Source organism: Bacillus cereus group sp. MYBK101-2 (assembly GCF_051918845.1).
In the GTDB taxonomy this organism is placed as follows: Bacteria; Bacillota; Bacilli; order Bacillales; family Bacillaceae_G; genus Bacillus_A; species Bacillus_A paranthracis.
In genome coordinates, this window is the sequence record NZ_JBQAIE010000002.1 from 517,229 (window position 1) to 632,571 (window position 115,343).

Consider the following 115,343-nt stretch of genomic DNA (forward strand, 5'->3'; position numbering starts at 1 on the left):
CCCTGTTATCGGTAAATCTTTAAAATCTGAGTTATTCAGTGTTTCGGATTGCCAGCGTATCGTTAAAAAGGCTGTCGTTGAAAAATTAAAAACAACATATAAACGTACAACTTGGTTTGAAGAAGATGGCCCGTTATTCCGTATTGAGATTGCAATGTTAAAAGATATCGCAACATTAACAATCGATGCGAGCGGTGTTGGACTTCATAAACGTGGATATCGTGTGGATCAAGGGGAAGCTCCTTTAAAAGAAACATTAGCTGCGTCTTTAATTAAATTAACAAACTGGAAGCCAGATCGTCCTTTCGTGGATCCTTTCTGTGGATCAGGTACAATTCCGATTGAAGCAGCATTAATTGGACAAAATATCGCACCAGGTTTTAACCGTGGTTTTGCATCGGATGAGTGGGGCTGGGTTGGTAAACAAAACTGGCGTGAAGCTCGTCAAGAAGCAGAAGATTTAGCGAACTATGATCAACCATTGCAAATCATTGGATCAGATATTGATCATCGTATGATTCGAGTTGCTCAAGATAACGCAGAAGAAGTAGGTTTAGGTGATTTAATTACATTTAAACAAATGCAAGTAAAAGATTTCACAACAAAAGAGGATTATGGCTATGTTGTAACGAATCCTCCATACGGAGAGCGTTTAAGTGAAAAAGCACTTGTTGAACAACTGTATAAAGAAATGGGACAAGTATTCCGTCCATTAGACACATGGTCGGCATATGTATTAACAAGTTACGAAGCATTTGAGAAGTGCTACGGAAAAGATGCATCGAAGAAACGTAAACTGTTTAATGGATTTATCCGTACAGATTACTACCAATACTTCGGAAAACGTCCACCTCGTAATTCATAGTATAAAACTCCTCCAGCGCGCATATACTGGCTATTATGTAATGCGTAAAGGAGGAACTGATATGGATAGTTTCCAATTATCAATGATTCAAAAAGCTATTCACCGTACGTATGATGAGCTCGGAAAAGAAGTGGATAACCAAGGTGCGATTGTAGATGAAATACAAAAAGCACAAGAAGAATATTTGTTAGCTCTTTCGCATGAAACAGCGATAGATAAACGGTATTTAAAGTCATTAATATAGAAGAAAATTTTCCTTTTTCGAAAGGAAAATTTTTTTTCGTGTATTTCCATGTATTACAACAGGGGAAAGTGGCTGCGCACATATGAGTAGCAGTTGCTATATCTTTTATAGAAAAACTTTTTGGTTGGAGGCTAAGGATGTTTACTGAGAAGAGATTACCATTTGAAGTAGGGAAACAAGACAATTTTTATGATAAGTTGAATGAGTGGATTGGAGATGTGTTTTATGACATCCTTCCGGAAAAAGGTTTTGAAGAGCGTGATGAACAAATTTTTATGGCGTTTCAATTAGAGCGTGCTTTCCAAGAAAAGAAGGTAATGTTCGCAGAAGCAGGTGTAGGAACCGGGAAAACAATTGTATATCTTCTATATGCAATTTGTTATGCACGTTATACTGGAAAGCCAGCGATTATCGCTTGTGCAGATGAAACGTTAATTGAGCAGCTTGTGAAAGAAGAAGGGGACATTGCTAAATTATCTGAGGCATTAGGCTTATCGGTAGATGTAAGACTTGCGAAATCGATGGATAATTATTTATGTTTACGTAAACTTGAAGATGTTATGAGTGGACGAGCTCCAGAAGTAATTGAAGATGTATACTACGAATTACCGCAGTTTGTATTTGACCATGGTACGATGCAAAACTTTACTCACTATGGTGACCGAAAAGAATTTCCGCTTTTAAATGACGAGGAATGGTCAAAAGTAAATTGGGATTACTTCCAAGATTGTTTCACTTGTGATTCTCGACATCGTTGCGGGCAAACTCTATCACGTGAACATTATCGTAAAGCAGCAGATTTAATTATTTGCTCTCAAGATTTCTATATGGATCATATTTGGACGTATGATGCTCGTAAGCGTGAAGGACAAATTCCGTTATTACCAGAAAGTAGTTGTGTTGTATTTGATGAAGGACATCTTGTAGAATATGCAGCTCAAAAAGCTTTAACATATCGTTTAAAGCAAACGATGATGGAGCAACTTTTAACGAGATTATTACAAAATGATATTCGCGAGGAGTTTGCGCATTTAGTAGAAGAAACAATTTGGCAAACAGAGCGATTCTTTGATGTGTTACAAGAGAATAAAAAAGAAATTGCTGGTTCTGATCGTTTAGAAATTACTGTGACAGAAAAAGTAACGGCTGAAGCGAAGCGACTTTATGCGAAAATTGGTGAAGTCGGTGATGCATTAGTATTTGAAAGTGAAATGCATACAGTAAACACGTATGATTTAAATATCGTTGATGAACATTTAGATGTATTAGAGCATTCACTTCGTCTGTTTATGCACGAGAAAAATGTAATTACATGGGGTGAAGAAGGTGATGGAGCTTTCACGTTAGTAATTATGCCGCGTGCAGTTGAAGAAGTATTACAAGAGAAAGTATTCTCGAAGAAAATCCCGTATATTTTCTCTTCTGCTACATTATCTAACAACGATTCATTCGCATTTACAGCAAATAGCTTAGGGGTAAAAGATTACTTATCATTCTCAGTTGCCTCCCCGTTTGATTACGAAGAGCAAATGGCAGTAAACTTACTATCTCATACGAAAGAAAACGAATGGGAAAGAAAGTGTCAATATACACTTGAAAATATACAAAAAACAAATGGTCGTACACTTGTATTGTTCCGTACAACACAAGAGCTTGCAGCGTTTAAAGAATATGTAAGTAAAGAACAAATGTCAGTTCCGTTCTTATATGAAGGGGACCAAGAAATTAGTCAGCTCGTTTCTCGTTTCCAAAATGAAGAAGAGACTGTACTTTGTGCCGTTCATTTATGGGAAGGTTTAGATATTCCTGGTTCATCATTATCACATGTTATTATTTGGTCATTACCATTCCCTCCAAACGATCCTGTGTTTGAAGCGAAGCGTAAACACGTAAATGATCCATTCTGGGATGTAGATGTACCATATATGATTTTACGTCTTCGTCAAGGGATTGGTCGTTTAATTCGTACGAGCGAAGATAAAGGTGCTATATCAATCTTCTTATCTAATACAGAAGATGAGAAAGTGATAGAAGCGGTGAAAAAGGTACTACCGGTAGAAGGTAAAGAATTATAAGGAGAAAGCTTGGCGCTTGCCAAGCTTTTTTCTATTATAAAAGGAATTTAGATTTCCGTGTCGAATTAAGTTTGAGGTAGAAAAGGGAGGTTTTTATACGATGACAGTAGCTACATATGAAGTAGAAAAACAATTTTTAACATATGTGAAGAAGATACAAAATTACGGAGAAGCATTAAGTTTAATGTTTTGGGACTTAAGAACAGGTGCGCCTAAAAAAGGTGTAGATCAGCGTTCAGAAGTAATTGGTATGCTTTCATCCGAAGTGTTTGCTATGTCCACTTCAGATGAGATGGGAAATTATTTAACAGAGCTTGAAACTTTAATAAGTGAAGACAAACTTTCTGAAACGACGAAGAAAATGGTTGAAGAGTGTCGTAAAGAATATGATAGAAATAAAAAAATTCCACAAGCGGAATATGAAGCATATGTGAAATTAGAAGCGAAAGCGGAAAGTGTGTGGGAAGAAGCTCGCGAGAAATCTGATTTCGAAATGTTCCGTCCGTATTTAGAACAGATAGTTGAATTTAAAAAGAAATTTATTACATATTGGGGTTACGAAACATATAAATATAATACGTTATTAGATATGTATGAGCCGGGTATTACAGTAGAAGTGTTAGATCACGTATTTGGTCAACTTCGTGAGCGTATCGTTCCGCTCGTAAAAGAAATATCGGAGTCACAAAAGAGATTAAAGACAAGTGCTTTATCAGAACATTTTTCAAAAGAAAAACAAAAGAACTTTACATTAGAGCTATTAAAGCAGTTGAATTATGATTTTGAAGCAGGTCGTCTTGATGAAACGGTGCATCCATTTGAGATTACTTTAAATAGAGGGGATGTTCGTATTACGACACGCTATGATGAAAAAGATTTCCGTATGGCTGTGTTTGGAACAATTCATGAATGTGGTCATGCTGTATATGAGCAAAATATTGCTGAGAAATTTGAAGGTACACCGCTATGTAGTGGAACATCTATGGGGATCCATGAGTCACAATCATTATTCTTTGAGAACTTTATCGGTCGTAATAAATCATTCTGGAAGAAAAATTATGATTTATTAAAAGAGTATAGTGATGGCCAATTCAATGATATATCAGTAGATGAGTTTTATGATGCGATTAACGAATCGAAACCATCATTCATTCGTATAGAAGCAGATGAGCTTACATATCCGCTTCATGTTATGGTTCGTTATGAACTTGAGAAAGAATTATTTGATGGTACATTACAAGTGAAGGACTTGCCAGCGGCTTGGAACGATAAGATGGAAGCATATTTAGGCATTCGTCCAGAAAATGATGCACAAGGTGTATTACAAGATGTTCACTGGGCTGGTGGTTCATTTGGATACTTCCCATCTTATGCGCTTGGTTATATGTATGCAGCGCAATTTAAGCAAAGAATGGTAAAAGACATTCCGAATTTTGATGCATTATTAGAAGAAGGAAACGTAACGCCAATTCGTGAATGGTTAACAGAAAACATTCACCAATACGGTAAAACGAAAAAGCCACTTGAAATTTTAGAAGATGTAACAGGTGAAGGATTGAATGCAAATTACTTAGCAGATTATTTAGAAGCGAAGTATAGAGAGATTTACGAGTTATAAAAAAGGGCAGGGTTTGAAGCAGTTGGAACGTTTATACAGAAGACGAATGGTAGTTATTTTGAATTTTTGAAAATGAATTATATATGTAAAAATGATTAAAAAAACAGAAGAATCTTCTTCTGTTTTTTTATGCAGAAATAAATCTTACTATTTGTAATTGGAAGTTTTGTAATTTTGGAAGAGGATGTGTATGATTGAAGTTTAATGGTAAATAGCAAGTTTAGTAAGGAGAGACAGCATGATTACAATTAAAACGAAAAATGAAATAGATTTAATGCATGAATCTGGAAAGTTACTTGCTTCATGTCATAGAGAAATTGCGAAGATAATGAAACCAGGTATTACAACAAAAGAAATTAATACGTTTGTGGAAGCGTATTTAGAAAAACATGGTGCAACGTCTGAGCAGAAAGGGTACAACGGATATCCATATGCGACATGTGCATCTGTAAACGATGAAATGTGTCATGCATTTCCGGCCGATGTTCCTTTGACTGAGGGTGATATTGTAACAATTGACATGGTAGTAAACTTAAATGGTGGTCTTTCAGATTCTGCTTGGACGTATAGAATTGGAAAAGTTTCTGATGAAGCAGAAAAGTTATTACTAGTAGCTGAGAATGCTTTGTATAAAGGCATTGAGCAGGCGATAATCGGTAATCATGTAGGAGATATTGGTTATGCGATTGAAAGTTATGTAGCTGCTGAAGGTTTTTCTGTCGCAAGAGACTTTACGGGACATGGAATCGGTAAAGAAATTCATGAAGAACCAGCAATTTTTCATTTTGGGAAGCAAGGAAAAGGGCCTGAGTTACAAGAAGGAATGGTAATTACAATTGAGCCAATTGTCAATGTAGGTATGCGATATTCGAAAGTAGATTTAAATGGATGGACCGCGAGAACGATGGACGGGAAATTATCAGCTCAATATGAGCATACAATTGCGATTACAGAAGATGGACCAATCATTTTAACGAAGTTATAATTGGGAATGAAAGAGTTTACAAAACTCGAACGAAAATGATGTTTTTATAAAATTTGTACGTGTTTTATGAATAAAAGCTTTTCAAAGTATAAAAAGTGCGTTATAATCCTTCTATAAAATAAATAGTTAGCTACACTCATATAATCGCGGGGATATGGCCTGCAAGTTTCTACCGAAGTACCGTAAATACTTTGACTATGAGTGAGGACGAATATATTTGCTTGTTTAGCATTCTTTTTTGCGAAACTCCAAAAGCGCGTCTCTCACTTGTAACGAGTGGTGGCGGCTTTTGGAGTTTTTTTATTGCATAAGAGGGGGAACAAACATGAAAGTATTACAAGAAAAGATTTTGAACGAAGGAAAGGTTTTATCTGGTGATGTATTAAAGGTAGATGCATTTTTAAATCATCAAATTGATCCAGTACTTATGCAAGAAATCGGAAAAGAATTTGCTAAACGTTTTAAAGAAGAGAACATTACAAAAATCGTGACGATTGAATCTTCAGGTATTGCACCAGCAGTTATGGCTGCATTAGAGCTTGGTGTAAAAGTAATCTTTGCTAGAAAGCGTAAATCGTTAACGTTACAAGATAATATGTATGTTGCAAGCGTATATTCATTTACAAAACAAGAGACGAATGAAATTTCATTATCTCGAAATCATATCGATGAAAGTGATCGCGTTTTAATTATTGATGACTTTTTAGCGAACGGTCAGGCTGCTTTAGGTTTAATGAGTTTAGTTGAGCAAGCAGGAGCAAGTATTGCTGGACTTGGTATTGTTATTGAAAAAGCATTTCAAGATGGAGGAAAGAAGCTTCGTGAACAAGGCGTTCGTGTTGAATCACTAGCAGAAATTGCATCACTTGATAATAACGCAGTTACATTTGTACAGCAAGAAACTGCGGAGGTGAAATAAACGATGAGGCAACATCCAATTAAAATCGCATCGCTTGGTATGCAGCATATGCTTGCTATGTATGCGGGCGCAATTATCGTTCCGCTTATTGTGGGCGGTGGCCTAGGTTTAAATCAAAAAGAGTTAACGTATTTAGTCTCAATTGATTTATTAATGTGCGGCGTTGCGACAATTTTACAAGCATTATCAAATCGCTTTTTCGGTATTGGGCTCCCAGTTGTACTAGGTTGTACATTTACAGCCGTTGGGCCGATGATTGCAATCGGAAAACAATACGGTGTGTCTTCTATTTATGGAGCAATTATTGCTGCGGGGTTATTCGTTGTTATTTTTGCGAAATTATTTGGAAAGCTTGTAAAGCTGTTTCCCCCTGTTGTAACAGGATCTGTCGTTACCGTAATTGGAGTTACACTTGTTCCAGCAGCAATTAATGATATGGCTGGTGGAGTAGGAAGTAAAGATTTCGGTAGTCTTGAAAATTTAGCATTAGCATTTGGTGTGTTACTATTTATCATCATTATGTATCGTTTCTTCGACGGATTTATTCGTTCAATCTCTATTTTACTAGGTCTATTGTTCGGTACAATCGTTGCAGCATTTATGGGGAAAGTAAGCTTGCAAGCGGTTGGAGAAGCAGATTGGTTCCATGGTGTTCAGCCATTTTACTTCGGTACACCAACATTTGAATTAACGCCAATTATTACGATGATTTTAGTTGCTTGCGTAGGGATTGTAGAAGCAACAGGTGTTTACTTTGCATTATCTGATATTTGCAATAAAAAGATTGGTGAAAAAGAATTAACAAAAGGTTATCGTGCAGAAGGATTAGCGATGGTGTTAGGTGGTATTTTCAACGCCTTCCCATATACAACATACTCTCAAAACGTAGGGCTTGTTCAATTAACTGGAGTAAGAAATCGCGTTATTATTTACACGTGTGGTGGTATGTTAATCGTTCTTGGGTTCATTCCAAAAATTGCAGCCATTACAACAATTATTCCGAAATCGGTACTTGGCGGTGCGATGTTAGCGATGTTCGGTATGGTAATGGCATATGGCATTAAAATGTTAAGCAGTGTTGATTTTGGAAGACAAGAAAACTTATTAATCGTTGCATGTTCTGTTGGGATTGGACTAGGGGTTACTGTTGTTCCAACATTATTCTCACAACTTCCAGAAAGTATTCGTATTTTAACGGATAACGGAATTGTACTTGGAAGTGCGTCAGCAGTATTGTTAAATATCGTATTTAATATGGTGCCGCAGCGTAAAGTGAAAGTAAAGGATGAACCAGTTCCGATACAAAGTGCGGTAAGAGAAGCGTAAAAAAGCAAATAGGATACAAAAACATGTATTAATATACAATGGTTTAAACATTAGTATCCGACATATTGATGCCGAAAATAAGTTATAATGTTACCTATATTTTCTCCTATTTTATTTCGAAATATAGAGGAGATTTAAATTGAAAAAACGACGAATAAGTACTCGTAATGTAGAAGCGATAAAAGAAAACAAGTTGTATGATTTCGACTTTCAACAAGCGTATGATTATTTCTTATCAGCGAAAAAGTCGGAGGGGTTAAGAGAAAAAACGATTATCAGTCACGAAGAACATTTTCGTTTTTTCTGAGATGGCTAACTAAGTATTACCCAGGGATGCAGAAAATTTCAGAAGTAACTACGTACTTAATTCGGGAATACATGGTCTATATGAAAGAGGAACATGTGAATTTTAAAACGGGACGGCCAGGACTATCTACGCAAACGATCAACGCAAGAGTTCGATTTTTAAAAACTATGTATAACCTCTTATATAGAGAGGAGATAATTGATTCAAATCCTTTAGAGGCGATAAAATTCTTGAAGCATGAAAAAACACCTCCTGAATTCGCATACTAAGTATGCAAATTCAATGGAGGTGTTTTTCGTTTGAAGACAAGAGTTCATTACCCAGAAGAAACAAAGTGGAAAGTTATTGAAATGAAGAAAGACGGTTATTCAAATCGTACAATTATGGAGAAATTCGGAATTAAAAATGTTTCCCAAATTAAGACATGAGTGAAATGGTATCGTACAGATCAAACGTATCGTTTTCAACAACCTGTAGGAAAACAATATTCTTATGGAAAAGGACCAAAAGAGCTCAGTGAATTAGAACAGCTACGTTTAGAAAATAAACATCTCAAAACAAAATTACTTGTATGGGGAAAGGATCTGGAAATCGAAAGGGGCTGAAACCAGAAACTGTAGTTACTTTATGGGAAAATGTAGAAACAAAAATAACGGTAACAGAATTGTGTAACGTATTAGAATTACCCCGTTCCACATTTTATCGCTGGTTACAACGAACGGAAAATCTAAAAGATGATATAGAAGAGAAAGTAAAGGACGTCTGTCTTAGGCATAAATTCCGGTATGGATATCGAAGAGTGACCGCTACTCTTCGAAAAATGGGACTGTGTGTCAATCATAAAAAAGTATTACGAATCATGAGACAAAATCACATTCTTTCAAAAGTACGTCGAAAGAAAAAGAAATATATCAATGGTGCGGAACCAATGGTAGCCCCTCATCGGTTGGAGCGCCAATTCGATGCATCCAGACCAAATGAAAAGTGGCTTACGGATGTGACATATCTCTTATTTGGAGAGCGTACCTTGTATTTATCAACGATTATGCATGCCTTTAATCGTGAAATTATTAGTTGTGTCATCAGCGAATCACAAACACTGACATTAGCGATGAAGACATTGAAACAAGCAATGAGAGGGCGAAAAGTAAAAGATGTCCTTCTTCACTTGGATCAAGGAAGTATTTATACAGCAAAAGAATTTCAAGCGTATGCCAAAGAAAACGACATTATCACCAGCATGTCCCGGAGAGGAAATTGCCATGATAATCCCGTCATGGAAAGCTTCTTTGGGCATTTAAAAAGTGAAGCTTTCTATTCACAAAAGATAACAAAAGTATCCAACACAACTGTGCGAAAGATTGTGCTAGAATACATTCATTACTACAATTGTGTGCGAATTCAAGAAAAATTAAACCACCTATCCCCTAAAGAATTTAGGGAACAAGTGGTTTAGGTGTTTTGATTGGCGTCCCGTTTTCGGGGGGCACTTCATTTGAAGTGATTTTTTTATCATGACAGTACTCTGATTAATTTTGTTGCTAAATCTATTTCCCAACCTTCTCAATCGTTATATCCTGTTTTTCTTTTACTGAATCCTTGAGTGCACTTTCTAGTAAATTAAGGAAGGCTTTTCCTCTTTCGGTAGTGTGATATTCTGCTAAGTTAGTTATATCGTCAGGAATCTCATCTCCATACGGAGGTTTTTTTGTTAAGTCTTCAATATCCCAAATTACCTCTGAAGGAGGTATTTTGCTTAAAATTCCTCTAATTTCTTCAACATTTTTTAGAGCCTCAGGTGCATCTTGCCATTTTAATTTATCAAAATATAAGTTCTTCACTAATAGAGGGTATTTAGTCCCCCATCCATCTGGCTCACAATGGTATGACACTGTTGAGAAAAAGCTGTGTAAAAAATCAGGGTGTCCTGCTTCATAAAAAAACATATCTACAGAAAATCCTACTGCCATTTTTATCAGTCCTCTTTAATAAATTTTATTTCTGGTAAGGTATTAGCTTTATTACTTATTCCTGTCTTTATTTCCTTCAACATCTCATTAGTAACAGTTTGTCCCCTCGTGTCAATAACAACAGTCTGTCTTGTTCCTTCGGGTAAGTGAATATCTCTATCATTGAGTTGTTTGACAATTACATTCACTAAATTAGTTCTTTTTGATTTTGTAGATATATCATAATTTTTAAGTTCTACACTATGACCTTCTATATGGAAATCAGGTCTAGTACTACCTTTTGTATTCTTAGATACTTCTACCCCATCTTTGAAAGCCACTTGATCATTGTACTTAGGATGCATTTCGCCATACTCAGTTTCAGTTGTTCTCCAGGATGGTCTAGCAAACATAAGATAACCACTTAAATAATTACCCCAATGTCCTGATGGTGGGAGCGCACTAAGTATTGCTTCACCAGTAAGACCACCACCAGCAAAAGCAGGTGATAAACGTGGTGGGAAAACTTCCGTTACTTTATATACATTTACCCCTCTAGCAAGTTTAGAAGCCTTATCAAGACCCTTTCCTCCAATAAGTCCTGTCGCAATGGATGTTAGAAAGTAAGAACCCCAATGGAATCCGCTTTTAATATCCCCATGCCAAACTTCATTCATAAACGAGTCTGAGAAGGTGTTCCACATAGCAGGTAAAGTTTCATCTATATTGACTACAGCATCCCACATGTTTGACCATGTTTCACCGTCACCTAATGCTTTGAATCCTTCAATTGCATCTCCGACTGCTTCTCCTGCTCCATCGTATAGTCCGTCCCACGCTTCGGCAATATCATCTAATATATTACCAGAATCACCTGATTCAGATGTATTCCCATATGTTAGGTCTGTATTAGTTGAATTGCCTTCATAACTTTCATCTGTATTACGGAATTTCTCAGCAGCTTTCATTAATTCATCTGAAACTTTATCTAATTCCATTAAAACAGTAAACATTTTTGGTTTTGCTTCGTTAAATCTCTGATAAAATTGTTCTCTACTCGCTCCATTCCACTGAGAAGCGATATTTTCAATTTGATAGTATAAGTCATTATGTAAATACTCTAAGAAGTGTCTAGTGTTACTTACTGTCTTTGCAGCCTGCTCTAACATCTCAGGTGTTACTTTTATTAATACCATACCATCCCTTCTTTACATATTGATTAACATGTAAATTATACCATATCCCTATAGGGGGAATTATTAAGAAAATAAGAGTAAAGACAATAAGGTTCTTTTATTAATAATAATTTACTACAAATCTACCATTATCAATAAAAGGACCTTAGATAAAACCTGAATTTTATTTAAGGGCGATATTATTTCGGCATTTACTTAAATACATCTGGCAAACAACAATTAATAACTAGCACAAAAAATGGCTGCAATGTTATTGCATGTAGGGAATAGAAGTGTTATTGGGATATCGTAGGAAATATAGGGCTTATTACTGGATGGTAAGTATTAATAAAGAGGAGAATATATATCTGTAAAGAATTGTTAATTAACGTTGAGGGATTTGTGGGAATTTATGGAGGGGGAAATGATGAACATTAATAGAAAAAAGATACAAATCAAAGACAAAACAATTGATTATACACATATAAAAGTTGATTCTAAAATCATTTGTTTTATGTTTTCTGGGGCAGGATATAAGTACGATAGCCCCTTATTTTATTATTCGACGAGAGTGATGCTTCAAAATAATATCGACATTGTCCGTGTTCATTACTCGTATGATGAGAAAACTATGAAAAAAAACAATGAAGAATTAGCTAAGATAATGATGGATGATATTAATCCTGTCATGATGGAAGTTTTAAAAAATGGTCAATATAGTGATACGATTTTCTTAGGGAAATCACTTGGGACAATTCCAATTGCAAATGAGTTAATGAAGAGAGAAGAATTTTTAAACTCAACAATGATTTTACTTACCCCATTGTTGAGATCTGCTTCGATATTTGAATCTATTTTAAATAGTCAACATCGAGGATTACTAGTTATTGGGGATAAAGACTATCATTATAATTCAACTCAAATTACTCAATTAAATAAAACAAATTTAAGGATTGATGTTGTTCAAAATGCAGATCATTCTTTAGATATTGAAGGGTTTGAAGTAGCAAATTCAATTGTAGCTTTATCAAAAATAATGGAAAGGCTCCAAGAAATCATTAGTTCAAATGAATAATAAATTAGATGGCGGATGTATTCGTAAAACAAATAGAAAGGAGATGCTAATGTGCATCTCCTTTTAAATACTTCAACATTGATTCTATTACGAGACCTTGCTTTTCTTTTTAAGTGGCATCATCTTTCCGTACGTACCAAGGCGCCATATATACTCAAGTGGTCCGTATTGGTAACGTGACAGCCACCAGCGGCTAATAAAGATTTGCAGCGTGTAGAAACCGATGCAAAATAGTGGTCCTACCCATAATGGAGCAAGATAATCATTTTTGAACAATATTCCGAATACAAGCAACGTAACAATTGTATGCGAGATATAATTTGTTAATGCCATTCGACCAACGTACTGGAACGGACGTAATATCTTTTGCCATTTTTCTTTTTGTAATAAACGCATGAGCGTGAAAATGTAGAATATGAATAATGTCTTTCCGCTTATCATCGTAATACCCATAAGTGAAAATGGTGTGTATGGTTGATTGTTCATAAAGAAGTAAACCATAATAAACCACATCGGTAATGTTAAAATGAACATAATGATTTGCCATTTCTTTAGTTTTGGATCTAATTCTTTCGCACGGCGGAAAATATCTTTTTTACCGGCATATAATCCGAGTAAAAACAATCCTAGTGTTTCAGGAAGCATAATAAGACTGTTACTTATTGCTTCAGAGTAGAAAGAATAGAATCGGTCTGTGATTTGTAAGCCCCAGTTTTCTAACGGCATAATTGCTGTGGAAAGGCCTAACTCCTCTACTGGCACGATTAACATGACAAGAGAACCTAATAATGTGAACAATTGCATGAAACTTAATAGTACAACTGACCATATTAAAATAGTACGTGGCTTTCTTTTGTAAAATAAAAATAAGAAAAACCCGGTAATTGCATAAGTATGTAAAATGTCTCCGTCCCATAAAAGAACGTAATGTAAGAAACCAAATAATAATAAAATAAGTAAGCGACGAACAAATAAAGTTTTTGGTCGATCTGTTTTCGCCTCAGCACGATTCATAAAAATATAAAAACCTAATCCGAATAAAAACGAAAAAATGGTATAAAATTTCGTTTGAATAAACATATCGTAAAATAGGCGAATGTAGCTGTCTATCCCTTCGTAAATTCCTGTAATATCACGGGAGTCGACTCCGGCGATAACAGGCCAGTTAACAAGAAAAATACCAAGTACAGCTATTCCTCTAATAATATCGATGGAGTGTATCCTCTCGCCTTGTGAAATATTTTGTGTCATTATTTTCCTCCTTGTTAAGTAATTCCCTTTTATTATACAAAATGTAAGATGGAGGGTATAGGGTGGATTTCCATTTTTTTTAACTATTAAGTTATGTAAGATGAGATATAATAAGAGTGCACAACAAGTTTTAATCTTCTTCAAAACAGGCAGTAAAGCTCCTTCTTATAAGGGGCTTTCTTTATGAAAAGTGTTGATAATGATTCTCTTTAATGATAAAATGTATTCAAAAGTGATAATCATTATCAAAAAAGGTTGGTGCACGAGTATGGTATATGCATTAGTAGCAGGTACAGTCGCTGTATATGCAGTTATTGCAAAGTATGTTTTAAATGGAGTAGGAACAGCAAAATGAGTGATATTACATAAAATCCCTTTCATTTGTAAAAAGAATGAAAGGGATTTTTTATTTTTAATGAGAATATGCTGAAAATTTAGTATGATAGTAAAGTGAAACGGTAATCAATGAGAGGATGTATCTCCTGTTGATTATGAGCTCGCAAATAGCGGGGAAAAGTATATACATCTTGGATAAAGGGGAACAAGGGGATGACAAACATAGTACAGACAAACGGTATGAAAAAACTTGTTTGTTTTTATGAAGAGTGGCAAAAACACGGCGATGCAGAGAATAGCTTAAAGTTGTTTGAAGTGATTCAAAAATATAAACGAGAGCAGCTTATGATAGCATTCTGCGGTCACTTCTCAGCAGGGAAATCTACGATGATGAATCATCTATATAAAGCGCAGTTGTTACCGACAAGTCCAATTCCGACAAGCGCTAACGTCGTTAAAATTGAAAAGGGGTCTGATCGTGTTGTTGTAACGATTAAATCTGGAGAGCAGTACGAATATGACGGTGCATATTCAGCAGAAGAATTAAAACAAATTTGTAAAGATGGCGATGAGGTAATTGGTGTTCATATTTATCGAAATGATGCGCCAATTCCAGAAGGTGTTATGTTAGTTGATACACCAGGGATTGATTCAACAGATGATGCCCATCAACTAGCGACAGAATCAACGTTGCATCTAGCAGACGTAATTTTTTATATGATGGATTATAATCACGTCCAATCGGAAGTGAATTTACAATTTGTTAAAGAATTGAAACAACGTAATAAAACGGTTTATCTCGTTGTCAATCAAATAGATAAACATAAAGAAAATGAATTATCATTTGAGGATTATAGAGACAGTGTAAAACAATCGTTCTCTAACTGGGATATTGAAGTAGATGGAGTTTATTATACATCATTACGAATGATGAACCATCCACATAATGAAATTGGAAACTTGGAAACATTAATTACTTCTATTATGAAAGAAAAAGAGCAGTATGTAAGAGCTGGAATGGAGCGAGAAACAGAATATTTAATGGGAGAACATGTCTCGTTTATTCTTTCTGAAAATGAAAAAGCTCTTTTGAAATATGAGGAAGAGTTAGCATCACCGCTTTCCATTTCAGAAATAGTTGAAAAGAAAGAAGAGCTAACGGAAATGAAACATCGCGAGGCTAATAAAGAGTCTCAAATGAGAAATGAATTTATAAAAGGCTTACAAGCTATATTAGATAACGCGTATTTAATGCCGTTTGAAATGAGAGAATTGGCAAATGCGTACTTAGAAACGAAATTAACAAAATTTAAAGTTGGTTTGCTATTTGCGAAAGGAAAGACTGAGCAAGAAAAACAGAGACGTTTAGATGCTTTTTATTCAGCTTTGCAAAAGACGGTTGAAACGCAACTTGATTTTCATGTGAAAGAATTTATTGTTGCCTTCTTAAAAGAAGAAGGGTTGTTTACAGAGGAAATTGGGAAAGACATATATGATTTAGAAATTGCTTTTGGACCAGAAATGTTAGCAGAAGTAATTAAACAAGGTGCAGGTTTCACAGGTGATTACTTACTTCTTTATACAGCGGATGTAGCGAATGAATTAAAGAAACGTTATTTTATAAAAGCACAGCAAATTTTTGATAAAAGTGCAGTCGTTTTAAAGCAAAAGGTAAAAGAAGCAGTTGATCGTATTGAAGAAGAGATTGAAACATATACGATGTTGCAAACGGCGAAAGAAACGAAATTGCAATACAGTAACAATTTGGAGGCATATGAAGGCTATTTACAAAATGTTTGGCATGATCGTGTTGCTACACCAGAAGGGTTGCAAATAGAAGAGATATTGCAAAGTAAAAAACAAATTGTTAGTGAGAAATTCACACTACAAGAGCAGGAAATTGTAAATGATAACGTAGCGGCTCGTGAGGAAGAGATAAAAGGAACGGCAGCTTTAAATATTCAGCGGATATTAGAGAAAGTGAAGAAAGCTGAAACGATATTAGAACCATTGCCAGCGCTAAAACATGTACAGCAAGAGGTAATAGAAAAAAGGCGCCGTGTGGAAACGAAACAATTTACAGTAGCGTTATTCGGAGCTTTTAGTGCTGGGAAATCATCATTTGCCAATGCATTGCTTGGTGAGAAAGTACTTCCAGTGTCACCAAATCCGACGACGGCAACGATTAATCAAATTTTGCCAGTTACAGAGGAAAAACCACACGGAACAGTAATGGTTCAATTTAAATCAAAGCAAGCCTTATTAGAAGATATGAAAGCTGTTTATAAGCTGTTTCATTATGAGATTACTACGTTAGATGAAGCGTTAGCACAGATTGATAAAGTTATGAAATACCCTTCACCAACTGGGAAGCAAAAAACAACATTTAGCTTTTTACGAGCAGTACAAAAAGGGTATGATACAGTTTCTGCACATTTAGGTGAGAAAGTACAAGTTACATTAGAAGAGTTTTCTGATTATGTAGCGAATGAAGAAAAATCTTGTTTTGTTGAGTACATGGAGCTTTATTATGATTGTGCATTAACAAGGCAAGGAGTAGCGCTTGTAGATACACCTGGAGCGGATTCTATTAACGCCCGCCATACAGACGTTGCGTTCCAGTATATTAAAAACGCAGATGCTATTTTGTTTGTCACGTATTATAATCACGTGTTCTCTCGTGCTGACCGTGAATTTTTAATTCAGCTTGGTCGTGTAAAGGATACTTTTGCTCTTGATAAAATGTTCTTCTTAATTAATGCGGCCGATTTAGCAGAGTCTGAAGAAGAACTTAAAATGGTAAAAGGTTATATCGCAGACCAGCTACTGCAATACGGTATTAGAAATCCACGTTTATTTGCAATTTCAAGTTTATGTGCGCTTGAAGAGAAACAAGGAAAAAATATTGAGAAAGAGAAGTACGGTATTTTACAAAACTCTGGGATTGCTAAGTTCGAGGAATCATTTACATCCTTTATGATGAGAGATTTAATGCTCGTATCTGTTCATGCTTTATATGGTGCATTGCAAGGGGCAGATCAGCTGTTAGTAAATATGATAAATGGTGCAAAGCAGGGGAATGAAGAGAAAGAGAAGCAAACGAAAAAATATGAAGCAGAGCGTGATCAACTACTTCATATTATTTCATCATATAGTGTGCTTGCTGAAGAACAGGCGATGCAAAATGAAGTGAAAGAATTGCTTTATTACGTGCAACAACGTCTATTCCTACGCTATAACGATGTGTTTACTGAATTTATTAATCCAGCATCGCTTCGAACGGATGGAAATGTGAAAGTGCAGTTGCAGCAGTGTGTTATGGAATTAGTAGCATTTATTCAGCATGATTTATTACAAGAAATGCGTGCGACATCATTACGCCTTGAAAGATGGATAGATGAAGCGATGAAGCGTGCAAAGAATGAAATTGTGGTGAACTGTAAAGTAGAAAATGAATCAATTTCTATGAATGGAACAGTGGAATATGAATATAAAGATATTACACATAAAGAACCGTTCCCTTCAGTTGAAATAAAAGATTTCAAAAAAGCATTGGCACACTTTAAAAACGAGAAAAGCTTTTTTGAAAAGAATGACAAAGCCTTTATGCAAGAAGACGCTAAATCTGTATTAGAACCTCTCGTATCAAACTATGTAGCTGATGAAAAAGATTTATTTGTTCATCATTATAAGCAAGAGTGGGATTTGAAATGGAACTTATTCCAAAAAGTGATGCAGCAAGATGTGATGAATTATTATGAAAGTGTATTATTTGCATTGGCTGAAACGATTGATGTATCACTATATGAACAAAGTAAAGAACAATTGCAAAAGCAATTAGTAGAGATTGAAAAAGAAATGTATGTGATGTAGTCGTTATGAGAAAAAGATTCGTTCGATTTTCTTTTGTAGTACCGTATCTAAAGATTTGACAAATCCAGCAAATTCATCGGTAGAAATCATATGAGTAAGAACGAGTCGTCTGCCGTCTGGTGTTTCACCGCATAAGACGAACGAAGAAAATTCATATGTTTTATTTTCTACTACTAATTTTGGATAGGAATACGTGTCGCTCTTCTTCTTCTTTCCATCAATAGAGATGACGTTGCATTTTTTCTCATTGTTGTCCATGGTGAATCCCTCCTTTCTATTACTTATGGTAGACAAGGAGGGTTTAGAACAATAGAGAAGGGGGAATTTTTTATGACTGTTGTAATAGAACGTATTTCAAAAGAAGCTATACCGAAGTCTTTATTACTACTTGCTGATCCAAGTGAACAGCAAATTGGTGCATATGTACAAAGAGGATTAACATACGTAGCTAAGCAAGAGGATAATGTAATCGGTATATATGTAATTTTGGAAACAAGGCCGAAGACGATGGAAATTATGAATATTGCGGTTGTAGAGCATTTGCAAGGAAAAGGGATTGGAAAGAAGCTAATAAGTCATGCTATAGAAACTGCTAAAGGATATGGTATGTCAAAACTTGAAGTTGGTACAGGCAATTCTAGTGTTTCACAACTTGCTTTCTATCAAAAATGTGGATTTCGTATTTTTTCTATTGATTTTGATTACTTTTCGAAGCATTATGAAGAAGAGATTATTGAAAATGGGATTGTATGCCGTGATATGATTCGGCTTGCAATGGAATTAAATCAGAACGTATAACTTATTTAGGGGGAAGAGAAGATGGAAGTACATAAAGCAATTACAGCACATTCTCGTAAACAAAATGAAAGTGTAAAAGCATGTTTACAATTAGATGCGCAGCGTGAAGCAGCTATTGAAGCAGCCGTATCTCTTGCGTCAAATGGGAAAGAATTTTCGGTTGATGTCATTAATGTTGTAACGAAGCAAATTAATGCTCTTGCAAAAAATGGTGTTACACTAGAGCGTAAATATGTTACAAAAGAAATGGTTATGGAGTATGTAAGTCGTTTGAAAGAGAAAGAAGGTCGTTAAAGATGTTAGTTACAGTCGAATGGTTACGTGAGCATATAGAAGATGAGAACGTCCGTATAATCGATTGTCGTTTTGATTTAGCGAATCCTAATTGGGGTAGAGAAAAGTATGAGGAGGAACATATTCCTCATGCATTATATTTTGATTTGAATGTAGATTTATCAAGTCCTATAACAGAACATGGTGGTCGCCACCCGTTACCAAATATTGAGGAGTTTGCAGACAAGCTGTCGCGGGCTGGTATTGATGAACATACGACAGTGATTGCATATGACAGTGAAGCGGGTGCAAATGCTTCTCGTCTTTGGTGGTTATTAAACTATGTAGGACATGAGAAAGTATATATATTAGATGGTGGATTTCCAGCATGGAAAGAGAATGGACTACCGGTAACAACAGAAATTTCTGTTGCTAAACGAAAAGCATTCAAAGCAAATGTACAAAATCATATGCTTGTAACGATGGAAACGGTGAGAGAGAATATCTATGCAGGTGCAGATGTTACGTTAATTGATTCTAGAGAGCCAAAACGTTATGTTGGTGTAGAGGAACTTGTTGATCCGAAAGCAGGACACATTCCAACAGCAGTAAATTATTTTTGGAAGGATGGAATGCTACAATCAGGACAATTTAAGAATGAAGCTCAGCAACAAGAACGATTCCAAAACCTTTCGAAAGATAAGGAAACAATTGTATATTGTGGTTCTGGTGTTACAGCATGTCCAAATATCGTTGCATTGAAATTAGCTGGATTCCAAAATGTTAAATTGTATGCAGGTAGCTGGAGTGATTGGATTTCTTATCCAGAAAATCAAATTGCAAAAGAAGAAGATTAATCACTTGCATGCAAAAATAATTTGTATTAAAATAAGGTCACAAGCAAGAGATTGCTCGAAAAACTTTGTATTTTACACATTGGAAACAATGTGATAATATAGCGACAAGTAAATAATACATCCTGCGGTGTGCGTAACTTATTTATGTCTAAAACCGATGTTAGTTATACGGAAGCTCAATATTTAGCGACCATCATCAAGCCTTCCTTGTGGAGGAAGATGTACGGTAACTGTGAGGGCATCCACCTGCGAGTAGCGGGTTTTTGGACATTTACGAGGAGCGGCACGTGCGGGGGTCTTATTTCAACTAACATTATATAAAATTCCTACGGTGTACGTAGCTTATGCATGTCTTAAACCAATAAGTTTAATATGGAAGTTCAATATTTAAATGTAGCTAACATGTCATCTTTTTAAGAAGGAAGTTACAAACATTTGTGAGAGCATCCACCTGTGAGAGCAGGTTTATGGACATCTAGAGAGAACGGCATATGTGGGGCTATATAAAAACCTTACGTTTTATACGTAAGGTTTTTTTGTTGTATACATATATCCATGTTATCTTGATTCACCTGTGAAGTTTCCGTAATAAATATAGCATTTTCTGTCTTCATCAATCTCTCTTGAATCTAAAGCAAACTCCATATGCTTGCCGTCTTGTTGAATATATATAATATCTGAATGCAGATATGGCAAGATTTCTTCATAGTTCCATACATCTTTACTTTCAATCAAGTTTGAACTTGTATCCTTTAGCTCTCTAATTTCAAAACCGATGTGGAAGTAAGTAGGATCTGAAGGATCGTTAGAGAAAGTTTCTTGTTGAATATATATAACTGCTGTTCCGTCTGGATCTACTGAGGTTGCAGTGACAACATATGTATTTTTATCTTTTATAAAATATTCACAAGTCATGCGTGCAATGATTTCAGAATTAGAAATATTTGCATAGTTCCATAAAGCTGGATACCCTTTCGTCTCATCATTAAGTCGGTATTCTAAGCGCATTTCATCACTCTTCTTCCTTTTTCTTCTACTTTATCATGCCATCCTATATAATAGGAATAGAATTTAAAAAGGGGAGTGCGAAGGTGACAAAAACGAAATGGTTAGTAGGTGGTGTCGTAACGTCTTTAATGACTGGCACCTTATTTGGCTGCGCACAAGATCTTCCCCCAAAACCGAATGATAAAAGTTGTGCAGATTGGGATTGGGATGATGAACTTGGGGTATGGCAGTGTGATGATAGTAGTTCAGGATATCGTGGGCATTATTTCTATGGCGGGAGATACTATCAAAATAAATCCACTTTCAAAAATTCATCTGCGTTTAAATCTTATCAATCGTCTGCGGAATTTAAAGGTGGAATTGGAAGCGGTTCAAAGGGAGGATTTGGGGGCTAAAATATGTCGCAGTACATAAGAGAGCGAAAAGAGTTTTATTCGAAATATCCGGATTTCTGGTCGGATCTATATGAATGTGAGTATAGTTTATTTCATGTTTTCTCTATAACAAATGAGACTATGAAACAATTACAGTTAGCAACTGAACGAATGGGAAAAATATTTTTTAAGACTGCTAGACTTTTGCGTAATTTAAGTGACGAACAGCTTCTTGAACTTGGATTTCCTCCTGCGAGCTTATCGTTCATTAGAATGAAAGGATTATATCCTGAATCTGTTATTTCGCGGTTTGATTTCGTTTTAACAGATGATAACCAAATTAAAATGCTCGAATTTAATAGTGATACGCCAACATTTATTATGGAATGCTTTCAAATGAATGGAAAAGTTTGTGAGAAACTAGGCTATGATAATCCAAATTCGGATCAAGAACGACTACTATCTTCTGGTATTACAAAAGCCGTTATGGAAGCGACAAAGGGAATAGATAACCCGAATGTTATTTTTACAGCACATCATGAACATATTGAGGATTGGAATACGACTATGTATTTGAGTCAGCTATGCCATGTTGAAAATAAAGTCGTGCCAATGTCAGAACTTAGAATTACAAAAGATGCTTTAGTGGATAGGGATGGAGTGCAAATTGATGTTTTATACCGCCAAACATATCCGATAGAAGATTTAATTGAGGATCAAGATCCTGAAACAGGAGATTTGGTAGGTGTGGAGTTGTTGCAACTTGTAAAAGCCGGAAAGCTTTTTATCATCAATCCTTTGTCAGCATTTTTACTTCAGCCAAAATCAGTTCAGTGTCTTATTTGGGGGTTAGCAGAAGAAGAGGCCTTTTATACAAATGAGGAACAACAGTGGATTAAAGAATATATGTTACCTACATATTTAGAACCAGATTTATTTTTAGGAAAAGGTTCTTTCGTTCAAAAACCTTCATTTGGTAGAGAGGGAGACACGATTACCATTCGTGATAAGGACGAAAATATTATGATTCAAAATGCACACCAAACGTATAAAGCGTCACTGCCGATATTTCAAAAGTATACAGAACTTCCAGTCATATCTTTGGAAACAGAGAAAGGGATGGAGAAACTGTCGTATGTGTTTGGTTCGTTTTTAATTGCAGGAAAAGCAAGTAGTATTGGTATTCGTGCTGGTGAAAAAATTACGGGGAATGAATCGTACTATTTACCGGTAGGTATAAAAAAGGAGGAAGTATATGATTAATTTTTTATTATATTTAGCAGTAACACTTGGTCTTTTATGCATAGGTCTTTTCCTGATGGAAGTGACAACGAAAGTAAAAGAATTTAAGTTAATGGCCCAAGGGAATAAGGCAGTAAGCTATGTACTTGGAGGACGATTACTTGGGTTAGCTATTGTTTTATATTCAACAGCAGCTAATTCCATTTCACTTCTTGATATGGTTTCGTGGGGAGCGGTTGGGATTTTGGCTCAAATTATCGTCTTTTATTTAGCTGAGTGGCTTACACCACGCTTTAATATAAATAAAAGTCTTGAAGAAGATAATCAAGCGGTCGGTCTTTTTCTTATGTTTTTATCGCTTTCAATTGGGATTGTAATTGCTGGTTGTATAACTTATTAAAAACTTTACGTTTAAACGTAAGGTTTTTATTTTTACTAATTTTAAAATATGTGCTTCATTCATTTGATACGTAGAAAGAGAAATCGTATGTATATGAGAGGGAGTTGTTGTAATAAGGAAAAGATTCCATTCAAGGTGTTGACATCTATTTTAAATAAGAGTAACATTTTCTATGTAATAAAAATAAGTCTCTGTTAGGTGAGGCTCCTGTATAGAGAAATGCTACTGCCCAAAAATGTCGAGAGACGCCAATGGGTCAACAGGAATGATCGAATTAAGGTTTTTCTTAACGTAGCTGGTAATGTACCTATGCTATACAGTGCTAAAACTCGGCGAGGGAGAGGTCCGTAGATTTCTAATTGTATTAGGAATCGTTTATTTGTGTATGTCATGGCCTTTACTCTTTTCGGAGTAAGGGTCTTTTTGTTACAAAGCTATGAGTAATTTCATAGTATAAACTATAAAATAAAACGAGGAGGTGAGGAGCATGTCAAATTCTGACTCGGTTCCGTTACCCATATACTTCAAATCAAAAATATATGATGTAGGCAGGAAACGACTTGTTCCTCCCTCTATATTTATCATCATGTAGCGTTTATATGTATGTTTAGGCGCTAGACACTTTCACCGTAAAGTGGATAAATTGAGAAACAAAGCGTTTCTTCCTACGTTGTAAAGGAGGAGACGATAATATGTTATATGCAAACAAAACTGTGGGTAACACGTCATATAAATTAAGCAAAAAATCAATGAAAGAACAAACGATGCTTCAAAAAAATAAAGATTTATTAATTGAAATCGCAACGAGAGATGTAAAATCTGTATTTGCGTATTTTAAAACAACAAGAGATGGATTGTCTATGAAAGAGGCACAAAAACGTATTCAAGTATACGGCCGAAATGAATTAACTTCAAAAAGAGCTCGTATTGCAGAAGTGATGATGAAGCTAGGTGGAATGATCCCAGGTTTTTCAAAACAACATGTGAGAGATGGATTACAATGTGAGAAGATTACTGTGTCTCGAGTAGAATGTTCTAGTGTAACAGGTTTAAACGGTGAATTAAAAATGATGGATTTGCCAGTACAAGAGCTTGTTCCAGGAGATATGATTTTCCTTTCAGAAGGTGATACAGTACCAGCAGATGTACGTATCATTTATGCAAATGATTTATTAGTAAATGAATCTGTGCTAACAGGAAACGATGCAAGTGTTGAGAAATTTGAAAGTTGTTATCATCTTGAACGCAAACGATTTATTCCTTTGAAAAGAATGAAAGACTATAATCCACTTGAACTTGAAAATGTATGTTTCAAAGGGACGTATATTGTTAGTGGAAATGCAAAAGCTGTAGTAGTTTCAACTGGGAAAAATACGTATACAGGGATTCTTCATACTTGTTGTAGTAAAACGTCTTAATGTGTAAATGATGCTAAATATACAAAAACAATGTATAATAGACAAAGTTGAAAAACGTAGAATGGTAATCTATTTATATAACCTTACGTGATGACGTGGGGTTATTATTTTTTTTGGTAGGAGAGGAATTATGAAAAAAGTATTATTAGTTGATGGTATGGCACTATTATTTCGTGCTTTTTATGCAACAAGTGTCTACGGGCAGTTTATGAAACGACAAGATGGTACCCCTACAAACGGGATTCATGGTTATATGAAACATTTATTAACGGCAATGCAAGCAATTGAACCGACACACATCGTAACATGCTGGGATATGGGAAGTACAACATTTAGAACAGAGTCGTTCTCAAATTATAAAGCGAATCGTGCAGCGCCACCTGAAGAATTAATTCCGCAATTTGATCTAGTGCAAGAAATGACTGCGAAATTATCTGTTCCAGTTATCGGCATGAAAGGGTATGAAGCGGATGATTGTATCGGTACACTAGCAAAACAATACTGCAATGAAGCGGAAGTTTATATTTTAACAGGTGATACGGATTTACTTCAACTTGTTGATAAGAACGTTACAGTTATGCTTCTGCGCAAAGGAATTGGAAATTACGAGTATTACACACCGGAGAAAATTATGGAAGAAAAAGGTGTAGAACCGTGGCAAATCGTGCATGCGAAAGCTTTCATGGGAGATACGAGCGATAATTACCCAGGTGTAAAAGGTATCGGTGAAAAAACAGCGTATAAGCTTATTCAAGAACATGGTACAGTAGCAACTGTACTAGAAAATGTGGCAGCATTAACGAAAGCGCAACGTACGAAGATTGAAAGTGATTTAGAGAATTTAAATATTTCATTACAATTAGCGCAAATTCATTGTGAAGTTCCTATTTCATGTTCACTAGAAGAAGGATTACACACAATAGATGAAGAAAAATTACGATTCGTTTGTGAAGAAATGAATTGGGGAAGACCTGAAATATTAATCAATATGCTGTAAATAGTTTAGAAAGAAGGATGTTGCATGAGTCGAACTTTGACTAGGTGGCACCTTCTTTTTTATTTTGGAACACAGTATGTAAGTTAGAGAAAGTATATGAAACTGCGCTAGAAATATATATAAATATTTCGACAAGGTAATTGATATAAGATGGCGTAAATGGCGAATTATGTAATGAAATAAAGCGATTAGAAAACTGCTTTAGAAGGAGCTCTTTTTTCGTGTTCACAAAGTTGTCAGAAAATAAATGTAATTTTCATATGAAGTTCAAATGGAATTCACAACAATCAATTATTATAAGAACAACCAGATAATTCTTTATCTTTTATCCCACTTTAATGGGCAGTAAGACCCCCCACTTCAAAATTCAGCGAAAGCAAAGAAGTTAGGTGGGGGATCAACTGCCCATAAAAGTCCGATTGGTTCAACTAATAATCAGTGGGGGATGAAGAAAACCCCCACTGATTAAAGTTTCACTTTATATAAACCATCCCCCAAGGAGGACAATAAAAAATGAGAAAAAAAGTGAGAAAATCTTTTAAACAACTATTAATTGAAAATAAACAATCACTATTAAATAATAAAGAAAATATGAAAGAAATTGAGGAACGAATTGAGAAACGACATGTCACATATAGTGGCTCTAGCAACTAAATAAGGTAAAAAAAGATAGCCGATAAAGGCTATCTTTTTTTGTTTTATATTGAAATAACTATATTCTCTTCTTTAATTTTTGTAAATATACAACATATTTTCATAGTGTTTTTCTACCAATTTTTTTCATTTTTCGAGGTTGAAATTGGTATATATCAATTAAAAAGATTAACTATTCATAATATTGCAAAAAATGTTACAATACATTCAAAATTACGCTATAAATCATTTTAATATGAAAAATTGGAATGAAAAGAAAGGAGAGGAATATGAATAATGGTGTCGCTTTGAAATGATTATTATCATTTCATTAGGAGTTGATATAAAACGATGGATAGGTATGAAGAACTGGATTCAATTCGAGGAATTTCCTCATTGGTAGTAATGATTGGTCATCATTTAATGATTTTTTCAGTATTTCAAAATTACAGTTATGAAGATAATAAACCATTTGTTATGTATCTATTAAAAGAAACACCTGCTCGTCTAATTTTTAGTAGTGGTAACGAATCTGTTATTATCTTTTTTGTTTTGAGTGGATTTGTTTTGTATAGATCCATTCAAAACAACTACGATAGTTATAGGTCCTTCCTTTTAAAGCGTATATGCAGAATTTATATTCCATATATCGTAGCAATACTGATAGCTATTTTATGCCAAACTACAATGAGTAAATATGGAATTTCTGATTTAAGTGAATGGTTTAATCGCTCATGGACGCTTGAAAGTTCTTTAAGCCTAATCGTGCAGCATATATTATTGGTTGGGAAATATAATACAGATGCATATAACGGCGTAATTTGGTCACTTGTTCATGAAATGCGAATATCAATAATTTTCCCGTTAGTTTTGATGGTTTGTTTACGAAAAACGTTGAGGGATTCGTTATTGACATTGTTTAGTTTTAGTATATGTTCTGTCGTGATTCTATTGTTATTTCATTCAAGTTTAACATTAACAAGCTATGCATTAACCCTGCATTACACAGTACTGTTTTTACTAGGGGCACTAGTTGCGAAGTATAAAAATAATGTAATAGTTTTTTATAGTAATCGTACTAAAAATGAGAAAATTGCATGGTTTTTATTAGCGATTTTACTTTATATGTATGAAGGGCTTATCGGAGAAATTAAAGTGCTCAATAATTTTATATTGCGAGACTACGTAGTAGCGATAAGTGCATGTTTATTTGTCATATTAAGTTTAGCAGTATCAACTTTGTCATCGTTGCTGCGTAATAAATACTTGTTATATTTGGGGAAGATTTCTTACAGTCTTTATTTATACCATATCATATCGTTATTTTCCCTTATATACATGCTTCATGAAATATTGCCGTTGCCTATCATTTTAATTTTTTCACTCGTTTTTTCATTTATACTTGCAATGCTTTCGTATATATTTGTAGAAAAATTTGCATTCAGAGTCGGAAAGTATGTAACAAAGCAAGCGAATAGAAAGAAGAAAGAGTTATCTGTAAAGAATGATGTGCAGAATATGAATCAGACAAAGGCGGTGAAATAATTGAAGCAAGAAATTAGTATGAAGGATTTTCAACAGTTATTGAAAAGAAGGATAGTAACAATTATTTTGACGATGTGCTGTTTAACTGTTTCTCTAATTCTTATCTCTATGTACGTATTAAAGCCTTCATATCAATATTCAACACAAATTCTCGTTGGGAATTTAGATGAGTTTAATAAGGAAAATTCAGCAAATAAAACACAGGAAAATAAGCAACTCGTAACTTCGTATGTTGATATTTTAAAAAGTCCACTTATTATTTCAACCGTCAAAAAAACTTTGAAATTAGAGCAATCAAGTTACGAATTAGCTCAAAAGATTTCAGTAGTGAATATGGACAATTCACAAATTGTTACTGTTACAGTAAAAGATTCGGATCCTCAAATTGTAAAAGAAATTGTAAAGTCACTGGCAGAACAATCTCAAAAAAGCTTTCAGCAGTATACGAATGTACAGGGAGTAAAAATATTAACTGACCCTGAGTTACAGGAAAAAGCTGAAAAACTGTTTCCGAAATTTCAACTTATTATCCCTATTTCTTTACTTGTTAGTTTTTTTGTTGGGGTAGGTTTAGCTGTATTTCGAGATTATTTTGATGAGCGTATATACGTCGAACAAGATTTGGAGAAAATAACAACAATCCCTGTTATTGGTTACATAAATATGAAACCGAAAAGAAAAAAGAAATCTACAGAAGTTGATCCGCAATCATCTATATATCGAGGTGAACATGTCGATGTTTAAGACAAAGAAACGGCTTCCATTTGACCCGCATGATACTTTAATGAAAGAGCAGTTTTATACGCTGTATCACGAGTTAAAAAAATCGGGGAAACAAGTGTTCACAATTAGTTCAACGAAGGATAGAGGCGTTGTTGCCTCGTTTATAGTCAATATAGGGCTAGTATTTGCAGAAATGAAAAAAAAGGTGTTACTTATCGATGTGAATTTTTCCGATCCTAAGCTACATCTATTATTACAAAGCAACCATACGAAAACAGTGAATGATATAATAAGCGATCCCTCCTGTAGTTATGAAACTTTCTCTAGTAACTTATCTAAATACTTATATTGTATTCCTGCAAAAAAAACAGTACACACCGGTACACCTTTAGTTGCTACAGATGAATTTGATGATGTAATTGCAAAATGGAAGGAAGATTTTGATTACATTTTCTTGTATTCCTCTGAAGTATTTGAGCTTCCTGCTACGCACATGATTGCAGGGAAATGCGATGGAGTGGTCTTAGCAGTTAAAAAGAGAAAAGATTCCCTACGTACTGTGCAAAAAGTGATAGCAAATATAAAGAAGAAAGAATGTGAATTAATAGGTATAGTTTTATATTCTTGAATGTGGGGGTAACGATTTATGATTCGTGAAACAAATCAAGCCAAGTTGTATACGATTCCGGCCCAAGAAAAGACCAGTATTTTGAATCGAAGTATAAAGCGCTTGTTTGATATTATATTTTCACTCATATTGTTACTAGTTACGCTGCCAATTATGTTGTTTTTTTGTATTATAATTCTTTTCGAAACAGCAGGAGCTCCAATTTATTTTCAAGAACGTTTAGGCATGAATGGGAAGAGATTTAATGTATTTAAATTAAGGTCGATGGTAACAGATGCTGAAATAAATGGACCACAGTGGGCAGATGAAAATGATCCAAGAATTACTAAAGTTGGGTCATTTATAAGAAAAACGAGAATTGATGAATTGCCGCAACTTTTCAATATTTTAAAAGGCGATATGTCTTTTGTTGGACCTAGGCCAGAGAGAGAGTATTTTTATAAACAATTTGATACGTATATTCCAGAATTCAAAGACCGCTTAATCGTGAAACCAGGGTTAACAGGATGGGCACAAATAAATGGAGGGTATAATCTTGATGCAAAAGAAAAATTGAAGTTGGACATGGAGTATATTGAAATGAAAACGATCAGGATGGATATTCGTATTTTATGTAAAACTGTTTTAATTGTATTGAACCGTAATGGTGCAAGATAAATATATGTAAGTAGGTTGCTTGCAAAGGAGAACAGGTATGGGTAGATCTGTTTTAAATAATATTATCCATCTATTTTATAGCACAATTTTAGCTAACCTTCTTCAGGCTGTGAGTTTAATTGCTTTAGCAAATTTTTTTAATGCACAAAATTATGGGATGTTTAGTGTTGCTATAGCAGTGACGTTTTTTATGTTATTTTTTACAGATTTAGGACTAACGAATACGTTTCTTCGAGAAGGGGCAAAAGATGGAATAGACTTAGAGATGATTTTATCGTCGTATATAAAGGTAAGGATGATTCTACTTATTTTTATTTCTATAATCGGCTATATTGCTATTCATTATATGTATGCGGATAGAAATTTGATTTATATGATGATAAACGTAATGTTTTTCATGTTAATAGGATTAACTTGGCAAAATATAGGGATTGCCTACTTTCAGCTAACGGAGCGTATGAAGTATATAGCACTTATTAAAGTTGTATCAGCGGCAGTTGTCATTATCATTACATGTTTTTGTATTTTCGGAGAGTTACCAGTTTATATAACTGCGCGTTTATATGGATTTGGTTATATGATTGGTGGTATATGCAGCATATATGTAATGAAAAGAAAGACGAATGTGAATATGAAAGTTGTAATTCATAAAGCGTTGTTTTGGCAAGTGACACCTTTTATTATTAGTGGTTTTTTAATAATGAGTACGCCACAATTAGCACCTATCTTACTTAACTATACATTGCCATTAAGTATGGTAGGTGTTTTCGCGGTGGCTTATCGGATGCCAGCAGCTTTATATCAAGTACCAGGGGTGATTGCAGGGGCGTTTTATCCAGTGCTCTTTAAGCATTATAATCAGAATAAATTAGAAGAGCATACGAAATTAAACTTACTTCAAATAAAATTAATGGCGATCGTGGGAATATGTATGACAATAGGTTTATATTATTTAGCTCCATACTTTATTTCTATATTTTTTCATGAGGAATGGAGAAATACAGTAGAGCCACTCCAAATATTATCATTTCTCATTGTGCTGCAAAGTTTAAATATTGCTATAGCTGACGGCTTAACAACGAGTGGATGTCAAAATAAAAGAACAGTTGTGCAATGTATAGCATTAGTGATAGGTGGGATTATGCTTTATAGCTTTAGTAGTATTGGTGGGGTGATAGGAGCTGCTTATGCTATGGTTTTATTTGAAATTGTAGCTTTAGTTGGGTATATAGCAGTAAGTGTAGTGAAGGGGGAAATTGTATTTCAAATTGTCATACCTTATACGATTTATTTTGGCGTAACTTTTATTGGGGTGCAATATATGTTGCATACATATCATTTCATTGCGCTCGTTCTGAATACGTTAATCGTAGTAGTTGGTATATTCCTATATGATTATGAGCTAAAAAAACTTCTTCTTTCGTTTATAAGAAAAACACGCAAAAAGGATTATATTACGAAACAGGGGATATAGCCTATGGAAAATAATATGAAAATATCGATGAAATGGATCATGCTCTTAATATTATTTGTCATGTTAAGTAAATACAACATATATATTGGATTTTCGCTGAAGATATATATGATTTTTTTAGTCATATATTTTTGTGCAACAGTTAAAAACTTTCGTATTCAAAAGCTATATTTTCACGAAGTTGTATTTTTACTATTTTATTTCATCTATTGTTTCAGTGGAATTCTTTCTATATATTTACATGCTAGTATTCGTATGATTTTTGGTGTGCTACTTGTTTTAGGTTGTTATTTTATAATGAGAAATTTAGTAGGAAATGTTGAAATAGCAACACTTGAATCATCTATTGTCTATGTAGGAATTCTATTTAATATTGTAAGTCTAATACTGTATATAGTCGGTTTACAGCACTTTGGATTGTACGGTGGAGAAGAAAGAGAAATTTTTGCCGGACTATTAGTTGATAGAGGGTACCCAAGATTAATTGGTTTGCTAGATGATCCTAACATTTTTATTTTTTATAATACAATATTTTTTATGTATTATATGACAAACCTACATAATATGACGAACATTTTAGGATTGATTTTATGTGTTACGACAAGTTTATTAACTTTCTCAAGGGGAGGGATATTAGCACTTGTGCTCGTCGTTTTTGTATATGTATGTACATCTAGTTTTGCAAAAAAAATAAAAATAATAATGAGTTTACTATTGTTTGGTGTAGTGATCTTCAGTTTATCGAATAGTGTAATGGGTGGCCAATTGGATGATATATTGAATAAACGAATTTCTGATTTTTCGCATGATAATGGAAGTGGAAGATTTATATTATGGGAAGCTGCTTTTAAATATTATATATCCAATCCATATATCGGAATTGGTGCGTTTAATTTTTCGAATTATTATGAGTTTCAATTTAATGAAAAATTATATGTGCACAATACATTTTTAGAAATTTTGTCTGAATCGGGTACAATTGGTTTTCTTTTATATAGCGCTTTTTTATGCATATTAATGTTTAAATTAACGCAGTATACTCTGTTTCGTGAAAAACCGTATCTTTTATTGACTATGATTGCATTTTTATTTCAGATGATGTCATTGTCACTCATTATTAACGAAGCGTTCTTTTTATTTTTAGCAATGGTTGTGAAGTACATTTCAATATATGAAGGAAGGGGAAAGGTAGATGGTAAAATGTCTATCAGCACATAATAAGGCGCCTCATGTTTCTGTAATAACACCTTCTTATAATAGTATACGATTTATAGGTGAGACGATTTTATCAGTACAAAATCAATCATATGAAAATTGGGAAATGATTATCGTTGATGACGCTTCAACTGACCAATCTGCTGCAAAAATTAAAGAGATAATAGAAGGGGACTCGCGTATTAGGCTAATATCGTTAAAAGAAAATGTTGGTGCTGCGAAAGCTCGGAATTTAGCGATTGAAGAGGCGAGAGGAAGATATATTGCTTTTTTAGATAGCGATGATATATGGTTGCCAAATAAATTGAAGACGCAATTGTTATTTATGGAAGAAATGAATGCGGCCTTTTCATATACATCGTATAGTTTAATTGATGAAAACGGTAACGGACTAAATCGAGAAGTGAATGTACCAAAATTTGTTGACTATCATCGTTTGGCAGGAAATACAATTATCGGTTGTTTAACAGTAATGATTGATCGGGAAAAAATTTCGCATATTGAAATGCCTAATGTACAGCCGGAAGATACAGCACTATGGCTAAACTTATTACATGAAGGGCATGAAGCGAAAGGAATACAGCAAGTGTTAGCGAAGTATAGAATTGTAGAGAATTCTGTTTCGAGAAATAAAATGAGAGCGGCTTTTCGGTATTGGAAATTATTAAAGGAACAAAAACGATTGAATGCAGTGCAAATTTTTTACTATTTTAGTAAGTATGCTTTTCATGCCTATAGAAAAAATAAAATCAATGTAGTTGGGAAGACGCAATTATGAATATATTGTTGATGACAGACAAATTGATAACTGGAGGAGCTGAAAGTTATTTCTGTAAATTGGAAAGCAATTTGCGTGATGAGAACTTTACAGTTTATACAGCTGCAGGTGATGGAGAACTATATGAATCTCTTACTAGAAAAGAAAATTTCATGTTGCTTAGTCGATGGAATCATTTGAGAAATATTTATTACTTGCGAAGAGAAATTTGTGATCGAAAGATAGAAATTATTCATGCAAATAGTTTACGAATGGTTTTATATTCATTTCTACTTCAAAAGTCTATGAAAAAAAAGATAAAAGTCGTGTATACGAAACATAATGTAACGATATTAGAAAAGAAAATGCCAATTCTTTTTCGTTATTTCATGAATAAATATGTGAACAATATTATTACAGTAAGTGAGTTTGAAAAAAATAATTTAATTTCAATGCATGTAGCTGCAGAAAAAATAAAGACGATTTATAATGGTGTGGATATTGAAAAGTTTTTATTTCGGCAGAAAAAGACAGAATCTACTTATCATGTAGGGATATTAGCCAGATTATCCAAAGAAAAAAACCATCAACTATTTGTAAAAATTGCAAATGTATTGAGAAAGAGAGATGATTTTAAGTTTTATATTGCTGGTGATGGACCAGAGAAAGAGTCTATTATGAAAGAAATAGAAAAGTATGGATTGCAGCAAAATGTAAAGATGTTAGGGAATATTTCGGAACCACATAGATTTATAGGGAATATGGATGCCCTACTTTTATTATCTTTTCGTGAAGTGTTTCCGATGGTGGTAATTGAAGCGATGGCCACAGGAACACCAATTATTTCAATAGATGTCGGCGGAATAAATGAAGCAGTAATAGATGGAGAATCAGGTGTTTTGATATCTGAATATTGCGAATCAGGATTTGTAAGTGCGCTTGAGGAACTAAAAGAGAATGAAGAAAAGGTGAATGGTATTAGACTGAAAGCACGAGAGAAAGCAGAGAGATATTTCTCGTTAACGAAAATGATAGAAGAAACGAAAGATTTATATGAATTAAACAAATGACTGTAGAAGTCGTTTGTTTTTTTTATTATAGAAACTTTTAAGATAAAACTCACATATTATATGAAAAAGGTAATATGAGGAGTGAATTTATTTTGTCAGAATATATTTCTTCCCAAGAAGATTGTGCACCAGAAAATAGCGTTCATATTGATTGTTTTGGAGCAGTTCCAAACTCGGGAAATGATAGTTCATTAGCAATTCAGCAAGCTATAAATTATTGTGTAGCGAATCGAATTTCGACGGTTAGAATTACAGGGGTAAATACGTACAAAATTGTAAAGCCGGTTGTTGTTAAATCAAATGTAAGGTTAGAGCTAGATCCTACTGTAACACTACAAATCGATGGAGATTTTAATGCGTTCGAATTGCAACAAAATGCGTCTATAACAGGTGGTACAGTTCAAGTTATAAATCCACTGTTTCAATCTGCAGTTATTTATGTTTCCGGTTCACAACAAATAGAAGTTCCTAATCACTCTCTTATATCAAATATAAATATAATAAATGCAACGTCGTCATATAAAGGAAAGGCTATACACTTTTATTGTCAAAAAGCATGGGACTATATTAGTTTTTTTCAAGTCAACTTTATTCAAATTAAAAACTTTCAAACTGCAATACATTTAAAGACAGAATTTATAGATGATATAAATACCCCTTGCTGGATTAATGCAAATGTATTTCAATCTATATTTATTGATGGATGTCAGTATGGGATAGAAGTAGATGGAAATAGTGATTTGCCAAATGAAAGTTCAGGTAATACATTTCATGATATTCAAGTACAATGTAGACAGCAAACGAAAAAAGTAATTCGTTGTACGGGCGCTTATAATACATTTGATTGTATGATCTGGGATACGTACCGGATGAGTAGCGAACAGATTGTCATTGAATTTTCTTCTAATTCGCATCGTAACTACCTTTTTTCGAATTTACTTTCCACAACTATTGTAGATAAAGGACAATACAATGTTTGTAAGTCTACCTATGAAGAATCTCTTCGGATTCAGTTGCCGATTACGTTAAATAAACCACATTTAATAGGGAACCAAGATGATATATTAGTAAATGCTCAGCAGAAGTATACTGTTAAGCAAGTAAGTGGGAAATTACCTTACGGGGGGAATCTTGCAAATTGTTTTAATTTAATAGATGAACAAAGTGTAAACTATATCGATGTTCCGGATAGTAATCCAGTTGTGATTGAATTAGATTTTACGAAAAATCCAATCCAAATGTTGAATTGTTTTGGCATGTATTTTGGATGGGGAGAGAGCCCGAAGAAAATTAAAATTGAGTATGCATTAAGTGCAACTGGAAATTGGGTTGTTGCATCGGATGTTCCATTAAATGTAGGCGACACAATTATATCGAATATGAAGGCGAGTCAACTATATAAAGCGAGAATTACACTGAGGGGTTATGTTCAAGACCATAAACGTTTTCGAATTAATCGTATATTTGCGAGATCTTCTATGGAAAATGGGAATGCTTGGTTAGCAACAACAGGCGGAAGAATGTTTGGAGATATTGAAATAGAAGCAAGTAAAGGTATCATTATGAAGACTGTTAGTGGAGCGAAATGGAAAGTAACAATTAATGAGGCAGGCCAACTTATTACGACTAAATTAACTTGAGATGATGCTCGGTTATAAATGCTTGGACGAGTTATTAAGTAGTACGATAAAGAGAATGAAAAAGAGATTGTAATTTGGTTTCAACCAAACTACAATCTCTTTTTGTTTCATTTAATCCCACCAAATCCAAGTCCAAAGGTAATTTCGTACATTTCGAGGAGTAATCCGTATGAAGCGTTCACCGTCAAAGAAGCAATTAAAATTTGGAAGTGTCTCATCTGGATTTTCTGGAACAAAGGTGACCGTATTTTCATTACTCGTAACGGTTACTGTAATTGGTGGATCGGTAGGTGAGGCTTGAAGTTGTAACGAAATATTAGCCGTATTTTTAAACTCATTAGTAACAGGTGGACTTATCACTTGTACGGTGAATAACACGATAATTGTTTCGCTTGGTTCTAAATTAGTAGCAACTAGGAAACCGATATTCGGATTCGCTAGTGGAGAGCGTTCTCCGTTAATGGAGACGGTGCCGTTCATAAATTGTAAACCTACTGGAATAGTATCCTGTAACGAAATATTTAAGAGTGAAATCTCGGAAGTATTCGTAATACGCACCGTATAATCAAAATATTGATTTAAATAAGCTGAGCTGACGGAAGCGTTTTTCGTGACTGTCGCAGTTACAAATTGAACTGGTATACGAACAATATTCGAATTAACAACGAAAGTAATAATCGGATCCTGTGGTGTCAATTGGAAAGCGGCTGTAACTGTTGCAGAATTTATAATTGTATTTTTTGAAGGAATAGAAGTTACGAGCACTTGAAATGTTATCGTTGCTACTGAGCCAGCAGGTAAAGCGCCGATATTCATACCAGTGTCTGGACGGAAAGTTGGTACCAGAGTACCGTTAATTGTTACGCTATTTTCTATAAATGTTGTACCAGCCGGAATTGTGTCTATAACAGAAGTATTGATTGTCGGAATTGGGGAGTGATTAAATACTGCTAATGTGAATGTAATTATATCTCCAATAACGACAATAGATTTGTCAGCTGTTTTTTCAATACGAACCATCGGATCAATGACTGTCGTTGTAACGATATTTGTTTGTTTTGTAATTGTAATAGGTGGTTTTGTTGGATCAATGATGACGGTATAGGAAACAGAAGCATCATTATTAATTGTAGGTTGAAGAGTAGAAGAAGATATTGTTATTTGGAACGTAATAATAACAGATTCACTAGGAGCAAGAGTTCCTAACGTAATACCATTTTCAGGATTCGCATTAGGTTGATTGATTCCGTTAATTGTAACACTATCAATAACGAATGTCGTATCTACTGGTGCTGTGTCTACTAGAAGAAGATCTTCAATAGTGATATTACCATTATTCGTAATAGTAATGGTGTACGTTAAAGTTTGACCAGGTAAGGCGCTCGTGAAATCAACAGCTTTTATCGCAATGACATCATCATTTTGGACAGTTGTTGTGACAGTATTTGTTGTAATTGTATTTGTAACAGGTACGTTATTTGGATTGACTATATAGTTAAAAGTAGTGATTGCTTGGTTGGTGAGTTCATTTGGTGTCGGAATAGAAGTTACAGTTACTTGGAATGAAGTGATAGCATTTCCGCCAACAGTTATAGGACCAATTGGTATACCACTTACTGGATTAACTCCCGGAAGAGTTTCTCCGTTTACAATGACGCTATTTTCTATAAATGTAGTACCTTGAGGAATCATATCTTGAATGACTACATCATTTGCTGCAACATTACCAGTTTGATTGAGCGTAATCGTATACGTTAACGTATCACCGACTGTTGCAAATGCTAGGTCAACAGTTTTATTACTATTCAAAGTCGCATGATTAATTGTTGTTATGGCAGCTGATGAAATAATAGTTTCGGTAATAGGTGGTCGATTTGGTAACGTGTATTGGTATTCAATTGTACTCGTGTTAGAGATTGGATTTGTTTGCGGAATTGAAGTAATCCGTACTTGGAATAGAATAGTTGCTGTTGTATTAGGCGGAATGTTATCAATTTGTATCCCGCTAAGTGGATTGTCATTTGGACGAGCGTTGCCATTCACAATAACACTGTTCTCTATAAAGCTCGTATTTGCTGGGATGATATCTGTAACGATAATGTTTTCTACTTGAATATTCCCATTGTTTGTAATGGAAATTGTGTAAGGGATAATCGTTTGTAGGTCAGCATATTGGATAGGCGTTGTTTTTATAGCGAGTACATTAGCAGAAATAACTTCAGTGAAGGTAATATTACTAGTTGATATTTGTTCCTCGCCATTAATTGTATAACGAGAAGTTGATTGGTTTTGGATACGACTGCTAGCTGGAAGAGATACCACGGTAACGGAAAACGTGACTGGGATAGAAATGTTAGGAGCAATCGTTTCTACAAGTATACCGGTACTTGGATTGGCGTTAAGCTGCGGAATGTTATTTACTAAAACGCTACCGTCAATAAAGGTAGTTCCACCAGGAATGTTGTCTGTAAATACAACAGCAGTGGCATCTGTATTCCCTGTATTCGTTAAAGTTGTTGTATAAGTTAAAATGTCACCAATTGTTACAGAAGTCAAATCAACAGTTTTAAGTGAAACGATATCAGCATCATTAATTTGAACGAAAGTAGTGTTGGAAGTAGTCGATTTTTGAATTGGTGCAAAATCAGGGTTGAAAACAAAGTCGTAGATGATGTTTGCAGTATTAGGAGTTGGGTTTACAGTAGGTAAATTCATAACGGAAACTTGGAAGGTTATTGTAGCCATTTGACCTGATGCGATATTAGGAATGGAAAAGCCGATATTCGGATCCGCTGCAGGAAATGCAGTATTGTTAACTAATACACTTCCCGGGATAAATATTGTTCCATCCTCTATCGTATCTGTAAAAAAGATGGAGTTAGTTGTAGTGGATCCGTTATTTTGAATGAGTACTGTATATTCAATAGTTTCATCAATATTAGCTAATATTGTATTAGCAGATTTTGTGGCGATAAGAATCGCATCAATAAATTGTATATTTGTAGTATTGGAAGATGTCGTTTCTGAAATTGGTGGTAAGCTTGGGTCTGGCTGATACTCATAGTGGATGACGGCGATATTATTAATGTTATTTTGAGGAGGTATAGAGACTACGTTTACTTGGAATGTAACGATAATTGTATTGTTTGGAAGGATAATATTAAGGGTGATTCCGGTAATTGGATTTTCGTTAGGTCTCGGTATGCCATCTACAAGAATGCTATTTGGAACGAATGTAGTGCCAGCAGCAATTGCGTCAATTAGGAGAGTATTTGTAATAGGTACTGTACCAGCGTTTGTAACTGCGACTGTATATGTGATGATTTGACCGATGCGTGTAATAGATCTGTTAGCGGATTTAATTGCACTAATATTTGCTGTACGGATTTCAGTATTTACTGCATTTGATAATGATCTACGCTGAATAACCGGAGAACTAGAGTCAATTTGGTATTCATACGAAGTGTCTGAAATGTTAGTGACTGTGTTGCCCTCGGGTATATTTGTAAGTTGTACTTGGAATGAAATAGTGACTGTTTCATCTGGTTGTATCGTGCCAAGAGTTATTCCATTTTCAGGATTCGCACCAGGTTGAATGACATTATTTATTGATAAGCTATCTTCAATGAATATCGTACCTTCTGGAATATTATCAATGAACACTGTATTGTTAGCCGGAACAGTTCCGATATTTTGTAGTGTATTTGTGTAAGTAATATTTTGCCCGATGGATACGAAAGTAACATTCGCCTGTTTAACAGAAATAATATTTGCATTTTGAAGCGATGTTGTAACGATATTAGAAGTTACAGAACGATTCACTGGGGGGGCTGCAGGAATACTTACATATTGGTAAGTTGCTGAAGATTGATTTACAATTTCGGTTTCAGTAGGTGGATTATTTGTTTGGACTTGAAATAGTATCGTTTTGGAACTGTTTGCTGGAATTGTTCCAATCGGTATTCCGTTTTCAGGATTTACACCTGGCTGAAGGACACCGTTAATTGTGACACTGTCGGGAACGAATGTAGTGCCAGCTGGAATCGAATCTGTAAAAATAATATTTATTGCGTCAACATTGCCGATATTTTTCACTTCAGAAATATAAAGGATCGTTCCGCCAATATCTACAGTTGTTGGATTGGATGTTTTTGTAATTGTTAATTGTGCTTGCACGAAATTTGTAATGACGATATTACTAGTAGATGTTTCCGTAATAGGCGGTTGCCCTGGATCTGGTTGAATTGTATATGTTGTATTGGATTGATTTGTAATCGATTGTTGCGAGAATGGATCGTTAATAAGAATTTGGAACGAAATAAGGTGAGTAGCGTTTGCTGCTAGGTTAGGCAAAATAACACCTGCATTTGGATTGGCACCAAGTATAGCTGTTCCGTTAAGTGTAAAACTATTGTCTACGAATGTAGTCCCTTCTGGAAGAGTATCTGAAAATATAAGATTTGAAGCAGGAATATTTCCGGTATTCTCTAGCGTTATCGTATAAGTCAAAATATCACCTGTTGTTGCTTGTTGTGCATTGACTGCTTTTAATGAAAGAACATTCGCATCCGAAATTTGTGTGGAAGCTGGGTTAGACGTAATTGTTCGAGAGATGGTAGGAGCGGTTGGATCCGCGATAAAAGTATAGTCAATACGAGCTATATTAGAAATTGGATTCACGCTTGGAATGGATTGAACGATAACTTGGAATGTTATGGTGATAATGTCTGAAGGCGCGATGGAGTTTAATGGTATCCCTACGCTTGGATCGGCACCTGGAGCTGCAACGCCATTAATGGTTACGCTATTCGGAAGAAATGCAGTTCCTTCTGGGACTAAATCTGTTAAAGTAACTGTATTTGCAGTTGTATTCCCGTTATTTTGAATGACTACAGTGTAAGTGATTGTACCGTTAGTAGATTGTACGAGAGAATCTGTATTTTTAATTACGGATAACGATGCATCAACGACGGCTGTACTAACCGTATTAGATGAAGAGGTTGCTGTAACTGGAGGTTGACTCGGGTCGACAATATACGTGTAACTTGTAAGTGCTTGATTTATAATTGCTCCTTGCGGTGGAATAGAGTTTGCAAGAAATTGGAACGTAATCGTAGCAGAATTACCTGGTGCGATAATACCAACGGGAATGCCAAGAGTTGGACTTGCATCTGGAAGTGAAATCCCGTTAAGTGTAACACTATTTGGAACAAATAATGCTCCTTCAGGAACTCCGTTAATGAGTAATACAGAATTTGCAGGGAAGTTTCCAGTGTTTGTTAATGTTGCTGTATACGTAATGACATCGCCGATAGATACGATTGTTCGATTTGCCTCTAAAATAGTTGTAACAGTCGCGTTATTAATTTGTGTTGAAGCGCTATTAGAAGTTATTGTGCCGGTAACAGGAGGAGCCGCCGGATCAACGATGAATGCATATTGAATAGATGCAACGTTTGTAATTGGATTTGAAGGTGGAGTAGATGTAACTATGACTTGGAAAGTAACAGTTAAGGAACTACCCGCGCTAACGGTCCCGATAGTAACTCCACTATTTGGATTGGCACCTGGAATGGTATTTCCATTTACAGTAAAACTATTTTCAACAAAGGTCGTTCCTGCTGGAATGAGGTCTGAGAAATTTACATTCGTAGCATTTGTATTGCCGCTATTTTGAATTAAAACGGTATAAGTGATCGTGTCGCCAATATTTGCAAAGGCTGTACTAGCAGTTTTTACAGCTGAAAGTATTGCTGAATTAATAGAAGTAACGAAGACGTTCGTTTCCACGTTGCCAGGCTGAGCCTGTAATGCATTGCCTACGTTATATTGGAAGTTCACAAATGCTAAGTTTTGGAGTTCAGGAGTGGATGTTGTCGGATTGCTTACAATTTGAACTTGGAATATGATTGTTACAGTTTGATCTGGATTGACTGTATTTATGCCAACACCGCTGGTGATAGAAGCGGATGGTAATGAAGTACCGTCAACAACAACTGACCCTGCAACAAATTGTGTCCACGATGGTATCGGGTCTGAGAAAATAACGTTATTAGCAGGAATATTTCCTGTATTCGTAATCGTAGTTGTATACGTAATCGTATCACCAATCGTTGCAAAAGCTTTATCTCCAATTTTAGTAGTAGTTAAAATAGCACTTTCAATTGTTGTTGTAACACTATTTGAAGTAATGTTTTTTGAAACAGGAGGATTAGCTGGATTAACGATATGCTGGAAGCTAACGCTAGCTTGATTAGAAATTGGATTTATGGGCGGAATTTCATCGGCACTAATATGAAATGCTACAATGACAGATTCGTTTGGCGCAATATCACCAATTGGAACGCCTGTAATTAGGTCTGCATTTGGGATGGTAGTTCCGTTAAGTGTAAAGCTATTCGGTTCAAAGGAAGTTCCGTCTGGAATTAGGTCGGTAAAAATAACATTCGTCGCACTAACATTTCCACTATTTGTAATCGTAACGGAGTAGATAATATCTTGCCCAATATCTACTGTTGACACATTTGAATTTTTTTGTGTAGTAAGGATAGCGCTATTAATTTGTGTCGTCGTTGTATTAGATTGATTAGAAGTTGAAATGAACGGCTGATCTGGATTAACAATATAACGGTAAGTGGTAAGAGCCGAATTAGAAATAGGATTGTTGATTGGGAGGGTTGAAACGATGGCTTGGAATGTGACAATTGATGTGCTTCCACCATTAATTGAGCCGATATTTACACCAGTAGATAAATCAGCATTTGGAATGGTTTGCCCATTAACTGTGAAACTATTTGGAACGAAACTTAAATTGCTATCAAGTATATCGATGACGGTAACATCAGTTGCAGCCACATTCCCGGTATTAGGGAGGTTAAGTGTAAATGTTATTGTATTACTAACATCCGCAAAGGTAAGATCTGCCGTTTTTGTACTTATAATATTTGCGTTATTTATTTGAAGAAGCGTAGTGTTGGAAGTAGCTGAACTCGACACTGGAGGGTTAACAGGATCAACAGTAAACTCATATGTCGTTGATGCTGTATTCGGTGCTGGGTTACTAAGGGGAATATTATTTACTGTCACTTGAAAGACGATACTATATATTTCATTTGGTGGAAGCGCTGCAAGTAATACACCTGTATTTGGATTCGCGTTAGGTTGTAAAACGCCGTCGACGGTTAATGTGTTAGGAACAAATGTGAGTCCACTTGGTAATACATCTGTGAATACTATATTAGTTGCATCCGTATTTCCTATATTGGAAATAGAAGTAGTATAAAAGGCAGTTTGCCCGATATCTGCAAAGGATGCACTTTCATTTTTCGTCATAGATAATATGGCTTCTTTAATTTGCGTTGAAACAGGGTTGCTAATTGAAGTTTCTGTATCAGGCGGTGAGACTAATTGATAAGATGTTGATGAGAAATTTACAATTGGGTTTTCTGTTGGTAATGAAGTTACGTTTACTTGGAATGAAACAGTTGCTGTAGCCCCAGCTGTTATAGTTCCAATATCTACACCGTTCGCTGGATTTTCCCCCGTTTGAGGAACATTGTTAATAGAAAATGAGTTTGCGATAAAAGCAGTGCCGTTCGGCATTGTATCTGTGAATATAACATTTTGTGCAGATGAATTTCCATTGTTTGTTAAAGAGATAGTATAAGTGAGTGTGTCTCCAACACGACTAAACGCTTTATCGACTTGCTTTGATGAAAGGATGGTAGCTGTATTAATTGTAGTAAACACTGTATTTGAAGTAGCGGTTCTTGAAACAATAGGCGCATTTGGATCAGCAATGAATGTGTAGGAAGCAGTAGCAGTATTTGCGATAGGATTTTGAACAGGTGTAGACGTAGCGGTAACTTGAAATGCTATAGATATTGAGCTGTTAGGAGCAATTGCACCAATCGTTATACCTGTATTTGGATTAAGCCCAATTTGTGTAATGCCATCTATTGTAACGCTATCAGTAATAAACGTTGTACCATCGGGTATAAGGTCAGTAAAAGTAATATTTGTAGCGTTTGTATTACCGTTATTCGTTAAGATTGTCGTATAGGTAATAGTATCACCTAGCGTTACAAGTGTTTGATCGACTGATTTAATCATCGTAATCATAGCATCTAATACAGGGTTTGTAACAATATTCGTTGAAGTAGAAGTAGTAGCAGGAGCTCCGTTTGGATCAACAGTATAAGAGTATAAAATTGTATCGTTACCCATGATCGAGCTTGAAGGGGGAACAGAAATAACATTTACTTGGAAAGTAACAGTTACTGTTTCACCTGAAGCGATATTTTGTATAGTTACTCCAAGTGCTGGCTGTGCACCAAGCTGTTGGATGCCATTTATTGTGACCGAATCTGGTACGAAAGTAGTGCTAGGAGGAATGGCACTTGTAAAAGTTATATTCGTTGCTGGTGTATTTCCTGTATTCGTAATAGTCGTTGTATACGTAAGTGTATCCCCGACGGAAATAACCGATTTATCAACAGTTTTTGTTGTAGTTAATATTGCACTATTAACGGTCGTTGAAGCAGTATTAGATATAGTTGTTTGTAATGCGGAAGGTTGGCTAGGATCAACCACATGTTCAAATTGTACGGAACTAAAATTAGAAATTGGATTTATACTTGGAATGTTTGTTACAAGTGCGTTTATCGTAATAGCAACCGTACTACCAGGGTTTATATTTCCAATCTGAATTCCGCTAGCTGGATTTCCAATTTGCTGTGTACCAGAATCGTTTGTAAGTGTTCCGGAAATAAATGTTGTTCCTTCAGGTAAAGTATCCGTAAATAGTACGTTTTGTGATGTTACATTTCCAGGATTGCTTAATGAAATTGTATAAGTCAGTGTATCCCCGATCGTTGCGAAAGTTTTATCAACAGATTTAACAAGTGCAACTTCCCCAGAATTTATTTGTGTCGAAACAGAATTAGATATCGTACTTCGTGAAACGAGTGGTAAATTAGGCCCTGTCATAAACTGATAATTAATAGAAGCACCGTTTACAACAGGTGAGTTTGGTCCTCCAGGTCCGATTGTAAAAATAGGATTTGGAATGCTAACTACTTGCACGCGGAAGGTGACGTTTATAAAGTCTCCTGCAATAATATCCCCAATTGGTATCCCGTTCGCTGGATTTACTCCAGGTAATAAAACCCCACCTACTCGAACGCTATCTTCTATAAATATTGTATTATTTGGAGTCGGATCTGTAAAAATGATATTCGTAGCAGTTGTGTTCCCTATATTTTCTAATAAAACAGTATACGTTAAAAATGAATTTCCAGGTGCAATGTCAGAAAATAGTCGATCCACACTTTTCGTTGCTTGAATAATCGCTTCGTTAATTTGAACTAAAGTTGGATTACTTGTAGCTGTTTCTGTCACTGGTGGCTGGTTAGGATCAACAATGATAGAGTATGTTGTGCTAGATTGGTTCAATGTTGGATTTGTAGCTGGTATTGAGCCAACAATAGCTTGAAAGCTAATTATTATCGTTCCTCCAACTGGAATTGCGTCTAAAGAGATTCCGCTATCTGGCCTAAATCCAAGTTGTGGGATGGAGTTAATTTGTACACTATCAGGAACGAATGAAAGTTCGGGTGGTAATATATCGATAAAAACAGGTGTGTTTGCGGTAGTATTTCCGCTATTAGTGAGCGTAGTTGTATACGTAATTGTATCTCCAACAGCAGCAAATGCACTACTTGCAGTTTTTGTTGCGATAACGGAAGCAGTATTTACTTGTGTAAAGGTTTTATTGGATTGAACTGTTCGGGAAACAGGCGGCTCATTTATATCAACAATAAAGTTATATTGAAGCGATGATTGGTTCGGAATTGGATTCGGGTTTGGCAGCGTTGTAATGTTTACTTGAAAATTGAGTGTAATCGATGCATTTGCATTCAAGTTACCAATATTGATACCGTTTTGCGGATTTGCATTTGGGACGGTTACACCATTTATTTTAAAGCTATTTGGGACAAAGGTAGTACCATTTGGAATGGAATCTGTAAACACAATGTTGTTCGCAGTCGTATTTCCTGTGTTTGTAATAGATGAAGTGAATGTAATCGTATCACCAATTGTAGCGAAAGTTGTACTCGCATTTTTATTTAAAACTAAAGTAGCATCAATAATTGGAGTAACCGTCGTATTCGTAATTGTGCTATCAACAGCAGGTGATTGGTTTGGGTTCACGGTATACTCATAATTTACAAGAGCATTATTTGTTAATGTGCCACTAGGTGGTATCGCTAAAATTTGTACTTGAAAAGTAATGAGTATAGTATCTCCTGGGGGAATATCTGCTAAGTGAATACCAAGTGATGGATCTAACCCCGGCTGCGGAATATTATTGATAGTTACAGAGTTTTGGACAAATGAAGCGCCTGCGCCGAGTCCATCTGTTAAAACTGTAGCACTAGCAGGAATATTTCCTGTATTCGTAACGGCAATCGTATAAGTAACGATATCCCCAATTGCAGCATTCGGTGTGTTCACTGATTTTGTTGCGATAATCGTAGCGTTGTTAATTTGAGTTGTTATTACATTACTTGATGCATTGGCGGATGCTGGAGGTAAGTTAGGATCTATGACATATTGGTACGCTGTATTGCTTTGGTTCGGGATTGGATTTGGACTAGGAATGGAATTTACTATTACTTGAAATGAGATTGTTGCACTTGTATTAGGGTTTATTGGATCAATTGCAATCCCACTTGCTGGATTTGTATTAGGGAGTGTATTTCCATTTACTGTTACACTATTAGGGATAAATGATGTTCCGTTTGGAAGTACATCTGTAAAAATTACATTTGATGCAAGTGTGTTCCCGTTATTCGTTAAAGTAGTCGTGTACGTAATCATATCATTTACGTTAGCAAACTGTTTATCTGCCGATTTTACAGCGGCAATTGTAGCATTATTAATAGTCGTCTGTACGGTGTTAGATGCCACCATCTGCGTTACAATTGGTTTGGATGCGTCGTACATGTATTGGAATGTAGTGCTCGATTGATTCGTAATCGGATTTGGACTAGGAATAGTTGGTACAGAAACTTGGAATGAGACAGTACGTGATGAATTCGCTCCTATTGTACCAATTAAAATGCCATTAGCAGGGTTTGCATTAGCTATAGGGACACCGTTAATCGTTACAGTGTTAGGAAGGAAGATGGTACCAGCTGGAATGATATCTGTAAACGTTACATTGGAGGCAGGGATATTGCCGTTATTCGTTAAAATTGTTGCATAAGTTATGACATCGTCAACATCGGCGAAATTTGTACTTGTTAGTTTCGTAGCAACGATATTAGCAGTATTAATTTGTGTCGATACTATATTGCTAGTAGCATTTCTAACAACAGCAGGTAAATTTGGGTCAGCAATAAAGTTATATTGTAGTGCAGCACTATTTTGAACTGGATTTTGTGTAGGTAAACTACTTGCGCTTATTTGAAAAACAATCGTTGTAAAACCGCCAGCAGGAATTGTCCCGACTTGAAGACCTGCACCTGGATCTGCGCCTAGCTGTAAAGTACCACCTATAAAAATACTATTTGGTACGAGTGTGGTGCCAGAAGGGATGATATCGGTAACGACTACATTATTAGCGGGAGTGTTGCCAAGGTTAGCTAAGGAGATTGTATATGTGATTGGTTGCCCAACATCAGCAATAGTTAAATCGACCTGTTTGACAATCACTACATTTGCTATGTTAATTTGCGTACTTACAGTATTACTTAAAGAGGTTTCTATAGTTGGTGGATCACCCGGATTTAGAATAAAGCTATATTGTGTACTAGATGAATTTATTGTTGGGTTTTGTGTTGGTAAAGAGGTGACAGTTACTTGATAAGAGACGGTAAGTGAGCCGTTAGCAGGAATGGAAGGTAACGGAACACCAACGTTCGGATCTGCATTGTTTTGTAGCACGCCATTAATAAGGAAAGTGTTTGGAATAAAGGTAGTACCATCTGGATTTGTATCCACAAAAGTAGGATTATCAGCAGTAACACTTCCTGCATTCGTCAAAAGAATGCTATAAGTTAGTACATCCCCAACAGTGGCAAACGTTCGGTCCACTGTTTTTGCTGAAATGACATTTGCGTCATTGACTTGAGTGAGTGTAGTGGTTGAAGTTGTGTTCTTACTTACAGGAGATGTATTTGGATCCACGATAAAGTTATAGGAAATAGAAGCGCTATTTGAAATAGGATTTGGATTTGGGATGCTAGTTATTGATACTTGGAATGAAGCTGTAATTGTAGTGCCGGCATTAATACTACCAATAGTAATGCTAGTTGGTGTAACGCCTGGCTGAGCAACACCGTTAACTATGACACTGTTTGGTACAAAGGCAGTACCATTCGCAATTGAGTCGGATAGTAATACATTGTTCGCTGTAACATTTCCATCGTTTGTAAGAGAAAAATTGTACGTTAATATATCTCCGACTTCCGCAAATGTTTTATCTACAGATTTAGTAGCTTGAATGTTTGCTAATCTAATTGTTGATGTAACAGAGTTAGAATTTGCTGTTTTTGAAGTGGGTGGCAAGCTTGGATTTACAGTGTAAATGTAAGAAGCAAAAGCGTTATTAATGATAGGGTTTTGTGCAGTAATATTGATGACTGTTACTTGAAAAGAAAGTGTAAAAGTAGCTCCGCCAGGAATTGTACCAATAGGCAAAGCGACGAGAGAATTTACATTTTGCAAAACACCGTTTAGTGTTACAGTACCTGGAGTCAATATCGTTCCATTTGGAAGTGGATCTGTTAGTTGCACGTTAGTAGCAGCTGTATTTCCACTGTTTGTAATAAGGATTGTATAACTGATTGTTTCGCCAATCGTAGCAAATTGTTTATTTGTTGATTTTGTTAAAGTTATATTCGCATTGTTAATTTGAGTGGAAACGAGATTTGAAGAAATGTTTTTTGTAACGGGTGATTGACTAGGGTTGACAGTGTACTGATAAGAAGCGCTTGAACCATTAGATACAACATTCGAAGCTGGGATTGTATTTACTACTACTTGAAATGAAATGTTTTTCGTCGTACCAGTAGGAATGGATCCTATATTTACACCGTTTGCGGGATTTGCTCCAACTTGTGTCGTTCCATCAATTGTTAAACTGTTGAGAACAAAAGTTGTTCCAGTAGGAATGATATCTGTAAAAATAACATTGTTTGCATTCGTATTACCTGTGCCTGTAAAAGAAACGGTGTACGTTAGTGTATCACCAATATCGGCAAAATTTTTATCTACCGCTTTCGTCATTGTTACAGTAGCATTATTCACTTGAGTGGAGACAATATTCGTCGTATCAGTCCCGCTTACTGCCGGTTGATTTGGTACAGGAATGTATTGATAAGTTGTAGTCCCGCTATTTAATATGGGATTTGTTTGCGGGATAGAAGGGACGAGTACTTGAAATGAAACAGTAGTCGTAGCATTAGCAGCAATAGACCCAATTGCTATGCCAGTAGCTGGATTTGCACCAGCTTGCGTAACACCGTTAACGGTTACACTCCCAGGAACGAAAGTAGTCCCGCTAGGAATCGGATCCGTATATATTACGTTAGTTGCAGCAATATTTCCTATATTAGCTAAGGCGATACTGTAAGTTAACGTTTCACCAATATCGGTAAAAAGTTTGTTAACTGATTTTGTCCCGTTAATATCTGCAAGATTAACTTGTGTTCCAGCAGAGTTACTTGTAGCAAGACCGTTAAAAGTCGTTCCTCCGGCGATTGGTGTATATTGAAATGTAATATTAGCAGTGTTGGAGATAGGATTTTGATTTGGAAAAGAAACGACAGTAGCTTGGAAAGTTACTGTACGAGAAGCGTTGTTATTAATTGTTCCAAGAGATATACCAGCAGCCGGATTTGCATTCGTTTGCGGGACATTATCTACTGTTACAGTTCCAGGTATAAAGGAAGTACCGTTAGGAAGAATGTCTGTAAAAATAACGTTATTGGCGGGGAGAAGCCCTGTATTAGGGATAGTAACTGTATAAGTGAGAACGTCTCCAATTGCTGCAACACTTTTATTCACGCTTTTTGTTGCTTGTATGTTAGGTGAATTTATGTTGATTTGTAAACCGACTGTATTTAACATATATGCGTCTCCGTTAGTTGTTAAACGGATTGCAGCGGACACTTGAGAATTTGTTAAATAAGGAGAAATATCAATGGAAGTAATGTCCCAGCCCTGTCTTCCAGCGGAGATGTTTGTACCTGTAGAAGCACTTTGATTTCGCGTTCCAAATGTCCCGGTTGTATCTAAGTTTCCAGCGGCATTATTAATTTGAGAACCGAAGAAATTATTTACAGCATTGTTAGGTCCAGATAAGGCATTTAATGAACTGAAATTTGGCCCGAATAGAGCCTGATCCCCAATTAAATCAGCATCTCCTTCGGTAGAACTTAAAAACAATCTCCCGCTTACAGGCCCTCCTGAAGGTGTTAAAAATCCTGAAACAGATACATCGGCACTACCAGTTTCTGCAGAAACCCGGTTGCCTGCTACGTAAATTGTTAAATTTCTTGCAGGTAAGGAACCATTTTGATATGCGACGATAAGTGTCCATCCAGCCGAGTTAATTGATCCATTAGAAGCATCTAAAGGATCAACAAGTCCAGGTACAGATCCTGTAGTATAGGAGCCAGACCCTCCAGCTTGAATAAGAGTCGTTACGTCTGCTGAACGAGTGTAAAATCCAAATGTAATAGAGTTTGAAACGAATGTTTGATTAGAAGCTGTAACAGCTGAAGGAGTAATTGAGTATGTTGACACAGGTGTTGTAAAAGAAACTGGGTTTCCTAATACGCTCGTAATGTTTTGATCACGAGATAAATAGTTTCCACCCCAAACGAGTTCTGCGTAAAGAATCGTACTACCAGCAGGGATATTTAAAAGAGCGGTAGAACTATTTTGTGTATAGTTTAATGTTGTACCAGCAGGAAAAGAGGTTACTTGTAAAGCGGTATTGGTAGTTATAAATGCGCCAATTGCCCCGATTGTACCAGCACGGTTTTGATTACTGATTTTACTTAAACCGAGTGTGTTTCCTGTAATCGCAAGTGCGCCGTTAGTGGTGGTAGAAAATCGATTTATAATGGGCATGTTGTCACCTCACTTACAATATAGTCTTGGTCAAAATAGGATATGTGTGTGACAAATAAAGGGTAACATGTACAAGTTGAATTGGGAAGATGGCTAGATAAGGGGGTGGAGTATGATTGAATTGGAATTTAGCGTGGAGCGTCTTAGGGAAGAACAAATAGGCGATATTGTAGCATTATCATCTTATATTGGTTGGGATTATAACAGGGAAGAAGTTGAAACAATTTTTAACTCAGGTATTGTATATGGCGTATGGAATGAGAGAAAGGAACTTATTGCTAGCGCAGCAATAATATTATACGGGGAGGCGTTGGCATCTATCGGAATGGTAATTGTACATCCAGATTATAAGGGAAGAGGAATTGGAAAGATGATTACAAATTCATGCATGAATAGCGTATCAGCTCAAACTCCATTTATGCTTATTGCTACGGATGAAGGGAAACCTTTATATGAAAAATTAGGATTTAGAGCAGTAAGTTATGTTTCTAAATACATATGTAACTCGTACAATGCGAATGATTATTGTGTAAGAAATGAAGATTATGTGATGAACTATGAAGAGGGTGAGTTAGAAAAAATAATAAAAATAGATGAATATGCGTTTGGAACAAATAGAAAAGAGTTTTTAAAGAAAAGAATTATGCAAAGTGAACAGTGCACTGTTGTAAGGGACAAGGAACAAAATGTATTAGGTTACGGTTTAAGCATACAAACACCAGAAAATAAAATAATAGGACCGGTTGTTGCTAAAAATGATGAGATGGCAATGAGAATTGTACATGATTTAGCAAAAGGGCATAATGGTAAATTAAGAATTGATGTACTAGAAGGAAAGAAAGATTTCATGAAAGTATTAGAGATTACTGGTTTTAAAAAGGTGAATACACCACCAATTATGATGAAAAATAGCGGTCAATTATTAAAAAGGAATAATGAGTTATATAGCATTGCAGCACAAATTTTTGGGTGAAAAAGAATCCTTCTGAACGAAGGATTCTTTTTCGCTAATCACGATATTGATCATGAGTCAGCTGAAAGAGGTCTTCCTCGATATCCCTTACCATAGAAAAATGATCAACATTATAATGACCATGGAGAATTTTATTATGGTGAGAGATAATTTGTTCTGCAGTCAATACGTCAGAATCAGTTGTGGAATGACCGTTTTTAATTAATGTAACATCAAAGCCTTGTACACTTGCTGTCCTCACAGCGGTATCAATACAATGCTCTGTTTTACATCCACCTATAACAATATGGTTAATCTTTTCTTTTTTTAAAAGTTCAAGTAAAGAAGTGCCATAGAATGCGTTTGTGGCTGCTTTATTAATAAGGATTGCAGACTGAGGTACTTGAATTTCATTATGTACTTCAAAGCCTACGCCGCTACCAGAAGCAACATCGATATCTCTTACGAAAACAATAAGGGCATTGGAATCTATTGCTTTCTGCACGGCTGTATTGAGTGTAGATAATAATTCGGTTTTACGAAAAACTTCACTTTCTTTTTCATTTCCATCCATTAATTCTTGCTGCGCATCGATAATTAATAGTGCTTGTTTCATCATGTCTCCCCTTTAATATGGAATAAGTTCCACTGTACATATTCCTTCATATTGTAAAGAAATCCTCTATTTATAAGCGAAGTAGACGATTGATTTACAAAGTTGTCAAAGAAATTTCATTCTCATGGCGTATAAAAACATGTATGATAGGAAGTGGAGAATTTTTGAGTAGGTGGGAATAACATGCAAACAGTAGAAGATTATCTTTCATTCTTACATACGAAAGGATTTAAATTATCAGAGGAAGCACAAGGATTTATTATGTTCGGACAAGGATATACGGGTGCATCTGATGGCATTGTAAACGCAGCAATAGAAGCGACAATTAAGCATCAATTGCAGTTTGATGGCAGTTATTTTGTTGCGTTATTAGAACGATTGAAAGAAGAAGAGATTACAGATAAAAAAAGCGCTAAGGCTTTTATGCGGAAGTTACAAGCGTAACTTCACGCAGCCTGCGCTTCTTTTTTTGTTTTAGAAGGTAATTCAACAAAAACCATGCCTAGGAAAATACAGAGGCATCCGATAATAGCGGAAATAGAAAGTTGTTCGTTTGCAACGAGAACGCCTGTTAAGGCAGCGAAAACGGGCTCCATTGCGAAAATAATTGCTACTCTCGTTGGAGACGTATGTTTTTGTGCTGATGTTTGAATGAAAAAGGCAATGGATGTCGCGAACAGGGAAGTTAGAAATAGAGCAAATAAAAAGGAAGAATTCGTCCATAGTGCTACTGAAAATAATTTTTCCCAATCTTCAAACAAAAAGGCGCAAATAGAAGAAAACATACCGACAGCTAATACTTGCGATGTGCTTAACAATAAAGGTGATATTTTTTTAGAGAAGAAGCCGTTAACGAGAATATGAGCAGCGAAAGCAACTGCACAACCGAGAACGAGTATATCTCCAATGTTTAATTGAAAAGAATCACCTGCTGTTAATAAATATAAACCCGCTGTTGCTACAGCAATGCCAATTACGATAAAAATAGTAGCTTTTTGTTTTAAAAAGATAAAAGACAAGATTGGTACCATAACGATACTAAGCCCTGTTAAGAAACCAGCTTTTGAAGAAGTTGTATAAAGTAAGCCGAATGTTTGTAATACATAGCCGACGCATAAAAAGAATCCAACGGTTAATCCAGCGAGGCTACTCTGTTTTATATGTTGTTTTGAAGTTTTTTTTGAGAAAATCAGTTGAACGAATAATAAAATGATTCCAGCGAATAAAAAACGTATACCATTAAATGTAAATGGACCGACGAAAGACATAGCATTTTGAACGACAACAAATGTAGCTCCCCAAATAAAAGACACAAATAATAAAGCAAGAGGAGCAATCCAATCTTTTTTCACACTCATACCCCCGTTAATTTTGTAAAATAGCTTTTCTAGCTAATTCATCAGCAACTTTATTTTGACTACTTGGAATCCACTTAATAAAAAAGAGATCGAAACTTTTTATGTACTGCAGTGCTTCCTCTAATAGTGGTGCAAACATTTTATTTTTTGCGTATTCTTTTTCGACAGCTCGCTCAACAAGTTGCGAATCTGTACGAAAAGAGACAATGTTATAATTATGCTCCGTGCAATATTTTAATGCCGCAAGTAAAGCGTGGTATTCCGCTTCATGATTGGACATTGTCCCAAGGGGCAATGATAATTGTACAGCGGGTTGAACCCCTTTAATAAATACGCCTGCACCAGAAGGACCAGGATTTCCTTTTGATGCACCATCAATATATACTTCAATCAAAATGAGAAACCTCCAAATGATAAGATGATCCCCTACCTATATGTTTCTTTGAAGTAGGGGATAGAGTAACTTAGCCGATTGTAATACTATAACGACATGTAAATGTTTCATTCGCTTGTAAAGATTGAATTCCTTTTTTTTCCTTGAAATCTTTTGCTGGATTTACTTCATCAGCAATTCCATACCAAGGTTCAATACATAAGAAAGGTGCATTCTCGCCTGGTGTCCATACGCCGACAAATGGGAATCCGTCAAATTCTACTTTTACGAATTTATTATGTTTATGAGAACGGATGGAGATTTCATCCGTATTCATATTTTCAAAAATAAGTGCATCGTTTTTAAATAGGTCGTATGTAAGTGGCAACTCATTCGTACTTTCAGCAATTAGTTGCTTCTTATTTGAAAGGTAAGGTCCTTCTAATACGCTCGTTTCTAAACGCTCTGAACCATTAAAAGATAGGTGGTAATCTGTAAATGACTCGCCCTCTAATAACGGGAAATTGAAACCAGGATGTGCTCCGATTGAGAAGAACATCTCTTTTGAAGCAGGGTTATTCACTTCGTATGTTACATGAACGGTTTGTCCGTCTAGTTCATAAGAAACGAGTAATTCGAATTCGTATGGGTATTTTTTTAATGTTTCTTCATTACTAGTTACAATGTAGGTGATTTTCGTTTCACTTTGTTCTTCTACAGAGAATGTAAGATCACGAGCAAAGCCGTGTTGTGTTAAAGAATAAGGTTTACCATCTACGTAGTATGTATTATCTACTAATCGGCCGACGATTGGGAATAAAATTGGTGCACGGCGTCCCCAATAAGTAGCATCACCTTGCCATAAGTATTCTGTATTGTCTTCTTTTAAGAGAACGCTTTGTAATTCTGCACCTTTGTCAGAGATGGTAACGATCACTTTTTCATTTTGAATTGTTGCAGTCATGAAGTAAAACCTCCTAAATCTTTCATATATTTCATTATACGTTGTCTAAAAGAAAAAGGGTAGTTCATGGTAGGAATCTATTGACGAAAGGGGGGCTACCGCGTAAAATATAGTCTTGTTGCTTAAAAAACGAATAACGTGGTTCGAAACCATCCCACGTAAAAAAACTAAGGAGATTTTGTCATGAATATTAGAACATTAGTCGGTAATGGTATTTTAGCGGCATTATATATTGCTGTTTCTATGCTTATTCAGCCATTTGGCTTTACGAATGTACAGTTTCGTATTTCAGAGATGTTTAATCATCTCGTTGTATTTAATAAGAAAGCAATTTACGGAATTGTATTAGGTGTATTTTTAACGAATCTCTTTTTCTCACCTATGATCGCTTACGATTTAGTATTTGGAGTAGGGCAATCTATTCTTGCATTAGTTGCAACGATTATTTCTATGCGATTTATTAAAGGTGTTTGGGCTCGTATGATTTTTAATACAGTTATTTTTACAATTACAATGTTTATGATTGCAATTGAACTTCATCTTGCATTTGATTTACCATTTATGTTGACTTGGTTAACATGTGCAATCGGTGAATTTGTTGTTATGGCGATTGGTATGCCTGTAATGTACTGGATTAATAAACGAGTACAATTTGAAAGATTTATGTAATAGATGAAAGAGCTATTCCTATAGGGATAGCTCTTTTTGCATGTGATAATATTGAATATAATTCTTTGACTCTTGATAAAATATAATAAAATAAAGTGAGGCTTTCATTAGCTGGATACATATAAGAAGTCTTACATAAGGGGAATCTATAGTATGAAATATAAAATTCATTGGTTGTATAAAACAAAACGCGGTTTTCAGACGGAATTAACGACAGATTATATGAACATAGAAGAAGCACTTCAATTTGCGGAGGATTTCGAGAAAACAGGAAGAGTGAAAGAATTATTATTTTACGATGAAATGGATGCAGAATGGTCATTAAAGGAAATGAAGAAGCTGAGCAAACAAGTGGAGGAAGAACCCCAAGAAATATTCGTTTATTTTGATGGCGGCTATGATGTACAGACGAAAGAAGCTGGTATAGGCATATGTGTATACTATAAAAAAGGAAATAAAAACTACCGAATTCGCCGTAATGCATATATAGAAGGTATATATGATAATAATGAAGCGGAATATGCATCACTATTATATAGCATGAATATACTCGAGGAATTAGGGATTAAGTATGAAGCGGTCACGCTTCGCGGAGATTCTCAAGTTGTACTGCAGCAATTGGCTGGAGAATGGCCTTGTTATGATGAACATTTAAATCATTATTTAGACCAAATTGAGCAAAAGGCGAAGCAAATGAAATTAAAACTTGTATGTGAGCCTATATCAAGAAAACAAAATAAAGAAGCACATCAATTAGCTACGCAAGCATTAGAAGGAACAGTGATTGATAGTCATAAAGAAATAACCGAATAGAGAGGTGCAAAGGTGGATAAAAAGCAACTCATTACAGAGGTAAATGACTTATTAGAAACGTATTGTGAAGGATGTTTTTTGCGAGAACATAACCGAAAGACAAATAGTAAGTATTATGCTCATTCCTTTTGTATAAGACAATGTACAGTTGGAGAAACATTGAAAAAATATGGGGAACAGTTGTCATGAAAAAACATCCAGAGAAAACTCTCTGGATGTTTTTTAGTGCTTCGCTTCATTTAATTGATGCTCACACTCGCTTAATTTCTTTTCCTCATTTATTAAAAATGGCTCGTCTAAATCTGTTGCAACAGATTTCATAATTTCAAGCTGAGAGCGAGCTGCTTCTACAGCAGTAGTAGCATGCTCTAATGTATCTGGATCCATTGAAATTGTCGCTGATCCTACCATTTTTTGTGCTGTTTCTACACGGAATTTCACTTCTTCAAAATCATTTACTTCTGATCCCATTAATAATTCCTCCTTTGTATAGTGCGCATTTCACATAGTTTTTGCTCTGGAAAACGGAAATATACAAAGGAATAACAAAGGAGGTTACCAAGTAAGGTAACCTCCTGTCATATGTTGGATTAAAGTTTTACTACGTTAGCAGCTTGAGGTCCACGGTTTCCTTCAGTGATATCGAAAGATACTTCTTGCCCTTCTTCTAAAGCTTTGTAGCCTTCGCCTTGAATAGCAGAGAAATGTACGAATACATCGTCAGCGCCTTCAATTTCGATAAATCCAAAACCTTTTTCGTTGTTAAACCATTTTACTTTTCCTTGCATGTTACAATTCCTCCTAGAAAACATTTACGTTTTTTCATTTAGTGAAATTCATTTGAAAAGATAATATAAACTAAAAATGCTATAATCTTGAATATTCTGCTAAATGATTAATTTAAATATACACGAATTGGGAGAATTTAGTCAAGTAAGCGATTTTATTTTTTTGTATTTTTAAATAATTTTTTAGCCAAATTTTTTAATAGGTATAGGACAGGCCGAGTATGTAATAGTCTTAATTGAACGCTATACATAATGAGGTGAAAGAATGAATGAGTCTTATTTATTAGATAATGAAGGAATGAGAACGAGAAACGACATACCGAATTGGGTTGTAAAGGAATTTCAAAATTTTTCGAGTGTTGTGCTAGAACCAACTTTTCCGTGCTATTTCGGCTTAACAGCTTTAAAAAAGAATGAACTTCGTTATTCGTTTCTCTCTCATAATGATTGGAGTCATTTGCCACATACAATGTTATCTTTTTTAGAGCTAATGAAAGAGCGTCCAATTGTAAGAAGAGGCTTTTTTCTTTTTGTAGAACCGGAATGTGAGGAGCAATCACTGGAATATTACCGTGATTACTTTTGGAAAGTACTACAATATTTACATGAAAACGATAAGGAAACATGGCCAAAGCAAATTCCTAAAGACCCAGACCATTACTTATGGGAATTTTCATTTGGCGGGGAACCGATATTCGCATTTGGAAACGCACCAGCCTATAAACAACGAAAAACTAGGCATTTAGGAAATTCTCTCGTTATTGGATTTCAGCCACGTACTATATTTGATGGTTTAGAAGGGGATCGTCCTAAAGGAGCATATTCTAGGCAAACGGTCCGTGAGCGAGTTGAAAAGTGGGATCAGCTGCCGAAACATCCTAACATTAGTCATTATGGTGACCCGGATCATCGTGAATGGAAACAATACTTTATAGGAGACGATGTAGAACCGTTAAAAGGAAAATGTCCTTTTCTTCATAAGATAGAAAAGTAAGAGTCATCATCTGGATGGCTCTTTTGCATATTTTGGATAAAAAAGGGTATTTTAGTAGTAAATATTTTGAGGGAAGCTAGTCTATTTTTAATTATTACATCATTACTTAATAGTAAAGGAAGTAGAAAGGATAGAGTGATGTTTGGAGCGATTATACAACAAATTGTATTAGGTATTTCATTAGCTGCGCCAGTAGGTCCGATTAATATTGAAATGTTAAAACGAGGAATTGAACGAGGTTTTTGGCATGCGTGGGTTGTTGGAATTGGTGGAATGACAGCAGATATTTTGTTTATGCTTCTCATCTATTTCGGTTTATCTTCTCTGTTTATGTATACATATGTACAAGCTTTTATGTATTGCACAGGGTTTTTCTTATTATTTTATTTAGGATTTCAAAGTGTAAAACAAGGAATTTCTCAATCGAATATGGAATATAAAAAAGAAGAGGTAGGCGGCCTTAAACAATCGTTTATGGCAGGTTTTTTAATTGCGATATCCAATCCATTAAATCTTGTTTTTTGGTTTGGTATATACGGAAGTACACTTAGCTCATTGCTTACGAAGGTAACGAAACAAGAAGCCTTTTTGTACAGTCTTTGTATTATCGTTGGTATTATTTTATGGAATGTAAATATTGCTTTTTCTGTCCATTTTGGCAGAACTTTATTAAAGCAAAAAGCACTTGGCTATATAACAGCCGGAGCAGGTATTATTTTAGTAGGATATTCTATCCATTTTGCATACAAAGCTTTACAGTTGTTCACATAAGATTGAAGGGGAGATTTTTATGTATCGAACCACTATTGACGGAAAAGAAATCATTATTACGTTAGCACCAAAAATCAGAAAAGAAATTACTGATAGAAATCCACTATATGAAGCGGTATTTCATAATGCAGCAAGATTACTACAAACAAAGCAACCGACGTTTGCTGTAAATCATGAAATATTTGGACTTATCATTGGAGAGGTACAAAGAGGAGAAGTAACAGTGTTTGCGGTGGAACATATTATTCCAAAGCAAAATATATTTGGACCGAACAATTTTTTCTCGACAATAGAGCAACAGGCAAATTTGTAAAGCGTATAGAATAAGATATAGAAAAGAAATAGTCGTAACGATATGTTGCGACTATTTCTTTTGAAAAGGGGGAAGGAAGATGAAGAGGGTGGGGAAAGAGTTCTTTTTACAACATGATATCGTTATTATGTATAGTATTTTATTTGTTTTTATTATTATTTTAAAAATGCAATTTTTCACATGGATCGGTTTGTTAGCATGTTTGTTTGGGATTATTTTTTATACGCTAAACGAATATATGACACACCGGTTTTTATTTCACTTAAAACCACCTAAAAACGTATTTTTATTAAAAATGCTAAGAAGATTACATTATGACCATCACGTATATCCAGATGATTTAAAACTTTTATTTTTGCCTGTATGGTTTAGTATACCGAGCTTTACTATATATTTACTTATATCATACGTGATAACAAAAAGTGTTACCATTACACTTTCATTCGGAATCGGAATGATTATTATGCTTCTCGTTTATGAATGGAAACATTATATTGCACATAAGCCAATTCGTCCCGTCACCAAGTTTGGTAGGTGGCTAAAAAAACAGCACATATTACACCATTATAAAAATGAAAAATTTTGGTTTGGTGTTTCAAATCCAGTATTCGATTTCATATTTGGAACGCTTAAAGATGGAAAAGACGTTGAATTAAGCGAAACAGCTCGTAATTTAGAAAAAGAGAAAAAAACAGAAGTGGTGCGATAAGCACTACTTTTTTATTCTATTTTAATGAGTATGAAAGCTTCACTGGTGCGTAAATTTTATGTTGAAAAAGTATATTAAAAATTTAGGGGAAAATGCCGAAAAATGTCTATCGAAAAATCTTTGCAGGAATGTATGGATTGTCTAAAATGAAAATAAGTTTCTGAATATTTATAAAATTTAGTTTTTGGTTATGCAAGGGGGAATTGTACTTTCAGTAAGAGAGGGGATTAGAGAATGAAACGAGATGATACGTCAGCACGTAAGTTACAAAATGAGGTGAATTATACAGAGGTTGTTCAGTCAGAAGAATTTCAATTGTTATTAAATACGAAAAAGAAGTTTATCGTTCCGATGAGTATTTTCTTTTTAAGTTTTTTTATTACTTTACCTATTTTAACATCGTATTCAAAGGTACTCAATACATCGGCATTTGGTGATGTTACGTGGGCGTGGGTATTTGCTTTTGCACAATTTATTATGACGTGGTCATTATGTATGATTTACAGCAAAAAAGCTGAATCCTTTGATAAAATCTCACAAAATATTCTGCAAGAGATGCAAAAAGGGAGGGGCTGACTTTGAATACAACCGCTTTTGCACTATTTTTAATCATCGTACTTGGTACACTCGTCATAACTTATTTTGCATCGAAGAAAACGAAAAATGCGAGTGAATTTTATACAGCTGGAGGGGGATTAACTGGTTGGCAAAATGGTCTGGCCATTGCGGGAGATTATATGTCTGCTGCGTCTTTTCTTGGTATAGCAGGAGCGATCGCGTTAACTGGGTTTGATGGTTTCTTCTATAGTATCGGTTTCTTAGTTGCTTATTTAGTTGTACTATACTTAGTTGCAGAGCCGCTTAGAAACTTGGGGAAATACACATTAGCAGATATGATTGCGGCGCGTTTTGATGCGAAAAAAGTTCGCGGAGTTGCAGCGCTTAATACGATGACGATATCCATTTTTTATATGATTGCACAATTAGTTGGTGCGGGTGCACTTATTAAATTACTATTAGGAATCGAATATACAACATCTGTATTAATCGTTGGTACACTTATGACTGTGTATGTTATTTTTGGTGGTATGACTGCGACGAGCTGGGTGCAAATTGTTAAGGCAGTATTACTTATGGCCGGTACATTTATTATTTCTGTAATCGTTTTCGCTAAATTTAATTTCAGTGTGACGGAAATGTTCGCGCAAATGAAAACAGCTACTCCGTTAAAAGAGTCGTTTTTAAATCCCGGTGTAAAGTATAAAGATGGTCTTGATACGCTATCTTTAAATTTAGGACTAGTTCTTGGTACAGCAGGGTTACCACATATTCTTGTCCGCTTTTTTACAGTACGTGATGCAAAAACGGCACGTCAATCTGTCGTATATGCGACATGGTTAATTGGCGCATTTTATATTATGACGATTTTCTTAGGATTTGGGGCAGCGGCGTTTGTAGGAAATGAGGCGATTATTAAAGCAAATCCAGCTGGTAATATGGCAGCACCTTTATTAGCGAAAGCATTGGGCGGAGATTTCTTATTTGCTTTCGTATCAGCAATTGCCTTTGCAACGATTTTAGCTGTAGTGGCAGGCCTTGTATTAACAGCAGCATCCGCATTCGCACATGATTTTTATAATGAAATTATCCGTAAGGGGAAATCAACGGAAAAAGAGCAAGTATCCATGGCTCGTTATGCGTCTATTGGAGTAGCTGTATTATCTATTATACTAGCGTTATTTGCTCAAACGTTGAACGTAGCATTTTTAGTTTCTTTAGCATTTGCAGTTGCAGCGAGTGCAAACTTGCCAGTTATATTATTCACAATATATTGGAAGCGCTTCAATACAACAGGTGCCATCTCTGGTATGATTGCTGGTCTTGTATCAGCTATTGTTCTTGTAGCGTTAAGCCCAAATGTATGGAACCCTGTAGCTGGAAAAGCTATATTTGTTGGGGAAGCGATATTCCCATATACGACACCTGGAATTATTTCGATTCCGCTTGGATTTCTTGCAGCGTATTTAGGAACTGTTTTATCTAGTAAGAAAGAAGATGCAGCAAAATTTGATGAAATTCTCGTGAAATCTAATACTGGGCATGGTATTAGTGACGCGTCTTCGCATTAAAAAAGAGGAGCTTTTCGATAGATAAGAAAAGCTCCTTTTTCTTTTGTCATTCTCTTGTAAATAATACTGCTTTGTAAGTAGGATTTGTCTTAATTTTGTGGAATGAAAATAAGCAGGGAGAAATTTAAATCATCATGGTACCAGCGCAGCTTTTGTGAAAAATAAGTTGTTATGGAAGGTGGAAGAAATGATGAAAACGAAACAGACTGATGAATTATTAGCAAAAGATGAGCAATATGTTTGGCACGGAATGCGTCCCTTTAGTCCAAATAGTACAATGGTAGGGGCAAAAGCAGAAGGGTGCTGGATTGAAGATATACAGGGAAAAAGATATTTAGATGGTATGAGTGGTCTTTGGTGTGTGAATAGTGGATATGGCAGAAAAGAGCTTGCAGAAGCGGCATATAAGCAATTACAAACATTATCATACTTTCCGATGTCACAATCACATGAACCGGCTATAAAGCTTGCAGAAAAATTAAATGAATGGCTTGGAGGGGAGTATGTTATTTTCTTCTCTAATAGTGGTTCGGAAGCGAACGAAACAGCTTTTAAAATAGCAAGACAATACTATGCGCAAAAAGGTGAACCACATCGTTATAAATTTATGTCACGTTACCGCGGGTATCATGGGAATACAATGGCAACGATGGCAGCGACGGGACAGGCACAGCGTAGATATCAATATGAGCCATTTGCTTCAGGATTTTTACATGTGACGCCGCCAGATTGTTATCGTATGCCTGGAATAGAAAGAGAGAATATTTATGATGTCGAATGTGTAAAAGAAGTAGATCGGGTCATGACATGGGAATTAAGTGAAACGATTGCAGCTTTTATTATGGAACCAATTATTACGGGCGGAGGCATTTTAATGCCGCCACAGGACTATATGAAAGCTGTTCATGAAATGTGTCAAAAACACGGTGCATTGCTCATTAGCGATGAAGTGATTTGCGGTTTCGGACGTACAGGAAAAGCATTTGGATTTATGAATTATGATGTGAAGCCAGATATTATTACGATGGCAAAAGGGATTACGAGTGCGTATTTACCATTATCAGCAACAGCTGTGAAAAAAGAAATATATGAAGCATTTAAAGGAAAGGGAGAATATGAATTCTTCCGTCATATTAATACATTTGGTGGAAATCCTGCAGCTTGTGCACTAGCACTTAAAAACTTAGAAATTATGGAGAATGAAAATTTAATTGAGCGCTCTGCACAAATGGGCTCGCTTTTATTAGAACAATTAAAAGAAGAAATTGGAGAGCATCCACTTGTTGGGGATATTAGAGGAAAAGGTCTACTAGTGGGAATTGAACTAGTAAACGATAAAGAGACGAAAGAGCCAATTGATAACGACAAAATTGCAAGTGTGGTAAATGCTTGTAAAGAAAAAGGGTTGATTATAGGTAGAAACGGTATGACAACAGCAGGATATAATAACGTTTTAACGCTAGCACCACCGCTTATTATTTCAAGTGAAGAAATTGCCTTTGTTGTTGGAACGTTGAAGACAGCGATGGAACGCATTTAGTAATGATATGGATGATGAACCAGCACGAACTATTTTTGAAAACTGGTTAAAAAAGAACAAGATCGTTTAAAGACAAAACAAAAAAGAGATTACTATCTTATAAGATAGTAATCTCTTTTTATTGTAGAAAGCTTATTTACTTGCTTTCATTGCTTTATCTTTTGCACCAAAAGTGTATTTTAACATTGGTGGTGTAATCATTGTAGTTAAAATAACGACAATAACGATAGCTGTAAAGTAATCTTGTGCTAGTAGACCTGAAGAAAGTCCTGTTCCTGCGATGATAAGTGCAACTTCACCACGAGAAACCATTCCAGAACCGATAATTGCAGAAGACTTAGCATCAAATCCAGTCATTCGTGCACCTAAGCCACAACCGATTAGTTTCGTTAATACAGCGATTACTGTTAATGCTAGGATGAACCAAATTTGATCGCCAATACCGTCAAATGTAATATTCATACCGATACTTACGAAGAATACTGGAACGAACATAGCGTAAGCGATTGGCTCTACTTTCTTTTCTACTTCATGTTTGTAGTTCGTTTGAGAAATCGCAATACCAGCTGCGAAAGCACCGATAATACCAGCAATTCCTAATAGTTCGCCGAAATATGCGAATGAGAAACAGATGATAAGAGCCGCGCTCACGATAGACTCAGATACGCGTAGCGGTGATAACCAGCGCATAATCGCAGGAACACCTTTCCATCCGATTAAAATAATAGAAGCGAAGAATACAACTTTCTTCAAGATAATCATTGTTAAGTTAACATCGTCTGTACCTAGGAAACTCATTGCAAATGCTAATAAAATAACGACAAGAATGTCATCAAATACAGCTGCGCCCAGCATAGTTGTACTTTCACGTGTTTTCATCTTTCCTAAATCGCGAAGTGTTTGTACGGAAATACTAACACTTGTCGCACATAGAAGTAATCCTAAAAATACAGCATTTCCTTGTTCCATTCCCATAATAAGACCAGAAACGTAACCACCTACGAATGGAAGAATGATACCTCCAAGTGCAACAGCTAAAGAAGAATTACGATTTGCGTTTAATTCCTCTAAGTCTGTTTCAAGTCCTGCCATAAACATTAAAAGAATAACACCAACATTACTTAATTGTGTTAGAAGTTCTGAGTTTTCAATCCAACCTAATACAGCTGGACCGATAACGATACCGACAATTAATTTACCTAGTACAGAAGGTTGACCTAATCTAACACTAAGATCACCAGCAAGCTTTGTACTTAATAAAATAAGTGCAATTTGAAAGAAAAATTCGAATTCCATCGGATCCTCTCCTTATCATTTTTATTTTTATCATACGATTTCTCGGAATTTGCCTAATGAAAATATGTAAAACCCATTAAACAAAGGGTCTGATTACAAGTTCTTTTGAACTTGTAATTTGAACCTGTAATTAATATATAATAGATTTTACAAAAAATCAATGGAAAAATGGGGGCTTTTTTAGAGAGAGACTGTGTAATTGGGGATATACATATAAGAGTAGCGTGTGAATTTATATATGTATGAAATAGTATGAAGTCCTTTTTCATTACAAATAATAAAGCCTAAATGTTATTTCACGAATTATAAATGTGAAAGGGAGGACTTATCATTTGAAGTCATTAAAAAATAACTTGTCTATCGTTGCTTTAGGTGGAGTAAATGAAATAGGGAAAAATATGTATGTTATTCAATTTGAAAATGATATTGTCGTTATTGACTGTGGATCAAAATTTCCAGATGAAAGTTTATTAGGAATTGATTTAATCATTCCAGATGTCACCTACTTACAAGAAAATAAAGAAAAAATTCGCGGATTAGTCGTGACGCATGGACATGAAGACCATATTGGGGGAATACCATATTTTTTAAAACAACTAAACGTACCAATCTATGCTACGAAGTTAACGTTAGGTTTAATTGAAATTAAATTAAAGGAACATAACCTTCAAGATGATACAGAATTAATCGTTATTCATTCAGAATCAGAAATTGATTTCGGTGCTATTAAGACAACTTTCTTTAAAACGAATCATAGCATTCCAGATTGCCTCGGTATTGTTTTTCATACACCAGAAGGTACTATAGTACATACAGGTGATTTTAAATTTGATTTAACACCAGTTAATAATCAACATCCTGATATTCACAAAATGGCTAAAATAGGTAGTGAAGGTGTATTAGCTTTACTATCTGAAAGTACAAATGCAGAACGACCTGGATTTACCCCATCAGAAAGGTCGGTAGGGGAACGGATAGAGGAAATATTTATGAAAGCAAATAGGAAAGTGATTATTTCTACTTTTGCTTCTAATGTGAATCGTGTTCAGCAAATAGTTGAAGCTTGTATAAAAACAAATCGAAAACTGGCTTTGCTCGGCAGAAGTATGGTAAATGTAGTAGAAGTTGCTCTAGAGAAAGGGTATCTAAATATTCCAGATGGTATGCTAATTGAAGCAAATGAGGTAAATAATTTAGATCCAAAGCAGGTCGCAATACTTTGTACAGGAAGTCAAGGAGAACCAATGGCAGCTTTAGCGCGTTTAGCTAGTGGAAACTATAGGCAAGTAGATGTTTTACCAGAAGATACAGTTATTATAGCTGCGACTCCTATTCCAGGAAATGAACGTAATGTTTCGCGAATTATCGATAACTTATTTGCATTAGGGGCAAGAGTGATTTACGGATCAGGCAGTTCTACTGGAGTCCATGTATCTGGCCATGCATATCAAGAAGAATTGAAGTTAATGCTCACATTAATGAAGCCAAAATATTTTATCCCCATTCATGGAGAGTTTAGAATGCTACATCACCATAGTTTGCTAGCGGAATCAATTGGTGTCGAAAAAGAAAATATCTTTATCGTTCGTAATGGAGATGTTGTAGATATAAGTAATCAAGTGGCAATTCAATCGAGAAAAATGCAAGCAGGAAATATATATGTAGATGGATTAGGAATTGGTGATGTTGGAAATGCATTATTACGTGATCGAAAACAACTTTCAGAAGATGGAATGCTCGTTATAGTTATTACTTTTAATAAAGTGGATGGAGAAATAATTTCAGGTCCTGATATTATTTCTCGTGGATTCGTCTATGTTCGTGATTCAGAAGAATTTTTGAAGGAATTAAATAAATTAGCTGTTATTACGATTAATAATGTAAAGAAAGAGAAAGTGAATAGCTGGGGTATTTTGAAAAGAGAAGTAAGAGAAGCTTTAGGGAAGTATATATATACGAGTACGAAAAGAAAACCGATGATTCTTCCTATAATTATAGAGGTGTAATAATGAATAAAAAGAATTCTCTTACGGGAATTCTTTTTTGTTTTGAAGGCAGAATGAACATATAATGAAATAAATAGAAATGAAAGGGAATAAAAGATGTTATTAAACAAACGCTTTACAATTGGAGAAATGGCAAAAATGCATAATATAGCGGAATCTACTTTACGTTATTATGATGAAAAAGGAATTTTTCATCCGTCCATTGTGGACCCACAAACAAATTATCGCTATTACACAATCGATCAATTTTCACTATTAGATACGATTAAGTTTTTACGTCAATTAAATATTCCATTAAAGGAAATTAAGAAATATATTGATGAAAGAAATCCAGCATACGCACTCAATTTGTTGGAAAAACAACAAGAAATGATGTTGAAAAAACAAAGAGAAATTGAGTATGCTTTGGCGAAAATGGAGCATAGAATTCATTTGATTAAGGAAGCAACAAAAGCAAAAGCTAAACAAATGGTAATAAAAGAGATCCCGCGGCGAAAAATAACAGCCATTGCGGTTGCTCCGAATACGACGGATGATATGTTTGAGTACTACATCCATTCGTTGCAAAAAAATATGAGGCAAATGGATGATAGTTTATTTTCTGGAGATATTGGTGTAACAGTGGCGAAAAAAGGATTCATGCAAAATGAGTTTCAAGCGTATAGTAGCGTGTTTATTCTTTTGGATTATATGCCGTATGAAGTGCATAATTCAGATGAGATTAAGGAAGGTTTATATGCTTGTTCTTATCATCATGGACCGTATGAAGAAACAGATGCAACGTACAAGGAGTTACTTACATACATTGATAAAGAAGGTTATGAAGTACATGGAGATTCGATTGAGATTGGATTAATCGATTGGTCTGTAACAGAAAATCCAGAGGAGCAAGTAACAGAAATTCAAATTCCTGTAGTAAAAAAATAAGATGAAAACCTTTGAATTGATTACAAATTTACATTCATTCATATAATTCAGTTACCTATTTTTTAAATTCTCTATTGACCTTCAAGTTACTTGAAGGTTTAAACTAAGAAAAGAGAGTTGAAAAAAGGAGCATAATAGTATGGAAGCAACAGAAAAATTAAGAGAAAAACCAATAAAAAGTTTATTTATTTCTTATTTAATACCAGCCGTTCTTGGAATGGTATTAATGTCAGTGAATATTGTAATTGACGCGGTCATGATTAGTAGAGGAGTTGGGGCGAACGGTTTAGCAGGAGTAAACGTGGCTATTCCAGCGTTTTCAATTTTCTTCTCTATTTCATTATGGATTGGGATGGGCGGGGCAACGTTATATTCCATTGCATTAGGTGAAAATAAAATTGAAAGAGCAAGGTCTATTTTTACTCAATCCATGACGATAGCAGTCATTATCGTAGGCGTTTTAGCGGCGATTTGCTTATGGAGAATAGAAGACTTAGCATACTTATTCGGTGCAAACGAAGTGATTTTACCGTATGCGTTAGACTATTTACACGTATTATTAACATTTGGAATGATATACGTTTTAGAAAATATTTTAAGTACATTTATACGAAATGATGGAAATCCTAATTTAGCAATGGCAGGTTTAGTTGTAACAGCTGTATTAAATATAGTGTTTGACTATATCTTTATTTTCATCTTTAAATGGGGCGTAACAGGAGCTGCTTCAGCAACTATTCTTTCAGCAGCGATTGGTTTCCTTGTATTATTAACGCATTTCTTTAGAAAAAGTAGTATTTTAAAATGGACGAAATTCCATTTTGAATGGGATACAGTAAAACAAATTATGATAATCGGTTTCCCGAGCTTTACAGCAGAAAGTACAGTAGCGATTGTAACGATTGGTTTTAATATTGCATTCGTTCAATATGCAGGAGAAGTAGGAGTCGCTTCTTATGCGATGGTGAATAGTATTCATGCAATGACATTACTATTATTCTTTGGGGTAGGTGCTGCATTACAACCGATTGCTAGTTTCCATTATGGTGCCAATTTAGCAGAGAGACTTCGTGAAGGATTGCAGTTTGCAGTGAAAATTGCAGTTGTACTTGGAGGCGTTGCAATAATTGTCGGATTATTCTTTGGGAAATATATTATTGGTCTATTTGATGTCCAATCTCCAGAGTTATTGGAGTTAACATTAACGGGTATTAGCTTGTTCTTTATCCAATACGTATTTTTAGGTTATAACATTGTATATGGAGAGTACTTCCAATCAGTGCGACAAACGACAAAATCAGTACTTATTATAATGAGTCGAGGGTTACTATTTATTATTCCATTATTATGGATTATGCCGAAATTATTTGGGATAAACGGAATTTGGCTCGTTATGCCAGTAGCTGAAGTATTGACAGCGATTATCGTGTTTACGATGAATCGAATGAAACATCCTGTGCCATTAAATATGGTAGGTGAGAAAAAAGTAATATAATGAAGAAAATCCCCTTGAGCAAGTAAGGGGATTTTTTATTTTTTTAAACTGATAGCAAAAGATCCATCAATTTCTTGAACAGAAGCAAAGGCAACGTTTTTAATATTTGTAATTCCTTTTTCTTTTAACTCTTTATATAACCACTTTTTGTCTTTATGAATTAACTTTAAGTTATCGTATTGAATTTGTGAATCAACGATAAGGGCAATTGGTAATCCAGCATACTTAACATCTATATTCAAATCTTTCGGAGTTAATGGGACAAGTTCACGCTTTGGTAAAATGCTAATGGCTCCATTCGCTTCTAAAATAGCGTATTCAATTTCATGAACACTTGGGTATCCTGCGACGCGAAGATTAGAAAGTAATTCAGCAATGGGATACCTACTTTTTTGTAAGTTCTCAAAAATAATATCACCATGTTTAATTAAAATAATCGGGTGCCCGAGAATAAAACGATTTAGTTTGTTGAATAGGCTTAATTTTGTAAGGATTAAATGCAAACATGTAATAACGACCATACCGAGAAAAGCTTGCAAAGCACCAGAGACTGGTATGGCTTGAAAAGCTAAATAAGATAAAAAGATAATAGCACCAAAATCATGAGGAGTTAGTTGTGCTAAAGCTGATTTACCGAGCATCTTAAGTGATAGTAAAAATAAAATAAAAAAGAACGATACGTTACATAAAAAGAGAAGCAATAGAGACACTCCTTCGTGCAAAGTTGTACTTACTGTTCCCGAAAGAAATATAAATATTACTTTCTAGAGGATAAATTAGGTTGAATTGGAATTTGTCTGTATACAAACAAATAAATGGATATTATCATGAAAGAAGCAAAGAACATAGGAGTATATGGATATGAAAAAGAAAAAAATAATGAAGTATATGATAGGAATTATAATGGTTTGCGCCGTTTATGTGGGATTTTTACAATATAACATTTATAAGCATGGGCAAATGAATGCGACCTATGAAGCTGATTATATCATTGTATTAGGATCGAAAGTGAACGGAACGAAACCATCGTACTCATTGCAATATCGTATTGATAAAGCAGCTGAGTATTTGAAATCACATGAGAAAGCAATTGCTATTGTATCTGGAGGGAAAGGAAAAGGGGAAGATATTTCAGAAGCATTAGCAATGAAAAATGGATTAATGAAACTAAAAATTGAAGAAGACCGCATTATCATGGAAGATAAGTCAACGAGTACAGATGAAAATATTAAATTCTCAAAACCTTTAATTCCGGACAATATGAAAAAAGGAATGATCGTAACAAACGATTTCCACATGTTTAGAGCGAAAAAAATAGCAGCTAAGCAAGGTTTACAATTAGAAGGTCTTCCGGCCGAAACACCGAAGCGAATTGTCATTCCATCGAATATACGAGAGTATTTAGCTATTACGCAATATTGGTTTATGAATCGAATATAGTGAAAGTGATCCCGCCTAGCATTATAGGCGGGATTTTTTGAGGGGAATCTTACAAATATGTCATCTTAATGAAAGGTAAAGCGATAGTTTCTAGAATGGATTCCTGACATAATGAAGATAACAAAAACTATTTAGAGGTGAATCGGATGAAAGGAAATAATATATTATCTTCACTATGTTACTTTAGTATCTTTTTTGCCCCATTTTTATTACCAATTATCGTGTACTTCGTTGCAGAGGATGAAGTGAAATATCACGCGAAAAAAGCATTTTGGTCACATATTTTCCCATATGCAATTTTATTCGGAGGGATAGCGATATCAGGAATATACGGTTTAGGATTCAATCAATCTGATGGTGCTGGAATTGGGATCATGATCACATATGCAGTATTCATTCTTGTAGGGATTTATTACTTCATTTGGAATATCGTAAAAGGTGTTAAAGTGTTGAAAACAGCGTAATAAGATAAGGAATAATTCGGAGTGAGTTTGTCGTTATTTGTCGGTAAGTCGATATAGTGCAGGGAATCGTTGATATATTGAAAAAATCGACGATATAATTTCATTTACCGTATTAATAGATCTTTTAAAAAGAGCAATTCAAAAAGAATTGCTCTTTTTGTGCTTATAAGTTGTGAATATTGGAAAAGATATGTTAATTTTTCAATAGGAAGAGAAAAAAGGAGTGATTTTCATGAATGAGATGATACATAAAATGGAGCAACACGTTTCAGTTCGTAAATATAAAGAAGAATCCATTCCGAAAGATGTAGTAGAAAGAATGGTGCAAGCTGCGCAGCATGCTGCTTCCTCGCATTTTGTACAGGCTTATTCTGTTATATATGTAACAGATCAAGACTTAAAGGCGAAACTAGCAGAGTTATCCGGAAATCGTCATGTGAAAGATTGCGCAGCATTCTTTGTTTGTTGTGCAGATTTAAAACGACTTGAAATGGCATGTGAAAAACATGGTACCGAGATAAAACATGAAGGAGTAGAAGACTTTATCGTTGCGACAGTAGATGCTTCACTTTTCGCACAAAACTTGGCGTTAGCAGCAGAATCGTTAGGATACGGTATTTGTTATATTGGTGGTATTCGTAATAATCCGAGAGAAGTGAGCGAATTGCTTCATTTACCGGATAAAGTATATCCTGTATTCGGAATGACAGTCGGTGTACCAGATGAAGATCACGGAGTGAAACCACGTTTACCGATAGCAGCAATCCTTCATGAAAATGGATATGATGAAAAGAAATATGATGAATTATTAAATGAATACGATGAAACGATGAGCGCGTATTATAAAGAAAGATCATCAAATAAGAAAAACGCAACATGGACGGAATCGATGAGTTCGTTTATGTCTAAAGAAAAAAGAATGCATATGAAAGAGTTTTTAAGTGAAAAAGGATTTAATAAGAAGTGAGCAAAGAGAGCAAAGAGGCAAACCTGTGATGCAGGTTTGCTTTTTTTTTGGAGGAGAAAGGTGATTGTCTTCGAATAAGTATAGGGGGAGGAGATAATATGAGAAAAGCTTTAATTTTTTTGTTTGATGGATTTGCAGAATTTGAAGTGAATATAGCGAGTTTATTTTTGATAAGTAAGCAATTTGAAATAATAACAGCAACTGTAGACGGAAAAACAGTTACAGGAGAAGGCGGTTTTTTGTGTCAACCACATGTCTCTATTGAGCAAATTAAAATAGAGGACTATGAAGTGTTTATCGTACCAGGCGGACATATTTTTGATCATTTAGAAAATGAACAATTGTTATCTATTGTGAACAAATTACATAAGCAAAATAAATGGATAGCGGGTATTTGTGCCGGAACATCTTTATTACATGCAGCAGGGGTGCTGAATAAGAAGAAATTCTCAACATCATTAACATCAGATGAAAAACAATTAGCTCATTTACATGAATGGGAATATAAACAAAACAAAGATGTAACGGTTGATGGAAAAATAATAACAGCGGTAGGGTCTGCGTACGTTGAATTTGCTACTGAAATAATGAGGCAGCTCAATTTATTTAATGAAGCTGAAGCGAAGGAGAACTTGCAATACTTTAAAAATGTAACAGAGATTTGTGATGAAACGTTAGTATAAGTGAATAATTTAATTGTTAATACCTAAGTTCAGAATGTAGATACTCCTTTCTGAACTTAGGTATTTTATTTGATATCATATACATAAAAATTAAAAAAATTTTACAAAAGTGATAGAAAATGAGAGTGAAATGCCAATAGTAAGTAAAGGCAGCTGCTAAAGGGGAATTGAGGAAGGAAGATGTTTATGATTTTCGATTCTGAAGTGGATTTAATTATAGCTATGAAAAAACGCGATCAAGATGCTTTGAAAGAAGTGATTGATCAATATGGAAAATTAATTTTGTACATTATTCATAAATCATTAAGTACCCCTATTGAAAAACAATATGTGGATGATTGTTATAACGATGTATTTACTGTTATTTGGTTTCATATCGACCATTTTGATACAGAAAAGGGCAACTTAAAATCTTGGATGATTGGTATTACTAAATTAAAGGCACTGGAATATAAAAAGAAAGTATATAAAGAGAATAAAATTGATAAAGACGTAGAGATAGATACAAGTGTCCATGATAGGTATGACATAGAACAAGAAGAAGAGATTATGGAAATAGTTCAAGATTTAAATAAGAAAGATCGATATATCTTTTTAAAGAGGTATATTGATGGATATTCCATTGACGACATTGCAAAAGAATTAAAAGTAACGGCGGATTATATATACAATCGAATTTCTCGTGGAAAGAAAAAAATTCAAAAACTATGGAAAGGGAGTGTGTAATATGGATAAAAGATTATTATCTATGTTAAATGAGCTCCAATATTCAGAGGAAGAAATTACACGTTTAGAGAAAGAAGCGGATGAGACTATAAATGTAGATAAGTATTATGTGAAAAACGGAGAATTATTGAAGAAATTAACGGTGCAAATGTTGGAAGAATCAGTTCGGAAAGAGTTACAAGAAGGAGAAGAAATTGAATGTGAAATATTAGTGGAAGAGGGGAGCCTTGTGAATTCTAAAGTTATCCCAAGTATAATAACTGCAGGTGCTACTTTTTATTATTACATTGTTTTAACAAATACAAGATTACGAATTAAATCGTTAGATTGTTATTTCAAAAAAATAAATGAGTACAATGTGCTAATAAGCTCAATTCAAGCAGTTTCGCGACATAAAAAAATGAAGAATGTATATGGAATTACTATAGATAATAACTATATACAATTAGGAAGTACCGAGCATGAGCAAGAATTGAAAACTGTAATTGAGAAGCTAAAACAACGCGGGGTGAAAGAAGAGAGATATAAAGAGTTTGAAAAAAGTTGGCTGATTTTTTTCAATGTGTTTGTAATAGCGATGGGTGGGCTTCTAGTTTTAAAATATTTAATTTGAAAATAAAAAGCGGCATAATAGCCGCTTTTTATTGTTATCACGTTTAAAAATATTGAAAACTTATCCGCCGTTATGACACATACTAAAGCACCTTCTATAACGAATGCAAACTTTCAATAAGAAGATATATGCCCGTGCAACTTAAAAGGATGTACGTAAATATTTTAAAAATCCGTTGATTAAGCCATTTGAAAATAATTTGACCTATATACAAACCTAGAAATACGATTGGAATAGCGTAAAAACTTGATTCCCAAATTGTCTTGTTTGTGCCAGTAAAGAGTATTTGCGTTAGTAGACTAATGAAATATATAAATAGATAAAAAGCTAAAGTAGTTGCTCTCAGCTTCTCTTTTTTTGTATCAGTTCCTGTAAAGTACAGTAACAGGGGTGGTCCTGGCATACCGATACTTGTCGTTAAAAGACCGGATAATCCGCCAACTATGAAATCTCTAGATTTTGTTGAATGAATCTTAAAGTTACAGATTAGCATCAAAGTTAATAGTAAGAGTAGGATGCTAATTGCTAATTTAAATGTGTTGATGTTAATAGAAGTGAAAATGATAATACCGAAAGGAACACCAACTATACTGCCGAAAATTAATCTTTTCAGTAGAATACAATCAATGTCCATTCTTATTTTCCAAATGAGTGATATAGAAATAATGAATGATAAAATGATATTTATTTGTATAGCTTCTTGTGGTAGAAATAACATGAGTAAGAAAGGTGTTGCCATAATAGAAAAGCCAAAACCGGTACTTGTTTGTAAAATAGAAGCTACTAATATAATACAAATGAACATGAATATAGTATTCAAAAAAGCCCCCCCACATAATCAAGTTTCATTAATATTTTAACATAAAGTAAAACTTTAATCAGTGAGGGCTTACTACCTAGCAAATCGCCGCTTGTTATGTTGCGGTTAATATTCCAATGATGATCCTGTAGCCTTAAAATATTTTTCTCGTGAAGGCGTCATTACTCGGATTGCTAATAAACAGGAAAGGAAAAGGATGAGTAACGAGCTACTTATTACAGTCATTTGAACGGAAAGAAATTGTGCGGATGCTCCAATTGCTAAAATGAAAAAGATTTGGATAAAACTTTTTATGGAATCAAATACGCTATCGATACGTCCTATCATATGAACCGGGATGTTATTTTGATAAAATGTAAAAAAGCCAGTACCAGCAAATGATGAAGAAATGCCAAGTAAAATGAAACCGCCTGCCGCGACGATAAATGAATTTGAAAAGGCGAAAATTACATAGCCTATTGCTGTGAAAATTGTCCCTAATCCGATACAATATTGAATTGGTAAACGTTTGGCAAAGAGAGAGACAAGAAATGAACCGGAAACGTAAGCAGCGCCAGTTATACTAACAAGCATACTGTATTCTATATCGGTTAAAAACAGTACTTGTCTTGTAAAAACAACTTCTTGTGAATCAAGTGCCATAGCGACAAGCATAGTCGCTTGAAATAAAACGAATATGAGAATAATGTACGTTTCAGTTCGAGCGAAGGAAAAAACTTGTTTCCAATCACTTCGTAATGTTTGTACGAAAGTATTTGCAACTTCTTCGTTTTGCTTTGTTTGTAATGCAATGTTTGGCAAGAAGTAAATGAAAATGGTAGAAAGTAGAAAGGAAAGTGAGTTGCAGTAAATTACAAAGGATGCTGAGTGCGTGGTGAGAAGTATTCCAGCAAGAGCTGGACCGATAATGAAAGCTCCGCTTGTACAAAAGCTACTCCAAGCGTTGAATTGAGCGCGTTCTTCAGCACGTATAAGCATTGTTTTATAAGAAAATGAAGCCGGATCGAAAAATGATGTAGCAATGCGAGTCAAAAAGATAAAAATGTAAATGGCCCAAATAGAATCGAATAGTGGTATACAGCCAATGAGAGCTGCCCGAATGATATCTGTGATAAGCATAATGGACCGTTTGTTTAATCGATCTACTATGCTACCAGACCAAATTTTTGTAACAACGGTCGCAATTGGACCGACAATCCATAATCCTGCTACAGCAGCAGGAGAGTTTGTGCTATGTAACACCATTACGTTTAAGGCGATGAGATACATAAAATCACCTAAACGAGAAATTCCTGTTCCCGACAATAATAATAATTTATTTTTCATGAGCAGATGAACCTTTCTTTCATTGTTTTTTTATCCTGCAGGAAATAGCGTATTCCTCTTCAGAGTTTGATTGACGAGCGGTTTTGTTTTCCCAGCGTAATAAAACTTGTGTAACCTCCCAAGTAAGTTGTTGTAATTCCTCTGGCGTTAAAAATAAATGAGAAACAATATGACTACCTGTATTCGTTCCCTCTGTGCCGCTTTCTTCAATATAGAAATGAGCAGATTTTGCCTTGTAATATTTTTCAATAATCCCTCGTTTTTCCTTCGTGTCTACTAATTCAAGTAACCCTCCATCATATAAAATTTGAACGTGATAATGTACGCTACCAGTAGATTTGTTTAGTTTAGTAGCTACTTGTTTTGCAGTGAGTGCTTCGTCTTTTAAAAGGTGAAGAATTTGAATACGAGTTGCGTTGGAAATGAGCTTCTGCTGTTCAGCTGAAATAGTAAGTCTATCGTCAAACATTATGGCATCCCCTTCCTTATAATCTAAATTTATTGTACATTCTAAAAAATTAGAACATAAGGAAAATAAATCGTCTTTTTCCTTTATATTTCGACATAAATAAAAATAGCATGTACATAAACATGCTATTAAGTAATAGTAGATTCTTCATTAAGTTTCCCGCGATAATACAAGAACAGCCATATAAAACTAACAAAAATACAACATGTAGCTAGAAAACTACCAATCATTTGAGGAGAAAGGATTTCTAATAGCCATCCTGTAATGAACATAGATAACTGTATGAGCGAACCATAAATTGAGTAATGAAAGGAAAAAACTTTACCAATCATATTTTCGTGCGTGTAAGTTTGAAGTAATGTCGTATCAAGTGGAACGATGATTCCTCCTGCTATGCGCATACATAGTAATGTAATGATACCGAAAGCTCAACCCTTATGTAATGATGATGCTTGAATTTGTTTTTTCCATTCACTTAAATACACTTTCTTTTCTGAAGGAAGTCCAACAGGTAATTGTGCAATCAATTCTAAACTATTTCCATCAGGATCGTTAAAGTATACAGCGGCATGTGCTAATTCTGGAAAAACAATCGGTTCAATTGGCTCCATTCCAAAGTCTTTTCGTGCTGAAATGCCTTTTTGGTTTAGCCAATGTATCGCATGTTCTAAATCATGTAAACTTACTTGAAAGGCGATGTGTCGTAAAGAGGGATGATAATTTACTTTGTATTCTGTACCTTCCCAAAGACCGAGCCAACTTTCATTTTCTTTAATCCAAAAGAAAGCAATATCGTCTCCTCTTTTATATAATTTTAGTCCTAGCGATTCGTAAAAAGGTATAGACACTTCTAAGCTACGGACGGGTAAATGTGCTTCGTAAAGACCTTTAATCATGGTAATCCTCCTAAGTAAAAATATTTCTTATTTCATAGTAAACGTTTTTTTATTAGTTGAAATCAGAAAAAGGAGGGACATAACTTCATACGAAAGTATGAAAAAACAGCTCAAATATGAGCTGTTTTCTTATAGTTTTTCGTTCATTTGTTAAGGATAGGATATATTAGTATCCGTATCCGCCGCCACCCCAACAGCTACATCCGATGATGATTAGAAGGATGAATAGTACGATAAGCAAAGCAAATCCACCGCCGAAACCAGCGCAACTTCCACCATAACTCATATGTTTTCCTCCTTTTGAGTAAGTTAATCTATATAATTCATGGACTACTGTATACAGTATGTTTTTCGTATGGAAAAGGAGCCAGTCTCTTTTGTAATTAGACAAATGCCTGTATGGTCATTTTGATTGTATATGGAGCTAGGTGTATGTGAAGAAATCGTTATATATTTCGCGATTTGTTCATAAAAAAATATAAAAATTGTAAAAAAAACCATTTTTATATTTTTTTATGAGAGGATTTGTACTATAATTTTACAAGTAATATTATGGGAAAAGGGAGTTTTAGTGAAGAGATGGAGATGGGACAACTACAAAATAAAATAGAAACTAAAAAGAAAGAGCTAATTCAACTTGTTGCTAGACATGGATTGGATCATGATAAAGTTTTGTTATTTAGCCGAGATTTAGATATACTTATTAATAAGTTTATGAATGTGAAAGATAAAGTACATAAATAAATAATTTGTAGTTTTTTATATTAAGATATTCAACAAAGAGGAGAGAGATATATTTGGAACATTTACAAGAAGAGCTATATAAACAAATAAAAGAAGAAAAAGGTATTGTTACAATTTTTTTAAAGAGTGGCGTTAGAATAGTAGGAGAAGTTGTTGCCATAGACAAATTTACCGTTTTAATGTTAGTTGATGGAAAACAACAACTTATTTACAAGCAGGCTGTATCAACAATAATGAAATAAGACACTCGTACTGAGTGTCTTATTTCATTATTGCTTGCAGGCTTCAACGTCAATGCCGGCAGCTAATAATTTTTTTTCACCATCTTGCTCAATGATTTTTTGTAATTTAGATAGGAAAGAATCAAAGTTTGTATGCTTTGCTACTTGGAATGTCATTTTATGCTCAATTGGCAGCCACGTATCAATATCAGCTTCGTTATGCTGAATTTTTACCTCAAGCTTATCAAGTGCGTTAGCAACTTTTGCTTCATACGTTTCTTTCGCTTCAAACTCCATCCATAAATCATATAATTCCTCGCCGAGAGAACCTTTTAATGTTCGTTTAATATTTGAAATTGCTTCTTGTTCATTTATTTGTTTTTGTAATTGTAATTCATGACTATTCATTGTATCAAAAGCAGGAATATCACCAGCTTCTGCTTCGACTAGATCGTGAATAATCACCATTTTAAGTAATTTTTCAATGTTTACTTTCTGATCTAAATAAGGTTCAACTAAAATGGCCATTAGAGACATGCGCCACGTATGTTCAGCAACACTTTCTTGACGTCCGTTAGAAAGCCAGCTATGTCGCATTTCATATTTTAGTTTTTCTGCTAGTGCAATGACTTGTAAAATGTTATGTTCCATCGTGATCCTCCTCATATTTCCATACTATAATTCTAATATGGAAATGAAATGTGTCAATTTTATGAGTATATTGCGATAAATAGATGATGAGCGTATAATAAGCATTATATGTGAAAACGCATTATTAAAATAAAAAAATGTTTTATAAAAATGAAAAGGAAAGGGCAGGAATATGGGAGACGAAAATCAAGGATTTGCTAGACCAGAAAGAAAAAAAAGGAAGTTTGACATTTCTAGCCCATTTGGCATTTTAGTAGGTTTTGCCATAGTGATAGCGGCAATTATGCTTGGTGGAGGCGGAATAAAAGCTTTTAAAAACTTTTTAGATGTTTCATCTATTTTAATTGTCATAGGGGGAACAACTGCGACAATTGTTGTGGCATATCGATTTGGAGAAATAAAAAAATATACGAAAAGTATTTTTACTGTTTTACATAGAAAAGAAGAGGATTTAGAACAGTTAACGGATTTGTTTGTTGATTTTTCGAAAAAATCTAAAAAACACGGTTTACTTTCTTTAGAGGTTGATGGAGAGCAGGTGGACAATCCTTTTATTCAAAAAGGAATTCGATTAATGTTAAGTGGTTACGATGAAGAGGAATTAAAAGAAGTGTTAATGAAAGATGTTGAAACGGAAGTGTATGAATTAAGAAAAGGGGCAGTATTATTAGATAAAATTGGCGATTTCGCTCCGGCTTGGGGGATGATAGGGACTTTAATTGGTCTTATCATTATGCTTCAAAACTTGCAAGACACATCGCAAATTGGTACAGGGATGGCAGTTGCGATGTTAACGACATTGTATGGATCAGTACTTGCAAATATGATTGCAATCCCTCTTGCTGAAAAAGTGTATCGTGGTATTGAAGATTTATATACAGAGAAGAAGTTTGTTATTGAAGCAATTTCAGAATTGTATCGTGGACAAATTCCGTCTAAATTAAAGTTAAAACTCGATACGTATGTATACGAAACAAAGATAAAAAAAGTAAAACGAGCAGCCTAATATTGCAAGGAGTGGTATGGTGATGATAAAACGACCGCAAAAGGGATCGCCTCGTTGGATGACGACTTTTACAGATTTAACGATGTTATTATTAACTTTCTTTGTATTACTAGTTGCTACTTCAAAGCAGGATGCAGTAAAATTGTCAAAGATGCTTGAAAAGTTTAGTGATACGGAGCAAGTTGATGCAAAAGTAATGGAAAATACTATACCAGATATTTCACATGAAAAAAATGATGAAAAAATGGTCTCAAAAAAGCGAATGGACGACTTGTACAAAAAGTTAAAAGCATATGTAGATAATAACGGTATTAGTCAAGTGAATGTATATCGAGAAGATACAGGGGTAAGCGTTGTTATAGTAGATAATTTAATATTTGATACAGGTGATGCGAACGTTAAGCCTGAAGCAAAAGAAATTATTAGCAAATTAGTCGGATTTTTTCAATCCGTACCAAACTCAATTGTTGTGGAGGGGCATACAGATAGTAGACCGATCCATAATGAAAAGTTCCCTTCTAATTGGGAATTATCTTCAGCACGAGCAGCTAATATGATTCACCATTTAATTGAAGTGTATAATGTGGAGGATAAAAGGTTAGCTGCGGTAGGATATGCAGACACAAAGCCAGTTGTACCGAATGATTCACCGCAAAATTGGGAGAAAAACCGTCGCGTTGTCATTTATATTAAAGAATAGTATTTTAGTATTTTAGTAATAAAATACTAAAATGAAGAAATTCTTTTAAAAAAATATTAAATTTTATCGTTTTATTTTGTATAATGAGTGAGAATGATAAGGTGAAATATTAAGATATATTTATACATAGAAGGAGAGAATCAAAAAGAATGGCACATAAAATTTTAGTTGTAGATGATGCGATGTTCATGCGAACAATGATTAAAAACTTATTAAAAAGTAATTCTGAATTTGAAGTAATCGGAGAAGCGGAAAATGGAGTGGAGGCAATTCAAAAATATAAAGAACTTCAACCTGATATTGTAACATTAGATATTACTATGCCAGAAATGGACGGACTTGAAGCATTAAAAGAAATTATGAAAATTGATTCAAGTGCAAAGGTTGTTATTTGTTCAGCAATGGGACAACAAGGTATGGTATTAGATGCAATTAAGGGCGGGGCAAAAGACTTTATTGTAAAGCCATTCCAAGCAGATCGCGTAATCGAAGCTTTAACAAAAGTAGCAAATAGCTAATATAAAAGGGGTGCCACAAGGAATCAAAACAGTGATAACGGATAGATGTGTGGCCCCTTTTTTCTCATTTTAAAACACTAAATTGTTATACATAAATGAAATGTTTGTTAGACAGGTAGGGGATGAAAATGCAAACAGATCTATTAAATATATTTTTTGAAGAATCGGAAGAACATTTACAGTCGCTAAATGAAAATGTGCTAATTTTAGAGCAGAATCCTACAGATATGGATGTAGTAGGAGAAATATTCCGCTCAGCTCATACGTTCAAAGGTATGTCTGCGAGTATGGAATTTACGGAAATGGCGGATTTAACGCATAAAATGGAAAACGTTTTAGATGAAATTCGTCATGGGAATATAGTAGTACATGCGGATATTATTGATGTGATTTTTGAGTGCATTGATAATTTAGAGAAAATGGTTGCAGATGTGCAGCAAGGCGGAATGGGTAATATTGATGTAGTCGCAACGAAGCAAAAATTAGAAGCGTTATTGAACGGAAATGTAGAAACTTCTATGGAACATGTAGAGCAAGAGTCTATAAACAATGATGATGCAGTTTCGCATGAAGTGCATATAACCGTTGAACAGCAAGCTATTTTAAAAGCAGTACGTGCCATTATGTGTATTGAAGCACTGCAAAATATAGGCGATATACAAAAAACGGTTCCTAGTATTGAAGAAATCGAAGCGGATGCTTTCGGTTTTGAGTTTACAGTATTTATGAATACGGATCGTAGTGAAGAAGAAGTGAAACAGGTAGTGCTTCACGTTTCTGAAATTGAGAAAGTAGTAGTGAAACAAGGAGAATCATTACAGGAAGTAGATTCGATGGTTGCTACGCAAGTAGAAGAAATGATACAGCCGTCTGTAGTTGCGCAGGTGGAAGCACCTATTGAGACAGCGAAGCAACCTGCAAGTGCTACGCCAACTAAAAGCACTGCAAAAACGAAAAATGCTAAAGGTGAGAATCGTTCCATTCGTGTGCAGCTAGAGAAAATTGAACGATTAATGAACATGTTTGAAGAGAGTGTAATTGAGCGTGGTCGCATAGATGAATTGGCACAAGCAATTCAAAACAAAGAATTAATTGAGCATTTAAATCGATTAGGCGATATTTCAAAAGATATTCAAAATGTACTTCTAAACATGCGTATGGTGCCGATTGAAACAGTCTTTAATCGTTTCCCGCGTATGGTGCGTATGTTAGCGAAAGATTTAGGGAAGAAAATCGATTTACAAATTACGGGTGAAGATACAGAAGTTGATAAAATTGTTATTGATGAAATCGGTGATCCACTCGTTCATTTAATTCGTAATGCAATTGATCATGGTATTGAGACTGTTGAAAAACGTCGTGATGCAGGGAAAAATGAGACGGGTACAATTAAATTAGAAGCGTTCCATAGTGGAAATCATGTCGTAATTCAAATTACGGATGATGGAAATGGAATTCATAAAGGGAAAGTATTAGAAAAAGCGATTAAAAATGGTGTTGTAACAGAATCTGAGGCAAATAAATTAACGGATCGTGAAGTGTTTGATCTCATTTTCCAACCAGGATTTAGTACAGCAGAAGTAGTATCGGATCTTTCGGGGCGCGGGGTTGGATTAGATGTTGTAAAACATACAATTCATAGTTTAGGTGGACATTTAATTATTGATTCAGAAGAAGGAAAGGGAAGTACATTTAGAATTGAACTTCCATTAACGTTGTCCATTATTCAATCTATGCTTGTTCAAACGAATGATAAACGTTATGCTTTACCTCTTGGTAATATTGTTGAAGCAATTCGAATTAAGAGAGAAGACATCCAATCCATACAAGGAAAAGATGTGTTAAACTATCGTGATCAAATTATTGAAGTGAAGCATTTAAGTACTGTATTTGGTGAAAAAACAGTAGATGAGGCATTTGAATCATATGAAAGTCAAATGGTTCCTGTGTTAATTGTTCGTAATACACATCGTAGCTATGGGCTTATTGTAAACACAATTATCGGTCAAAGAGAAATAGTCTTAAAGTCATTAGGTGATTTCTTTGCAGAGAGTTCGAACTATTTCTCTGGCGCGACGATTCTCGGCGATGGACGAGTGGTCCTCATTTTAAACCCAGAAGGTTTATAATAGGAATGAAGGAAAGCTCCCCACTTGTATACAATTGGGGAGCTTTTTGGTTAACTACTAATATAAAAAATTAATATATATAACAGGAAATAAATACATGTTCACGATTTACGTAATAAGTTTGTTAAAATGTAATGAGTGTATTCATTTAATAGAAAAACAAAAATGAGGAGGCAGGGAAAATGCCTGAGCAACACACAAAAGGGGATACGAGCACAATTGTGCTAGAAAAAGAAAAGGAGCTTTTAACGCCTCAAGAATGTGATATTCTTGGCGAAATTGCAAATATATCATTTGGCTCTGCTTCGACAGTATTATCAACGATTTTAAATAGGCAAGTAAGTATAACTGCTCCTCATGTAGAGTTAGTGGATTTATACGATACAAGTGATGTTGAGGTTCCTCATGTTGTATTAAATATTCATTTTACAAAAGGATTAGATATGGAAAATCTACTTGTCCTTCAGCAAGATGTTGCTTTATCTATTGCTGATTTAATGATGATGGGGACAGGTGAAGTGGAAGAGGGAAAAGAACTTGGCGAATTAGAGCTAAGTGCTGTACAAGAAGCGATGAACCAGATGATGGGATTTGCCGCGACGTCTATGTCGGAATTCTTCCAAGATACAGTAGACATGTCACCGCCGACAATTAAAGTCGTAAAGTTATTAGAAGAGATGGAGAAAATCTCTGAAATAACTGGAAATAACACGATTGTGAAAGTGTCGTTTGACCTTAAAATAGATAATCTTGTAAACTCTAAACTCGTACAAATTGTTTCAGTTGAACATGCGAAACAAATGATAAATAAATTACTACAATTATCTGGTGGCGTAGAAGAGCAAGACGAGCCAGCAGAAGTAGCGGAAGCTGAGAATGTAGAAGAACATGTTAAAAAAGAACAGTTAACGCAAGAAGAGAAAGATGTACTTGGGGAAATTGCCAATATTTCCATCGGTTCAGCTTCAACGGTATTATCAACGCTTTTAAATCAGCCGGTTACGATTAGTACACCCAATGTAGAAGCGATTAATGTGCGTCATTATGACGGTGTACCGGTACCCTTTGTGATTTTAAATGTCGATTTTGTTGAAGGCTTAAAGAATGAGAACGTATTCGTATTTACGAAAGATGTTGCGTTGACAATGGTAGATTTAATGATGATGGGAACAGGGGAGATTGATCCAGAGAAAGAGCTTAGTGAATTAGAGCTGAGCGGTATTAAAGAAATCATGAACCAAATGATGGGGCATGCGGCAACAGCGATGTCAGAAATGTTTAAAGAGAAGATGGACATGACGCCACCAGACGTCAAATTTGTCACGTTAAAAGAAGAAATGGAATATTTGGGAGAGTCAATGGAAGTGGATGAACTCGTTCAAATTACGTTCAACCTTGAAATTGGTGACTTGCTTCAATCGAAAATGTATCAAATTTTACCGATTTCAGAAGCGAAAGAAATGGTAAGACGACTGCTATATCCAATGGTGGAAGCAGAAGAAGAGATTGCAGAGGAAGAAATGGAAGAAGAGGTTGTAGAACCTGTTGTACAACCTATTGAATTTAAAGAAGTGAAACAAATTGAGCCAGTGTATATGGATACATCTATTCTACAAAATGTAGAAATGAATGTGAAATTTGTATTTGGAAGTACAGTGAAAACGATTCAAGATATATTAAGTTTACAAGAAAATGAAGCCGTTGTATTAGATGAAGATATTGATGAACCAATTCGAATTTATGTAAATGATGTATTGGTGGCGTATGGTGAACTTGTAAATGTAGATGGATTTTTCGGAGTAAAAGTGACGAAATCACTATAAGGCGTTGAAATAGTAGATGAAAAGCGTAAAGTTTTTTCTAATTTGCTGGCTATGCATACATGTGTGCTTGCTCTTCCCGCTGCAAAGTCAGGCGGAAGAGCAAAATGTGCCAGAACAAAATATAAATGAAGTGAATGTACAAGAAGAGAATAAGGAAGTTCAAGAACAGCCAGAACAAGTGGAAATAAAGCAAGATAAAGAGGAACAACAAGAAGTAAAGAATGAACAAGAAACCGAAAAAAAGATAGAGACGGATCAAGGGATTATTACAATAAATAAGCGAGAATTAAAGGTTGGCGAAGAAGTACGGATTATTGTAGAGCCAAAAGAGGCAAATATTCAAAGTATAAAAGGTATGTTGCGTTTGCCCAAAAACAGTAATCTGTATGAGCAAGAAAGAATGATACCTTTTGACTATGAAGAAGAGACGAAGCGATGGATTGCTAACTATAAGGTCGGGATTTTTGATTTGCAAGGTGATTGGAACCTTCAGCTTATTCAAAGTTTTAAAGAAAATGAGAAAGAAGAGCTTATAGAAAATGAAGTGAAAGTCCCACTTATTCGTATAAATAATGAAACGCCAACAATAGATAAAGAGATGCCGAAGTTGCATAAAGTCACTATTGACGAGGCGAAGGAGAATGTAATCGAACGAAAACGAGGCGATTCTATACGTGTAAGAGTGAAGGCGGCAGACGTGGAATCGGTTGTGAAAGAAGTTCGTGTTACATTAAAAGGAAAAGAAAATAAAGAGATTACATTTTTATTAGATTACAATAAGCGCGACATGGAATGGCAAAAAGTATTTGAAATAACGGATGCATTGCCAAATGGGACATACGAGCTACTTGTAGAGGTAGTAGATGCGGCTGGAAATAAACTCGTTGAAGAAAGTGAGTATGTCGTTTCTGTTTTGGAACAAAAAACAGAAGAGGATAAAAAGACAGAAGAACGAGAGAAAGAAGATAAATTAGAAAATAAACTAGAAGATAAGAAAGAAACTGAGAAGCAGGAAGACACGAAAGTAGAAATCCCGCTTCAGGAAGAAAAACAGCCAGTTGTTCAAATTCCGAAAAAAGAAGAGAAAGTAAACGACCTTATAAAAGAACCATTGAAAGAGAAAGAAAAAATCACTTATGTTATAAAAGAGCCTCTCACAGACAACAAGGAAGTAAATAATACGAAGGCTCAAAAAGATAAAGATAATAACAATCAAGTCATTTTGAAAAAGAAAGAAAAAAAAGAAGAGCCAGAAGATAAGAAAGAAACTAAAAGTGACCATGGAATACAAGCTTCTAATGTATTTGCTATTATGTCAGGTTTATTCGTACTATTTTTAGTTTTAAAGAGCAATAAAGAATGGGGCTAATTATTTCATCATAGTGGAGGCGCTTAAATGGAAATTAAACGTACGACAATTGAAAATAAGACGCTACAACCATTAAAACAGCCTGCAGCTATTTCAGAACATGAAATCCAGAAAGAACGAAAGCATAGCAATCTAGTGTTTACTGGACAGTCTAAAATTATTTCGAAAAATAACGAAATAGGGATTTTACTTGCGAGTTTAGGTGATGGAAAGGTTATGAAGGAAATGCTTTCTAAAGAGATGGATACAGTATTACAACTCTTTAAAAAGTTACATACATTATCTGGAGAAGGAAAGCAAACAGATAAAATATTTGAACAAGTAATGAGAAGCTTACAGGGGCTTGTGAAACAGGCGCATATAAAAGAACTGCCTTTATTAGATGGAACGTATGATTTCGCTGAAGTGCAACTATCATTTGGTAGAAAGGTACACATTCCGTTATTAGATGTAAGTGCACTCCTCTCTAGCGTGGAGAGTGACTCGTCAGAAGGAAATATAAATTTAATGGTAACGGTTATTACTGCGTATATCACGAAATTGTCTAACGAAACCATTTTAATTAGCGTTACAGATCGCACAGCTAAAGAGCGGGATGCAAGTGTATGGAGAGCACTTGCAGAAATGAATATGACACAATTATCACAGGCGTTGAAAAAAACGATGCAAGAACATAAATGGTCTATGACGTTTCTTTTTCTCTTTATATGGGTTGTTTGCATTATTTTAATTCGAGTTATATAAGAAATGAACGGAACCAAGCAATTCTTTGTTATGAATGTAGTAAATAAATAAAAAAAAAGCAGGGTGCATTCATCCTGCTTTTTTCTATATTTTTTCATAGAAGAATGTATCAAAGCGCTGAAGATTGAAGCGTTCAGGTGTTAAAATTTGCTCTGTGCTACCGACAAATAGCACACCGCCTTTTCGTAAAGAACGGCTAAACTTTTCATACAGCTTGACTCTTGCTTCTTCTGTGAAATAGATCATTACATTACGACAAACAATTAAATCGTAATTTGTATCGAACGATTGCATTAATAGGTCATGCTGTTTAAACGTGACGTGTTGCTTAATATTTTGATGTAATGAATATATATCATCTTCTTTTGTGAAATGACGTTCTTTCAAATCGCTAGGTAATTCTTTTAAAGAACGTTCCGTATATTGACCACGTTTTGCACTCTCTAAAATATGAAAATCAAGATCCGTTGCTAGTATTTCATAGCGAAATGGAGAGAGATGCTTCGATAAAATTAAAGAGAGTGTATATGGTTCTTCACCGGCAGCGCAAGCGGCACTCCATACTTTTAATTTTCCGTTATTTTGTTCGAGTAATTTTGGTAGTGCTTTCGTCTCTAACGTTTGCCAACGTTCTTTATTTCTAAAAAACTCTGAAACGTTAATTGTAATATAGTCAATAAAACTTAAAAATAACTTTTGATCGGTACGTAAATTGCTTAGAAAACTAGTGTAGTTCTCAAAGCCCTTTCTCGAAATAAAAGCATCGATTCTACGACGCATTCTATCTTGTTTATATGAAGCGATATCCATATTGAATTGTTGTTTAAAACTCGCGATAAAATGATCATAATCTTGTTCAATTATCATATTTATAATAGGCACAATAACGATATTGTGCCTCCCCCTTTACATCATACGAATTTTTTGTTCAAAGTTTTTTTTCATCTGTTTTTCATGTAAACCTGGTAAATCATAAATAACAGCATCAATTCCTGCTTCTTTTGCAACGTCAACGGGAATGACAGATGTATGCTTGTCCCCATTATAAAAACAGAGAACTAAATCGGTATCTTCGATTATTTGTTTTACAAAAAACATATAATCTGATCGGTAAATGGAGTCGGAAGGATGATCAAAAGCGACATACTCGGCTCCGTGTTTTTTTAAGTAATCAACGACCTCTTGAAATTCATCTGTTAATGCTTGTAACGGTTGTAGCGTGTAAAGGCATAAATTTTGAGCGAGTCTTTCGTTTTCAACGAAAAAACGAAGTACCTCATTTTCAATAGATTTATAACATAATATGTAAATTTTATGTTTGTGAGCATAGTCAGTTAAAAATTTTTTAATTTCTTCTTGATCTAATGCTGTTAATTGATTTGAACCACAAAGAAAAATATTCATAGAATTGTGCCACCTCATGCTAAATTGTAACATATCTTCTATAAAAAATAACTGCAAAATATTAGTGTTCAGAGTATAATTATAAATAACTAGATTTTACGATTAACTTTTGGAAGAAATAAAAAAATAAATAGGTGATATATATGCTGCGTTCAATCTCGCATAATCCAATCTTATCGCATATACCGCCTGCTACTCAAATGCCGAAAGAAGCAAATGTCAGGACTGGACTTGCATTTTCGGATAATTTGCATGCAGATCCGAAAAAAGATAAGTTGTTAGAACAAATGGAAGCGTTTGTTGATAATATTGGAGAAATTAAAGAAAAAATCGAAATGGAATTAACACTTGATAACGTAATGGAATACAAAAATACAGTAAAATCATTTTTGAATTTTTACGTTGATAATGTATTGCAATATAAAGATGTCATGTCTCGTCATCCGCGTTATGGCTATTCACAGAAAATGACGATTGTAAAGCAGGCGGAAATGGGATTGAATGAGTTAGAAGATGTTATGAACTTAATTAATACAAAAACGGGACATTTAGAAATGTTAAATCAAATTGGAGAAATCCACGGTTTAATTGTAAATTTAGTCTTGTAAAAGGGAAGGAAGCTATATGTATATACAATTATATGAAAAGCTCGTTATTATTCAAAAAGCATATGAAAACATTCAAACGCTTGGAGAACAAATATATGAGAATTTAAAAAATAAAAATGTAAATGCAGTTCAAAAGTTACAAGTAGAGCAATTGCAGTACATTGAAGGTTTAAAACAATTATCGAGATCATTTGAAGAAATGGTTGTTCAGTTTTGTAAAGAACAGGGAGTGGAATCATTTCGCGTAAGTGCGTTATTTTCGTATTTTTCTCAAGAAGAAATTGAGAAAATGGAAAAATTACAAAAAAACTTAATTGGATTAGAAGAAAATGTAAAAATGCTTCTTTTGAAAAATCAATATTACTTAAACGTACTATTAAAAACTACAGAAAGTATTGTGGATTCAGTTTCTGAATATAACTTAGAACGAAACAATAATTCGCAAATCTTTATGAATGAACTATTGTAAAGGGGAAGTGAAGCATTATGAGATTATCTGATTACAATACCCCGTTATCGGGTATGTTAGCGGCCCAAATGGGATTACAAACGACGAAACAAAACTTATCAAACATTCATACACCTGGCTATGTGCGCCAAATGGTGAATTACGGATCTGTTGGAGCGAGCAATGGTCATACACCAGAACAGAGAATTGGTTATGGTGTACAAACGTTAAGTGTTGATCGAATTACAGATGAAGTAAAGACGAAACAGTTTAACGACCAATTATCTCAGCTCTCTTACTATAATTATAAGAACTCGGTTTTATCACGAGTAGAGTCTATGGTAGGAACGACAGGCAAAAACTCACTATCTAGTTTAATGGATGGATTCTTTAATGCTTTTCGAGAAGTTGCAAAAAATCCAGATCAATCAAACTATTATGATACGCTAATTTCTGAAACTGGGAAGTTTACAAGTCAGGTAAATAAACTTGCGAAAAATTTAGATTCAGTAGAAGCGCAGACGACAGAAGATATTGAAGCGCATGTCAATGAATTTAATCGTCTTGCTGAAAGCTTAGCAGAAGCGAATAAAAAAATTGGGCAAGCTGGTACACAAGTGCCAAATCAACTTTTAGACGAACGTGACCGTATCGTTACAGAAATGTCTAAGTATGCCAATATAGAAGTATCTTATGAATCTATGAATCCTAATATCGCAAGTGTTAGAATGAATGGCGTTTTAACAGTGAATGGACAAGATACATATCCATTGCAATTAAATAAAACGAAAGAACCTATGTCTGTTGAAATTTACGGTTCAGAAATTCCTTTAACTAGTGGGGCAATAAAATCAGCGATTGATACGAAAGGGCAGATTGCTAGTTATAAGAAAAATCTTGAAGAGTTAATGAGTTCAGTGAAAAACCAAGTAAATACAGTGATGGGAAAAGACTTCTTCGTTGGAGATTATGCGAAAGAGTTGAAATTAAATCCAGAATTTGCGAATGATTTTTCAAAAATGAAAATATCTGCTGAAACTGCAAATAAATTGGCAGGAATTACAGATGAAGATTATAAAGATGGTCTTTCATATAAAAAAGCATTAGACCAATTCATAGTGAAGGTAGCATCTGATAAAAGTGAAGTGAACGGTTATCAAAAAATTCATGGAGACTTATTAGAAGGTATTCAGCAAGAAAAGATGAGTATCGAAGGCGTGAATATGGAAGAAGAAATGGTTAATTTAATGGCCTTCCAAAAATACTTCGTTGCGAATTCTAAAGCTATTACAACGATGAATGAAGTGTTTGATAGTCTGTTTTCAATCATTAGATAATGAGAGGTAAAAACAAAACCTTTTTCTTTTATGTTTGAAGAGAGGGCCAGCAAAGTGTAGAAGCGGTCAGTGCCTAATAGAGGACCTATCGGTGTGAGACCAGAGATATGGAGCGGGTGCCAGATAAAGTAGAAGAGGAAACAACCTTGATTTGAGAATGGATCGCTTTGTAGCACCTTTTGTATAGCGATGAATGAGAGGTAAAAACAAAACCTTTTTCTTTTATGTTTGAAGAGAGGGCCAGCGAAGTGTAGAAGCGGTCAGTGCCTAGTAGAGGACCTATCGGTGTGAGACCAGAGATACAGGGCGGTTGCCGGATAAGGAAGAATGGAGGAAAGCCGGAAATAGTTCCGGTTGCACCTTCCAATCAATTTTCAATAGATAAAGGAGGAGATAGAAATGAGAGTATCTACATTTCAAAATGCAAACTGGGCAAAGAATCAGTTAATGGATTTAAATGTGCAACAGCAATATCATCGAAATCAAGTAACTTCAGGGAAGAAAAATCTTCTTATGAGTGAAGATCCGCTTGCGGCAAGTAAATCATTTGCAATTCAACATTCATTGGCGAATATTGAACAAATGCAAAAAGATATAGCGGATTCTAAAAACGTGTTAAGTCAGACAGAAAATACATTGTCAGGCATTGTGAAATCTTTAACGAGAGCGGATCAATTAACAATACAAGCATTAAATGGACCAAATGGTGAAAAAGAATTAAAGGCAATCGGTGCCGAAATCGATCAAATTTTAAAACAAGTTGTATATTTAGCGAATACGAAAGAGCAAGGTCGTTATCTTTTTGGTGGAAATAGTGCAGAGAAACCTCCATTTGCGGATGATGGGACATACCAAGGTGGCGAAAAAGATGTAATGTGGAAGCTAAATGACGGTTATGAAATTAAAGCTTTTCGTAATGGCGAGAACTTACTAACCCCTGTTATTCAAACGTTAGTAAAGATGAAAGATGCGATGCAAAGTGGTGATCAAAAGGCGTTGCAACCGATTTTAACGGAAAATAAGAAAAACTTGGATGGTGTTATTAACCGTACAACAGAAGTGGGAGCAACGATGAACACTGTAGAGACGTTTAAGACAATTTTAAGCGAGCAAAATCTAGCACTTCAAGAAAATCGTAAAGAAATTGAAGATGTTGATTTAGCGGTAGCAATTTCTGACTTGGCGTATATTAACGCGACGTATGAAGCGACGCTTAAAGCGGTTAGCACGATGAGTAAAACGAGTATTTTAGACTACATGTAAAGAATAAGGAGTGAGAAATATGGCAGGAACGATAACAGGTATTGGCGGTAGACAACAGATTTGGAATCTCGGAAATAACATGATCGATACTTCTAACTTCGTTGAATTAGAAATGAATGCGTTAGATATGAGAAAAACACCGTATACAACTGAAAAGAATAGCCTTTCACAAGATAAACTTTTATATACAAGTTTAAAATCGGAATTCAGTTCTTTCACGCAAACATTTAAAAATTTAGCGGCTTTTAAAGGGAATGAGAAAAAGGTAACAACATCACAAGACGGTTATATTAATGTCAAAGCTGATGGTGGAGCTATTGCGGGAACTTTTAATATGAAGATTACACAGCTTGCGCAGCGCCATCAAATAGCTTCTGATGAAATTAAAGATATAGATGCAAAGCTTAATAGAGATGAAACATTAAAACTAGGTGATAAAGAACTAAAAATAACATCTGATATGACATATAAGGATTTAATTAATAAAATTAATGATGGAGATTATGGTGTATCAGCTTACACACTTGGAAATAAAATTTTTATGACCTCAAAAAAAGAAGGAAAAGATGGAGTAATTAATTTTGAGGGGAACACATCTAAATTTTTTCAAGATATAGGGTTAGCTAATGAGAAGGGTGCAGCGATCCATATAATCAATGAAGCGCAAAATGCTGAATATACGATTAATGGTATTACAGGCAGCAGCTCCACTAATACAGTTGAAGCCCTTCCAGGTGTGAAAATTGAATTATTAAAAATAACTGAGCAAAAAGTAGAGGAAAAGCCAGTAGAAAGTCCGGACGGAGAAAGTACAGAGGTTGATCCAAAGACAACAGAGGCGCAAGCAAAAGGGATAGAGCTGAAGTTTACAGTAAGTGACTCAAACGTAACAGACGCAGCAAATGTTATTAAAAAAATGGTTGCGGATTATAATAAAGCTGTTTCTACAGTAGATATCTTTGCTGGTAAAGGCGGGGCGTTCCAAGGTCAAGCTATTATGCAAAGTGTACGCCAAGCGATGAATAGCGTCGTAACATTCTCTCAAGATGGTAATTACTTATTCTCATTTGGTATTCAATTAAAGCAAGATGGAACGATGGAAGTTAATGATGAAGCATTAACGAAAGCGTTAAAAGAGAAGCCGGATGCAGCGAAGCAATTTTTCTTTAGTTCTAACGGATTAGGGAAAATGATGGAAGAACCACTTGAAAAATTATTTGGTGATAAAGGTGTAGTAGGAGAACGAGTAAAAAGTATTGATTCACGTGTAAGTGATTTAGATAAAAAGATTAAAGATATTGAAGCACAAAACTTGCAAAAACAAGATGAAATTGTGAAGAAGTATCAAAAGCTAGAAAGTACATTAGCGGCACTAGATAGCCAATTAAAAACAATTAAAGCAATGACAAAACAAAAAAGTGATGATTAATGAAAGTTGAGGAAGTGATCGTATGCAAGCATGGCAACGTTATATGCAAAATGATATTATGACGAGTAATCCGATTAAAAATACAATTTTTATTTATGAAAGATGCATTGTAGAGTTTCGTAATTTAGAAGAGCTTTTACATACTTTTAAACTACAAGAGGGAGATGCACTTCTTGAGAAGTTAGAACGTATTTTTGAAGAATTAAAGCTTCAATTAAACCCTGAGATTACGAAAGATTTATATGATAGCCTTTATGGTTTATATGATTGGATTAGTGTTCAAATTCAAACGATGAAAGTAACACGTGAAGCAAAAGACATTGATGCAATTGTGAAAGTGCTACAAGATTTAATAGACGGTTATCGCGGAGCGCTTGAAAATGAACAATGATATTTATCGAGCATTTGTCGGCTGTTTTAATGAAATCGGTGAATTGCAAGTGTCAGATGAAGAGTTTGCTGAGAAGAGTGCGATGTTAAATCGCTGGATGATGACATTGGATGAAGAAACGCGGGCACAAGTTGCGGCAGAAGTAAGTCCATTCATTATTAAGGCAGCACAGCATATTCGAGATAAGCAAAAGATTTTGGAAGAAATGATTATGACAAATGATGGGCGAATGAAAGCAAATTCATTTTACGGTAAATATTAACTATAAAGTGTGGAAACGGATCCCCCTTATAAAAAGGGGATCCATTCCTTCATGTAAATAAAGAATTCCGCTGATTGAGGTTTCATTTTATGACTGTAAAAAATAAAAGTAATCTAAATAATGTAAAAATAATCTGCGGCTAGTCGTAAATATGTTGAAATATTATATAGATTACTACGCGTATACAGTTTTTTTGTATTCTTTTTTATATTTTTGTATTTTTCTAAAGACAACAATGTAAAAATGGAATAAAATATGTAAGGGTACATAATAGTTAATATTTTAATAAATACATATAAGAAATTAAATAATGAAGTGAAACTTCCATCAGTGGATTATTATGTCAAAATGATAAGTTAAAAAGGAAGGGTGTGGAGTATGCCAGATTTAGTGACTGATGTAAGCCATTATATGAATTATTTAGTGACGAAACGAAATACTGTTTCTAGTAATATTGCAAATGCGAATACACCTGGCTATAAAGCACAAGACGTTACATTTGCTGAGCAAATGAATAAAAGTAGTGCATTATATAAGAGTAATACTGCGGATTTAAAAACTAATGCAGATTTATATCAAACGAATGAAATGCACTTACCGACGGTAAATACGAAAAACACATATGCAAAGATTCAAACGAAGTCAATGCAAACGAATAAAGATGGAAATAGTGTGGATGTAACGACAGAAATGCTAGATTTAATGAAAGCAAACCAATTGTATGGGATTTCAATTAACGCAATTAATACACAATATGCAATTAACCAAGCAGCTCGCGGACGTTAATAGTAGAAGGAGAGACAACGATGTTTCAGGCAATTAATGCAAGTGGATCAGGGCTAACAACAGCGAGAAAATGGATGGAAGTTACTTCAAATAATATTGTAAATGCCAATACAACGGCAGCTCCGGGGGCAAATTTGTATGAGCGCCGTAGTGTAGTGCTTGAATCAAATAATAGTTTTGCGAATATGTTAGACAGTGCGCCGACTAACGGGGTGAAAGTAAAAAGTATTGAGGCAGACAAAACTGAAAACTTAGTGTATGATCCGACACATCCGCATGCAAATGAAGAAGGATATGTGCGGTATCCGAATGTTGATGTGACTGCTGAAATGACGAATGTAATGGTTGCTCAAAAAATGTACGAAGCAAATACAAGTGTATTAAATGCGAATAAAAAAATGCTGGATAAAGATTTAGAAATCGGCCGAGGATAAAGGGGGAATATGGGAAGATGAAAATCCAACCAATGTTACATACACAGCCATTTGGCGCGATTCAGTCAATTGGTGCACCGAAAAATACACAAACATCTGTAGTCGAGGGGAAGAAGTTTATCGATTTATTGGAAGATATGAATCAAACACAAAACAATGCGCAAACAGCTGTATATGATTTATTAACAAAAGGAGTAGGAGAAACACATGACGTTTTAATTCAGCAAAAGAAGGCTGAGTCTCAAATGAAAACGGCTGCTCTTATACGTGATAATCTTATTGAAAATTATAAGTCACTAATTAATATGCAAATTTAGAAAAATGGACGGGTGTGTTTAAATGGAAAAGTTAAAAAATGTTTTCCAATCGTTAAAAACGTGGCATAAGTTAGTCATTGGTGCTGCGCTTTTAGCAATTGTAACAGGAGCACTTTTATACTTCACCTTGCCAGATAAATATGTTGTTGTATATCAAAATTTAAATGATGCAGATAAGCAAGAGATTACAGCAGAATTATCGAAGCTAGGTGTCGATTACCAATTAGCAGCCGATGGTTCGATTCGTGTGCAAAAGAATGATGCTCCATGGGTTCGAAAAGAAATGAATGGAATGGGCTTACCGTTTAACTCAAAAAGCGGTGAGGAAATTTTATTAGAAAGCTCGCTCGGTTCAAGTGAGCAAGATAAAAAAATGAAGCAAATTGTCGGTACGAAAAAGCAATTAGAGCAAGACATTGTAAGAAACTTTGCGACAGTTGAAACGGCAAATGTTCAAATTACATTACCTGAAAAAGAGACAATTTTTGATGAAGAAAAAGCAAAAGGAACAGCTGCAATTACGGTTGGTGTAAAGCGTGGTCAACTATTAACGGCTGATCAAGTTGCGGGTATACAGCAAATGATCAGTGCAGCAGTCCCTGGTGTAAAAGCAGAAGAAGTAAGTGTGATTGATAGTAAAAAAGGTGTTATCTCAAAAGGGGCAGATGAAGCACATGCTACTAGTTCCTCTTCTTATGAGAAAGAAGTAGAGATGCAGCACCAAATTGAAGGTAAATTAAAGCAAGATATCGATGCAACATTAATGACGATGTTTAAGCCGAATGAATATAAAGTGAATACGAAAGTATCTGTAAACTACGATGAAGTTACACGTCAGTCTGAAAAATATGGTGATAAAGGTGTACTTCGTAGTAAACAAGAGCAAGAGGAAAGCTCTACTGCGCAAGAAGGTGCAGATACGAAGCAAGGTGCTGGTATTACAGCGAACGGCGAAGTGCCGAACTACGGTACGAACAATAATCAAAATGGCAAAATCGTCTACGATAATAAAAACGGTAACAAAATCGAAAACTATGAAATAGATAAAACAGTTGAAACGATTAAGAAACACCCAGAGTTAACGAAAACAAATGTTGTTGTATGGGTAGATAATGATACGTTAGTAAAACGAAGAATTGATATGACAACTTTCAAAGAAGCGATCGGCACAGCTGCTGGGCTTCAAGCTGACCCGAATGGAAACTTTACAAATGGTCAAGTTAACGTTGTAACTGTTCAGTTTGATCAGCCGAAAGAAGAGAAGAAGAAAGAGCCAGAAGAAAGTGGTATAAACTGGTGGTTATTCGGTGGTATTACAGGTGGCTTATTAGCGCTCTTTGGTCTAATATGGTTCTTCTTAGCAAGACGTAAGAGAAAGAAAGAAGAAGAGGAATATGAAGAATACTTAGCAGAAGAGGAAGTTGCTGCAAGTAGTGAAAGTATTATGGAAATTCCGGAAGAGAAAATAGTACCAGAGCCAAAACCTGAGCCAGAAGAACCGAAAGAACCAACGTTAGATGAACAAGTGCAGGATGCTACGAAAGAACATGTAGAAGGTACTGCAAAAGTAATTAAAAAATGGTTAAACGGACAGTAAGGGAGGAACAACGATGTTAGATGAAATCTCCTCCAAAGAAAAAGCTGCCATCCTCATTCGTACATTAGATGAAGAGGTGGCAGCAAAAGTCATTGAATATATGACGGCTGAGGAAAAAGAAGTGTTGCTTCGTGAAATCGCGAAGTTTCGTGTATATAAACCAGAAACGTTAGAGAATGTACTAGGGGAGTTCTTATATGAACTAAATGTAAAAGAATTGAACTTAGTCACTCCAGATAAAGAGTACATTCGTCGCATATTTAAAAATATGCCAGAAGACGAGCTTGAAAAATTATTGGAAGACCTTTGGTACAACAAAGATAATCCATTTGAATTCTTAAATTCACTGACAGATTTAGAGCCACTTCTTACAGTGCTTAATGATGAATCACCACAAACAATTGCAATTATCGCTTCTTACATTAAACCGCAACTTGCTTCTCAATTAATTGAGAGATTGCCAGATCATAAGCGAGTAGAAACGGTAATGGGTATTGCGAAACTAGAACAAGTTGACGGTGAACTCATTAATCAAATTGGTGAGCTATTAAAAGCGAAATTAAATAATATGGCATTTAGTGCCATCAATAAAACAGACGGCTTAAAAACAATTGTGAACATTTTAAATAACGTTTCACGAGGCGTTGAAAAAACAGTCTTTCAAAAGCTGGATGAAGTTGATTATGAGTTATCTGAGAGAATTAAAGAAAATATGTTTGTCTTTGAAGACTTACTTGGTCTTGAAGATCTTGCGCTTCGCCGTGTGTTAGAGGAAATTACGGATAACGGTGTCATTGCAAAAGCGCTTAAAATTGCAAAAGAAGAAATTAAAGAGAAATTATTTACATGTATGTCTTCAAACCGTAAAGAGATGATTCTGGAAGAATTAGATGGCTTAGGGCCACTTAAGATGACAGATGCTGAGAAAGCGCAGCAAACGATTACAGGTACGGTGAAAAAGCTAGAGAAAGAAGGAAGAATTATCGTTCAAAGAGGTGAAGATGATGTCCTTATTTAAAAACAGAATTCCGAAGAATTCTGTTTCTTTTTCTGAAGAAACGTATGAATTACAATTTCCAAAACCAATACCAGTTCACGTAGAAGAAATACAAGTAGATCATGAAGAACTTCTTGCGCAACAACAATCGTTACATGTTGAACTAAATCAGCTAAGGCAAGAGCAGCAAATATTAGAACGAGAGCGTCAGCAGCTATTACATGATCAAGAACAATTTCAAATGCACGTTCAGCAGCAGATGAAAGAAATAGAATCGGCACGTCAGCAGTTTCAAAAAGAGCAACAAGAAACTGCATACGAATGGACAGAATTATTATGGGATCAATCTTTCCAACTAGCAGAAAAAATTGTGAATCAAGCAGTAGATACTAGATTGCTTGATGTGTTACCTATTTTAACTGGCATCGTGCAAACGTTACCTACTTCGTTTGAAAAACTAGTTATTACCGTACATCCAGAAACTTTTGAACGAATTCAAGAAGAGAAGGAAAATACGAAAGAATATTGGTTGCTACAATTAGTAGAATGGAAATATGATTTCTCCTTACAGTTCGGTGAATTTGTTCTAGAAGAGGAGAAAGAGTTCTTTGAATTTAAGTTTGCACCTATATTTGCGAAACTTCGCCAAAAATGGGAAGAAGAGAAGTTATTTGAGGAGCAAAATGTATGAATCGACTATTAATGAATGAAAACCAAAAATGGAATACATTTATTGAAACACCGTTTTATACGAAAGTCGGTAAAGTTCATAGTGTGCAAGAGCAGTTTTTCGTAGCGAAGGGACCGAAGGCGAAAATCGGTGATGTTTGTCTCGTTGGAGAACATAACGTCTTATGTGAAGTAATTGCAATTGAAAAAGAGAACAATATGTTACTCCCGTTTGAACAGACAGAAAAAGTATGTTACGGAGATTCCGTTACATTAATTGCAGAAGATGTTGTTATACCTCGTGGTAATCATTTGCTCGGAAAAGTGTTAAGTGCAAATGGTGAAGTGTTAAATGAGAACGCTGAAAACATTCCGCTGCAAAAAATAAAACTAGATGCTCCGCCTATTCATGCGTTTGAACGTGAAGAGATTACTGACGTATTTGAAACGGGAATTAAATCTATTGATTCCATGTTAACAATTGGTATCGGTCAAAAGATCGGTATTTTCGCTGGGTCTGGTGTTGGGAAATCTACTTTACTCGGCATGATTGCGAAAAATGCAAAAGCGGATATAAACGTTATTAGTTTAGTAGGAGAACGTGGCCGGGAAGTAAAAGATTTTATTCGAAAAGAATTAGGCGAGGAAGGTATGAGGAAAAGCGTCGTTGTCGTAGCGACGTCAGATGAAAGTCACCTTATGCAGCTTCGTGCAGCTAAGCTTGCAACATCTATTGCTGAATACTTCCGAGACGAAGGTAATAACGTACTACTTATGATGGACTCTGTTACTCGTTTTGCTGATGCGCGTAGAAGTGTTGATATTGCTGTTAAAGAGTTGCCGATTGGTGGTAAAACACTTTTAATGGAAAGTTATATGAAGAAGCTGTTAGAGCGATCTGGGAAAACACAAAAGGGGTCTATAACAGGTATTTACACTGTACTCGTTGATGGAGACGATTTAAACGGTCCGGTACCAGATTTAGCACGTGGTATTTTAGATGGACATATTGTATTAAAACGTGAACTTGCAACGCTCAGCCATTATCCTGCTATTTCCGTACTAGACTCAGTAAGTCGGATTATGGAAGAAATCGTATCACCAACTCATTGGCAACTGGCAAATGAAATGCGAAAAATTTTATCTATTTATAAAGAAAATGAATTGTATTTTAAATTAGGAACGATTCAAGAAAATGAAGAAAATGCTTATATTTTTGAATGTAAAAATAAAGTAGAAGGTATAAATACGTTTTTAAAACAAGGTCGATCTGATAGTTTCCAATTTACCGATATCGTTGAAGCAATGCACCATATAGTATAAGACCTTGCGCTTCGCAGGTCTTATTTTTTTGTTTTTTAATATTTCACAGATTTTTTTGGAAAAAAACTATATAATAGAAAAAGAGAACGTTATAATAGGAAGGGGCTATGAAAACAGGTGGATAAGCAGCAGTACGACACGATCAAATTGCAAATAAATCAAGAAAAAGAACAGATCTTGAAAGAAGTGTATGAATTAACAGCTGAAAAAAGAAAAATAGAACAAAAAAAAGAATATGATTTATATGTTGTAAAATCGCGTAGTAAAGTCGTACAAGCTGGGCAACGTATAATGGCTGGCATGCTTTCGTCACATACGTTTTCACCTGAAAGAATAGAAGAATGGAATCGGAAAATTAAAAAAACAGAAGATTTTATTCGAAAAAATGAAAGCCTTTTAGAACAAGTAAAAGAAAAAGAACGTGTCATTGATGAGATGTATCAAGAAGATTGTAGAAAGCTTGCGAAAATACGAGAAAAGCAGGAAGAAAAAATGCTTCTTGATTTGAAAATGTGTATGAATGGATGAGGTGAATGTAGTGATACAGTCTGTATTACCGGTGCAACAAAGTTTACCTCCGCAAAAAGAAAAAGGGCTAGAAGTACAATCTAAAAGTGAAGATTCTTCATTTGATCATGCGATGAGAATGGAAAATACAAAGCAGCCGAAAACGGAGAAAACAAAGCGAGAAGATGCACCAGAAGATAGAAAAGAAAACATTCTTTCTAAAAAACCGGAAACGAAAGAAGAGCCAAGTGTAAAGAAAGAAGAAAAAAAAGAGACAGAACAGTTATTGTTAGCTGTATCTGAGCAAATGGTTGCAATTGAGCAATTACGTGTGCAGCCAGAATTGTTATATCAATACATACAAAAAATACAAGAGCTATATAAAGAATATGGAAATATAAAACTTAACGAATTACCTGCAGGTGAATTACAACAATTACAAGAACTTCTTTCCAATATGAATATCAAAAATGCTATATGTTTAGAAGATACAATGCAAATGGTTTTAGACAAAGTGAAGATGCCAGAGCAAATGATGCAAGTATTGAAAGTAGTAGAAACAGAAACTTGTAATATTGCAAAAAAACAAGAAGAGCCTAAAGACTTAGATGGAGATCTTCCGAAAGCTGAAAGTGAAGATGTCAAGGTAGAGTTGCCAGAAGGTGATGTATTTAACGATTCGAATTCTGCTGGTGCGGAGTTATTAAATAAAGCGACGAGTACCGATCAAATAGGAAAATCCAATAGTAGGGCTGAGAAAGTTTCATTGCCTGACTTAGGAAAGAAAATGGAAGCACAAGTAGAAGCCTTGCAAAAGTTTGTAGTGAAACAAGAACGTGTGTTATTTCAGTTAAATCCAGAAAAACTTGGTACATTAACAGTGTTTATGAAAAAACATGGAGATCAAATTGATGTTCACGTAGAAATGGAAAAACACGATGCGAAAAAACGTGTGGAAATCATTTTTGATGAGTTGAGATTGAAGTTAAAAGAAAAAGAAATCAACATTCAAATTAGCTATGCAGATAAAGATGAAAATCGTAAAGAGCAGCGAGAACACGAACAAAGGCAAAAACAAAAATTAGCAAGTACGAAACATGAAAAACAAAAATCAAAAGAATTTGCGGGATTATTGGAGGAATAAAGCGTGCCAACAGTTGGATTAAATACAACGAGTACAAACCATATTCCATTACAAGCAGGAGCGCAGAATAGGAACGCATCTGTTAACGGTGCACAACCGGCAGTAGGGCAAATGAATGGAGTATCAGCAGGAGAACAAAAGACTCCTGGTGTAATGGGGAAAGATGATTTTCTAAAATTATTTTTAGCGAGCTTTCAACATCAAGATCCATTTAATGCGATGGATATGAATCAAATGATGAATCAGACAGCACAATTATCTCTTATGGAACAAGTACAGAATATGACGAAAGCGGTAGATAAACTGCAATCAACAATGTATTCAACAGCGCTTGATGGTGGAATGAAGTTTTTAGGGAAATACGTAAGAGGTGTTGACGGTGATGGTAAAAAAGTCACTGGTCAAGTAGAAACAGTTCGCCTCGCAGAAAATAATGAGGTACAGCTCGTTATTGATAATAAAGTTGTATCCCTTCGTTTCGTTGAGAGAGTGTCTGATAAACCAATTGGAGACACGAATCCAGAAGATGCGAAGAAAGACGATCAAAAAGTAACGGAAGAAGAAAAAACTACAAATTCATAAGGAGTGTCCATACGTTATGATTAAAGCGTTATATACAAGTATTACAGGAATGAATGCAACACAAAATGCATTAAGTGTAACTTCAAATAATATTGCCAATGCACAAACAGTAGGTTATAAAAAACAAAAAGCAATGTTCGATGATTTACTATATAATAACTCAATTGGTGCAAAAGGTGATGGTAATTACGCAGGAACGAATCCGAAAAGTATCGGTAACGGTGTGAAAATGAGCGGTACAGTTACAGATTATAGTGATGGTACCATTACGCTAACTGGTGGAAAAACACAAGCAGCAATGGAAGGGAATGGTTTCTTCGTAGTAGGTGATTCAAAAGGCGGTAATATGGAATTTACTCGAAAAGGTACATTCGGGATATCTTCAGATTACTATATTACGAATACAGAAGGACAATACGTATTTGCATACCCTGCAAATGAAGCAACTGGTGAAGTTGATTTATCTGGTATTCCAGGACCGTTACAAATTCCAATGGGAACTGCAATTGGTGGTATTCGAACATCAAAAGGAGTAGTTGGAGGGAATATTCCAGCTGATGCAAAAGCAATATCACAAGAGATACCTATATATGATAATGCTGGTAACACTTGGACGATGCGTGTGGAGTTTACACAAACGAGTGAACATAATTATTCATATAAAGTACAGATGCGCAATGATTCAAAAAAAGAAGAGTTTAAGGATGTTCAAGGTGCAGGCGGTAATATGACATTTGATGCTGTTGGAAATCCCAGTCCGAAAGAGCAAGCAGCTAATATTCCATTTAATGGCGGCAATATAAAACTAGACTTAAGTAATTTAACGAATCATCCGACAGATAAAACATTATCAGTAACAGGCGTAGATGGTAGAGCAGCGGCGACTGTTAAAGATTGCTTCATTGCTGATGGTGGATATGTGATGGTAAAATATTCTGATGGAAGTATGAAAGCTGCTGGTCAATTAGCTGTTGCGATGTTCCCGAACGAAGGCGGACTCATGAAAACAGGTAACGGTAACTATACAGCGACGAATACAACTGGTATTTTAGCACTTGGTGCATCTGGTCAAAACGGTGCAGGTAAAATACGTGGTGCTGCACAAGAAGGTGCAAACGTAGATTTATCTGTAGAATTCGTTGACTTAATGTTATACCAACGTGGATTCCAAGGAAATGCGAAAGTAATTAAAGTGTCAGATGAAGTATTAAATGAAGTTGTAAACTTAATTCGATAATATATAATAAAGAAAAATTGTAATGTAGTAGAAAGGGTTTTTCATTCGTATGACAAGACAAGAGCGAATTTTACAATTGCCTTTTTTCGAAAATAAACGTGACCTTGCTGAGCAAGTGTTAAAAATGGAACGAGAAGAGCATGTATATTTACCAGATCAATTTGAAATTAAGCAAGTGCCTCCCTATTCATTTGGTGAAAAACAAGCAATCATTGGCCGTATTCACGAATTTTATTTCGTAAGTGTTGGTAGTGAAGGTGAGTGGAAGTATCAACTGTTTAAAGATGAAATGAAGTGCCGTGAGTTTTTTGTTACGTTGCCGGATATTGCGGATCAGCAGATAGCGTTTTGGTTCAATAACATCGAGTTACTGAAAAGATCTTAAAAAGATCTTAAAAGCTCTTTTTTAGGTTTTGAGAGAGGACCTGGCGATGTGTGGTGGCGGTTAGTGCCTAATAGAGTCTCGACCGATGTTTTAAGACCAGAGATATGTAGAGTCGTTAGGTTAGTTGAAGAAGAGGTAAGTGTAGTTGGAAAAGCTCTTAAAATTTTTTTAGGTTTTGAGAGAGGGTCTGACGGTTGTAGGTAGCGGTCGGGGCTTATGTGGTGCTCGACCGTTGTTTAAGACCAGAGATATGTAGAGTTACTAGGGTAGTTTAAATAGATTTAAGCGAAGTGTAGTATGAATAATGCTTGTGGTCTTAACGTGTTTGGTAGATTAATAAGTTTATTTGTGGCGATAGATTTCTATAAAAGGAGAGGTGAGGAGGATGGCGCAGAATAAGTATCGCGTTACATTCATTTCGCCGAGTGAGGTTGAGCAGCGGACTGTCATGACGGCGAGTAGTTTGCCAGATTTAATTCGTAAAGTAGAGAGTATTATTGCTGATCCGAACGGTTATTTTGTAAATGATAAAAAAAATAATTGCTATTTTAAAGTGATGAAAGAAAATGTTACATTCATTCAATATGAGTTGCTATTTTCGGATAAAGAGATTCATATTGAAAAATTAAAACATATAGCACCGGCAGTATTAAAACGATTATTTGAAAAAATAAATGATCCGGAACTATATGCACTTGCGCTACTGGATGTTGATATAGCAACGAAAGAATATGTGCTAGAAGTAATGAATGCAGAGTTAAGAATAAGAGTAGAAACAGAGCTTTCGAAAAAATGGGAAGCGATGCCGACAGAAATTGTAGGAGCGCAAGAAGTGTTATTAGAAGCACTTGCTTCGTTTATACAAGAGTAATTGTCTTTTTAAATAAAGAAATGAATTGTTCGACTATCTATATTTTTTATATAGGTAGTTGACTTTTTCGTTTTAATAAAGCTTAATAATTAGATATACGGAAATAATGAAAGGGGAGCGACACCTTTATGTCACAAGCGCAAAGTATTTTATTAGAAAGCGGAACAAATGAATTAGAGATCGTTACATATACTGTTGGTGAAAACCTATTTAGTATTAACGTAATGAAAGTACGTGAAATCATTAATCCATTCCCTGTTACAACTGTGCCAGAATCTCATCATGCAGTTGAAGGTGTTGTTCAAGTACGTGGTGAAATTTTACCAGTTATTAACTTAGCGACAGCTCTTAATTTAAAATCGACAAAGCCACTTGATCAAACGAAATTTATCATTTCAGAATTAAACCAAATGAAAGTGATTTTCCGCGTTGATGAAGTGCATCGTATTCAACGTATTTCTTGGGAGCAAATTGATGAACCAGCTTCATTATCTATGGGACTGGAAGAAACGACATCTGGTATTGTAAAACTAGATGGAAAAATCATCTTACTATTAGATTACGAGAAAATTGTATGTGAAATTAGCGGTACTGGTTATGATAATAAATCACTTTCAAAATTAGAACAAAAAACAGATCGCGGTGAAAAAATTATTTATATTGCGGAAGATTCAGCAATGCTTCGTCAAATATTAGAAGAAACATTATCATCAGCTGGATATACGAAAATGAACTTCTTCAGTAATGGTGCAGAAGCGTTAGCGCAAATTGAAAAACTAGCGAAAGAGCAAGGAGAAAAAATGTTTGAACATATTCACCTGTTAATTACGGATATTGAAATGCCGAAAATGGATGGACACCATTTAACGAAAGTAATTAAAGATAGTGAAATTATGAATCGTTTACCAGTCGTTATTTTCTCTTCCTTAATTACAAATGAATTATTCCATAAAGGCGAAGCTGTCGGAGCAAATGCGCAAGTAAGTAAGCCAGATATTCAAGAGTTAATCGGCTTAGTAGATAAGTTAGTGCTTTAAAAGCTTTTTTAGCTGGAATAGAAGCTCTAGCCATATATGGTGGCGGTCAGTGCCTAATAGAGCCCCATGCGATGTGAGACCAGAGATATGTAGCTAGTTTTTTAGCTAAACGGAAGAAGTGGGACATCGAGAGTGGTAGTTGGTGTACAATTTTATTCTGTTTAGCTGGAATAGAGGATCTAGCCATGTGTGGTGGTGGTCAGTGCCTAATAGAGTCCCATGCCATGTTCAGAACAGAGATGTCGAGCAGGCTTTAGGGGGAATGGAAGAAGTGGATCGCCGAGAGCTTTTTAGAAGAACTAGTGAACAATTTTCTACTTTTTTCTGGAATAGGAAACTAGCCGTGTGTGATAGCGGTCAGTGCTTAGTAGTGCCCCATACGATGTGAGATTTCAATTGAAGTTTTGTAGATGTTATTTATAACTCTATTCTTTTAGTGGAGAGAAAGGAACTAGCCATGTGTAGTATTGGTTAGTTCCTTTTTAGTGTTTTATACTCTGTATAGGTGGAAAGATAGAGCGTTTTTGGAGTGTTTGTGGTTGTATGTATGAACAATCTTTATTTGAAGATTTTTGATTTGAAAATATAAAAATGTATCTTTGGATTATTTTAGTAATTTTTCGTGATAACGCAAATTTTTTCGGTGAAATTACATTCTAAATACCATATAATATAATTAAAAGTGATTCATATGCAATTATGCATATGAATAAAAAAATCTTTTTCTATTTCTATACTTTCTATACATTTTTGTATGTTTATTATTTGACAGACAATTTCGAAATGTTATAATATGGATATGAAAAAATTTCTATTTTCTAAAAAGACATGGGAGTCAGATGAGAATTGTGAAAGGATGAGGGGGAGTGGCACAGATTATGTATCACCACACAGCAATCAATGTATTAAGTCTCTTACAAAACATGTCAAATAATAAAATGAACGATATGCAACTAGAAGCGGAATTTAAAAAAATAGAAAAACAATTCCAAGTAAAATATGAAGAACTAGTTGATTTACATAATAGAATGGTATTATTTCAAATAGATGTAGAAAAACATGGTGGGATGCGAGCATATGAAAAATCAACGATCACATGGCTCAAGTCTGAACTAGAGTTACTGTATGAAGTGTATCAATTTTGCCAACGTCACAGTTTAAACATTATTAATATTTCAAAATATGTTAGTAAAAACGAACTAAATCTTTTCCCGAAAACAGAAAGTCAATTACAAAATACGTATTACAAATTAAAAAAACGTGAAATACCGTTTGAAAATATTGAAAAACAAAAACCAGGACGAAAACGAAAATATACACCTGTAAAAGAAACAATCGTTGAAATGAAAAAAGAAAACAATCAAGTATTAAAAGAGGAAATCCAGCATAAAGAGAGTGAAAAAAGCCTCGTAACAGTTATATCTGGTATCGTTGATAACTTTGAGACAATTAGTCAACATAGTGAAAGAAAAGAGGATGAACTGCATCAGTTTATGGAAGGTATTTATAAGCTTTCTAGCATGGCTGCAGGGCATTTTAAAGAAGAGTCTAATAGAAGTAACCTGGAAAGTGAACTGAGAGCGCTACGATCGGAAAATGAACGATTAAAACGAGAAAAAGAAGAACTTGTGCAAGATGTGAAAGATATGACGCAACAGTTAGTTTATTTCATTAAAAGTTCTGACGTCGATCAAATTCGTAAATTACCAACTTTCGTACAAGATTGTAAAACAGAATTAAATAAATTAGGACTATATAACGCACAAGACGGAAAAATGAAAATAAGGATTGACCGTAGAGGACAAGTTATGACGGTAGCACCATAAAAGTATTGGGTACAAAATAAAAGGGAGATACATAGTTTATATGTATTTCCCTTTTGCTTTTGTATGGAATCGTTTCAAAGAGTGGAATGACAATTATGATTGCAGTAATTTATATACCATTTGCGGAATTTGATTCGCTTGTGAAACCATACTAAGTGCAACTTCGGTTAACAATTTAAATTTTAAAAAATCGCTCATTTCCTGTGCCATATCCGCATCTTCAATTCGAGAGGCAGCATCTGTTAACGCTGTACTTTGGCTATTTAAATTTTCGATATTAAATTGTAAACGGTTAATCATAGCACCAAGATCGGCACGGTAGAGTGATACATTTTGTAGTGCCTCTTCAATTTTACGAATCGCCGCTCTTGCTTCTTGTTCTGTTGAAATGTTGATGTCATGTTGTGTAGGGGAAGGGGAGATATGTTTCGTTACATTTACTGTATGACCAATATCATCTAACGTAACAGGACGGTTTTGTCCGTCAAATACGGATAAATCATTAAACTCAGTCGTCTCATCAATATAGCCAATTTGTTCTGTTAAAGATTGAAACTCTTTATTTAGTGAATCACGGTTTTTATTTGAATTTGTACCATTAGCAGATTGAATAGCTACATCACGCATACGCTGTAAAATATTTGTCACAGTTTGAAGAGCAGCTTCCGCAGTACGAAGCATCGATATCGCATCCTCATTATTTCGAATTGCCACGCGCATACCACTCGCTCTCGCATGCATACGAGTTACAATCGCAACATTTGCAGGGTTATCAGAAGCATGATTTAACTTCTTACCAGTTGCCAAATGCTCCATCGCAACATTCATACGTTTTTCATTCTCATATAGTGATTGCCTAGCATTCATACTCAAAACATTCGTACCAATACGCATAATAGACACTCCTTATAGATTGATATAGTTAGTGTTTTAAAGCTAATAAACGGTCATGAAAAGATTAAAAGGCTTATGCTCATTTGCTATTTGTGTTTTAACTTAAGAGGGGATTAAAATAGGCACTGACCGCTTCTACACATCGCAGATGCTCTCTTCCACCTAAAAAAAGAAAGGTTTTATAAATAATTCATTTATATAGAAAAAATAAACCTCTCCGCAAGCAGAGAGGTTTATTCAGGAAACTAACTCAAATGGATTATTGTAATAATTTAGAAACCATTTGTGGAGTTTGGTTTGCTTGAGAAAGCATGCTGATACCAGCTTCGTTCAAGATTTTGAACTTAGTCATTTCAGACATTTCTTTCGCCATGTCAGCGTCTTCGATTTGAGAAGCAGAAGATGCCATAGCTGATTGTTGGCTCTTAAGGTTGTTTACATTAAAGTCAAGACGGTTTAATGTAGCACCTAGAGTTGCACGATTGTCAGCGATAGATTTAAGTGCAGCGTCAATTGCTTTCACAGCAGCTAATGGATTTGATGCAAGCTCTTTATCTTCATTACCAGTAGCAACTGGGATGTAATCTTTGTCTAAAACACCTCTGAATGCAGTTTGAAGTGCAGCAGCAGCTTCCCCTTTAGCTTCATCAAGTGTTTTAGCACCAGTTCCTGTAGTTGCTTTCGCCTCATTATAAGCTGTAATCTTTTCAGTCAAAGTTGTTAAATCTTCTTCTTTTAAGAAAGATTTAACTTTGTCAAATGCTTCCATAGCAGCACTGAATTTTGCTGCATGATTTGTATCATCTGCATCAGCTGTAGCTGGGATTGCCGCAGTTGCATCATCTAAATCTTTTTGAGAGATGCTAGTAGTTTTAATATTATCTTTAATTGTAGCAAATTCTGAGCCTATTTTAGCAGCAGCAGCAGTTTTATCAGTTGCAGTTGAATAATCTTCAAATGCTTTTGTAATTTTTTGTACATCAGCACTACTTAGAGTGTCTTTTACTTTATCAAAATTCTCTCTAGCAGCAGCTACCTTTTCTTGATGGTTGCCAGTTGTAGTAGATGCAAGAGCAGCCATAGCTGTTTCAACTTTAGCTTTAGTATCTACAGATACACGACTTGAACCAATGCTAAGTTCAGCGATTCCTAATGATTTTGCAGAAACATTGTTTAATTGAATACTAATTTGTTTTGTTTCATCACTAGAATCAAGAGTTTGAATGTTGATAGTCGAATTAGATCCATCTAATAAGTTTTTGTCATTAAATTGAGTGTTACCTGCAATATAATCAATTTGTTTTTGTAACTCACCAAATTCTTTTTGAAGAGCAATTTGGTTTTTATCAGTGTTTGTACCATTTGCAGATTGGTTAGCAATGTCACGCATACGAAGTAAGATGTTAGATACTGAGTTCATTGCTGAATCAGCTGTACGAACTAATGCCATACCGTTTTGCGTGTTATCAGCAGCAACACCTAATCCGCTTTCACGTGCACGCATACGAGTTGCGATTGCAAGACCTGCTGCATCGTCAGAAGCGTTGTTGATACGTTTACCGCTTGATAAACGGTCCATAGCGTTGCTCATTTTAGTTTGGTTTTGACGCATGTACTCTTGTGTACGCATGCTATTAATGTTTGTATTAATTCTCATGTAAAAGAACCCCCATTTTTTTATATTGACTTTTCTGCAAATTGAAAAACGGTAATATGCGAAAAAATCGATTTCGAATTTATTGTAAGCCTTGCTATAATGGGTGTCAACTGAAAATTTGAATTAATAAATATAAAAAAATAACAGTTTAACAATTTAGTCGTTTTTTTATTACAATATAATTGCAAAGGATTATTGCAAACTTTACGAAAAAACTCTAATATTAGATTATCTTTGTTTACCGAAAAGGTGATATTATGGTAGTTGGAAATATAGTAAAAGAAGTACTTGCATATAAAAAAGGACAGTTTCAGCAAAAGTTAAGTAGTCCGCAGGCTTTCGTTAGTAGTAGGTTTCAAGAAAAGTTGCAGAGCGAGCCTATGAAGGAGACGAAGGCTACGACGCAACCGGCTAAAGTAGAGGATATGAGTCAGCCGGTACAATCTACGAAAATAGAAACGCTCGTTAATAAAGGTGATTCTAGTAAAGTAGAGGAAGTAAGTAAGCCGGAAGAAAAGCCTGAAACGAAGAAAGTTGATGAAGTGCAAGTTGCGCAAAAAGAGTTTGAACGACGTTTCCCGGAAACGAAAAATGAGGCTGTTGATACGTGGGAATTAACGAAGAAGTATAATATTCAAAAAATACGTTCTTCAAATGAAGGGAAGTATGAGGATATTATAGATAGAGTAAGTCGTACATACGGAATTCCGAAAACGTTAATTCAAAAAATGATTGAAGTAGAGTCTAATTTTAATCCGAAAACGGTGTCACATGCAGGTGCGATGGGACTTATGCAGCTTATGCCAGCGAATGTGAAAGAAATGGGTATAAAAAATCCATTTTCACCAGCTGAAAGTATTGAAGGCGGCGTGAAAGAGTTGAGCGGTTATTTAAAGAAAAATAACGGTGACTTAGTATTAGCGCTTGCTTCTTATAATGCTGGTCCTGGTAATGTGAGAAAGTACGGAGGGGTACCTCCATTTAAAGAAACGCAAGGATATATTAAAAAAATATTAAATATCGACGTTTCGAAATAAGAAGTTTCATATATAGAGAGAAAATGAAATTTTCGTAAACATGATATGGGAGTGGCTAGATTGAAATTACAAGATGATATTCCGTTAACAATTTATTTTGAAATCGGAAATACGAAAAAGAAAATTGAAGATCTGCTTCATATTACGAAAGGTACATTGTATCGTCTTGAAAATTCAACGAAAAATACGGTGCGTCTTATGCTTGAGAATGAAGAGATTGGAACCGGAAAGATTTTGACGAAGAATGGAAAGATGTACGTTGAAATCGTTGAATTGAAAAGGTAGGGAAGGGGATTTTCATGAGCGGCGATAAATTAAGCCAAGAGCAAATTGATGCCCTGCTGAAGGCGGTAAATGAAGGCGAGGAAATGCCAGCTTTCGCACAAGAAGCAGGGAAGCAAGATAAATTTCAAGAGTATGATTTTAATAGACCGGAGAAGTTCGGTGTGGAACATTTACGTAGTTTGCAAGCGATTGCTTCTACGTTTGGTAAACAGACGTCACAGTCGTTATCTGCGCGTATGCGTATTCCAATTGAACTAGAGCCTTCGACAGTGGAGCAAGTTCCATTTACGAGTGAGTATGTGGAGAAAATGCCGAAAGATTATTATTTATATTGCGTCATTGATCTCGGACTTCCAGAGCTTGGAGAAATTGTTATTGAAATTGATTTAGCATTTGTTATTTACATTCATGAGTGCTGGCTTGGCGGGGATAGTAAACGTAATTTTACGATGCGTAGACCGTTAACTGCATTCGAGTTTTTAACGCTTGATAATATTTTTGCGCTTCTATGTAAAAATTTAGAGCAATCGTTTGAAAGTGTTGTAGCGATTAAACCGACATTTGTAACGACGGAGACAGATCCGAATGCACTTAAGATTACGACAGCAAGTGATATTATTTCATTACTAAACGTAAATATGAAAACGGATTTTTGGAATACGACGGTGCGTATCGGGATTCCGTTCTTATCTGTTGAAGAAATTATGGATAAGTTAACGTCTGAAAATATTGTTGAACATTCTTCAGATAAACGTAAGAAGTATACGTCTGAAGTAGAAGTGAAAGTAAATCAAGTGTATAAACCAGTTCACGTTGCAATTGGTGAGCAGAAGATGACGATGGGCGAGATTGAACAAATTGAAGAGGGCGATATTATTCCGCTTCATACGAAAGTTTCAGATGAATTACTTGGTTATGTAGATGGAAAGCATAAATTTAATTGTTTTATTGGAAAAGATGGAACGCGTAAGGCGCTCTTATTTAAAAGTTTTGTAGAGTAGGAGGATCCATATGAAGCATGAAGTATCTCCTGTGTCATTAATGGGATTAGAAGAATTTGCAGGAAAGCGAAATGAAGCAAGTAAAGCACATATTGATACTGTTTCAGATATTTCGATTGAACTTGGTGTAAAGCTTGGAAAGGCATCTATTACGCTCGGTGACGTGAAGCAATTAAAAGTTGGCGATGTTCTAGAAGTAGAGAAAAACTTAGGACATAAAGTAGATGTATATTTAAGTAATATGAAAGTCGGCATCGGGGAAGCGATCGTAATGGACGAGAAGTTCGGTATTATCATTTCTGAAATTGAAGCTGACAAGAAGCAAGCTGCGCTTATGAAAGCGCAAAGTCAAATGCAAGATAAAGAGTAGAGGAGGAGTCATATGTCGTATATGACGACCTTATTTCAAGTCGTTTTACTGTTTGGTGCGCTCGGCTACGGTGCATATTATATGACGAAAAAGACGCGCAAGCAGCAGTTTTTTAAACAAGGTGAAAATGGCCATATTCAAGTGAAGGACGGCGTGTATTTAAATCATCAAACGAGCGCCTTTTTATTTGAAGTAGACGGCAAGCAAGTGTTCACTGTTATTAGTAATAACGGTGTACAATCTGTGCAATTAACAGGAACAGGAAATCAGTTTCAACAAGCGCTAGAAGACGCGGTGAAGAGTGAAACGAAAAAAGTAGAGGATCCATCATGAGAATAAAGAAACAGTTATCGTTATTAGCCGTTATTTTCGTATTTTCTATCGTTTTTTCAATTATTTTTGTAAATCCAGCGTATGCAGCCCAAAACGGTTTTATTAATTTCGAAAATGGAAAAGAGTTTACGAGTAATTCAAGTGTACAGCTATTTGCGCTCGTTACCCTTTTATCATTATCTTCATCTATCGTTCTATTATTTACACATTTTACTTATTTTATGATTGTTCTTGGGATTACACGTCAAGGACTTGGGGTAATGAATTTACCACCGAACCAAGTACTTGTTGGACTTGCATTATTTTTATCACTCTTTACGATGCAGCCTGTTCTTGGGCAGCTAAAGAGCGATGTGTGGGATCCGATGACGAAAGAGAAAATAACGGTAAGCCAAGCTGCGGAAACGACAGCGCCGATTATGAAAGAGTATATGTCAAAGCATACATATAAGCATGATTTAAAAATGATGCTGAAAGTGCGCGGAGAAGAGTTGCCGAAAGATTTAAAAGATCTTTCACTATTTACGCTCGTACCATCCTTTACGTTAACGCAAATCCAAAAGGGATTATTAACGGGGATGTTCATTTATTTAGCGTTTGTATTTATAGATTTGATTATTAGTACACTTTTAATGTACCTCGGGATGATGATGGTACCGCCGATGATTTTAAGTTTACCGTTTAAAATACTCGTTTTCGTATATTTAGGTGGATATACAAAAATCGTCGACATTATGTTTAAAACGGTCGCCTGAAGTGTTTGATGCTATGTGATAGGAGTCATATAAATGAATACGTCACCAATTATAGATATTTTTCAAACCTTTTTTTATAAAGGGGTTATGATTTTAATGCCGGTTGCCGGTGTTAGTATGATTGTCGTTATTATCATCGCTGTCATTATGGCGATGATGCAAATTCAAGAGCAGACGCTGACGTTTTTACCGAAAATGGCGAGTATTGTACTCGTTATTATCATTTTAGGTCCGTGGATGTTTCAAGAGTTAACGACGCTTATTTTAGATTTATTTGATAAAAT

113 protein-coding genes, 2 other RNA genes, 3 pseudogenes and 3 riboswitches (2 of these 121 running past the window's edge) are annotated in these 115,343 nt (G+C 35.0%); of the genes and pseudogenes, 93 read left to right on the top strand and 25 right to left on the bottom strand.

Translation table 11 applies throughout. The features are described from left to right. The 11 genes and pseudogenes from ACTFSI_RS08050 to ACTFSI_RS08100 all read left to right on the top strand — a co-directional run. Positions 1 to 865, top strand: partial view of a THUMP domain-containing class I SAM-dependent RNA methyltransferase gene (locus ACTFSI_RS08050; protein ID WP_000521234.1) — the 3' portion only. The gene continues 275 nt to the left of window position 1, outside the view; 865 of the gene's 1,140 nt are visible here — the last part of the coding sequence; its start codon lies beyond the left edge, outside the window; its stop codon occupies positions 863 to 865. A gap of 61 nt (positions 866 to 926) precedes the next feature. Further along, positions 927 to 1,109, top strand: a complete 183-nt coding sequence (locus ACTFSI_RS08055) for a DUF3921 family protein (protein WP_000376892.1) — start codon at positions 927 to 929, stop codon at positions 1,107 to 1,109. Between the two features lie 137 nt (positions 1,110 to 1,246). Then, entirely contained in the window at positions 1,247 to 3,184 is a 1,938-nt protein-coding gene (locus ACTFSI_RS08060; RefSeq protein WP_044790538.1) for an ATP-dependent DNA helicase, read from the top strand. 100 nt (positions 3,185 to 3,284) lie between these two features. After that, entirely contained in the window at positions 3,285 to 4,802 is a 1,518-nt protein-coding gene (gene ypwA / locus ACTFSI_RS08065; protein WP_044790537.1) for a carboxypeptidase, read from the top strand. Continuing rightward, positions 4,803 to 4,901: pseudogene (locus tag ACTFSI_RS08070) on the top strand (GNAT family N-acetyltransferase); the annotation flags it as partial. 139 nt (positions 4,902 to 5,040) lie between these two features. Beyond that, the gene (locus ACTFSI_RS08075) at positions 5,041 to 5,787 is read left to right on the top strand and encodes a type I methionyl aminopeptidase (RefSeq protein ID WP_277616595.1); all 747 of its coding nucleotides are present in this window, start codon (positions 5,041 to 5,043) and stop codon (positions 5,785 to 5,787) included. Between the two features lie 116 nt (positions 5,788 to 5,903). Beyond that, positions 5,904 to 6,005: riboswitch (purine riboswitch) on the top strand. Positions 6,006 to 6,112: 107 nt separating this feature from the next. Then, entirely contained in the window at positions 6,113 to 6,706 is a 594-nt protein-coding gene (locus tag ACTFSI_RS08080; RefSeq protein ID WP_000866495.1) for a xanthine phosphoribosyltransferase, read from the top strand. A 3-nt stretch (positions 6,707 to 6,709) separates the two neighbouring features. Then, positions 6,710 to 8,032, top strand: coding sequence for a xanthine permease PbuX (gene pbuX, locus ACTFSI_RS08085; protein WP_001248829.1), 1,323 nt, complete (start codon positions 6,710 to 6,712; stop codon positions 8,030 to 8,032). A gap of 139 nt (positions 8,033 to 8,171) precedes the next feature. After that, entirely contained in the window at positions 8,172 to 8,339 is a 168-nt protein-coding gene (locus ACTFSI_RS08090; protein WP_165444538.1) for a hypothetical protein, read from the top strand. Further along, positions 8,336 to 8,608, top strand: a complete 273-nt coding sequence (locus ACTFSI_RS08095; protein ID WP_440045349.1) for a phage integrase SAM-like domain-containing protein — start codon at positions 8,336 to 8,338, stop codon at positions 8,606 to 8,608. The genes ACTFSI_RS08090 and ACTFSI_RS08095 overlap by 4 nt, the downstream gene beginning before the upstream one ends. Before the next feature lie 30 nt (positions 8,609 to 8,638). After that, positions 8,639 to 9,795 (top strand): annotated as a pseudogene (locus ACTFSI_RS08100) (IS3 family transposase). Positions 9,796 to 9,886: 91 nt separating this feature from the next. Here ACTFSI_RS08100 and ACTFSI_RS08105 read toward each other — a convergent pair. Together ACTFSI_RS08105 and ACTFSI_RS08110 are read right to left on the bottom strand one after the other, a co-directional pair. Then, entirely contained in the window at positions 9,887 to 10,309 is a 423-nt protein-coding gene (locus ACTFSI_RS08105; protein WP_265153049.1) for an immunity 70 family protein, read from the bottom strand. Positions 10,310 to 10,314: 5 nt separating this feature from the next. Next, positions 10,315 to 11,484 (bottom strand): WXG100 family type VII secretion target, encoded by a 1,170-nt coding sequence (locus tag ACTFSI_RS08110; protein ID WP_044790383.1) that lies wholly within the window; start codon positions 11,482 to 11,484, stop codon positions 10,315 to 10,317. Positions 11,485 to 11,890: 406 nt separating this feature from the next. Here ACTFSI_RS08110 and ACTFSI_RS08115 point away from each other — a divergent pair, with 406 nt between their 5' ends. After that, positions 11,891 to 12,538, top strand: a complete 648-nt coding sequence (locus ACTFSI_RS08115) for an alpha/beta family hydrolase (RefSeq protein ID WP_044790382.1) — start codon at positions 11,891 to 11,893, stop codon at positions 12,536 to 12,538. An 87-nt stretch (positions 12,539 to 12,625) separates the two neighbouring features. Here ACTFSI_RS08115 and ACTFSI_RS08120 read toward each other — a convergent pair whose 3' ends face one another. Then, positions 12,626 to 13,789 carry a DUF418 domain-containing protein gene (locus tag ACTFSI_RS08120; RefSeq protein WP_144660181.1) on the bottom strand — a complete coding sequence of 388 codons (1,164 nt, stop codon included), beginning with the start codon at positions 13,787 to 13,789 and terminating at the stop codon, positions 12,626 to 12,628. A gap of 199 nt (positions 13,790 to 13,988) precedes the next feature. Here ACTFSI_RS08120 and ACTFSI_RS08125 point away from each other — a divergent pair, with 199 nt between their 5' ends. Further along, the gene (locus ACTFSI_RS08125; protein ID WP_000600129.1) at positions 13,989 to 14,144 is read left to right on the top strand and encodes a hypothetical protein; all 156 of its coding nucleotides are present in this window, start codon (positions 13,989 to 13,991) and stop codon (positions 14,142 to 14,144) included. 194 nt (positions 14,145 to 14,338) lie between these two features. Next, positions 14,339 to 17,998, top strand: coding sequence for a dynamin family protein (locus tag ACTFSI_RS08130; RefSeq protein WP_265153051.1), 3,660 nt, complete (start codon positions 14,339 to 14,341; stop codon positions 17,996 to 17,998). A 3-nt stretch (positions 17,999 to 18,001) separates the two neighbouring features. On the opposite strand, the gene ACTFSI_RS08135 is transcribed toward ACTFSI_RS08130, so the two are convergent. Then, positions 18,002 to 18,256, bottom strand: a complete 255-nt coding sequence (locus ACTFSI_RS08135) for a DUF3931 domain-containing protein (protein WP_000369740.1) — start codon at positions 18,254 to 18,256, stop codon at positions 18,002 to 18,004. A gap of 72 nt (positions 18,257 to 18,328) precedes the next feature. Here ACTFSI_RS08135 and ACTFSI_RS08140 point away from each other — a divergent pair, with 72 nt between their 5' ends. The 5 genes from ACTFSI_RS08140 (at position 18,329) to ssrS (ACTFSI_RS08160) (ending at position 20,430) form a co-directional block, all read left to right on the top strand. Then, positions 18,329 to 18,796 carry a GNAT family N-acetyltransferase gene (locus ACTFSI_RS08140; protein ID WP_044790378.1) on the top strand — a complete coding sequence of 156 codons (468 nt, stop codon included), beginning with the start codon at positions 18,329 to 18,331 and terminating at the stop codon, positions 18,794 to 18,796. Positions 18,797 to 18,817: 21 nt separating this feature from the next. Next, positions 18,818 to 19,090 carry a YpbS family protein gene (locus ACTFSI_RS08145; RefSeq protein ID WP_000451811.1) on the top strand — a complete coding sequence of 91 codons (273 nt, stop codon included), beginning with the start codon at positions 18,818 to 18,820 and terminating at the stop codon, positions 19,088 to 19,090. Positions 19,091 to 19,092: 2 nt separating this feature from the next. Further along, positions 19,093 to 19,926 (top strand): sulfurtransferase, encoded by an 834-nt coding sequence (locus tag ACTFSI_RS08150; protein ID WP_000961783.1) that lies wholly within the window; start codon positions 19,093 to 19,095, stop codon positions 19,924 to 19,926. Positions 19,927 to 20,042: 116 nt separating this feature from the next. After that, positions 20,043 to 20,225: non-coding RNA, 6S RNA (gene ssrS, locus ACTFSI_RS08155), on the top strand. A 21-nt stretch (positions 20,226 to 20,246) separates the two neighbouring features. Next, positions 20,247 to 20,430, top strand: a non-coding RNA gene (gene ssrS / locus ACTFSI_RS08160) — 6S RNA. 54 nt (positions 20,431 to 20,484) lie between these two features. On the opposite strand, the gene ACTFSI_RS08165 is transcribed toward ssrS (ACTFSI_RS08160), so the two are convergent. Continuing rightward, the gene (locus tag ACTFSI_RS08165) at positions 20,485 to 20,934 is read right to left on the bottom strand and encodes a hypothetical protein (RefSeq protein WP_001235515.1); all 450 of its coding nucleotides are present in this window, start codon (positions 20,932 to 20,934) and stop codon (positions 20,485 to 20,487) included. Between the two features lie 83 nt (positions 20,935 to 21,017). Between ACTFSI_RS08165 and ACTFSI_RS08170 the strand changes: the two genes are divergently transcribed. The 15 genes from ACTFSI_RS08170 (at position 21,018) to ACTFSI_RS08240 (ending at position 35,707) form a co-directional block, all read left to right on the top strand. Beyond that, a complete protein-coding gene (locus ACTFSI_RS08170; protein ID WP_000169020.1) occupies positions 21,018 to 21,329 on the top strand; it encodes a hypothetical protein in 312 nt (103 codons plus the stop codon). A 3-nt stretch (positions 21,330 to 21,332) separates the two neighbouring features. Next, on the top strand, positions 21,333 to 22,571 hold the full coding sequence (locus ACTFSI_RS08175) for a glutathionylspermidine synthase family protein (protein WP_440045313.1): 1,239 nt from the start codon (positions 21,333 to 21,335) through the stop codon (positions 22,569 to 22,571). After that, positions 22,564 to 22,950, top strand: coding sequence for a DUF350 domain-containing protein (locus ACTFSI_RS08180; RefSeq protein ID WP_000606860.1), 387 nt, complete (start codon positions 22,564 to 22,566; stop codon positions 22,948 to 22,950). Before ACTFSI_RS08175 ends, ACTFSI_RS08180 begins: the two co-directional genes overlap by 8 nt. 183 nt (positions 22,951 to 23,133) lie before the next feature. Next, positions 23,134 to 23,299, top strand: a riboswitch (M-box (ykoK) riboswitch). Positions 23,300 to 23,642: 343 nt separating this feature from the next. After that, a complete protein-coding gene (locus ACTFSI_RS08185) occupies positions 23,643 to 24,368 on the top strand; it encodes a P-type ATPase (RefSeq protein WP_000964970.1) in 726 nt (241 codons plus the stop codon). 130 nt (positions 24,369 to 24,498) lie between these two features. Next, positions 24,499 to 25,365 carry a 5'-3' exonuclease gene (locus tag ACTFSI_RS08190; RefSeq protein WP_000757050.1) on the top strand — a complete coding sequence of 289 codons (867 nt, stop codon included), beginning with the start codon at positions 24,499 to 24,501 and terminating at the stop codon, positions 25,363 to 25,365. Between the two features lie 513 nt (positions 25,366 to 25,878). Continuing rightward, positions 25,879 to 26,019: an FbpB family small basic protein gene (locus ACTFSI_RS08195; RefSeq protein ID WP_001228049.1), complete on the top strand. Its 141-nt coding sequence runs from the start codon at positions 25,879 to 25,881 to the stop codon at positions 26,017 to 26,019. 330 nt (positions 26,020 to 26,349) lie between these two features. Beyond that, positions 26,350 to 27,543 carry an acyltransferase family protein gene (locus tag ACTFSI_RS08200; RefSeq protein ID WP_000376426.1) on the top strand — a complete coding sequence of 398 codons (1,194 nt, stop codon included), beginning with the start codon at positions 26,350 to 26,352 and terminating at the stop codon, positions 27,541 to 27,543. Continuing rightward, positions 27,544 to 28,287: a YveK family protein gene (locus ACTFSI_RS08205; RefSeq protein ID WP_000806895.1), complete on the top strand. Its 744-nt coding sequence runs from the start codon at positions 27,544 to 27,546 to the stop codon at positions 28,285 to 28,287. It begins immediately after the preceding gene. After that, positions 28,274 to 28,894: a CpsD/CapB family tyrosine-protein kinase gene (locus tag ACTFSI_RS08210; RefSeq protein ID WP_041184092.1), complete on the top strand. Its 621-nt coding sequence runs from the start codon at positions 28,274 to 28,276 to the stop codon at positions 28,892 to 28,894. The genes ACTFSI_RS08205 and ACTFSI_RS08210 overlap by 14 nt, the downstream gene beginning before the upstream one ends. An 18-nt stretch (positions 28,895 to 28,912) precedes the next feature. Then, a complete protein-coding gene (locus ACTFSI_RS08215) occupies positions 28,913 to 29,551 on the top strand; it encodes a sugar transferase (RefSeq protein ID WP_000617657.1) in 639 nt (212 codons plus the stop codon). Between the two features lie 37 nt (positions 29,552 to 29,588). Then, the gene (locus ACTFSI_RS08220) at positions 29,589 to 31,025 is read left to right on the top strand and encodes an oligosaccharide flippase family protein (protein ID WP_000533790.1); all 1,437 of its coding nucleotides are present in this window, start codon (positions 29,589 to 29,591) and stop codon (positions 31,023 to 31,025) included. 3 nt (positions 31,026 to 31,028) lie between these two features. After that, positions 31,029 to 32,243 carry an O-antigen ligase family protein gene (locus tag ACTFSI_RS08225; RefSeq protein ID WP_000429849.1) on the top strand — a complete coding sequence of 405 codons (1,215 nt, stop codon included), beginning with the start codon at positions 31,029 to 31,031 and terminating at the stop codon, positions 32,241 to 32,243. Further along, positions 32,218 to 33,018 carry a glycosyltransferase family 2 protein gene (locus tag ACTFSI_RS08230; protein WP_000237688.1) on the top strand — a complete coding sequence of 267 codons (801 nt, stop codon included), beginning with the start codon at positions 32,218 to 32,220 and terminating at the stop codon, positions 33,016 to 33,018. Before ACTFSI_RS08225 ends, ACTFSI_RS08230 begins: the two co-directional genes overlap by 26 nt. Then, entirely contained in the window at positions 33,015 to 34,067 is a 1,053-nt protein-coding gene (locus ACTFSI_RS08235) for a glycosyltransferase family 4 protein (RefSeq protein WP_001023695.1), read from the top strand. The genes ACTFSI_RS08230 and ACTFSI_RS08235 overlap by 4 nt, the downstream gene beginning before the upstream one ends. A gap of 92 nt (positions 34,068 to 34,159) precedes the next feature. Further along, a complete protein-coding gene (locus ACTFSI_RS08240; protein ID WP_000006051.1) occupies positions 34,160 to 35,707 on the top strand; it encodes a hypothetical protein in 1,548 nt (515 codons plus the stop codon). 111 nt (positions 35,708 to 35,818) lie between these two features. Here ACTFSI_RS08240 and ACTFSI_RS08245 read toward each other — a convergent pair whose 3' ends face one another. After that, positions 35,819 to 50,851, bottom strand: coding sequence for a beta strand repeat-containing protein (locus tag ACTFSI_RS08245; RefSeq protein ID WP_440045314.1), 15,033 nt, complete (start codon positions 50,849 to 50,851; stop codon positions 35,819 to 35,821). Positions 50,852 to 50,963: 112 nt separating this feature from the next. Between ACTFSI_RS08245 and ACTFSI_RS08250 the strand changes: the two genes are divergently transcribed. Next, positions 50,964 to 51,824 carry a GNAT family N-acetyltransferase gene (locus ACTFSI_RS08250; protein WP_000570999.1) on the top strand — a complete coding sequence of 287 codons (861 nt, stop codon included), beginning with the start codon at positions 50,964 to 50,966 and terminating at the stop codon, positions 51,822 to 51,824. 34 nt (positions 51,825 to 51,858) lie between these two features. Here ACTFSI_RS08250 and ACTFSI_RS08255 read toward each other — a convergent pair whose 3' ends face one another. Next, positions 51,859 to 52,419: a cysteine hydrolase family protein gene (locus tag ACTFSI_RS08255; protein WP_440045315.1), complete on the bottom strand. Its 561-nt coding sequence runs from the start codon at positions 52,417 to 52,419 to the stop codon at positions 51,859 to 51,861. Positions 52,420 to 52,602: 183 nt separating this feature from the next. Between ACTFSI_RS08255 and ACTFSI_RS08260 the strand changes: the two genes are divergently transcribed. Further along, complete coding sequence (locus ACTFSI_RS08260; protein ID WP_001195212.1) at positions 52,603 to 52,863, top strand: DUF6123 family protein; 261 nt, start codon at positions 52,603 to 52,605, stop codon at positions 52,861 to 52,863. A gap of 2 nt (positions 52,864 to 52,865) precedes the next feature. Here the strand turns inward: ACTFSI_RS08260 and ACTFSI_RS08265 are convergent, their stop codons facing one another. From ACTFSI_RS08265 to ACTFSI_RS08275, 3 genes are all read right to left on the bottom strand, one after another. Next, positions 52,866 to 53,771: a DMT family transporter gene (locus ACTFSI_RS08265; protein ID WP_000711147.1), complete on the bottom strand. Its 906-nt coding sequence runs from the start codon at positions 53,769 to 53,771 to the stop codon at positions 52,866 to 52,868. Positions 53,772 to 53,784: 13 nt separating this feature from the next. Further along, the gene (locus ACTFSI_RS08270; protein ID WP_000573873.1) at positions 53,785 to 54,171 is read right to left on the bottom strand and encodes a reverse transcriptase-like protein; all 387 of its coding nucleotides are present in this window, start codon (positions 54,169 to 54,171) and stop codon (positions 53,785 to 53,787) included. Positions 54,172 to 54,241: 70 nt separating this feature from the next. Beyond that, the gene (locus tag ACTFSI_RS08275; RefSeq protein ID WP_000127427.1) at positions 54,242 to 55,114 is read right to left on the bottom strand and encodes an aldose 1-epimerase family protein; all 873 of its coding nucleotides are present in this window, start codon (positions 55,112 to 55,114) and stop codon (positions 54,242 to 54,244) included. 132 nt (positions 55,115 to 55,246) lie between these two features. Further along, a riboswitch (PreQ1 riboswitch) is annotated at positions 55,247 to 55,291 on the top strand. Between the two features lie 6 nt (positions 55,292 to 55,297). On the opposite strand from ACTFSI_RS08275, the gene ACTFSI_RS08280 reads away from it, so the two are divergent. From ACTFSI_RS08280 to ACTFSI_RS08290, 3 genes are all read left to right on the top strand, one after another. Further along, complete coding sequence (locus tag ACTFSI_RS08280; protein WP_001026467.1) at positions 55,298 to 55,783, top strand: QueT transporter family protein; 486 nt, start codon at positions 55,298 to 55,300, stop codon at positions 55,781 to 55,783. A gap of 153 nt (positions 55,784 to 55,936) precedes the next feature. Then, positions 55,937 to 56,596, top strand: coding sequence for a ribonuclease H family protein (locus tag ACTFSI_RS08285; RefSeq protein WP_275894630.1), 660 nt, complete (start codon positions 55,937 to 55,939; stop codon positions 56,594 to 56,596). A 12-nt stretch (positions 56,597 to 56,608) separates the two neighbouring features. Continuing rightward, positions 56,609 to 56,785, top strand: a complete 177-nt coding sequence (locus ACTFSI_RS08290) for a zinc-finger domain-containing protein (RefSeq protein ID WP_000358801.1) — start codon at positions 56,609 to 56,611, stop codon at positions 56,783 to 56,785. A 33-nt stretch (positions 56,786 to 56,818) separates the two neighbouring features. Here ACTFSI_RS08290 and ACTFSI_RS08295 read toward each other — a convergent pair whose 3' ends face one another. Together ACTFSI_RS08295 and cspB are read right to left on the bottom strand one after the other, a co-directional pair. After that, entirely contained in the window at positions 56,819 to 57,067 is a 249-nt protein-coding gene (locus tag ACTFSI_RS08295) for a DUF2564 family protein (RefSeq protein ID WP_000534391.1), read from the bottom strand. A gap of 119 nt (positions 57,068 to 57,186) precedes the next feature. Then, on the bottom strand, positions 57,187 to 57,384 hold the full coding sequence (gene cspB, locus ACTFSI_RS08300; RefSeq protein ID WP_001161727.1) for a cold shock-like protein CspB: 198 nt from the start codon (positions 57,382 to 57,384) through the stop codon (positions 57,187 to 57,189). A 265-nt stretch (positions 57,385 to 57,649) separates the two neighbouring features. Here cspB and ACTFSI_RS08305 point away from each other — a divergent pair, with 265 nt between their 5' ends. The 7 genes from ACTFSI_RS08305 (at position 57,650) to ACTFSI_RS08335 (ending at position 63,840) form a co-directional block, all read left to right on the top strand. Continuing rightward, a complete protein-coding gene (locus tag ACTFSI_RS08305; RefSeq protein ID WP_001005941.1) occupies positions 57,650 to 58,378 on the top strand; it encodes a YqcI/YcgG family protein in 729 nt (242 codons plus the stop codon). Between the two features lie 138 nt (positions 58,379 to 58,516). Further along, on the top strand, positions 58,517 to 59,149 hold the full coding sequence (locus ACTFSI_RS08310) for a LysE family transporter (RefSeq protein ID WP_000466557.1): 633 nt from the start codon (positions 58,517 to 58,519) through the stop codon (positions 59,147 to 59,149). Positions 59,150 to 59,168: 19 nt separating this feature from the next. Then, a complete protein-coding gene (locus ACTFSI_RS08315) occupies positions 59,169 to 59,462 on the top strand; it encodes a hypothetical protein (protein ID WP_000286361.1) in 294 nt (97 codons plus the stop codon). A gap of 79 nt (positions 59,463 to 59,541) precedes the next feature. Next, positions 59,542 to 60,171 (top strand): sterol desaturase family protein, encoded by a 630-nt coding sequence (locus tag ACTFSI_RS08320; protein WP_000832152.1) that lies wholly within the window; start codon positions 59,542 to 59,544, stop codon positions 60,169 to 60,171. Positions 60,172 to 60,405: 234 nt separating this feature from the next. Next, a complete protein-coding gene (locus ACTFSI_RS08325) occupies positions 60,406 to 60,747 on the top strand; it encodes a DUF485 domain-containing protein (RefSeq protein WP_000817378.1) in 342 nt (113 codons plus the stop codon). A 2-nt stretch (positions 60,748 to 60,749) separates the two neighbouring features. Further along, positions 60,750 to 62,300, top strand: a complete 1,551-nt coding sequence (locus ACTFSI_RS08330) for a solute symporter family protein (protein ID WP_001098251.1) — start codon at positions 60,750 to 60,752, stop codon at positions 62,298 to 62,300. A gap of 190 nt (positions 62,301 to 62,490) precedes the next feature. Beyond that, complete coding sequence (locus ACTFSI_RS08335; RefSeq protein WP_000850947.1) at positions 62,491 to 63,840, top strand: aspartate aminotransferase family protein; 1,350 nt, start codon at positions 62,491 to 62,493, stop codon at positions 63,838 to 63,840. Between the two features lie 132 nt (positions 63,841 to 63,972). Here ACTFSI_RS08335 and ACTFSI_RS08340 read toward each other — a convergent pair whose 3' ends face one another. Next, entirely contained in the window at positions 63,973 to 65,136 is a 1,164-nt protein-coding gene (locus ACTFSI_RS08340) for a cation:proton antiporter (protein WP_000393887.1), read from the bottom strand. Between the two features lie 332 nt (positions 65,137 to 65,468). On the opposite strand from ACTFSI_RS08340, the gene ACTFSI_RS08345 reads away from it, so the two are divergent. The 3 genes from ACTFSI_RS08345 to ACTFSI_RS08355 all read left to right on the top strand — a co-directional run bounded on the left by ACTFSI_RS08345 (position 65,469) and on the right by ACTFSI_RS08355 (position 69,564). Further along, complete coding sequence (locus tag ACTFSI_RS08345; protein WP_000838590.1) at positions 65,469 to 67,142, top strand: ribonuclease J; 1,674 nt, start codon at positions 65,469 to 65,471, stop codon at positions 67,140 to 67,142. A gap of 96 nt (positions 67,143 to 67,238) precedes the next feature. Next, the gene (locus tag ACTFSI_RS08350) at positions 67,239 to 68,069 is read left to right on the top strand and encodes a MerR family transcriptional regulator (protein ID WP_000925927.1); all 831 of its coding nucleotides are present in this window, start codon (positions 67,239 to 67,241) and stop codon (positions 68,067 to 68,069) included. A 139-nt stretch (positions 68,070 to 68,208) separates the two neighbouring features. Beyond that, the gene (locus tag ACTFSI_RS08355) at positions 68,209 to 69,564 is read left to right on the top strand and encodes an MATE family efflux transporter (RefSeq protein WP_000388376.1); all 1,356 of its coding nucleotides are present in this window, start codon (positions 68,209 to 68,211) and stop codon (positions 69,562 to 69,564) included. Between the two features lie 35 nt (positions 69,565 to 69,599). Here ACTFSI_RS08355 and ACTFSI_RS08360 read toward each other — a convergent pair whose 3' ends face one another. Next, a complete protein-coding gene (locus tag ACTFSI_RS08360; protein ID WP_000923934.1) occupies positions 69,600 to 70,265 on the bottom strand; it encodes a DUF421 domain-containing protein in 666 nt (221 codons plus the stop codon). A 187-nt stretch (positions 70,266 to 70,452) separates the two neighbouring features. Between ACTFSI_RS08360 and ACTFSI_RS08365 the strand changes: the two genes are divergently transcribed. The 6 genes from ACTFSI_RS08365 to ACTFSI_RS08390 all read left to right on the top strand — a co-directional run bounded on the left by ACTFSI_RS08365 (position 70,453) and on the right by ACTFSI_RS08390 (position 74,457). Next, positions 70,453 to 71,004, top strand: coding sequence for a YdcF family protein (locus ACTFSI_RS08365; RefSeq protein ID WP_306821671.1), 552 nt, complete (start codon positions 70,453 to 70,455; stop codon positions 71,002 to 71,004). 146 nt (positions 71,005 to 71,150) lie between these two features. Further along, positions 71,151 to 71,468 carry a DUF4870 domain-containing protein gene (locus ACTFSI_RS08370; protein WP_000678037.1) on the top strand — a complete coding sequence of 106 codons (318 nt, stop codon included), beginning with the start codon at positions 71,151 to 71,153 and terminating at the stop codon, positions 71,466 to 71,468. 232 nt (positions 71,469 to 71,700) lie between these two features. Continuing rightward, a complete protein-coding gene (nfsA, locus tag ACTFSI_RS08375) occupies positions 71,701 to 72,435 on the top strand; it encodes an oxygen-insensitive NADPH nitroreductase (RefSeq protein WP_001004534.1) in 735 nt (244 codons plus the stop codon). Positions 72,436 to 72,533: 98 nt separating this feature from the next. Then, the gene (locus ACTFSI_RS08380) at positions 72,534 to 73,118 is read left to right on the top strand and encodes a type 1 glutamine amidotransferase family protein (RefSeq protein ID WP_001224003.1); all 585 of its coding nucleotides are present in this window, start codon (positions 72,534 to 72,536) and stop codon (positions 73,116 to 73,118) included. 180 nt (positions 73,119 to 73,298) lie between these two features. Continuing rightward, complete coding sequence (locus ACTFSI_RS08385) at positions 73,299 to 73,844, top strand: sigma-70 family RNA polymerase sigma factor (RefSeq protein WP_440045316.1); 546 nt, start codon at positions 73,299 to 73,301, stop codon at positions 73,842 to 73,844. Position 73,845: 1 nt separating this feature from the next. Then, positions 73,846 to 74,457: a flagellar motor switch protein FliG gene (locus ACTFSI_RS08390; protein ID WP_000361348.1), complete on the top strand. Its 612-nt coding sequence runs from the start codon at positions 73,846 to 73,848 to the stop codon at positions 74,455 to 74,457. Between the two features lie 94 nt (positions 74,458 to 74,551). Here ACTFSI_RS08390 and ACTFSI_RS08395 read toward each other — a convergent pair whose 3' ends face one another. From ACTFSI_RS08395 to ACTFSI_RS08420, 6 genes and pseudogenes are all read right to left on the bottom strand, one after another. Further along, a complete protein-coding gene (locus ACTFSI_RS08395; protein ID WP_080776358.1) occupies positions 74,552 to 75,277 on the bottom strand; it encodes a sulfite exporter TauE/SafE family protein in 726 nt (241 codons plus the stop codon). 105 nt (positions 75,278 to 75,382) lie between these two features. Then, complete coding sequence (locus ACTFSI_RS08400; protein ID WP_000791686.1) at positions 75,383 to 76,603, bottom strand: MFS transporter; 1,221 nt, start codon at positions 76,601 to 76,603, stop codon at positions 75,383 to 75,385. Positions 76,604 to 76,622: 19 nt separating this feature from the next. Further along, positions 76,623 to 77,072 (bottom strand): ArsR/SmtB family transcription factor, encoded by a 450-nt coding sequence (locus ACTFSI_RS08405; protein ID WP_000459093.1) that lies wholly within the window; start codon positions 77,070 to 77,072, stop codon positions 76,623 to 76,625. Positions 77,073 to 77,200: 128 nt separating this feature from the next. Next, positions 77,201 to 77,497 (bottom strand): annotated as a pseudogene (locus ACTFSI_RS08410) (MFS transporter); the annotation flags it as partial. A 3-nt stretch (positions 77,498 to 77,500) separates the two neighbouring features. Beyond that, positions 77,501 to 77,968, bottom strand: a complete 468-nt coding sequence (locus tag ACTFSI_RS08415; protein WP_000589717.1) for a VOC family protein — start codon at positions 77,966 to 77,968, stop codon at positions 77,501 to 77,503. 166 nt (positions 77,969 to 78,134) lie between these two features. Continuing rightward, a complete protein-coding gene (locus tag ACTFSI_RS08420; protein WP_000120179.1) occupies positions 78,135 to 78,254 on the bottom strand; it encodes a YjcZ family sporulation protein in 120 nt (39 codons plus the stop codon). A gap of 239 nt (positions 78,255 to 78,493) precedes the next feature. Between ACTFSI_RS08420 and ACTFSI_RS08425 the strand changes: the two genes are divergently transcribed. Both ACTFSI_RS08425 and hfq read left to right on the top strand, forming a co-directional pair. Further along, entirely contained in the window at positions 78,494 to 78,712 is a 219-nt protein-coding gene (locus ACTFSI_RS08425; RefSeq protein ID WP_002091864.1) for an aspartyl-phosphate phosphatase Spo0E family protein, read from the top strand. A gap of 53 nt (positions 78,713 to 78,765) precedes the next feature. Next, complete coding sequence (gene hfq, locus ACTFSI_RS08430) at positions 78,766 to 78,954, top strand: RNA chaperone Hfq (protein WP_000400661.1); 189 nt, start codon at positions 78,766 to 78,768, stop codon at positions 78,952 to 78,954. Between the two features lie 27 nt (positions 78,955 to 78,981). On the opposite strand, the gene ACTFSI_RS08435 is transcribed toward hfq, so the two are convergent. Further along, a complete protein-coding gene (locus ACTFSI_RS08435; RefSeq protein WP_000400760.1) occupies positions 78,982 to 79,584 on the bottom strand; it encodes an HD domain-containing protein in 603 nt (200 codons plus the stop codon). 172 nt (positions 79,585 to 79,756) lie between these two features. Between ACTFSI_RS08435 and ACTFSI_RS08440 the strand changes: the two genes are divergently transcribed. The 7 genes from ACTFSI_RS08440 to ACTFSI_RS08470 all read left to right on the top strand — a co-directional run bounded on the left by ACTFSI_RS08440 (position 79,757) and on the right by ACTFSI_RS08470 (position 87,873). Then, positions 79,757 to 80,590, top strand: coding sequence for a flagellar motor protein MotP (locus ACTFSI_RS08440; RefSeq protein ID WP_000502136.1), 834 nt, complete (start codon positions 79,757 to 79,759; stop codon positions 80,588 to 80,590). A gap of 22 nt (positions 80,591 to 80,612) precedes the next feature. Continuing rightward, complete coding sequence (locus ACTFSI_RS08445) at positions 80,613 to 81,290, top strand: OmpA family protein (protein WP_000596046.1); 678 nt, start codon at positions 80,613 to 80,615, stop codon at positions 81,288 to 81,290. A 149-nt stretch (positions 81,291 to 81,439) separates the two neighbouring features. Further along, positions 81,440 to 81,808, top strand: coding sequence for a response regulator (locus ACTFSI_RS08450; RefSeq protein WP_000940577.1), 369 nt, complete (start codon positions 81,440 to 81,442; stop codon positions 81,806 to 81,808). A 128-nt stretch (positions 81,809 to 81,936) separates the two neighbouring features. After that, positions 81,937 to 83,937, top strand: coding sequence for a chemotaxis protein CheW (locus ACTFSI_RS08455; RefSeq protein WP_440045317.1), 2,001 nt, complete (start codon positions 81,937 to 81,939; stop codon positions 83,935 to 83,937). Between the two features lie 182 nt (positions 83,938 to 84,119). Continuing rightward, positions 84,120 to 85,760, top strand: coding sequence for a flagellar motor switch protein (locus ACTFSI_RS08460; RefSeq protein WP_044790353.1), 1,641 nt, complete (start codon positions 84,120 to 84,122; stop codon positions 85,758 to 85,760). A 16-nt stretch (positions 85,761 to 85,776) separates the two neighbouring features. Then, positions 85,777 to 87,129: a hypothetical protein gene (locus ACTFSI_RS08465; RefSeq protein WP_041184096.1), complete on the top strand. Its 1,353-nt coding sequence runs from the start codon at positions 85,777 to 85,779 to the stop codon at positions 87,127 to 87,129. A gap of 27 nt (positions 87,130 to 87,156) precedes the next feature. Beyond that, on the top strand, positions 87,157 to 87,873 hold the full coding sequence (locus tag ACTFSI_RS08470) for a hypothetical protein (RefSeq protein WP_000403975.1): 717 nt from the start codon (positions 87,157 to 87,159) through the stop codon (positions 87,871 to 87,873). 84 nt (positions 87,874 to 87,957) lie between these two features. Here ACTFSI_RS08470 and cheR read toward each other — a convergent pair whose 3' ends face one another. Then, entirely contained in the window at positions 87,958 to 88,740 is a 783-nt protein-coding gene (cheR, locus tag ACTFSI_RS08475; protein ID WP_138322227.1) for a protein-glutamate O-methyltransferase CheR, read from the bottom strand. A gap of 39 nt (positions 88,741 to 88,779) precedes the next feature. Further along, the gene (locus ACTFSI_RS08480; RefSeq protein ID WP_001020112.1) at positions 88,780 to 89,277 is read right to left on the bottom strand and encodes a hypothetical protein; all 498 of its coding nucleotides are present in this window, start codon (positions 89,275 to 89,277) and stop codon (positions 88,780 to 88,782) included. Positions 89,278 to 89,420: 143 nt separating this feature from the next. Between ACTFSI_RS08480 and ACTFSI_RS08485 the strand changes: the two genes are divergently transcribed. From ACTFSI_RS08485 to ACTFSI_RS08590, 22 genes are all read left to right on the top strand, one after another. Continuing rightward, complete coding sequence (locus ACTFSI_RS08485) at positions 89,421 to 89,885, top strand: YaaR family protein (protein ID WP_000946323.1); 465 nt, start codon at positions 89,421 to 89,423, stop codon at positions 89,883 to 89,885. A 16-nt stretch (positions 89,886 to 89,901) separates the two neighbouring features. After that, the gene (locus tag ACTFSI_RS08490) at positions 89,902 to 90,354 is read left to right on the top strand and encodes a hypothetical protein (RefSeq protein WP_000275907.1); all 453 of its coding nucleotides are present in this window, start codon (positions 89,902 to 89,904) and stop codon (positions 90,352 to 90,354) included. Positions 90,355 to 90,371: 17 nt separating this feature from the next. Beyond that, positions 90,372 to 91,670, top strand: a complete 1,299-nt coding sequence (gene flgK / locus ACTFSI_RS08495) for a flagellar hook-associated protein FlgK (RefSeq protein ID WP_001239723.1) — start codon at positions 90,372 to 90,374, stop codon at positions 91,668 to 91,670. A 399-nt stretch (positions 91,671 to 92,069) separates the two neighbouring features. Continuing rightward, on the top strand, positions 92,070 to 92,933 hold the full coding sequence (locus tag ACTFSI_RS08500; protein WP_001266396.1) for a flagellar hook-associated protein 3: 864 nt from the start codon (positions 92,070 to 92,072) through the stop codon (positions 92,931 to 92,933). A 19-nt stretch (positions 92,934 to 92,952) separates the two neighbouring features. Then, positions 92,953 to 94,362 (top strand): flagellar hook-associated protein 2, encoded by a 1,410-nt coding sequence (locus tag ACTFSI_RS08505; protein ID WP_000929229.1) that lies wholly within the window; start codon positions 92,953 to 92,955, stop codon positions 94,360 to 94,362. Between the two features lie 22 nt (positions 94,363 to 94,384). Continuing rightward, positions 94,385 to 94,753: a flagellar export chaperone FliS gene (locus ACTFSI_RS08510; protein WP_001149522.1), complete on the top strand. Its 369-nt coding sequence runs from the start codon at positions 94,385 to 94,387 to the stop codon at positions 94,751 to 94,753. Then, on the top strand, positions 94,743 to 95,015 hold the full coding sequence (locus ACTFSI_RS08515) for a hypothetical protein (RefSeq protein ID WP_001058066.1): 273 nt from the start codon (positions 94,743 to 94,745) through the stop codon (positions 95,013 to 95,015). The genes ACTFSI_RS08510 and ACTFSI_RS08515 overlap by 11 nt, the downstream gene beginning before the upstream one ends. Positions 95,016 to 95,393: 378 nt before the next feature. Further along, positions 95,394 to 95,801, top strand: a complete 408-nt coding sequence (gene flgB, locus ACTFSI_RS08520) for a flagellar basal body rod protein FlgB (protein WP_001113121.1) — start codon at positions 95,394 to 95,396, stop codon at positions 95,799 to 95,801. 20 nt (positions 95,802 to 95,821) lie between these two features. Continuing rightward, positions 95,822 to 96,235, top strand: coding sequence for a flagellar basal body rod protein FlgC (gene flgC / locus ACTFSI_RS08525; protein ID WP_440045318.1), 414 nt, complete (start codon positions 95,822 to 95,824; stop codon positions 96,233 to 96,235). A gap of 17 nt (positions 96,236 to 96,252) precedes the next feature. Beyond that, the gene (gene fliE, locus ACTFSI_RS08530) at positions 96,253 to 96,552 is read left to right on the top strand and encodes a flagellar hook-basal body complex protein FliE (RefSeq protein ID WP_440045319.1); all 300 of its coding nucleotides are present in this window, start codon (positions 96,253 to 96,255) and stop codon (positions 96,550 to 96,552) included. 22 nt (positions 96,553 to 96,574) lie between these two features. Further along, positions 96,575 to 98,149 carry a flagellar basal-body MS-ring/collar protein FliF gene (gene fliF, locus ACTFSI_RS08535; RefSeq protein ID WP_061184043.1) on the top strand — a complete coding sequence of 525 codons (1,575 nt, stop codon included), beginning with the start codon at positions 96,575 to 96,577 and terminating at the stop codon, positions 98,147 to 98,149. 13 nt (positions 98,150 to 98,162) lie between these two features. Further along, positions 98,163 to 99,167 (top strand): flagellar motor switch protein FliG, encoded by a 1,005-nt coding sequence (gene fliG / locus ACTFSI_RS08540; protein WP_000883352.1) that lies wholly within the window; start codon positions 98,163 to 98,165, stop codon positions 99,165 to 99,167. Further along, positions 99,154 to 99,837, top strand: coding sequence for a FliH/SctL family protein (locus ACTFSI_RS08545; RefSeq protein WP_000051719.1), 684 nt, complete (start codon positions 99,154 to 99,156; stop codon positions 99,835 to 99,837). Before fliG ends, ACTFSI_RS08545 begins: the two co-directional genes overlap by 14 nt. Continuing rightward, positions 99,834 to 101,138: a flagellar protein export ATPase FliI gene (locus tag ACTFSI_RS08550; protein ID WP_044790345.1), complete on the top strand. Its 1,305-nt coding sequence runs from the start codon at positions 99,834 to 99,836 to the stop codon at positions 101,136 to 101,138. Before ACTFSI_RS08545 ends, ACTFSI_RS08550 begins: the two co-directional genes overlap by 4 nt. A 117-nt stretch (positions 101,139 to 101,255) precedes the next feature. Then, positions 101,256 to 101,666 carry a hypothetical protein gene (locus ACTFSI_RS08555; RefSeq protein WP_000360867.1) on the top strand — a complete coding sequence of 137 codons (411 nt, stop codon included), beginning with the start codon at positions 101,256 to 101,258 and terminating at the stop codon, positions 101,664 to 101,666. 10 nt (positions 101,667 to 101,676) lie between these two features. Continuing rightward, complete coding sequence (locus tag ACTFSI_RS08560; protein WP_440045320.1) at positions 101,677 to 102,789, top strand: flagellar hook-length control protein FliK; 1,113 nt, start codon at positions 101,677 to 101,679, stop codon at positions 102,787 to 102,789. Positions 102,790 to 102,792: 3 nt separating this feature from the next. Beyond that, the gene (locus ACTFSI_RS08565; protein WP_001143468.1) at positions 102,793 to 103,371 is read left to right on the top strand and encodes a flagellar hook assembly protein FlgD; all 579 of its coding nucleotides are present in this window, start codon (positions 102,793 to 102,795) and stop codon (positions 103,369 to 103,371) included. A gap of 16 nt (positions 103,372 to 103,387) precedes the next feature. Further along, positions 103,388 to 104,608 (top strand): flagellar hook protein FlgE, encoded by a 1,221-nt coding sequence (locus ACTFSI_RS08570; RefSeq protein ID WP_139895799.1) that lies wholly within the window; start codon positions 103,388 to 103,390, stop codon positions 104,606 to 104,608. A gap of 49 nt (positions 104,609 to 104,657) precedes the next feature. Beyond that, a complete protein-coding gene (locus ACTFSI_RS08575; RefSeq protein WP_000198164.1) occupies positions 104,658 to 104,993 on the top strand; it encodes a DUF3964 family protein in 336 nt (111 codons plus the stop codon). A gap of 385 nt (positions 104,994 to 105,378) precedes the next feature. After that, positions 105,379 to 105,864 carry a hypothetical protein gene (locus ACTFSI_RS08580; RefSeq protein ID WP_000068333.1) on the top strand — a complete coding sequence of 162 codons (486 nt, stop codon included), beginning with the start codon at positions 105,379 to 105,381 and terminating at the stop codon, positions 105,862 to 105,864. A 128-nt stretch (positions 105,865 to 105,992) separates the two neighbouring features. Continuing rightward, the gene (locus ACTFSI_RS08585; RefSeq protein WP_000075951.1) at positions 105,993 to 106,901 is read left to right on the top strand and encodes a chemotaxis protein; all 909 of its coding nucleotides are present in this window, start codon (positions 105,993 to 105,995) and stop codon (positions 106,899 to 106,901) included. Positions 106,902 to 107,779: 878 nt separating this feature from the next. Beyond that, positions 107,780 to 108,727 (top strand): DNA-binding domain-containing protein, encoded by a 948-nt coding sequence (locus ACTFSI_RS08590; RefSeq protein ID WP_197225795.1) that lies wholly within the window; start codon positions 107,780 to 107,782, stop codon positions 108,725 to 108,727. Between the two features lie 93 nt (positions 108,728 to 108,820). Here ACTFSI_RS08590 and ACTFSI_RS08595 read toward each other — a convergent pair whose 3' ends face one another. Then, positions 108,821 to 109,621, bottom strand: coding sequence for a flagellin N-terminal helical domain-containing protein (locus ACTFSI_RS08595; RefSeq protein WP_440045321.1), 801 nt, complete (start codon positions 109,619 to 109,621; stop codon positions 108,821 to 108,823). Positions 109,622 to 109,880: 259 nt separating this feature from the next. Further along, a complete protein-coding gene (locus tag ACTFSI_RS08600; protein ID WP_440045322.1) occupies positions 109,881 to 111,278 on the bottom strand; it encodes a flagellin N-terminal helical domain-containing protein in 1,398 nt (465 codons plus the stop codon). A 257-nt stretch (positions 111,279 to 111,535) separates the two neighbouring features. Here ACTFSI_RS08600 and ACTFSI_RS08605 point away from each other — a divergent pair, with 257 nt between their 5' ends. The 7 genes in view from ACTFSI_RS08605 to ACTFSI_RS08635 are tightly spaced (at most 60 nt apart) and all read left to right on the top strand, a layout consistent with a single transcriptional unit that may run on beyond the window. After that, positions 111,536 to 112,315 carry a lytic transglycosylase domain-containing protein gene (locus ACTFSI_RS08605; RefSeq protein ID WP_440045323.1) on the top strand — a complete coding sequence of 260 codons (780 nt, stop codon included), beginning with the start codon at positions 111,536 to 111,538 and terminating at the stop codon, positions 112,313 to 112,315. A gap of 60 nt (positions 112,316 to 112,375) precedes the next feature. Then, entirely contained in the window at positions 112,376 to 112,600 is a 225-nt protein-coding gene (locus tag ACTFSI_RS08610; RefSeq protein WP_000775712.1) for a flagellar motor switch protein FliN, read from the top strand. Between the two features lie 14 nt (positions 112,601 to 112,614). Next, positions 112,615 to 113,601, top strand: a complete 987-nt coding sequence (gene fliM, locus ACTFSI_RS08615) for a flagellar motor switch protein FliM (protein WP_000012183.1) — start codon at positions 112,615 to 112,617, stop codon at positions 113,599 to 113,601. Positions 113,602 to 113,611: 10 nt separating this feature from the next. After that, positions 113,612 to 113,971 (top strand): flagellar motor switch protein FliN, encoded by a 360-nt coding sequence (gene fliN, locus ACTFSI_RS08620; protein WP_000680021.1) that lies wholly within the window; start codon positions 113,612 to 113,614, stop codon positions 113,969 to 113,971. Between the two features lie 12 nt (positions 113,972 to 113,983). Beyond that, complete coding sequence (locus ACTFSI_RS08625) at positions 113,984 to 114,304, top strand: hypothetical protein (protein WP_000121176.1); 321 nt, start codon at positions 113,984 to 113,986, stop codon at positions 114,302 to 114,304. Then, entirely contained in the window at positions 114,301 to 115,059 is a 759-nt protein-coding gene (locus ACTFSI_RS08630; protein ID WP_001220586.1) for a flagellar type III secretion system pore protein FliP, read from the top strand. Before ACTFSI_RS08625 ends, ACTFSI_RS08630 begins: the two co-directional genes overlap by 4 nt. 33 nt (positions 115,060 to 115,092) lie before the next feature. Continuing rightward, a protein-coding gene (locus ACTFSI_RS08635; protein WP_001098085.1) for a flagellar biosynthetic protein FliQ crosses the window boundary here: on the top strand, positions 115,093 to 115,343 show its 5' portion. Its footprint extends 25 nt past the window's final position; only the first 251 of its 276 coding nucleotides appear in the window; the start codon lies at positions 115,093 to 115,095; its stop codon lies off the right edge, out of view.

What these genes read in the sequence shown, in the direction of transcription:
- ACTFSI_RS08230 (WP_000237688.1), top strand. Translation starts at nt 32,218, where the DNA reads ATGGTAAAATGTCTATCAGCACATAATAAGGCGCCTCATGTTTCTGTA.
- ACTFSI_RS08455 (WP_440045317.1), top strand. Translation starts at nt 81,937, where the DNA reads ATGCAAACAGATCTATTAAATATATTTTTTGAAGAATCGGAAGAACAT.
- ACTFSI_RS08275 (WP_000127427.1), bottom strand. Translation starts at nt 55,114, where the DNA reads ATGACTGCAACAATTCAAAATGAAAAAGTGATCGTTACCATCTCTGAC.
- ACTFSI_RS08115 (WP_044790382.1), top strand. Translation starts at nt 11,891, where the DNA reads ATGAACATTAATAGAAAAAAGATACAAATCAAAGACAAAACAATTGAT.
- ACTFSI_RS08385 (WP_440045316.1), top strand. Translation starts at nt 73,299, where the DNA reads ATGTTTATGATTTTCGATTCTGAAGTGGATTTAATTATAGCTATGAAA.
- ACTFSI_RS08080 (WP_000866495.1), top strand. Translation starts at nt 6,113, where the DNA reads ATGAAAGTATTACAAGAAAAGATTTTGAACGAAGGAAAGGTTTTATCT.
- ACTFSI_RS08150 (WP_000961783.1), top strand. Translation starts at nt 19,093, where the DNA reads ATGTTAGTTACAGTCGAATGGTTACGTGAGCATATAGAAGATGAGAAC.
- ACTFSI_RS08510 (WP_001149522.1), top strand. Translation starts at nt 94,385, where the DNA reads ATGCAAGCATGGCAACGTTATATGCAAAATGATATTATGACGAGTAAT.
- ACTFSI_RS08505 (WP_000929229.1), top strand. Translation starts at nt 92,953, where the DNA reads ATGGCAGGAACGATAACAGGTATTGGCGGTAGACAACAGATTTGGAAT.
- ACTFSI_RS08140 (WP_044790378.1), top strand. Translation starts at nt 18,329, where the DNA reads ATGACTGTTGTAATAGAACGTATTTCAAAAGAAGCTATACCGAAGTCT.
- ACTFSI_RS08485 (WP_000946323.1), top strand. Translation starts at nt 89,421, where the DNA reads ATGCTGCGTTCAATCTCGCATAATCCAATCTTATCGCATATACCGCCT.
- ypwA (WP_044790537.1), top strand. Translation starts at nt 3,285, where the DNA reads ATGACAGTAGCTACATATGAAGTAGAAAAACAATTTTTAACATATGTG.
- ACTFSI_RS08145 (WP_000451811.1), top strand. Translation starts at nt 18,818, where the DNA reads ATGGAAGTACATAAAGCAATTACAGCACATTCTCGTAAACAAAATGAA.
- ACTFSI_RS08315 (WP_000286361.1), top strand. Translation starts at nt 59,169, where the DNA reads ATGTATCGAACCACTATTGACGGAAAAGAAATCATTATTACGTTAGCA.
- ACTFSI_RS08320 (WP_000832152.1), top strand. Translation starts at nt 59,542, where the DNA reads ATGAAGAGGGTGGGGAAAGAGTTCTTTTTACAACATGATATCGTTATT.
- cspB (WP_001161727.1), bottom strand. Translation starts at nt 57,384, where the DNA reads ATGCAAGGAAAAGTAAAATGGTTTAACAACGAAAAAGGTTTTGGATTT.
- ACTFSI_RS08110 (WP_044790383.1), bottom strand. Translation starts at nt 11,484, where the DNA reads ATGGTATTAATAAAAGTAACACCTGAGATGTTAGAGCAGGCTGCAAAG.
- ACTFSI_RS08440 (WP_000502136.1), top strand. Translation starts at nt 79,757, where the DNA reads ATGGGAGACGAAAATCAAGGATTTGCTAGACCAGAAAGAAAAAAAAGG.
- ACTFSI_RS08305 (WP_001005941.1), top strand. Translation starts at nt 57,650, where the DNA reads ATGAATGAGTCTTATTTATTAGATAATGAAGGAATGAGAACGAGAAAC.
- ACTFSI_RS08600 (WP_440045322.1), bottom strand. Translation starts at nt 111,278, where the DNA reads ATGAGAATTAATACAAACATTAATAGCATGCGTACACAAGAGTACATG.
- ACTFSI_RS08350 (WP_000925927.1), top strand. Translation starts at nt 67,239, where the DNA reads ATGTTATTAAACAAACGCTTTACAATTGGAGAAATGGCAAAAATGCAT.
- pbuX (WP_001248829.1), top strand. Translation starts at nt 6,710, where the DNA reads ATGAGGCAACATCCAATTAAAATCGCATCGCTTGGTATGCAGCATATG.
- ACTFSI_RS08370 (WP_000678037.1), top strand. Translation starts at nt 71,151, where the DNA reads ATGAAAGGAAATAATATATTATCTTCACTATGTTACTTTAGTATCTTT.
- ACTFSI_RS08250 (WP_000570999.1), top strand. Translation starts at nt 50,964, where the DNA reads ATGATTGAATTGGAATTTAGCGTGGAGCGTCTTAGGGAAGAACAAATA.
- ACTFSI_RS08285 (WP_275894630.1), top strand. Translation starts at nt 55,937, where the DNA reads ATGAAATATAAAATTCATTGGTTGTATAAAACAAAACGCGGTTTTCAG.
- ACTFSI_RS08405 (WP_000459093.1), bottom strand. Translation starts at nt 77,072, where the DNA reads ATGTTTGACGATAGACTTACTATTTCAGCTGAACAGCAGAAGCTCATT.
- ACTFSI_RS08625 (WP_000121176.1), top strand. Translation starts at nt 113,984, where the DNA reads ATGTCGTATATGACGACCTTATTTCAAGTCGTTTTACTGTTTGGTGCG.
- ACTFSI_RS08480 (WP_001020112.1), bottom strand. Translation starts at nt 89,277, where the DNA reads ATGAATATTTTTCTTTGTGGTTCAAATCAATTAACAGCATTAGATCAA.
- ACTFSI_RS08325 (WP_000817378.1), top strand. Translation starts at nt 60,406, where the DNA reads ATGAAACGAGATGATACGTCAGCACGTAAGTTACAAAATGAGGTGAAT.
- ACTFSI_RS08420 (WP_000120179.1), bottom strand. Translation starts at nt 78,254, where the DNA reads ATGAGTTATGGTGGAAGTTGCGCTGGTTTCGGCGGTGGATTTGCTTTG.
- ACTFSI_RS08125 (WP_000600129.1), top strand. Translation starts at nt 13,989, where the DNA reads ATGATTCTCTTTAATGATAAAATGTATTCAAAAGTGATAATCATTATC.
- ACTFSI_RS08580 (WP_000068333.1), top strand. Translation starts at nt 105,379, where the DNA reads ATGGCGCAGAATAAGTATCGCGTTACATTCATTTCGCCGAGTGAGGTT.
- ACTFSI_RS08585 (WP_000075951.1), top strand. Translation starts at nt 105,993, where the DNA reads ATGTCACAAGCGCAAAGTATTTTATTAGAAAGCGGAACAAATGAATTA.
- ACTFSI_RS08450 (WP_000940577.1), top strand. Translation starts at nt 81,440, where the DNA reads ATGGCACATAAAATTTTAGTTGTAGATGATGCGATGTTCATGCGAACA.
- ACTFSI_RS08595 (WP_440045321.1), bottom strand. Translation starts at nt 109,621, where the DNA reads ATGCGTATTGGTACGAATGTTTTGAGTATGAATGCTAGGCAATCACTA.
- ACTFSI_RS08590 (WP_197225795.1), top strand. Translation starts at nt 107,780, where the DNA reads ATGTATCACCACACAGCAATCAATGTATTAAGTCTCTTACAAAACATG.
- ACTFSI_RS08465 (WP_041184096.1), top strand. Translation starts at nt 85,777, where the DNA reads ATGAAAAGCGTAAAGTTTTTTCTAATTTGCTGGCTATGCATACATGTG.
- ACTFSI_RS08245 (WP_440045314.1), bottom strand. Translation starts at nt 50,851, where the DNA reads ATGCCCATTATAAATCGATTTTCTACCACCACTAACGGCGCACTTGCG.
- ACTFSI_RS08225 (WP_000429849.1), top strand. Translation starts at nt 31,029, where the DNA reads ATGGAAAATAATATGAAAATATCGATGAAATGGATCATGCTCTTAATA.
- ACTFSI_RS08545 (WP_000051719.1), top strand. Translation starts at nt 99,154, where the DNA reads ATGTCCTTATTTAAAAACAGAATTCCGAAGAATTCTGTTTCTTTTTCT.
- ACTFSI_RS08460 (WP_044790353.1), top strand. Translation starts at nt 84,120, where the DNA reads ATGCCTGAGCAACACACAAAAGGGGATACGAGCACAATTGTGCTAGAA.
- flgB (WP_001113121.1), top strand. Translation starts at nt 95,394, where the DNA reads ATGCCAGATTTAGTGACTGATGTAAGCCATTATATGAATTATTTAGTG.
- fliG (WP_000883352.1), top strand. Translation starts at nt 98,163, where the DNA reads ATGTTAGATGAAATCTCCTCCAAAGAAAAAGCTGCCATCCTCATTCGT.
- ACTFSI_RS08570 (WP_139895799.1), top strand. Translation starts at nt 103,388, where the DNA reads ATGATTAAAGCGTTATATACAAGTATTACAGGAATGAATGCAACACAA.
- ACTFSI_RS08400 (WP_000791686.1), bottom strand. Translation starts at nt 76,603, where the DNA reads ATGAAAAATAAATTATTATTATTGTCGGGAACAGGAATTTCTCGTTTA.
- ACTFSI_RS08175 (WP_440045313.1), top strand. Translation starts at nt 21,333, where the DNA reads ATGTCGCAGTACATAAGAGAGCGAAAAGAGTTTTATTCGAAATATCCG.
- ACTFSI_RS08200 (WP_000376426.1), top strand. Translation starts at nt 26,350, where the DNA reads ATGGATAGGTATGAAGAACTGGATTCAATTCGAGGAATTTCCTCATTG.
- ACTFSI_RS08365 (WP_306821671.1), top strand. Translation starts at nt 70,453, where the DNA reads ATGATAGGAATTATAATGGTTTGCGCCGTTTATGTGGGATTTTTACAA.
- ACTFSI_RS08415 (WP_000589717.1), bottom strand. Translation starts at nt 77,968, where the DNA reads ATGATTAAAGGTCTTTACGAAGCACATTTACCCGTCCGTAGCTTAGAA.
- ACTFSI_RS08105 (WP_265153049.1), bottom strand. Translation starts at nt 10,309, where the DNA reads ATGGCAGTAGGATTTTCTGTAGATATGTTTTTTTATGAAGCAGGACAC.
- ACTFSI_RS08575 (WP_000198164.1), top strand. Translation starts at nt 104,658, where the DNA reads ATGACAAGACAAGAGCGAATTTTACAATTGCCTTTTTTCGAAAATAAA.
- cheR (WP_138322227.1), bottom strand. Translation starts at nt 88,740, where the DNA reads ATGATAATTGAACAAGATTATGATCATTTTATCGCGAGTTTTAAACAA.
- ACTFSI_RS08295 (WP_000534391.1), bottom strand. Translation starts at nt 57,067, where the DNA reads ATGGGATCAGAAGTAAATGATTTTGAAGAAGTGAAATTCCGTGTAGAA.
- ACTFSI_RS08180 (WP_000606860.1), top strand. Translation starts at nt 22,564, where the DNA reads ATGATTAATTTTTTATTATATTTAGCAGTAACACTTGGTCTTTTATGC.
- fliN (WP_000680021.1), top strand. Translation starts at nt 113,612, where the DNA reads ATGAAGCATGAAGTATCTCCTGTGTCATTAATGGGATTAGAAGAATTT.
- ACTFSI_RS08630 (WP_001220586.1), top strand. Translation starts at nt 114,301, where the DNA reads ATGAGAATAAAGAAACAGTTATCGTTATTAGCCGTTATTTTCGTATTT.
- ACTFSI_RS08120 (WP_144660181.1), bottom strand. Translation starts at nt 13,789, where the DNA reads ATGACACAAAATATTTCACAAGGCGAGAGGATACACTCCATCGATATT.
- ACTFSI_RS08445 (WP_000596046.1), top strand. Translation starts at nt 80,613, where the DNA reads ATGATAAAACGACCGCAAAAGGGATCGCCTCGTTGGATGACGACTTTT.
- ACTFSI_RS08255 (WP_440045315.1), bottom strand. Translation starts at nt 52,419, where the DNA reads ATGAAACAAGCACTATTAATTATCGATGCGCAGCAAGAATTAATGGAT.
- ACTFSI_RS08195 (WP_001228049.1), top strand. Translation starts at nt 25,879, where the DNA reads ATGAGAAAAAAAGTGAGAAAATCTTTTAAACAACTATTAATTGAAAAT.
- ACTFSI_RS08490 (WP_000275907.1), top strand. Translation starts at nt 89,902, where the DNA reads ATGTATATACAATTATATGAAAAGCTCGTTATTATTCAAAAAGCATAT.
- nfsA (WP_001004534.1), top strand. Translation starts at nt 71,701, where the DNA reads ATGAATGAGATGATACATAAAATGGAGCAACACGTTTCAGTTCGTAAA.
- fliE (WP_440045319.1), top strand. Translation starts at nt 96,253, where the DNA reads ATGAAAATCCAACCAATGTTACATACACAGCCATTTGGCGCGATTCAG.
- fliM (WP_000012183.1), top strand. Translation starts at nt 112,615, where the DNA reads ATGAGCGGCGATAAATTAAGCCAAGAGCAAATTGATGCCCTGCTGAAG.
- ACTFSI_RS08280 (WP_001026467.1), top strand. Translation starts at nt 55,298, where the DNA reads ATGAATATTAGAACATTAGTCGGTAATGGTATTTTAGCGGCATTATAT.
- ACTFSI_RS08470 (WP_000403975.1), top strand. Translation starts at nt 87,157, where the DNA reads ATGGAAATTAAACGTACGACAATTGAAAATAAGACGCTACAACCATTA.
- ACTFSI_RS08185 (WP_000964970.1), top strand. Translation starts at nt 23,643, where the DNA reads ATGTTATATGCAAACAAAACTGTGGGTAACACGTCATATAAATTAAGC.
- ACTFSI_RS08335 (WP_000850947.1), top strand. Translation starts at nt 62,491, where the DNA reads ATGAAAACGAAACAGACTGATGAATTATTAGCAAAAGATGAGCAATAT.
- ACTFSI_RS08390 (WP_000361348.1), top strand. Translation starts at nt 73,846, where the DNA reads ATGGATAAAAGATTATTATCTATGTTAAATGAGCTCCAATATTCAGAG.
- ACTFSI_RS08220 (WP_000533790.1), top strand. Translation starts at nt 29,589, where the DNA reads ATGGGTAGATCTGTTTTAAATAATATTATCCATCTATTTTATAGCACA.
- flgC (WP_440045318.1), top strand. Translation starts at nt 95,822, where the DNA reads ATGTTTCAGGCAATTAATGCAAGTGGATCAGGGCTAACAACAGCGAGA.
- ACTFSI_RS08605 (WP_440045323.1), top strand. Translation starts at nt 111,536, where the DNA reads ATGGTAGTTGGAAATATAGTAAAAGAAGTACTTGCATATAAAAAAGGA.
- ACTFSI_RS08515 (WP_001058066.1), top strand. Translation starts at nt 94,743, where the DNA reads ATGAACAATGATATTTATCGAGCATTTGTCGGCTGTTTTAATGAAATC.
- ACTFSI_RS08435 (WP_000400760.1), bottom strand. Translation starts at nt 79,584, where the DNA reads ATGGAACATAACATTTTACAAGTCATTGCACTAGCAGAAAAACTAAAA.
- ACTFSI_RS08135 (WP_000369740.1), bottom strand. Translation starts at nt 18,256, where the DNA reads ATGGACAACAATGAGAAAAAATGCAACGTCATCTCTATTGATGGAAAG.
- ACTFSI_RS08165 (WP_001235515.1), bottom strand. Translation starts at nt 20,934, where the DNA reads ATGCGCTTAGAATACCGACTTAATGATGAGACGAAAGGGTATCCAGCT.
- ACTFSI_RS08055 (WP_000376892.1), top strand. Translation starts at nt 927, where the DNA reads ATGGATAGTTTCCAATTATCAATGATTCAAAAAGCTATTCACCGTACG.
- ACTFSI_RS08260 (WP_001195212.1), top strand. Translation starts at nt 52,603, where the DNA reads ATGCAAACAGTAGAAGATTATCTTTCATTCTTACATACGAAAGGATTT.
- ACTFSI_RS08355 (WP_000388376.1), top strand. Translation starts at nt 68,209, where the DNA reads ATGGAAGCAACAGAAAAATTAAGAGAAAAACCAATAAAAAGTTTATTT.
- ACTFSI_RS08190 (WP_000757050.1), top strand. Translation starts at nt 24,499, where the DNA reads ATGAAAAAAGTATTATTAGTTGATGGTATGGCACTATTATTTCGTGCT.
- flgK (WP_001239723.1), top strand. Translation starts at nt 90,372, where the DNA reads ATGAGATTATCTGATTACAATACCCCGTTATCGGGTATGTTAGCGGCC.
- ACTFSI_RS08075 (WP_277616595.1), top strand. Translation starts at nt 5,041, where the DNA reads ATGATTACAATTAAAACGAAAAATGAAATAGATTTAATGCATGAATCT.
- ACTFSI_RS08235 (WP_001023695.1), top strand. Translation starts at nt 33,015, where the DNA reads ATGAATATATTGTTGATGACAGACAAATTGATAACTGGAGGAGCTGAA.
- ACTFSI_RS08500 (WP_001266396.1), top strand. Translation starts at nt 92,070, where the DNA reads ATGAGAGTATCTACATTTCAAAATGCAAACTGGGCAAAGAATCAGTTA.
- ACTFSI_RS08550 (WP_044790345.1), top strand. Translation starts at nt 99,834, where the DNA reads ATGAATCGACTATTAATGAATGAAAACCAAAAATGGAATACATTTATT.
- ACTFSI_RS08060 (WP_044790538.1), top strand. Translation starts at nt 1,247, where the DNA reads ATGTTTACTGAGAAGAGATTACCATTTGAAGTAGGGAAACAAGACAAT.
- ACTFSI_RS08380 (WP_001224003.1), top strand. Translation starts at nt 72,534, where the DNA reads ATGAGAAAAGCTTTAATTTTTTTGTTTGATGGATTTGCAGAATTTGAA.
- ACTFSI_RS08340 (WP_000393887.1), bottom strand. Translation starts at nt 65,136, where the DNA reads ATGGAATTCGAATTTTTCTTTCAAATTGCACTTATTTTATTAAGTACA.
- ACTFSI_RS08130 (WP_265153051.1), top strand. Translation starts at nt 14,339, where the DNA reads ATGACAAACATAGTACAGACAAACGGTATGAAAAAACTTGTTTGTTTT.
- fliF (WP_061184043.1), top strand. Translation starts at nt 96,575, where the DNA reads ATGGAAAAGTTAAAAAATGTTTTCCAATCGTTAAAAACGTGGCATAAG.
- ACTFSI_RS08210 (WP_041184092.1), top strand. Translation starts at nt 28,274, where the DNA reads ATGTCGATGTTTAAGACAAAGAAACGGCTTCCATTTGACCCGCATGAT.
- ACTFSI_RS08215 (WP_000617657.1), top strand. Translation starts at nt 28,913, where the DNA reads ATGATTCGTGAAACAAATCAAGCCAAGTTGTATACGATTCCGGCCCAA.
- ACTFSI_RS08310 (WP_000466557.1), top strand. Translation starts at nt 58,517, where the DNA reads ATGTTTGGAGCGATTATACAACAAATTGTATTAGGTATTTCATTAGCT.